The sequence below is a fragment of the Janthinobacterium sp. GW821-FHT03C08 genome (assembly GCF_059420905.1).
In genome coordinates, this window is sequence record NZ_JBWKUP010000007.1 from 55,894 (window position 1) to 169,630 (window position 113,737).

Annotated in this window: 99 protein-coding genes and 2 tRNA genes (2 of these 101 running past the window's edge); 33 read left to right on the plus strand and 68 right to left on the minus strand. The window is 65.0% G+C overall.

What is annotated here, in order from left to right; genetic code table 11:
- The 6 genes from iolE to AC07VL_RS11220 form a co-directional block, all read right to left on the minus strand.
- Nucleotides 1–54 carry the 5' end (the start) of a myo-inosose-2 dehydratase gene (iolE, locus tag AC07VL_RS11195; protein ID WP_494805904.1) on the minus strand. Its footprint begins 861 nt before the window's first position, so 54 of the gene's 915 nt are visible here — the first part of the coding sequence; its start codon is at nucleotides 52–54; its stop codon lies off the left edge, out of view.
- On the minus strand, nucleotides 51–1,883 hold the full coding sequence (gene iolD / locus AC07VL_RS11200) for a 3D-(3,5/4)-trihydroxycyclohexane-1,2-dione acylhydrolase (decyclizing) (protein ID WP_494805905.1): 1,833 nt from the start codon (nucleotides 1,881–1,883) through the stop codon (nucleotides 51–53). The genes iolE and iolD overlap by 4 nt, the downstream gene beginning before the upstream one ends.
- A complete protein-coding gene (locus tag AC07VL_RS11205) occupies nucleotides 1,880–3,826 on the minus strand; it encodes a bifunctional 5-dehydro-2-deoxygluconokinase/5-dehydro-2-deoxyphosphogluconate aldolase (protein WP_494805906.1) in 1,947 nt (648 codons plus the stop codon). Before AC07VL_RS11205 ends, iolD begins: the two co-directional genes overlap by 4 nt.
- 8 nt (nucleotides 3,827–3,834) lie before the next feature.
- Nucleotides 3,835–4,620: an ATP-binding cassette domain-containing protein gene (locus AC07VL_RS11210; RefSeq protein ID WP_290603274.1), complete on the minus strand. Its 786-nt coding sequence runs from the start codon at nucleotides 4,618–4,620 to the stop codon at nucleotides 3,835–3,837.
- Nucleotides 4,621–4,623: 3 nt separating this feature from the next.
- Complete coding sequence (locus AC07VL_RS11215) at nucleotides 4,624–5,757, minus strand: ABC transporter permease (protein ID WP_494806121.1); 1,134 nt, start codon at nucleotides 5,755–5,757, stop codon at nucleotides 4,624–4,626.
- Nucleotides 5,758–5,943: 186 nt separating this feature from the next.
- Nucleotides 5,944–6,993, minus strand: a complete 1,050-nt coding sequence (locus AC07VL_RS11220; protein WP_494805907.1) for a sugar ABC transporter substrate-binding protein — start codon at nucleotides 6,991–6,993, stop codon at nucleotides 5,944–5,946.
- A gap of 249 nt (nucleotides 6,994–7,242) precedes the next feature.
- Here AC07VL_RS11220 and AC07VL_RS11225 point away from each other — a divergent pair, with 249 nt between their 5' ends.
- Genes AC07VL_RS11225 through AC07VL_RS11235 form a run of 3 tightly spaced genes read left to right on the plus strand, consistent with a single transcriptional unit; the run spans nucleotide 7,243 to nucleotide 10,144 of the window.
- Nucleotides 7,243–8,109, plus strand: a complete 867-nt coding sequence (locus tag AC07VL_RS11225) for a MurR/RpiR family transcriptional regulator (RefSeq protein ID WP_034757651.1) — start codon at nucleotides 7,243–7,245, stop codon at nucleotides 8,107–8,109.
- Nucleotides 8,102–9,088 carry an inositol 2-dehydrogenase gene (gene iolG, locus AC07VL_RS11230; protein WP_494806122.1) on the plus strand — a complete coding sequence of 329 codons (987 nt, stop codon included), beginning with the start codon at nucleotides 8,102–8,104 and terminating at the stop codon, nucleotides 9,086–9,088. The genes AC07VL_RS11225 and iolG overlap by 8 nt, the downstream gene beginning before the upstream one ends.
- Nucleotides 9,089–9,121: 33 nt before the next feature.
- Nucleotides 9,122–10,144, plus strand: a complete 1,023-nt coding sequence (locus AC07VL_RS11235) for a Gfo/Idh/MocA family oxidoreductase (RefSeq protein ID WP_494805908.1) — start codon at nucleotides 9,122–9,124, stop codon at nucleotides 10,142–10,144.
- Nucleotides 10,145–10,166: 22 nt separating this feature from the next.
- On the opposite strand, the gene AC07VL_RS11240 is transcribed toward AC07VL_RS11235, so the two are convergent.
- Together AC07VL_RS11240 and AC07VL_RS11245 are read right to left on the minus strand one after the other, a co-directional pair.
- Nucleotides 10,167–10,505, minus strand: a complete 339-nt coding sequence (locus AC07VL_RS11240) for a helix-turn-helix domain-containing transcriptional regulator (RefSeq protein WP_494805909.1) — start codon at nucleotides 10,503–10,505, stop codon at nucleotides 10,167–10,169.
- Nucleotides 10,462–10,866, minus strand: a complete 405-nt coding sequence (locus AC07VL_RS11245; protein WP_494805910.1) for a type II toxin-antitoxin system RelE/ParE family toxin — start codon at nucleotides 10,864–10,866, stop codon at nucleotides 10,462–10,464. Before AC07VL_RS11245 ends, AC07VL_RS11240 begins: the two co-directional genes overlap by 44 nt.
- 198 nt (nucleotides 10,867–11,064) lie before the next feature.
- Between AC07VL_RS11245 and AC07VL_RS11250 the strand changes: the two genes are divergently transcribed.
- The 3 genes from AC07VL_RS11250 to AC07VL_RS11260 all read left to right on the plus strand — a co-directional run bounded on the left by AC07VL_RS11250 (nucleotide 11,065) and on the right by AC07VL_RS11260 (nucleotide 15,179).
- Entirely contained in the window at nucleotides 11,065–12,282 is a 1,218-nt protein-coding gene (locus tag AC07VL_RS11250; RefSeq protein ID WP_494805911.1) for a hypothetical protein, read from the plus strand.
- Between the two features lie 132 nt (nucleotides 12,283–12,414).
- The gene (locus tag AC07VL_RS11255; protein WP_494805912.1) at nucleotides 12,415–13,455 is read left to right on the plus strand and encodes a ParB/Srx family N-terminal domain-containing protein; all 1,041 of its coding nucleotides are present in this window, start codon (nucleotides 12,415–12,417) and stop codon (nucleotides 13,453–13,455) included.
- A gap of 77 nt (nucleotides 13,456–13,532) precedes the next feature.
- Entirely contained in the window at nucleotides 13,533–15,179 is a 1,647-nt protein-coding gene (locus AC07VL_RS11260; protein WP_494805913.1) for a ParB/Srx family N-terminal domain-containing protein, read from the plus strand.
- 67 nt (nucleotides 15,180–15,246) lie between these two features.
- Here the strand turns inward: AC07VL_RS11260 and AC07VL_RS11265 are convergent, their stop codons facing one another.
- The 5 genes from AC07VL_RS11265 to AC07VL_RS11285 form a co-directional block, all read right to left on the minus strand.
- On the minus strand, nucleotides 15,247–16,356 hold the full coding sequence (locus AC07VL_RS11265; protein ID WP_494805914.1) for an ABC transporter ATP-binding protein: 1,110 nt from the start codon (nucleotides 16,354–16,356) through the stop codon (nucleotides 15,247–15,249).
- 9 nt (nucleotides 16,357–16,365) lie between these two features.
- Nucleotides 16,366–17,235 (minus strand): carbohydrate ABC transporter permease, encoded by an 870-nt coding sequence (locus AC07VL_RS11270; RefSeq protein WP_290603283.1) that lies wholly within the window; start codon nucleotides 17,233–17,235, stop codon nucleotides 16,366–16,368.
- Entirely contained in the window at nucleotides 17,232–18,116 is an 885-nt protein-coding gene (locus AC07VL_RS11275; protein ID WP_290603284.1) for a carbohydrate ABC transporter permease, read from the minus strand. Before AC07VL_RS11275 ends, AC07VL_RS11270 begins: the two co-directional genes overlap by 4 nt.
- A gap of 128 nt (nucleotides 18,117–18,244) precedes the next feature.
- The gene (locus tag AC07VL_RS11280; RefSeq protein ID WP_290603285.1) at nucleotides 18,245–19,498 is read right to left on the minus strand and encodes an ABC transporter substrate-binding protein; all 1,254 of its coding nucleotides are present in this window, start codon (nucleotides 19,496–19,498) and stop codon (nucleotides 18,245–18,247) included.
- 244 nt (nucleotides 19,499–19,742) lie between these two features.
- Nucleotides 19,743–21,041 (minus strand): maltoporin, encoded by a 1,299-nt coding sequence (locus tag AC07VL_RS11285; RefSeq protein WP_494805915.1) that lies wholly within the window; start codon nucleotides 21,039–21,041, stop codon nucleotides 19,743–19,745.
- 347 nt (nucleotides 21,042–21,388) lie between these two features.
- Between AC07VL_RS11285 and AC07VL_RS11290 the strand changes: the two genes are divergently transcribed.
- Together AC07VL_RS11290 and AC07VL_RS11295 are read left to right on the plus strand one after the other, a co-directional pair.
- A complete protein-coding gene (locus AC07VL_RS11290) occupies nucleotides 21,389–23,302 on the plus strand; it encodes a glucokinase (protein WP_494805916.1) in 1,914 nt (637 codons plus the stop codon).
- Nucleotides 23,286–24,350: a LacI family DNA-binding transcriptional regulator gene (locus AC07VL_RS11295; RefSeq protein WP_494805917.1), complete on the plus strand. Its 1,065-nt coding sequence runs from the start codon at nucleotides 23,286–23,288 to the stop codon at nucleotides 24,348–24,350. The genes AC07VL_RS11290 and AC07VL_RS11295 overlap by 17 nt, the downstream gene beginning before the upstream one ends.
- Nucleotides 24,351–24,357: 7 nt before the next feature.
- On the opposite strand, the gene AC07VL_RS11300 is transcribed toward AC07VL_RS11295, so the two are convergent.
- From AC07VL_RS11300 to AC07VL_RS11315, 4 genes are all read right to left on the minus strand, one after another.
- Nucleotides 24,358–25,278: a carbohydrate kinase family protein gene (locus AC07VL_RS11300; protein WP_494805918.1), complete on the minus strand. Its 921-nt coding sequence runs from the start codon at nucleotides 25,276–25,278 to the stop codon at nucleotides 24,358–24,360.
- Entirely contained in the window at nucleotides 25,275–26,489 is a 1,215-nt protein-coding gene (locus AC07VL_RS11305; protein WP_494805919.1) for an AGE family epimerase/isomerase, read from the minus strand. Before AC07VL_RS11305 ends, AC07VL_RS11300 begins: the two co-directional genes overlap by 4 nt.
- A gap of 68 nt (nucleotides 26,490–26,557) precedes the next feature.
- On the minus strand, nucleotides 26,558–27,559 hold the full coding sequence (locus AC07VL_RS11310) for a tetratricopeptide repeat protein (RefSeq protein WP_494805920.1): 1,002 nt from the start codon (nucleotides 27,557–27,559) through the stop codon (nucleotides 26,558–26,560).
- Entirely contained in the window at nucleotides 27,556–28,380 is an 825-nt protein-coding gene (locus AC07VL_RS11315; protein ID WP_494805921.1) for a tetratricopeptide repeat protein, read from the minus strand. Before AC07VL_RS11315 ends, AC07VL_RS11310 begins: the two co-directional genes overlap by 4 nt.
- Before the next feature lie 163 nt (nucleotides 28,381–28,543).
- Between AC07VL_RS11315 and AC07VL_RS11320 the strand changes: the two genes are divergently transcribed.
- Nucleotides 28,544–28,933 carry a DUF1090 domain-containing protein gene (locus AC07VL_RS11320; protein WP_494805922.1) on the plus strand — a complete coding sequence of 130 codons (390 nt, stop codon included), beginning with the start codon at nucleotides 28,544–28,546 and terminating at the stop codon, nucleotides 28,931–28,933.
- Nucleotides 28,934–28,935: 2 nt separating this feature from the next.
- Here AC07VL_RS11320 and mmsB read toward each other — a convergent pair whose 3' ends face one another.
- From mmsB to AC07VL_RS11335, 3 genes are read right to left on the minus strand one after another with little or no spacing between them, the layout of a single operon-like run.
- Entirely contained in the window at nucleotides 28,936–29,820 is an 885-nt protein-coding gene (gene mmsB / locus AC07VL_RS11325; RefSeq protein ID WP_494805923.1) for a 3-hydroxyisobutyrate dehydrogenase, read from the minus strand.
- A gap of 9 nt (nucleotides 29,821–29,829) precedes the next feature.
- Nucleotides 29,830–31,344, minus strand: coding sequence for a CoA-acylating methylmalonate-semialdehyde dehydrogenase (locus tag AC07VL_RS11330; RefSeq protein WP_494805924.1), 1,515 nt, complete (start codon nucleotides 31,342–31,344; stop codon nucleotides 29,830–29,832).
- 16 nt (nucleotides 31,345–31,360) lie between these two features.
- The gene (locus tag AC07VL_RS11335; RefSeq protein WP_494806123.1) at nucleotides 31,361–32,557 is read right to left on the minus strand and encodes an ABC transporter substrate-binding protein; all 1,197 of its coding nucleotides are present in this window, start codon (nucleotides 32,555–32,557) and stop codon (nucleotides 31,361–31,363) included.
- 141 nt (nucleotides 32,558–32,698) lie between these two features.
- Here AC07VL_RS11335 and AC07VL_RS11340 point away from each other — a divergent pair, with 141 nt between their 5' ends.
- The 4 genes from AC07VL_RS11340 to AC07VL_RS11355 all read left to right on the plus strand — a co-directional run bounded on the left by AC07VL_RS11340 (nucleotide 32,699) and on the right by AC07VL_RS11355 (nucleotide 36,946).
- A complete protein-coding gene (locus AC07VL_RS11340; RefSeq protein ID WP_494806124.1) occupies nucleotides 32,699–33,616 on the plus strand; it encodes a LysR family transcriptional regulator in 918 nt (305 codons plus the stop codon).
- Nucleotides 33,617–33,660: 44 nt separating this feature from the next.
- Nucleotides 33,661–34,191, plus strand: a complete 531-nt coding sequence (locus tag AC07VL_RS11345) for an isochorismatase family protein (RefSeq protein WP_494805925.1) — start codon at nucleotides 33,661–33,663, stop codon at nucleotides 34,189–34,191.
- 108 nt (nucleotides 34,192–34,299) lie between these two features.
- The gene (locus tag AC07VL_RS11350; RefSeq protein ID WP_494805926.1) at nucleotides 34,300–36,171 is read left to right on the plus strand and encodes a transthyretin-like family protein; all 1,872 of its coding nucleotides are present in this window, start codon (nucleotides 34,300–34,302) and stop codon (nucleotides 36,169–36,171) included.
- Between the two features lie 415 nt (nucleotides 36,172–36,586).
- Nucleotides 36,587–36,946 (plus strand): tetratricopeptide repeat protein, encoded by a 360-nt coding sequence (locus tag AC07VL_RS11355; RefSeq protein WP_494805927.1) that lies wholly within the window; start codon nucleotides 36,587–36,589, stop codon nucleotides 36,944–36,946.
- Between the two features lie 17 nt (nucleotides 36,947–36,963).
- Here the strand turns inward: AC07VL_RS11355 and bla are convergent, their stop codons facing one another.
- From bla to AC07VL_RS11415, 12 genes are all read right to left on the minus strand, one after another.
- Nucleotides 36,964–37,911, minus strand: coding sequence for a subclass B3 metallo-beta-lactamase (bla, locus tag AC07VL_RS11360; RefSeq protein WP_494805928.1), 948 nt, complete (start codon nucleotides 37,909–37,911; stop codon nucleotides 36,964–36,966).
- Between the two features lie 56 nt (nucleotides 37,912–37,967).
- A complete protein-coding gene (locus AC07VL_RS11365) occupies nucleotides 37,968–39,713 on the minus strand; it encodes a M56 family metallopeptidase (protein ID WP_494805929.1) in 1,746 nt (581 codons plus the stop codon).
- Nucleotides 39,710–40,120, minus strand: a complete 411-nt coding sequence (locus AC07VL_RS11370; RefSeq protein ID WP_494805930.1) for a BlaI/MecI/CopY family transcriptional regulator — start codon at nucleotides 40,118–40,120, stop codon at nucleotides 39,710–39,712. The genes AC07VL_RS11365 and AC07VL_RS11370 overlap by 4 nt, the downstream gene beginning before the upstream one ends.
- 63 nt (nucleotides 40,121–40,183) lie before the next feature.
- Nucleotides 40,184–41,680, minus strand: a complete 1,497-nt coding sequence (locus AC07VL_RS11375; RefSeq protein WP_494805931.1) for a hypothetical protein — start codon at nucleotides 41,678–41,680, stop codon at nucleotides 40,184–40,186.
- A gap of 96 nt (nucleotides 41,681–41,776) precedes the next feature.
- A complete protein-coding gene (locus AC07VL_RS11380; protein ID WP_494805932.1) occupies nucleotides 41,777–43,117 on the minus strand; it encodes a DUF3422 family protein in 1,341 nt (446 codons plus the stop codon).
- A 122-nt stretch (nucleotides 43,118–43,239) separates the two neighbouring features.
- Nucleotides 43,240–44,448 carry a multidrug effflux MFS transporter gene (locus tag AC07VL_RS11385; RefSeq protein WP_494805933.1) on the minus strand — a complete coding sequence of 403 codons (1,209 nt, stop codon included), beginning with the start codon at nucleotides 44,446–44,448 and terminating at the stop codon, nucleotides 43,240–43,242.
- The gene (locus AC07VL_RS11390; protein ID WP_494805934.1) at nucleotides 44,445–45,107 is read right to left on the minus strand and encodes a CerR family C-terminal domain-containing protein; all 663 of its coding nucleotides are present in this window, start codon (nucleotides 45,105–45,107) and stop codon (nucleotides 44,445–44,447) included. Before AC07VL_RS11390 ends, AC07VL_RS11385 begins: the two co-directional genes overlap by 4 nt.
- A gap of 123 nt (nucleotides 45,108–45,230) precedes the next feature.
- On the minus strand, nucleotides 45,231–45,695 hold the full coding sequence (locus AC07VL_RS11395; protein ID WP_494805935.1) for a copper chaperone PCu(A)C: 465 nt from the start codon (nucleotides 45,693–45,695) through the stop codon (nucleotides 45,231–45,233).
- Between the two features lie 18 nt (nucleotides 45,696–45,713).
- Nucleotides 45,714–46,310 carry an SCO family protein gene (locus AC07VL_RS11400; RefSeq protein ID WP_494805936.1) on the minus strand — a complete coding sequence of 199 codons (597 nt, stop codon included), beginning with the start codon at nucleotides 46,308–46,310 and terminating at the stop codon, nucleotides 45,714–45,716.
- Between the two features lie 83 nt (nucleotides 46,311–46,393).
- Nucleotides 46,394–46,792, minus strand: a complete 399-nt coding sequence (locus tag AC07VL_RS11405; protein WP_494805937.1) for a DUF2946 domain-containing protein — start codon at nucleotides 46,790–46,792, stop codon at nucleotides 46,394–46,396.
- Between the two features lie 24 nt (nucleotides 46,793–46,816).
- Nucleotides 46,817–47,425 (minus strand): helix-turn-helix domain-containing protein, encoded by a 609-nt coding sequence (locus AC07VL_RS11410; RefSeq protein WP_494805938.1) that lies wholly within the window; start codon nucleotides 47,423–47,425, stop codon nucleotides 46,817–46,819.
- 62 nt (nucleotides 47,426–47,487) lie between these two features.
- Nucleotides 47,488–48,189 carry a Crp/Fnr family transcriptional regulator gene (locus AC07VL_RS11415; protein ID WP_494805939.1) on the minus strand — a complete coding sequence of 234 codons (702 nt, stop codon included), beginning with the start codon at nucleotides 48,187–48,189 and terminating at the stop codon, nucleotides 47,488–47,490.
- Between the two features lie 114 nt (nucleotides 48,190–48,303).
- Here AC07VL_RS11415 and AC07VL_RS11420 point away from each other — a divergent pair, with 114 nt between their 5' ends.
- Nucleotides 48,304–49,938, plus strand: a complete 1,635-nt coding sequence (locus AC07VL_RS11420; protein WP_494805940.1) for an acyl-CoA synthetase — start codon at nucleotides 48,304–48,306, stop codon at nucleotides 49,936–49,938.
- A 10-nt stretch (nucleotides 49,939–49,948) separates the two neighbouring features.
- On the opposite strand, the gene AC07VL_RS11425 is transcribed toward AC07VL_RS11420, so the two are convergent.
- From AC07VL_RS11425 to AC07VL_RS11460, 8 genes are all read right to left on the minus strand, one after another.
- Nucleotides 49,949–51,358, minus strand: a complete 1,410-nt coding sequence (locus tag AC07VL_RS11425) for an MFS transporter (protein ID WP_494805941.1) — start codon at nucleotides 51,356–51,358, stop codon at nucleotides 49,949–49,951.
- A 167-nt stretch (nucleotides 51,359–51,525) separates the two neighbouring features.
- Entirely contained in the window at nucleotides 51,526–52,242 is a 717-nt protein-coding gene (locus AC07VL_RS11430) for a ribonuclease T2 family protein (protein WP_494805942.1), read from the minus strand.
- A 70-nt stretch (nucleotides 52,243–52,312) separates the two neighbouring features.
- Entirely contained in the window at nucleotides 52,313–53,413 is a 1,101-nt protein-coding gene (locus tag AC07VL_RS11435; RefSeq protein ID WP_494805943.1) for a branched-chain amino acid aminotransferase, read from the minus strand.
- Nucleotides 53,414–53,537: 124 nt separating this feature from the next.
- Entirely contained in the window at nucleotides 53,538–54,035 is a 498-nt protein-coding gene (locus AC07VL_RS11440) for a Fur family transcriptional regulator (protein ID WP_494805944.1), read from the minus strand.
- A 133-nt stretch (nucleotides 54,036–54,168) separates the two neighbouring features.
- A complete protein-coding gene (locus AC07VL_RS11445) occupies nucleotides 54,169–56,505 on the minus strand; it encodes a TonB-dependent receptor (protein WP_494805945.1) in 2,337 nt (778 codons plus the stop codon).
- Nucleotides 56,506–56,610: 105 nt separating this feature from the next.
- Nucleotides 56,611–59,016 carry a TonB-dependent siderophore receptor gene (locus tag AC07VL_RS11450; protein WP_494805946.1) on the minus strand — a complete coding sequence of 802 codons (2,406 nt, stop codon included), beginning with the start codon at nucleotides 59,014–59,016 and terminating at the stop codon, nucleotides 56,611–56,613.
- 87 nt (nucleotides 59,017–59,103) lie between these two features.
- Nucleotides 59,104–60,102 (minus strand): FecR domain-containing protein, encoded by a 999-nt coding sequence (locus AC07VL_RS11455; protein WP_494805947.1) that lies wholly within the window; start codon nucleotides 60,100–60,102, stop codon nucleotides 59,104–59,106.
- Nucleotides 60,089–60,601: a sigma-70 family RNA polymerase sigma factor gene (locus AC07VL_RS11460; protein WP_494805948.1), complete on the minus strand. Its 513-nt coding sequence runs from the start codon at nucleotides 60,599–60,601 to the stop codon at nucleotides 60,089–60,091. The genes AC07VL_RS11455 and AC07VL_RS11460 overlap by 14 nt, the downstream gene beginning before the upstream one ends.
- 304 nt (nucleotides 60,602–60,905) lie before the next feature.
- Here AC07VL_RS11460 and AC07VL_RS11465 point away from each other — a divergent pair, with 304 nt between their 5' ends.
- The 4 genes from AC07VL_RS11465 (at nucleotide 60,906) to AC07VL_RS11480 (ending at nucleotide 64,784) form a co-directional block, all read left to right on the plus strand.
- Nucleotides 60,906–63,440, plus strand: coding sequence for a PepSY domain-containing protein (locus AC07VL_RS11465; protein WP_494805949.1), 2,535 nt, complete (start codon nucleotides 60,906–60,908; stop codon nucleotides 63,438–63,440).
- A 127-nt stretch (nucleotides 63,441–63,567) separates the two neighbouring features.
- Nucleotides 63,568–63,753, plus strand: coding sequence for a hypothetical protein (locus tag AC07VL_RS11470; protein ID WP_494805950.1), 186 nt, complete (start codon nucleotides 63,568–63,570; stop codon nucleotides 63,751–63,753).
- A gap of 165 nt (nucleotides 63,754–63,918) precedes the next feature.
- Entirely contained in the window at nucleotides 63,919–64,074 is a 156-nt protein-coding gene (locus AC07VL_RS11475) for a hypothetical protein (RefSeq protein WP_494805951.1), read from the plus strand.
- 311 nt (nucleotides 64,075–64,385) lie between these two features.
- The gene (locus AC07VL_RS11480; protein WP_494805952.1) at nucleotides 64,386–64,784 is read left to right on the plus strand and encodes a bacteriohemerythrin; all 399 of its coding nucleotides are present in this window, start codon (nucleotides 64,386–64,388) and stop codon (nucleotides 64,782–64,784) included.
- A gap of 18 nt (nucleotides 64,785–64,802) precedes the next feature.
- Here AC07VL_RS11480 and AC07VL_RS11485 read toward each other — a convergent pair whose 3' ends face one another.
- On the minus strand, nucleotides 64,803–65,648 hold the full coding sequence (locus AC07VL_RS11485) for a hypothetical protein (RefSeq protein WP_494805953.1): 846 nt from the start codon (nucleotides 65,646–65,648) through the stop codon (nucleotides 64,803–64,805).
- A gap of 310 nt (nucleotides 65,649–65,958) precedes the next feature.
- On the opposite strand from AC07VL_RS11485, the gene AC07VL_RS11490 reads away from it, so the two are divergent.
- A complete protein-coding gene (locus AC07VL_RS11490; RefSeq protein ID WP_494805954.1) occupies nucleotides 65,959–68,193 on the plus strand; it encodes a TonB-dependent siderophore receptor in 2,235 nt (744 codons plus the stop codon).
- On the opposite strand, the gene AC07VL_RS11495 is transcribed toward AC07VL_RS11490, so the two are convergent.
- Nucleotides 68,194–68,955 carry a nucleotidyltransferase domain-containing protein gene (locus AC07VL_RS11495; protein WP_494805955.1) on the minus strand — a complete coding sequence of 254 codons (762 nt, stop codon included), beginning with the start codon at nucleotides 68,953–68,955 and terminating at the stop codon, nucleotides 68,194–68,196.
- 136 nt (nucleotides 68,956–69,091) lie between these two features.
- Between AC07VL_RS11495 and AC07VL_RS11500 the strand changes: the two genes are divergently transcribed.
- On the plus strand, nucleotides 69,092–69,658 hold the full coding sequence (locus tag AC07VL_RS11500) for a methylated-DNA--[protein]-cysteine S-methyltransferase (protein WP_494805956.1): 567 nt from the start codon (nucleotides 69,092–69,094) through the stop codon (nucleotides 69,656–69,658).
- A 59-nt stretch (nucleotides 69,659–69,717) separates the two neighbouring features.
- Nucleotides 69,718–70,092 carry a DUF1294 domain-containing protein gene (locus tag AC07VL_RS11505; RefSeq protein WP_494805957.1) on the plus strand — a complete coding sequence of 125 codons (375 nt, stop codon included), beginning with the start codon at nucleotides 69,718–69,720 and terminating at the stop codon, nucleotides 70,090–70,092.
- A gap of 22 nt (nucleotides 70,093–70,114) precedes the next feature.
- Here the strand turns inward: AC07VL_RS11505 and AC07VL_RS11510 are convergent, their stop codons facing one another.
- A complete protein-coding gene (locus AC07VL_RS11510) occupies nucleotides 70,115–70,837 on the minus strand; it encodes a hypothetical protein (protein ID WP_494805958.1) in 723 nt (240 codons plus the stop codon).
- Between the two features lie 165 nt (nucleotides 70,838–71,002).
- Here AC07VL_RS11510 and AC07VL_RS11515 point away from each other — a divergent pair, with 165 nt between their 5' ends.
- A complete protein-coding gene (locus AC07VL_RS11515) occupies nucleotides 71,003–71,182 on the plus strand; it encodes a hypothetical protein (protein WP_494805959.1) in 180 nt (59 codons plus the stop codon).
- A 40-nt stretch (nucleotides 71,183–71,222) separates the two neighbouring features.
- Here AC07VL_RS11515 and AC07VL_RS11520 read toward each other — a convergent pair whose 3' ends face one another.
- From AC07VL_RS11520 to cydD, 6 genes are all read right to left on the minus strand, one after another.
- Entirely contained in the window at nucleotides 71,223–72,782 is a 1,560-nt protein-coding gene (locus AC07VL_RS11520; RefSeq protein WP_494805960.1) for a methyl-accepting chemotaxis protein, read from the minus strand.
- Nucleotides 72,783–73,312: 530 nt separating this feature from the next.
- Nucleotides 73,313–73,438 (minus strand): cytochrome bd-I oxidase subunit CydX, encoded by a 126-nt coding sequence (cydX, locus tag AC07VL_RS11525; RefSeq protein ID WP_494805961.1) that lies wholly within the window; start codon nucleotides 73,436–73,438, stop codon nucleotides 73,313–73,315.
- Between the two features lie 22 nt (nucleotides 73,439–73,460).
- Nucleotides 73,461–74,615 carry a cytochrome d ubiquinol oxidase subunit II gene (gene cydB / locus AC07VL_RS11530; RefSeq protein WP_494805962.1) on the minus strand — a complete coding sequence of 385 codons (1,155 nt, stop codon included), beginning with the start codon at nucleotides 74,613–74,615 and terminating at the stop codon, nucleotides 73,461–73,463.
- Nucleotides 74,616–74,627: 12 nt separating this feature from the next.
- A complete protein-coding gene (locus tag AC07VL_RS11535; protein ID WP_494805963.1) occupies nucleotides 74,628–76,205 on the minus strand; it encodes a cytochrome ubiquinol oxidase subunit I in 1,578 nt (525 codons plus the stop codon).
- 117 nt (nucleotides 76,206–76,322) lie between these two features.
- On the minus strand, nucleotides 76,323–78,005 hold the full coding sequence (locus tag AC07VL_RS11540) for an amino acid ABC transporter ATP-binding/permease protein (RefSeq protein ID WP_494805964.1): 1,683 nt from the start codon (nucleotides 78,003–78,005) through the stop codon (nucleotides 76,323–76,325).
- Entirely contained in the window at nucleotides 78,002–79,690 is a 1,689-nt protein-coding gene (gene cydD / locus AC07VL_RS11545; protein ID WP_494805965.1) for a thiol reductant ABC exporter subunit CydD, read from the minus strand. Before cydD ends, AC07VL_RS11540 begins: the two co-directional genes overlap by 4 nt.
- A gap of 139 nt (nucleotides 79,691–79,829) precedes the next feature.
- On the opposite strand from cydD, the gene AC07VL_RS11550 reads away from it, so the two are divergent.
- The 3 genes from AC07VL_RS11550 (at nucleotide 79,830) to AC07VL_RS11560 (ending at nucleotide 81,509) form a co-directional block, all read left to right on the plus strand.
- On the plus strand, nucleotides 79,830–80,381 hold the full coding sequence (locus AC07VL_RS11550) for a GbsR/MarR family transcriptional regulator (protein ID WP_494805966.1): 552 nt from the start codon (nucleotides 79,830–79,832) through the stop codon (nucleotides 80,379–80,381).
- Between the two features lie 273 nt (nucleotides 80,382–80,654).
- The gene (locus AC07VL_RS11555; protein WP_494805967.1) at nucleotides 80,655–81,218 is read left to right on the plus strand and encodes a PEP-CTERM sorting domain-containing protein; all 564 of its coding nucleotides are present in this window, start codon (nucleotides 80,655–80,657) and stop codon (nucleotides 81,216–81,218) included.
- A gap of 129 nt (nucleotides 81,219–81,347) precedes the next feature.
- Nucleotides 81,348–81,509 (plus strand): hypothetical protein, encoded by a 162-nt coding sequence (locus tag AC07VL_RS11560; RefSeq protein WP_494805968.1) that lies wholly within the window; start codon nucleotides 81,348–81,350, stop codon nucleotides 81,507–81,509.
- Between the two features lie 32 nt (nucleotides 81,510–81,541).
- Here the strand turns inward: AC07VL_RS11560 and AC07VL_RS11565 are convergent.
- The 6 genes from AC07VL_RS11565 to AC07VL_RS11590 form a co-directional block, all read right to left on the minus strand.
- Nucleotides 81,542–81,616 (minus strand) — tRNA-Arg (locus AC07VL_RS11565).
- 94 nt (nucleotides 81,617–81,710) lie between these two features.
- Nucleotides 81,711–81,787, minus strand: a tRNA-Pro gene (locus AC07VL_RS11570).
- Between the two features lie 136 nt (nucleotides 81,788–81,923).
- Entirely contained in the window at nucleotides 81,924–83,261 is a 1,338-nt protein-coding gene (gene glmM / locus AC07VL_RS11575) for a phosphoglucosamine mutase (protein WP_494805969.1), read from the minus strand.
- A 40-nt stretch (nucleotides 83,262–83,301) separates the two neighbouring features.
- Complete coding sequence (folP, locus tag AC07VL_RS11580; RefSeq protein ID WP_494805970.1) at nucleotides 83,302–84,135, minus strand: dihydropteroate synthase; 834 nt, start codon at nucleotides 84,133–84,135, stop codon at nucleotides 83,302–83,304.
- A gap of 104 nt (nucleotides 84,136–84,239) precedes the next feature.
- Nucleotides 84,240–86,120, minus strand: a complete 1,881-nt coding sequence (gene ftsH, locus AC07VL_RS11585) for an ATP-dependent zinc metalloprotease FtsH (protein WP_290604777.1) — start codon at nucleotides 86,118–86,120, stop codon at nucleotides 84,240–84,242.
- Nucleotides 86,121–86,321: 201 nt separating this feature from the next.
- Nucleotides 86,322–87,005, minus strand: a complete 684-nt coding sequence (locus tag AC07VL_RS11590; RefSeq protein ID WP_034757436.1) for an RlmE family RNA methyltransferase — start codon at nucleotides 87,003–87,005, stop codon at nucleotides 86,322–86,324.
- A 42-nt stretch (nucleotides 87,006–87,047) separates the two neighbouring features.
- On the opposite strand from AC07VL_RS11590, the gene AC07VL_RS11595 reads away from it, so the two are divergent.
- A complete protein-coding gene (locus AC07VL_RS11595; protein WP_010397237.1) occupies nucleotides 87,048–87,518 on the plus strand; it encodes a YhbY family RNA-binding protein in 471 nt (156 codons plus the stop codon).
- Nucleotides 87,519–87,622: 104 nt separating this feature from the next.
- Here AC07VL_RS11595 and AC07VL_RS11600 read toward each other — a convergent pair whose 3' ends face one another.
- From AC07VL_RS11600 to AC07VL_RS11625, 6 genes are all read right to left on the minus strand, one after another.
- Entirely contained in the window at nucleotides 87,623–88,066 is a 444-nt protein-coding gene (locus tag AC07VL_RS11600; protein WP_494805971.1) for a DUF4149 domain-containing protein, read from the minus strand.
- Nucleotides 88,066–88,542 carry a transcription elongation factor GreA gene (gene greA, locus AC07VL_RS11605; protein WP_034757428.1) on the minus strand — a complete coding sequence of 159 codons (477 nt, stop codon included), beginning with the start codon at nucleotides 88,540–88,542 and terminating at the stop codon, nucleotides 88,066–88,068. Before greA ends, AC07VL_RS11600 begins: the two co-directional genes overlap by 1 nt.
- A gap of 160 nt (nucleotides 88,543–88,702) precedes the next feature.
- Nucleotides 88,703–91,933 (minus strand): carbamoyl-phosphate synthase large subunit, encoded by a 3,231-nt coding sequence (gene carB / locus AC07VL_RS11610; protein ID WP_290604780.1) that lies wholly within the window; start codon nucleotides 91,931–91,933, stop codon nucleotides 88,703–88,705.
- Nucleotides 91,926–93,104, minus strand: coding sequence for a glutamine-hydrolyzing carbamoyl-phosphate synthase small subunit (carA, locus tag AC07VL_RS11615; protein ID WP_494805972.1), 1,179 nt, complete (start codon nucleotides 93,102–93,104; stop codon nucleotides 91,926–91,928). Before carA ends, carB begins: the two co-directional genes overlap by 8 nt.
- A 295-nt stretch (nucleotides 93,105–93,399) precedes the next feature.
- Entirely contained in the window at nucleotides 93,400–93,807 is a 408-nt protein-coding gene (locus AC07VL_RS11620) for a GlcG/HbpS family heme-binding protein (RefSeq protein WP_494805973.1), read from the minus strand.
- Between the two features lie 59 nt (nucleotides 93,808–93,866).
- Nucleotides 93,867–94,778: a patatin-like phospholipase family protein gene (locus tag AC07VL_RS11625; protein ID WP_494805974.1), complete on the minus strand. Its 912-nt coding sequence runs from the start codon at nucleotides 94,776–94,778 to the stop codon at nucleotides 93,867–93,869.
- A gap of 160 nt (nucleotides 94,779–94,938) precedes the next feature.
- Here AC07VL_RS11625 and AC07VL_RS11630 point away from each other — a divergent pair, with 160 nt between their 5' ends.
- The 4 genes from AC07VL_RS11630 to AC07VL_RS11645 all read left to right on the plus strand — a co-directional run bounded on the left by AC07VL_RS11630 (nucleotide 94,939) and on the right by AC07VL_RS11645 (nucleotide 99,731).
- Entirely contained in the window at nucleotides 94,939–95,598 is a 660-nt protein-coding gene (locus AC07VL_RS11630; protein ID WP_494805975.1) for a hypothetical protein, read from the plus strand.
- A complete protein-coding gene (locus AC07VL_RS11635; RefSeq protein WP_494805976.1) occupies nucleotides 95,595–95,882 on the plus strand; it encodes a barstar family protein in 288 nt (95 codons plus the stop codon). Before AC07VL_RS11630 ends, AC07VL_RS11635 begins: the two co-directional genes overlap by 4 nt.
- Nucleotides 95,883–96,252: 370 nt before the next feature.
- Nucleotides 96,253–97,959: a 2-isopropylmalate synthase gene (gene leuA, locus AC07VL_RS11640; protein ID WP_494805977.1), complete on the plus strand. Its 1,707-nt coding sequence runs from the start codon at nucleotides 96,253–96,255 to the stop codon at nucleotides 97,957–97,959.
- A 167-nt stretch (nucleotides 97,960–98,126) separates the two neighbouring features.
- Nucleotides 98,127–99,731, plus strand: coding sequence for a methyl-accepting chemotaxis protein (locus AC07VL_RS11645; RefSeq protein ID WP_494805978.1), 1,605 nt, complete (start codon nucleotides 98,127–98,129; stop codon nucleotides 99,729–99,731).
- A gap of 12 nt (nucleotides 99,732–99,743) precedes the next feature.
- On the opposite strand, the gene egtB is transcribed toward AC07VL_RS11645, so the two are convergent.
- Entirely contained in the window at nucleotides 99,744–100,976 is a 1,233-nt protein-coding gene (egtB, locus tag AC07VL_RS11650; protein ID WP_494805979.1) for an ergothioneine biosynthesis protein EgtB, read from the minus strand.
- A gap of 10 nt (nucleotides 100,977–100,986) precedes the next feature.
- On the minus strand, nucleotides 100,987–101,979 hold the full coding sequence (gene egtD, locus AC07VL_RS11655) for an L-histidine N(alpha)-methyltransferase (RefSeq protein ID WP_494805980.1): 993 nt from the start codon (nucleotides 101,977–101,979) through the stop codon (nucleotides 100,987–100,989).
- Nucleotides 101,980–102,289: 310 nt separating this feature from the next.
- On the opposite strand from egtD, the gene AC07VL_RS11660 reads away from it, so the two are divergent.
- From AC07VL_RS11660 to AC07VL_RS11670, 3 genes are all read left to right on the plus strand, one after another.
- Complete coding sequence (locus AC07VL_RS11660; protein ID WP_494805981.1) at nucleotides 102,290–102,982, plus strand: ABC transporter ATP-binding protein; 693 nt, start codon at nucleotides 102,290–102,292, stop codon at nucleotides 102,980–102,982.
- 178 nt (nucleotides 102,983–103,160) lie between these two features.
- Nucleotides 103,161–103,448: a hypothetical protein gene (locus AC07VL_RS11665; protein WP_034786045.1), complete on the plus strand. Its 288-nt coding sequence runs from the start codon at nucleotides 103,161–103,163 to the stop codon at nucleotides 103,446–103,448.
- Nucleotides 103,449–103,737: 289 nt separating this feature from the next.
- Nucleotides 103,738–109,143 (plus strand): CHAT domain-containing protein, encoded by a 5,406-nt coding sequence (locus AC07VL_RS11670; RefSeq protein ID WP_494805982.1) that lies wholly within the window; start codon nucleotides 103,738–103,740, stop codon nucleotides 109,141–109,143.
- 11 nt (nucleotides 109,144–109,154) lie between these two features.
- On the opposite strand, the gene AC07VL_RS11675 is transcribed toward AC07VL_RS11670, so the two are convergent.
- From AC07VL_RS11675 to AC07VL_RS11695, 5 genes are all read right to left on the minus strand, one after another.
- Nucleotides 109,155–109,919 (minus strand): GNAT family N-acetyltransferase, encoded by a 765-nt coding sequence (locus AC07VL_RS11675; RefSeq protein WP_494805983.1) that lies wholly within the window; start codon nucleotides 109,917–109,919, stop codon nucleotides 109,155–109,157.
- A 154-nt stretch (nucleotides 109,920–110,073) separates the two neighbouring features.
- Complete coding sequence (gene fdhD / locus AC07VL_RS11680; protein WP_494805984.1) at nucleotides 110,074–110,892, minus strand: formate dehydrogenase accessory sulfurtransferase FdhD; 819 nt, start codon at nucleotides 110,890–110,892, stop codon at nucleotides 110,074–110,076.
- 90 nt (nucleotides 110,893–110,982) lie between these two features.
- Nucleotides 110,983–111,672 (minus strand): hypothetical protein, encoded by a 690-nt coding sequence (locus AC07VL_RS11685; RefSeq protein WP_494805985.1) that lies wholly within the window; start codon nucleotides 111,670–111,672, stop codon nucleotides 110,983–110,985.
- A gap of 93 nt (nucleotides 111,673–111,765) precedes the next feature.
- A complete protein-coding gene (locus tag AC07VL_RS11690; protein WP_494806125.1) occupies nucleotides 111,766–113,223 on the minus strand; it encodes a Ppx/GppA phosphatase family protein in 1,458 nt (485 codons plus the stop codon).
- Nucleotides 113,224–113,390: 167 nt separating this feature from the next.
- Nucleotides 113,391–113,737 carry the 3' end of a calcium:cation antiporter gene (locus AC07VL_RS11695; RefSeq protein ID WP_494805986.1) on the minus strand. Its footprint extends 739 nt past the window's final position, so the window shows 347 of its 1,086 coding nt (coding positions 740–1,086); its start codon lies beyond the right edge, outside the window; the stop codon is at nucleotides 113,391–113,393.

Sequence of the window (113,737 nt, forward strand, 5' to 3'; positions counted from 1 at the left end):
GTCGTTCATCCACGAGATCGGGTTGATGCCGATCTTCACATTCCATGTGTTCATTGTTGTTGTCCTTGGCGGTCAAGTTCATAACGGGCGCGCGCAGCTTGCACGCCGGGCTGGGTCGAGACTTCGGGCACGGCCACTTCCCACCAGCAGCCGCCCTCTTGCGTCGTGCGCGTGGCATCCGTATTGATGCAAATCAGATACGTGCGACTAGCTTCGCGGGCGCGCAGCATGGCCTGTTCCAGTTCGGCGATGTCGGCCACATGTTCGGACAGCGCGCCCAGCGACCGCGCATGCAGGGCGAAGTCGATGCGGGGCGCGCTGTCGGGCAGCATATTGTTGAACGAGGCATTGCCGCAGGCCTGCTGCAGGCGGTTGATGCAGCCGTAGCCCCGGTTGTCGAGCACGACGATGATGAGTTTTTGATCCAGCATGACGGAGGTGGCGATTTCCGAATTCATCATCAGGTAGCTGCCGTCGCCCACCATGACGATCACCTCCGCATCGGGCTTGGCCATCTTGACGCCGAGGCCGCCGGCGATCTCATAGCCCATGCACGAGTAGCCGTATTCCATGTGGTAGCCGCCCGGCGTGCTTGTCCGCCACAGCTTGTGCAGCTCGGCTGGCAAGGTGCCCGCCGCGCAGACGACGATGTCGCGGGTGGTCGAGTCGCTCGATGAGCGCTGCACGGCGCCGATGACTTCGCCGTCGTACGGCAAGCCGGCCACTTCCCGTTTGCCGGTAATGGATGCCACGGTGGCGCGCCAGGCATGGCCCGCCTGCTGCGCCCGGTCCAGCCACTGGCCCGCGCTGTTCCAGTGCGCCAACCTTTGGGACAAGCCCTGCAAGCCAAGCGTGGCGTCCGCCTGCAAGCCCATGCCGCGGCGCTTGAGCGCGTCGAAAGCGTTGACGTTCAGGCTGACCAGTTGCGCCTGCGCAAACAGGGAATTCGAGCCCGTCGTGAAATCCTGCAGGCGCGTGCCCACGGCCAGCACCACGTCCGCGTCCGCCGCCAGCGCATTGGCGGCGGGCGAACCGGTGACGCCGATGGCGCCCAGCTGCAGCGGATGGTCCCACGGCAGGCTGCTCTTGCCCGCCTGGGTTTCCGCCACGGGGATACCGTGGCGTTCGGCAAACGCCTGCAGGGCGGCACTGGCCTGGCCATACAGCACGCCGCCGCCGGCGACGATCAGCGGCTGTTTCGCGTTTTTCAGCAACGCTGCCGCTTCTTCCAGTTCCTGCTCGACGGGCGGCACGGCGCGGAAACGCACGACTCTCGGTTCGAAAAAGTCGGCCGGATAGTCATACGCCATCGTCTGCACGTCTTGCGGCAGGGACAAGGTGACGGGGCCGCAGGCGGCCGGGTCCGTCAAGGCGGCGATGGCCCGTGGCAAGGCGGTGAGCAATTGCTCCGGATACACGATGCGGTCGAAGTAGCGCGACAGCGGTTTGAAGGCGTCATTCACCGAAACGCTGCCGTCGCCAGCATCTTCCAGCTGCTGCAGCACCGGGTCCGGCGCGCGCGAGACGAAGACGTCGCCGGGCAAGAGCAGTACGGGCAGGCGGTTGACGTGGGCCAGCGCGGCGGCGGTGAGCAAGTTGGTGGCGCCCGGACCGATGGAACTGGTGACGGCCAGCATGCGCCGGCGCATGTGGGCTTTCGCATAGGCAATGGCCGAGTGCGCCATCGCCTGCTCGTTATGGGCGCGGTAGGTGGGAAATTGCTCGCGGTACTGGTACAGCGCTTCGCCCAAGCCCGCCACGTTGCCGTGGCCAAAGATGGCGAAGGCGCCGCCGAACAAGGGTAGGCCCTCTTCCGTGCGCAAGGCGGCCAGGTAGCGGACCAGGGCTTGCGCCATGGTCAGGCGGATCGTGGTGGTCTTCATGCTGCACGCTCCAGGCGGTTGCGCGTGCGCTGCCACAAGCTGATCAGCTGCTCGAAGTTGGCGCGCACGGCGGCGATCAGGCCCGCATCGTCGAGGTCGCCCGCCAGCCAGCGGCGGCTCGGTTCCTGGAAGATGGTGCGCCCCACCATGAAGCCGCGGCAGGTAGTGCTGGCGCTGGCTTGCTCGAAGCTGGCGGCCAGCGCATCGATGGGAGCGTTCAAGCCGAGTAATACGACGCCACGGCAATACGGATCGCGTTCGTGCACGAGCGCATCGATGGCTTGCCATTGCTGGGCCGACATACTTTCCAGCTTCCACCATTCGGGATAGATGCCCAGGTTGTACAGGCGCTTGACGGCGCGCAAGACGGTATCGTCGTCCTGTGGCAGGGAGTCGGACGGAATCACCTCCAGCAGCAGTTCGTGGCCGCTCACTTGCGCCGCGTCATACAGGGCCTTGATCTGCGCCTCCTGTTCCAGCCGGTTTTCCACGGCATCGTCCGGATGCAGCTGCACCAGGCACTTGATCACGTGCTCCTTCGGCCAGCTGAGCAGGTGCGAACCGATGGAGCGGCCCCAGTCGAACTGCAGCGGGTTCGAGCCCGGCAATTCCACGGGACGGCCGATCCACCAGTCCCGCCCCGTCGCATCGTTGAGCGCGTCGACGCCATAGCGGCCATCGATCAGCACGCCCGTCTTGCCTGCCAGCTGCAAGGCCGTTTCCGTCTGCGCCACGGCTTGCACCATCAGCTGCTTCAAGGCGGCGATGCGCGCTTCGGGCGCTCCTGTCTGTTGCGCCAGCTCAAAGAATTGCGTGCGGTGATCGAAGGCAAACACGCACAGCTCATCCCATTCCTTGCGCGCCACCGTCGTGCGGTGCAGGCGGGACAGGGTGGCATCCTGATCCGGCTGCGTGAGCCTGGCCGCATTCGCCAGGAAGTAGTCGAGTTCGACGGGCGACGGCATGGCCGGCGCGCAGCCGTGGCGCGACACGACCAGGGCGCCGCAGGCATTCGCGTAGCGGCAGCAAGCCTCATAGCCTTCGCCGCGCAGCCAGCCTTTCAGGAATCCGGAAATGAAGGCGTCGCCCGCGCCCAGCACGTTCAGCACCTCCACCCGCACGCCACGGTAGTTATACGCGTCGTCCAGGCTTTGCGGCACCACGCTGTCGATGACGGCGCTGCCCAGCGGGCCCCGCTTGACGACGAGGGTGGCCAGGGTGGCGGCCCGCACGGCGCGCAAGCTGGCCATGATATCGGCGCCGCCGCCGGCGATCATGAATTCCTCTTCCGTGCCGACGACCAGGTCGAATTGCGGCAGGATCGCCTGCAAGTGGCGGGTCACGCCGTCGTTCGAGACGAAGCGCGTTTCGCCATCGGCCTTGCCCGACAAGCCCCACAGCACGGGCCGGTAATCGATGTCGAGCACAGTGCGCACGTTGTTGGCGCGCGCCAGTTTCAGGGCTTGCGTGCTGACGGCGTGCATGGCGCTGGTGGAAAAGTGCGTGCCGGTGATCAACAGCGCTTTGCTGGAAGCGATAAAGGCGGCGTCGACGCTGGACGCTTCGATGGCCATGTCGGCGCAATTTTCACGGTAAAAAATCAGGGGAAAGGTGTGCTTATCCTTGAGGCCCAGCATGACCAGGGCCGTCAGGCGTTCCTGGTCGATGCCGACGTGGCTGACGTCGCAGCCCTCCTGCGCCAAGGTGTCGGTGAGGAAACGGCCCATGTGGTCGTCGCCCACCTTCGACAGCATGGCGGACTTCAAGCCCAAACGGGCCGTGCCGAAGGCGATGTTCGCCGACGAGCCGCCCAGGTACTTGGCAAAGCTCGTCGCGTCTTCCAGCGGGCTGCCGATCTGCTGCGCGTACAGGTCCACGGCCAGGCGGCCCAGGCAGATCACGTCCAGCGCGCGGCCCTGGGCAAATTGTGTCGGGTTATTCATGGTTATCCTTAAATCGTGACACCGTCGAGTTCAGCCATCAGCGTTTGCATTTCCGCACCGCCCGCCATCATGTCCAGCAAGGCGTCCTTGCTCACCGTATCCTTGGTGAAGGTCCCCAGCGACTTGCCCCGGTTCAACAAAGTGAACGAGTCGCCCACCGGATACGCATGGTGCACATTATGCGTAATAAAGATCACGGAAATGCCCCGCTCGCGCGCCTTGTAGATCAGTTTCAGCACATTGAACGACTGTTTCACCCCCAAGGCCGCCGTCGGCTCGTCGAGGATCAGCACGCGGGCGCCAAAGTGGATGGCGCGGGCAATGGCCAGGCACTGCTTTTCGCCGCCGGACATGGTGCCGATGGCCTGGTGCGGGTCGCGCACCATGATGCCCATCTCAGCCAGCTTGGCGCGCGCCGTTTCGGCCGCGTAGTCGATGTCCATCACGGGCACGAGGCCCAGCAGTTTTTTCATCGGTTCGCGGCCCATGAAGAAATTGCGCGCCACGGACAAGAGCGGTACCAGCGCCAGATCCTGGTAGACAGTGGCCACGCCCATGTCCAGCGCTTCGCTGGGCGAATTGAAGACGACGGGCCGGCCATCGACCAAATATTGACCGTCGGTCGGCTTGTGCACGCCGGCCAGGGTCTTGATCAGGGTGGACTTGCCGGCGCCGTTATCGCCCAGCAGGCAGTGCACTTCCCCTTCCTTGAGCCGCATGGTGATGTTCTGCAGCGCCAGCACGGAGCCGAAACGCTTGCTGACATTCTCCAGGGCAAGAATATGCTCGCTCATGATTTACCTCGCTTCCGTGACGCGTGAACGTACAAAGTTGTTGAACAGCACCGCAATCAGCAGCATGACGCCGAGGAAGACGCGGAACCAGTCCGAATTGATATTCGTATAAGTGATGCCGATCTGCACCACGCCAAAGATCAGCGCGCCGAAGCAGGCACCGACGACGGAACCGTAGCCGCCCGTCAGCAAGGCGCCGCCGATGACGGCCGCGATGATGGCTTCGAATTCCTTCTGCATGCCGCGGTCGGCAGCGGCCGACCCCACGTCGCATACTTGCAGGGTGGCAAACAGGCAGGCGCAGAAGGCCGTGAAGACAAACAGCGAGATCTTGACCTTGCGCACCGGCACGCCCACATTCTTGGCCGCGTTGGCGTCGCCGCCCACGGCGAACATCCAGTTGCCGAAGCGGGTACGCGACAGGACAAAGGCGGCGCCGGCGGCCAGCACCAGCCACCAGACGATGACTTTGGGAATGCCCTTCACCAGCGGCGAGCCATCGTCGAGCACGGCGATCCAGCCATGCGCGCCCATCCAGTGGAACAGGCCCGTGGCAACGTTGCCGTGGAACAGCAAGCTGGCCAGCCAATCCTGCGCCGCCAGGTCGCCCACGCCGCTGACGATGGTGCGGTTGGCAAACATGATCGACAGGGCCAGGGTGAGGCCCCGCAGGATGAAGAGGAAGGCCAGGGTGACGATGAACGAAGGCAAACGCGTCTTGATGACGATGTAGCCGTTGAGCCAGCCCAGCGCCATGGAACCGGCGAAGGCGAAAATGATGGCCGCCCACAGTGGCCAATGGAAATAGATGGTCGGGATGGCGATCATCATGCCCGCAAAGCCGATCATGGAGCCGATCGACAGGTCGAATTCACCGGCGATCATCAGCAGGCAGGCGCCAATGGCGATGATGCCCAGGTAGGAAGCTACCTGCATCCAGTTGACGACGCCATCGAGGTTGAACATGCCGGAATCGCCGGCCGTGATGACGAAAAAGGCAAACACGAGCACGGCGCCGGAAATGGAGGCGAACTCGGGGCGGCCGAAAAACCGTTTGACCCAGCTGGTCGCACCCACGCGCTCGTCGGCGGTGGCGGCTGTCTTGCCGGGGGCGCCCGAAGGCGGAGGAGGATTCATGCCGGGGCTAGCCAGGCTGGATTTGAGCGCGGTCATACGAAGTCCTTTCAATACTACCTATCACTATACTGAGTACCAATTCCAATTACTTTCCTACCAGCATCGCTGACGCCAGGCGTAGCGGGTCCCTGCGCCGCCCGCCGGAAGGCGGTGCGGCGTCGGTTCATGCTCTGGCAACGGGGTGTATCAGCGGTATTGGCCGGCGTACTTTTCGACCTTGGCGATATTGTCCTTGGTCACGAAACCAGGACCGGAACTGATGTGGCGCGTGCCATAGATGGGCGTCAAGCCGTATTCCGCCAGGCGCGCCTGGTATTTCGGGTTGGCGATCAGGATGGCTTTCACCTTGGCAAGATCCGTCGTCTTCTGCTGCTTCATGATGGCCATCACGGCGACGGGGATGTAGCCTTGCAGGTAGGGCTGCTGGTCGATGGCGAACTGGATGCTGCCATCCTTGATGCCCTTGGTGATTTCTTCCGACAGGTCGAAGGTGGCAAAGTACATCTTGCCCTTCAAGCCCATTTTCTCGACGGCGCGCATGGCGGGCGGCGCCGAGTCCGGCCCCAGGGCCAGCACGGCCTGGGTCTTCGGATTGCTGCGCAGATAGGCGCTGACCTTGCTCTCGATCACGCCAGGGTCGACGCCATTCGTATCGAGCGTGGATGACTTGAAGTCAACGCCGAGCGCATCGGCAAAGCCGCGGCAGCGTTCGAACGACGAGGCATTCATCGCATAGTGATTCACGCACACGAAGGACTTGATGCCCGCTTCCTTGGCCCGCTTGCCGGCGCCCAGGCCCGCGTCATATTCGGGCTGGCCCACGTGCATGATGGCTTTCAGTTGTTCGCTTTGCGCCAGGGTGCCCGAATTGATGGTGACGAGCATGATTTTCTTGGCCACTACCGTGCCCAGCGGTTTTTGCAGCACGCTGAAGTCGGCGATGTCGGCGATCAAGCCATCATAGTTGCGCGCGGCCGATTGCTCGATCAGGCGCGCCATGTCGGCCAGGTCGCCGTTCGGCGGATTGCGGTAGTCGACGGACACGTTGAAATCCTCGCCAGCCTGCTTGATGGCGTTCTTGATGGTGTTCCACCAGGAATCGGAATCTGGGGCATGGCTGACGAGGACGAATTTCTCGCCGGCGGCATGGCTGGCACCGGCGCCCAGACCAAGGCTCAGACCCAGGCTGGCGATGGCCAGACACTTCAACAAACCCTTGCTTTTATTGCTGTGCATGAATGTCTCCTAGACGGATTAATTTTTATAGTTGCGCGCTTTTATGAAGGGTGTCACCGGCCGGGCCTTGCGGCACACGAACCGATGCACTGCGCACAGCTTAGGCCACAAAAAAGACAAATGCAATAAAATTTTCAAATTAAATTTAAATAGAAAATCGTTTCTATTTTCCAGATTCCCTCCTATAATTCTCGCCAGAAGCAGCCGCAAGAATGCAACGGCCCAGCAAGCACACCGAGGAAAAACACCATGGCAGCCACCGCCCCCATCGAACAACTGATGCAGCACATTGCCGCCGAGTACGACAACCTGTCGCGCCAGTTGAAGGTCATCGCCCAGTACATCGAGAAGCACCGGGCCAGCCTGATGCTCGAACGCATCAGCGACATCGCGGCCGCCTGCGACGTGCAGCCATCGGCCATCGTGCGCTTCGCGCAGCGCTTCGGCTACACGGGCTTTTCCGAAATGCAGGATGTGTTCCGCCAGGCATACACGGACCAGGCCGGCGCCACGCCCGACTACCAGCAGCGCATCCGCAAGCTCATTTCCACGCGCGACGCGGCCTTGAGCGCAGGCGACCTGACGCGCGAATTCGTCGGCGCCAGCCGCGCCGGCCTCGACGACCTGGCGGCCGGACTCGACGACGCCCAGCTGGAAGCGGCCGTCAACCTGCTGCTCAAGGCTGAAAATATCTATGTGATCGGCGTGCGCCGGTCCTTCCCGATCGCCTCCTACATCGCCTACGCGCTGGAACACACGGACAAGCGCGTGCACCTGATCAGCGGACTGGGCGGCATGCACCGCGAACAGATGCGCAGCGTGCGCGAGCGCGATGTGGCGATCGCCATCAGTTTCTCGCCTTACGGCAAGGAAACCCAGCAGTGCATCAAGGCAGCGCAGGACAAGGGCGCCAAGGTCCTGGTGATTACCGACAGCAAGCTGGCCCCGCTCGCGCGGGCCGCCGACGCGCTGCTCACCGTCACCGAGGGCAGCGCCTTCGCCTTCCGCTCGCTGACCAGCACCATCTGCCTGTGCCAGGCGCTGTTCATCGCGCTGGCCTACAAACTAGAGCTCGACATCGAAGAAATCCACACCCCAGGAGAACATGATGATTGAAGTAGCGTTGTTCGGCGCCGGACGCATCGGCAAAATCCACGCGGCCAACCTGGCTGCCCAACCCGGCGTGCAGTTCAAGTACGTCGTCGACGTCAACCAGGAAGCGGCCGCCGCGCTGGCAGCCCAGCATGGCGGCAGCAGCGCCACGGTGGAAGCGGCGCTGGCCGACCCGGACATCAAGGCCGTCGTCATCGCTTCCAGCACGGACACGCACGCGGACCTGATCCTGCGCTCGGCCGCCGCCGGCAAGGCCATCTTTTGCGAAAAACCCGTCGATTTGACGATAGACCGGGCGCGCGCCTGTGCCGCCGCCGTGAAGGAAGCCAAGGTCTTGTGCATGCTGGGCTTCCAGCGCCGTTACGACCCCACCTTCAACGCGCTCAAGACGCGTCTGGAAGCGGGCGAGATCGGCACGCCCGAGTTGCTGGTCGTCACCAGCCGCGATCCCGGTCCGCCACCCGTCAGCTATATCAAGGTTTCCGGCGGCATCTTCAAGGATATGCTGATCCACGATTTCGACATCTTCCGCTGGATACTCGACGATGAAGCCGTCAGCGTGCACGCCACGGGCAGCTGCCTCGTCGACCCTGCCATCGGCGAGGCGGGCGACCTGGACACGGCGGTCGTCACCATCCGCACGGCGCAAGGACGCTTGTGCCAGATCAATGCCTCGCGCCGCGCCGCCTACGGCTACGACCAGCGCTTCGAAGTGCTGGGCAGCAAGGGCATGCTGCAGGCGGGCAACCACAAGCCGACGGAGGTGACGGCCTATGGCAGCGTCAACGTCAGCGTGGACAAGCCGGAAGATTTTTTCCTGGAACGCTACCGCCACGCCTACGCGCAGGAAATGGCGCACTTCTTTGACGCCCTCAGCCACGGCACGCCGCTGCGCACCACCGTCCACGATGGCTTGAAGGCACTGGAACTGGCCGAGGCGGCCACCCTGTCGTGGCGCGAACAGCGCGTGGTCACCTTATAACTTAACTCAACAATAAAAATATCTGGAGACAGCATGTCATCCCCAACCTTAAAAGTCGGCATCGTCGGCCTGGGCCGGCTGGGCCAGCGCCATGCCATCAACCTGGCGCAGCGCGTGCCGAATGCGGAAGTCGTGGCCGCCTGCAGCCCCGTGCCAGCGGAACTGGACTGGGCCGCCAGCACGCTCGGCATCACCACCGGCTATGCGGACTATGACGCCCTGCTGGCCCACCCGGGCCTGGACGCCGTCTTCCTCGTCACGCCCACCTCGCTGCATGCGGACCAAATCATCGCCGCCTTGCGCGCCGGCAAGCACGTGTTTTGCGAAAAACCGCTGTCGCTGGACCTGGCCGACTGCCTGAAAGTGGAAGCGGAAGCGGCGCGCCACCCGCAACTGACCGTCATGATCGGCTTCGTGCGGCGCTTCGACGCCAGCTACCATGACGCGCAGCAAAAGATCGCCCAGGGGCTCATCGGCAAGCCGTATCTGGTGCGTTCGCAAACCTGCGACCAGAACGACCCCAGCGGCGCCTTCATGCGCTTCGCCCCCACCAGCGGCGGCATCTTCCTCGATTGCAGCGTGCACGATATCGACCTGGCGCGCTGGCTGCTGGGCAATCCCGTGCCCAAGCGCGTGTATGCGAGCGGCACCAACGCCATCCACACGGGCTTGCAAGCGTTCGGCGACGTCGACAATGGCCTGGCAACGGTGGAGTTTTCCGATGGCAGCATGGCCAGCTTCATGGCTTCGCGCACCATGGCGCACGGCCATGAAACCCTGACGGAAGTGTTCGGCACGGGCGGGCGCCTGGCCGTGGGCAGCAATCCGCGCCTGAACCGGGTGGAAATTTCAGATGCGCATGGCGTGCGCAACGAATGCACGCCCGACTTCTACGCCCGCTTCGCCGACGCCTTTCTGATCGAGGCGCAGGAATTCACCGATGCGGCGCTGGGCCGGCGCACCCTGTCGCTGACCTTGCACGACGCGACGGAAGCGACGCGCATCGGCCTGGCCATGACGCAGGCGATGCGCGAAGCGCGGCCCGTGGAGTTTTAAGCGATCGAAGAAGTCCGTGGACTCAGGCGGCCGGCGCTGAAAACGGTTGCCTGGGCTCCACAGTCAGGCGCAAGCCCATGGCGTCGAGGATGGCCGTCAAGGTGGCGAGCGAGGGATTGCCATCGGGTGACAGGGTACGGTACAGCTGGGTGGGATTGAGCTTGGCCGCTTGCGCCACGGCGGGCACGCCGCCGAAGGCGCGCGTCAGCTGGCGCAGCACGGCCAGCAGTTCGCCATGGTCGCCATCGGCGAGGATATGGTTGATCAATTCAAGGGCGAGATCGGGATCGTCGCGGTACAGTTCGGCCATCGCTTCGTCATGCGAGCGGTCGCGCGGTGGTTTGCTTAGTTCCTCTTTCATGTCCCCTCTCCTTCCAGTCGCGCCAGCAGGCACAGGCGTATTCGATATCTTTCGGCTGCGTGCGCTTGTCTCCGCCGCACAGCAATAAAATGATCTGTTCGCCGGCGATGGCGTAGTAAATACGGTAGCCCGCCCCCACGTCGATGCGCAACTCCCACACGCCATCGTGGCAAAATTTGTGGTCGCCAAAATTGCCGGGAATCATACGCAGCACGCGCCGGGCTATGGCCACCCTGGCCATATTGTCGCGTTGGCGTTTCAGCCATTCCGTATATAAATCCCTGCCCGATGACGTCAGGTAGTGCCGGATCTCGTACATCATATTCGTCCATAAACGAAGAAAGATCAAGGGAAAAATCACGTGCATGCATAAAAAAAGAAGACCACGTCATCTTGCGGCGAAACCGCGTGACGCAGGTGCCGAATGCCGGGATCACTGATGTATATCAAGATGCGTTTCCCCCAATTACTGTAAGGAAATGATGTTGCGCGTACACGCCTCACGCGCAGCCGATTGCGCTATACAATAAGCGCTGCCCAACCGCGAGACCCTGCCACCATGACGAATAACGACAGCAACTCCCCTACCCTCGCCGACGTGGCCGAGCGCTACGTCAAGCTGGTCCTGGCCATGGGCCGGCATGACGCGTCGTATGTCGACGCGTATTACGGCCCGCCCGCGTGGCAGCAAGAAGCGGCAGAACGGCAATGGAGTTTGAGCGACATCAAGGCCGCGACAGACAAGGCGCTGGCCCTGCTGGCCGACGAACCTTGCCTGCGCGCCCACAACCTGCGCAAGCAATTGCAAGCCGTGCTGGCCAAGGCGGACATGCTGCAAGGCGCACGCCTCGATTTCGATACGGAAAGCGCGCGCCTGTACGACGCCGTCTCGCCCCATCACAGCCGTGCGTACTACGAAGCACTGGTGGCGCAGATCGACGCGCTGCTGCCCGGTCCCGGCACGGTCAGCGCGCGTGTCAACGCCTTGCGCGCGCAACTCGTCATTCCCGCCGACAAGCTGCGCGCCGTCATGGACGCGGCCATCCGCATGGGCCGCGAACGCACATTGCATTACATCGCCCTGCCCGAAGGCGAAGATTTTATATTGGAATTCGTCACCGATAAGCCGTGGAGCGGCTACAACTGGTACAAGGGCAACTACCAGAGCGTGATCCAGATCAATACGGATTTGCCCGTGTATATCGACCGCGCCGTCGACCTCGGCTGCCATGAAGCGTATCCGGGCCACCACGTCTATAACGTGCTGCTGGAACGCGACCTGGTGCGCGGCAGGGGCTGGGTGGAATACTGCATCTATCCGCTGTATTCGCCCCAATCCTTGATCGCCGAAGGCACGGCCAATTACGGCATCGAACTGAGTTTTACAGATGCGGAGCGGCTGGCCTTCGAGCAGCAGGTGCTGTACCCGCTGGCCGGCCTCGAGCCAAAGCTGGCGCCCCGCTATGCGCAGCTGAACGGGCTGCTGGCCAGGCTGAGCTATGCCGACAACGACATCGCCCGCCAATACCTCGAAGGCAGCCTCACGCGTGAAGAGGCGCTGGAATGGCTGGTCAACGTGCGCCTGTACCCGGCGGAAAAATCGGCCCAGCGCCTGCAGTTCTACGATGCCATGGGCGCCTACGTCATCAACTACAACCTGGGCCAGGACATGGCGAAAGCCTATGTCGAACGCCAGGGCGCGACGCGCGCCGAGCACTGGGCCGCCTTCCGTGACCTGATGTCCTCGCCACGCGTGCCCAGCGCCCTGCTCCCTTAGGATTATGCAGGCGGTAGCCAGTACGCTGCCCACCCAGGCCACGACCGGCAAGCCGGTGTCGGGCACGGCCTGCGCGACGTCAAGCCGCGCTCCATGGCACTATCCATACTGTATCTTTTGGAGACGCTGGCCATGAACCGACTGTTTTTCCGCACCCCTGCCCTGCTACTGGCGCTGAGCTGCCAGGCTGCCTTCCTTTCGCCGGCGCAGGCCCGCGATGCCGCCACCCTGCCCGCCCTCAGCGCGCGCCAGCAGGCGCTGATGGCGACAGTCGTGGGCAGTGCCGCCCATCCGCGCATCCTGCAGGTGCGCCTGGACGAACTGCACCCGACGCAAGCGGCCATCGGCTACGACCAGGTGTACTACAAGCTGGGACGCTATGCGGCCGAGGAGCGGCACATCGCCGACATCGCCAAGCCGAAGAAATTTGCCGACCTGTGCGAAGCCAATGGCCAGGGCGACGTCCTGCCAGGCACGGCCAACGTGGCCGGCGCCACCCTCGCCGCGCCGCCGCCCGGCTACCGCTGCAAGGCGGCCGTGGCCAGCCGTCCCGACGACATGAAAACCGTCGTCATCGGTCCCCGCGGCGTCCTCTACCTGACGGACGGCCACCACACCTTTTCCACCTTCCGCGACGCCGATGGCGGACGCAACGGGCAACTGCAGGTCTGGGTCAAGGTCAGCGACAATTTCAGCGCCCTGAGCGAACCCGCGTTCTGGGCCCGCATGCAGCAGGAAAGCAAGGTCTGGCTGAAGAACGGCCGCAACCAGCCCATCACGCCGCAACAGCTGCCGCCGTCCATCGGCCTGCAATCGCTGGGCGACGACCCCTACCGTTCGCTCGTCTACTTCACGCGCGAAGTGGGCTACGAGCCGCCCCGGCACGCCACGGAATTCCTCGAGTTCTACTGGGCCGACTGGCTGCGCGCCCAGCCCGCGCCGGACCTGGCGCGCGTGAACCGGCTCGATCCGGCCGCGTATGCCGGCGCCATCCTGCAGGTGGCACAGGCGATGGTGGCGCTGCGGCCCGATGACAACGTCAGCGGCGGCAAGCGCGCGGCGGACCTGGGCGCGCGCGACAGGGTCGACCGCGAGATGCTGGATGCATTGACGCAGGACAAGGGCAAGCTGCGCTACGCCATCGACTACCGCAAGTCGCTGCAACGCCAGTAACCTTTCCTCATGTCATCATCCTGACATCTGCGCCCGCTAGCATGTCGGCACTTTTCAGCCGACATCACGGGACAGACATGTACAACAGCACCACCTTGCAGCGCCGCAGCCCCCTCGCCATCGCCGTCGCCTTCGCATTGGGCAGCACCCTGGCCGCCTGCGGCGGCAGCGATACGCCGGCAAGCGGCAACGACGCCATCGCCCCGGCGCGCATCGTCAGCGTCGTGGCCGCCACGGGCAAGGCCGTCGCCGGCAGCATCATCAGCGTGTACGATGCCAACAAGGACAAGGTCGGCGCCAGTGCGGCGGACGCCAGCGGCAAGGTCAACATTGCCATCAGCGCAGCTGCCAAGGCGCCCTTCCTCATCACCACCACCACTGCCAGCGGCGACGTCCTGTACGCCGTCTCGCTGAAGGAAAAAAGCGTCAACCTGACGCCGCTCACCTCCGTCATCGCCATGCAGCTGCTGGGCAGCGCACCGGCCAGCGCGCCGGCGGCCAGCCTGGCGGGCATCGACGCGGCCAAGCTGCAAGCGGCACAGACGCAGCTGGGCACGGCCCTGGCAGCACCGCTGCAAACCCTGGGCATGGCGGCCAATTATGACTTCGTCAACGGCGCCCTGACGCCCGGCAGCAAGGACCCGGCCGACGTCCTGCTCGACAACCTGCAGGTGAAACAGAGCGGCACGGATATCGACATCGTCAATGCCAGCGGCAGCATCGTCGCGCAAATCCTCAACGGCGGCGCACCGCTGGCCACCGGCAAGAGCGTGCTGGAAACGCCACCCGTCCTGAGCGCGCGCCAGCAAGTGCTGGCCGCCACGGCCGCCGGCACCGACGCGGCCCCCGTCTTCCTGCAGGTGTCGCTCGACGAGCTGCGCCCCACGCAGCCGGCCGTCGGCTACGACCAGATCTACTACAAGCTGGGCCGCTATGGCGCGGAAGACCAGATCATGGCCAAGACCAACAAGCCAAAGAAATTCGCCGAGCTGTGCGAAGCCAACGGCCAGGACGACGTCATCACCAAGACGGCCAACGTGGCCGGCGCCACCCTGAGCAACCCGCCTGCCACCTTCCAGTGCAAGTCCGCCGTGGGCACCAAGCCGGGCGACATGAAGACCGTCGTCATCGGCCCGAACGGCACCTTGTACCTGACGGATGGCCACCACACGTTTTCCGCCTTCTGGGACGCCGACAATGGCCAGAACCACCAGCTGAAAGTCTGGGTCAAGGTGACGGACAACTTCAGCAAGCTCAATGAATACGATTTCTGGGCGCAGATGAAAAAGGCCAACAAGGTCTGGCTCAAGGATGGCAGCAACAAGGCCATCGCCACCAGCCAGCTGCCGGCGTCCATCGGCCTGAAATCGCTGGGCAACGACCCTTACCGCGCCCTCGTCTACTTCACGCGCGACGCGGGCTACGTGGTGCCGGCGACCTCCACGGAATTCCTCGAGTTCTACTGGGCCGACTGGCTGCGCAAGCAGGCCGCCGTCGACCTGGCCAGGACGGATACGAGCGATATCACCAGCTACATGGCCAGCATCAAGACGGCTTCGCTGGCGATGGCGGGCCTGAGGGCAGGCGACATCGTCAGCGGCGGCGTCACGGCGCAGGCGCTGGGCTGGACGGGCGTCTTCAGCCAGGCCGCGCTGGACGACCTGGTCACGCCGACGGGCAAACTGAGCTATTCCATCGCGTACAAGAAATCGCTGGCGAAATAACGGCGGCGCAAACGACAACGGCCCGCCTGTCAGCTGACAGGCGGGCCGTTTTTTATGGCTTCAGCGCTCAGGCGATGCGTTCGCCATTGGCCGGATCAAACATGGCCGCCTTCGACAGGTTGAACGACAGCTGCATGGTCTGCCCCGGCAGCACGGCTTCGCGCGGGTGCGTGCGGCAAGTCACTGCCGCACCGTTCAGGCGCGTCGTCAGCAGGGTATCGGGGCCGGTCGGCTCGACCAGGTCGATCAGGCAGCCCAGTTCCTGGCCCACGTCGCCGTGCGCGCTGCTCATGTCCGTGATCTGTTCCGGGCGCACGCCCAGGATCACGTCGCGGCCCGCATGGCTGCGCAGCTTGTCGGCGGCGAACGGCAGGGCCAGGCGCAGGCTCTTGCCCGCGTTCTCGATGGCGACATACACCTCGTTGCCCTCGATGACAGGCTTGACGGTGATGAAATTCATCGACGGCGAACCGATGAAGCCGGCCACGAACAGGTTGGCCGGATTGTCGTAGATTTCCTGCGGCGTGCCCAGTTGCTGCACCACCCCATCCTTCATGACGGCGATCAGATCGCCCATGGTCATCGCCTCGATCTGGTCATGCGTGACGTAGACGATGGTGGCCTTCAGGCGCTGGTGCAGCAGCTTGATCTCGGCGCGCATTTCCACGCGCAGCTTGGCGTCCAGGTTCGACAGCGGTTCGTCGAACAGGAACAGCGAGGGCTTGCGCGAGATGGCGCGGCCCATGGCCACCCTCTGGCGCTGGCCGCCCGACAGTTGCGCCGGACGGCGGTCCAGCAAGTGCGTGATCTGCAGCGTTTCGGCCACGCGGGCGACGATTTCTTCCTGCTCGGCCTTCGGCACCTTCTTCACGTTCAGGCCGAAGGCGATGTTTTCGCGCACCGTCATCGACGGGTACAGGGCGTAGGACTGGAACACCATGGCGATGTCGCGGTCCTTCGGCGGCAGGTCGTTGACGACCTTGCCGTCGATGAGGATTTCGCCCGAGGTGACGCTTTCCAGGCCGGCCACCATGTTGAGCAAGGTGGACTTGCCGGAGCCGGAGCCGCCGACGAGGATCAGGAACTGGCCATCCTTGATCTCGATGTCGATGCCTTTCAGGACTTCGACGCCATTCGTGTACACCTTGCGGATGCTGCGTATCGATAAACTGGACATATTCTTTCCTTAACCTTTGACTGCGCCTGCGGTCAGGCCGCGCACAAAATAACGGCCTGCGACCAGATAGACCAGCAGGGTCGGCAGCGCGGCAATCACCGCGGCGGCCATGTTGACGTTGTATTCCTTCACGCCCGTGGACGTGTTGACCAGGTTGTTCAAGCCCACCGTGATCGGCTGCGAATCGCCGCTGGCGAAGACGATGCCGAACAGGAAGTCGTTCCAGATCTGCGTGAATTGCCAGATGATGCAGACGACGAAAATCGGACCCGAAATCGGCAGCACGATCTTGCGGAAGATCAGGAAGAAGCCGGCGCCGTCGATGCGCGCCGCCTTGATCAGTTCTTCCGGCACGCCGATGTAATAGTTGCGGAAGAACAAAGTCGTGAACGCCGTGCCGTACACCACATGGACGAAGACGAGGCCCGTGGTGGTATTGGCCAGGCCGAATTCGCCCAGCAGGCGCGCCATCGGCAGGATCACCACCTGGAACGGGATGAAGCAGCCCACCAGCAAGGCGGCGAACAGGGCTTCGGAACCGCGGAAGCGCCAGTGCGCGAACACATAGCCGTTGAAGGCGCCCAGGAAGGTCGAGATCAGCACGGCGGGAATCACCATCTTGATCGAGTTCCAGAAGAACGGCTGCATGCCGTCGCAGGTGACGCCCGTGCAGGCCGAGGACCAGGCCTTGGCCCAGGAATCGAACTGCCACACGTGCGGCAGTGCCAGCAGGTTGCCGCTGCGGATCTCGTCGAGCGACTTGAACGACGTCGACAGGGTCACGTACAGGGGCACGATGTAGTACACCGCGAACAGAATCAGCAGCAGGTATACCACCACCCGTCCGAGGGTGAGGCGATTATTACGGGTAGGTGTCATCTCATCGCCTTTGCGCTGCGCGTTTCCAGGTACATCAGCGGCACGAGCACGGCCACGATGGTGGCCAGCATCATCATGGCCGATGCCGAGCCCAGGCCCAGCTGGCCGCGGGTGAAGGAAAACTGGTACATGAAGATGGCTGGCACGGACGACGAGTTGCCAGGTCCGCCAGCCGTCAGTGCGATGACCAGGTCGAAGCTCTTGATGGCGATATGCGCCAGGATCAGCAGCACGCTGAAGAACACGGGCCGCATGGCGGGAATCACGATGCGCCAGTAGATCGTCGGCAGCGACGCGCCATCGACTTGCGCCGCCTTGATGATTTCGTCATCGATGCCGCGCAGGCCGGCCAGGAACAGGGCCATGACGAAGCCCGACGACTGCCATACGCCGGCGATCACCACCGTGTAGATGGCCATGTCGGAGTTCACCAGCCAGTCGAAGGTAAACGAGGTCCAGCCCCAGTCGTGCATGACCTTTTCCAGGCCCAGGCTGGGATTGAGCATCCATTTCCAGGCCGTGCCGGTGACGATGAAGGACAGCGCCATCGGATACAGGTAGATGGCGCGCAGCGCGCCTTCGGCGCGGATTTTCTGGTCCAGCAGGATGGCCAGGAACAGGCCGATGGCGATGCTGCAACCGATGAACAGGACACCGAAGATGCCCAGGTTCTTGAGCGAGGTCCACCAGCGCTCGTTGTCGAACAGCTCGATGTATTGCACCAGGCCGGCGAACTCGTAGTTCGGCATCAGCCGCGATTCGGTCAGCGACAGCCAACCGGTCAAAAAGATAAAACCATAGACGAAGATCAGGCTGGCGATGAGCGTAGGGCCCAGCACCATCTGTGGTATCCATCGGTCGAAATGCTTGCGTAAGGACATAGGACAGCCGTAGAAGTAGAACGGTGAGTGGCGCCGGCATGACCGGCGACCGCCAAGCTGCAGCAAGGCGCCGCGATGGCGCACGTGTAGGGGGAGTTACACATGCGCCAGCGGGCGCCCCGTGCCGATTACTTCACTTTTGCCGCTTTGGCCAGCTCGGCAACCGCGTCTTTCGAGCTCATGTTGGTGTTCATGAACTTGGCGACGACGTCGAAAATCGCGCCTTGCGTGGCCGATGGCAGGGCCATGCCGTGGGCGAACGACGGCACCAGGCCGCCGGTCTTGTTGGTCGCGTCCATGTCATCCATCGACTTGATCGCGCAAGCGTCGAACTTGTCGCGCGAAACGCCCGAACGCACGGGGATGGAACCCTTGTTCAGGTTGAAGATCGACTGGAACTTCGGATTCATGATGGCGTTGGCCAGGGCGATCTGGCCTTTCTTCGCATTCGCATCCTTTTGCGTGAACATGGCAAACGAATCGATGTTGAAGGTGTAGGCCTTGTCCGTGCCGGGCGCGGCTACGCACAGGTAGTCCTTGCCCGGCACCTTGCCGGCAGCCGTGAACTCGCCCTTGGCCCAGTCGCCCATGAACTGGAAGCCGGCCTTGTTGTTGATGACCATGGCGGTCGCCAGGTTCCAGTCGCGGCCTGCCGCATCCTTGTCGATGTAGGTCTTGACCTTGCCCAGGGTGTCGAACACCTTGAGCATGGTCGGGCCGGTCAATTCCTTCTGGTCCAGCTTCAGGATGGCCTTCTTGTAGAACTCCGTGCCGCCCACGCCCAGCGCGACCGATTCAAACACGGTGGCGTCCTGCCATGGCTGGCCGCCGTGGGCGATCGCGATGCCGCCCGATTTCTTGATCTTTTCAGCCGCTTCGAAGAAGGCTGGCCAGGTGGTTGGCGTGGCGGTCACGCCGGCTTTTTTCAGCACTTCCGGGTTGACCCACATCCAGTTGACGCGGTGGACGTTGACTGGCGCGGCAACGTAGTGACCCTTGTACTTCATGATGTCGGCGACGACTTTCGGCAGCACGGCATCCCATTTGCCTGGAATGGCGGCATCATCGATATTGGCCAGCACGCCTTCCGCGCCCCACTCCTGGATCGACGGGCCCTTGATCTGCGCAGCCGTTGGCGGGTTGCCGGAAATGACGCGGGTTTTCAGTGCGGTCGCGGCGTTTTCGCCTGCGCCGCCAGCCACGGCAAAGTCTTTCCAGCCATAGCCGCTTTCTTTCACGATTTGCTGCAACTGGCCCACGGACTTGGCTTCGCCGCCGGACGTCCAGTAGTGCAACACTTCCACGTCGGTCGCGAAGGCGCTGCCGGCGAAAGCCAGGGTGGTCAATGCGGCCAGTTGGGTAATCTTGAATTTCAGTTTCATCTCCACATTCCTTTTTTGATCAAGCTTTTAGGGGGCTTCGGCATACGGGGCCGAAAAAGGTGAAATGTGCGCCTGTGCCGGCGCTCTTGTGCTCAGACCCGCTTGCAAACGGGCATCATCTACAGTGAAAAGACGGCGCCGTGATCCATGACATGACTACATTGCATTTATATCACGGGACGGCGCCAAAAACGCATCCGCGAAGGATGCGCCAGGTTGATCTAGACTTACAACGCCTGCTAACTTAGAACCAGGTTTCCACCTGGAAACCATACGAGGTGCCGCTGGTATTGTTGTTGTAGATCGGGCCGCCGTTGTTGGCTGCATTGACCGAGGCGGTGGCCGCATCGTTCCACTTGCCGTACGTCACGAAAGCGCGCAGCTCGGGACGCGACCACAGGCCAGGACCGGCCGAGATCGTCGGCGCGATGGTCAGCTTGGTCAGGCGCTTGGCCGGCAGGCCGCCCGCTTGCGTCACGCGGTCCGTGCCCAGTTCGCCCACCAGCTTGAAGTTGTTGGTGAACGCGTACACGGGACGCACGCCGACCGAGGTCCAGGTCGAGGAACCGCTGGCGTTGGACTCGTCTTTTTGCCACAGGGCAACGAATTCCATGCCGAAGTTTTCCATCGGCTGGATCGCCATGTCATTGAAGACGCGGGTGCGCTTGCGGTCCGAACCGAAAGCCGTGTTGCCCGAGGCGCCGAACTGGCCGTTGCCGTCGCCGCCGATACCAGGGCCGACGCCGTACTGCACGCCGAAGGTATTGCCGCCGCCAAACACCTTGCCTTGACGGTGGAAGGCCGACAGTTGCCAGCCGTTATGTTTCGGGCCGTAGATGTCGTTGTCCTTGCCTTCGGCCGTGATGATGGTGGCGGCCAGGTCCAGCGTGCCGTTTTCATTCACGGGAATTTCGCCGTAGATGAAGTTCTGGCGCACGGCCGAACGGGTGCCGAGGATGGCGCCCGTGACGGGGTCGCGGGCATTGATGTCGTTATCCTTGAAGAAGGCGTACGAGAATTTGCCCGGGCCGGCGGGAATGCGGTCCAGGCCTGCACCCGTGCCGTTCATATTGATGTACTGCATATCCAGCATGTGGATGTCGGGACGGTAGTAGAAACGCTTGCCGACCCAGGCCGTGCCGCCGTTCAGGAAGTCGAGTCCCTGTGCTTCGACGTAGGCCTTGACGATGCCCAGCTTGTGGTCGCCGAAATCGGAATTCGGCGCGTAGGCGTTGACCCAGATAGTGGCCAGGTAGTTCACGCCGCCGGACTTGGCGATGGACTTGGTGTAGCCGAATTCCGTGTAGGCGTCGCACTCATTGCCCAGACGGTATTTCATGGTATTGCCGCCCAGACCGAAGCAGCCTTGTGAGCCGCCATCGCCCGAGGTATTGCTGCCGGCGCCAGCGCGCAGGTAGCCGTGGAAGCCTTCGGAGTCGGATGGGTACATGGGGTCGGCAGCTGCGGAACCGCTGGCGATGGCTAAGACGATGGCAGCAGGCAGTGTCTTCAACACAGCCTTCAACATGTTGCGATGCAGCATGGTAAGTCTCCTCAGTAGTTATTTTTTATCTAGTCATTCGTGGCCGAATGTACTGGCCAGAATTCTTTCCAGCAGGGACATAGTAACTATACTACGAACAAATATCAACATATTATGTTGTAATCCTACGACTACTCTGCGACACTTTATTGGCGCTCCTATTTGTCGTCTGCCTGCCCCGCTTTTGCGGCGTGGCGCGTCCGTTTTTTGACGCCACGCATGCGCATCTGCAAGGCCGGGCTGCATTTTTCGGCACGCGGGACGTATACGAATTAAAATCCTTGGTTTTTGCCCATAACGACAGTGCGCCGCCACGACAGCGCACGCATACGAGATAAAGCACCGCCATGAAAATTGATGAAAAAATGGAAGTAGCAGGCAGCGACCCGGCGGAGCGCTTCACTGACGGGCCGCGCCTGCTGGCCGACATCGGCGGCACCAATGCCCGTTTCGTGCTCGAGACGCGCCAGGGCCACCTGGAAGCCGTGGCCGTGCTGCCCTGCGACGACTACGCCTCGCTGCTCGACGCCATCACCGCCTACATGGACAGCAGCGATGCGCGTGCCGCCGGCTCGGCGCGCGTGCGCCACGCCGCCATCGCGATTGCCAACCCCATCGACGACGACACCATCCGCATGATGAACCACCACTGGTTCTTCTCGATCGAGGCCATGCGCGCCGCGCTGGGTCTCGATACGCTTCTGGTGGTCAACGACTTCACGGCGCTGGCCATGGCCCTGCCCTACCTGCGACCCGACCAGCGCCTGCAGATCGGCGGCGGCATGGCGCGCGCCGACAGCGTCATCGGCCTGCTCGGTTCGGGCACGGGCCTGGGCGTGTCCGGCATGATACCGGCGGAAGACCGCTGGATCGCGCTGGGCAGCGAAGGCGGCCATGTCAGCTTCGCCCCCTGCGACCAGCGCGAGATGGACGTGCTGTCCTTCGCCTGGCGCGAACTGTCGCACGTCTCGGCCGAGCGCCTCGCCTCCGGACGGGGGCTGGAACTGATCTACCGCGCCCTGTCCGAACGCGCCGGCCATCCCGACGCGTTGCCCTTGCTGGCAGCCGAAATCACCAGCCGCGCCCTGGCCAACGAATGCGACGTGTGCATCGAGGCCGTGGACTGCTTCTGCGCCATCCTCGGCTCCATCGCCGGCAATGTGGCCATGACCCTGGGCGCGCTGGGCGGCATCTATATCGGCGGCGGCATCGTGCCGCGCCTGGGCCCATTGTTCGAGCAGTCGCAATTCCGCGCACGCTTCGAGCAGAAGGGCCGGCTGAACGAATACCTGGCGCAGATTCCCACCTTTCTGATCACGGCCGAACTGCCGACGTTCCTCGGCATCGCCGCCATCCTGGCGCAAAAGCTCAAGCGCGCCCATTCCGGCGCGCCCGTGCTCGAATCCGTGCGCCAGGCGCGCGGGCGCATGAGCCCTTCCGAATGCAAGGTCGCCGACTGGGTGCTGAAGGAACCGAACGCCATGCTGACCCTGCCCATCGCGGAAATCGCCCAGCGCGTCGGCGTGAGCCAGCCCACGGTGATGCGCTTCTGCCGCTCGATCGGCGTGCAGGGCCTGGCCGATTTCAAGCTGAAGCTGGCGTCCGGCCTGACGGGCGGCGCCATCACGGTGGCACACTGCCACGTGGAGATCTCGGATTCCGACGCCGAACTGGCGCGCAAGGTGCTGGGCAATAACGCCTCGGCCGCGCTGGCCCTGCGCGACATGCTCGACGTGAAGGCCCTGACGGCGGCCATCGAACTGCTGCGCAGCGCGCAGCGCGTGGAATTGCTGGCCGTCGGCAGCGCCCGCGTGGTGGCGGACGACATGCAGCAGAAACTGCTCAACCTGGGCATCGTCAGCAGCTTCTTCGCCGACCCGCAGGCGCAGGAAATGAGCGCCGCCATGCTGAAACCGGGCGACGTGGCGCTGGTCATTTCCCGCTCGGGCGCCCTGCCCGACCTGCTGCGCACCGTGAAAGTGGCGCAGGGCTGCGGCGCGCGCGTGCTGGCCATCACGGCCAGCGGCTCGCCGCTGGCCAAGGTAGCCGACGTGCTGCTGACCCTGAACCACCCGGAAGGCAACCTCAATTTCGTGCCCATGATCGTGCGCCTGCTGCAGCTGATGATGCTCGATATCCTGTCCGTCGGCCTGGCGCGGCGCGATACGGCGCAGCGCACCAGCGCGGCCGAACTGGAAGAGGGTCAATTGCACGGCATGCGCATCAGCGGCAAGCTGAAATTCGGTGGCCACCTCGAATAAGGCGGCGCCGGCCGCCCTCGACACCGCCAGCGGCGCCACCGTGCACGACGTGGCGCGCCTGGCCGGCGTGTCGGCCATGACGGTGTCGCGCGTCATCAACGGGCGCGCCAGCGTCAGCGCCGCCACGCGCGACAAGGTCGAGGCGGCGATCGCCAGCCTGCACTACCAGCCCAACCTGGCCGCGCGCGCGGCCCGCACGGGCACCCTGCGCATCGGCCTGTTGTACAGCAACCCCAGCGCCGCCTTCCTCAGCGAGTTTCTGGTCGGCGCCATGGACCAGTGCCGCCAGGGCGGCGGCCAGCTGCTGCTCGAGCGCTGCGGCGACCTGGCCAGCCAGCGCGCCGCCATCGACTGCCTGGTGACGGCCGGCGTGGACGGCATCCTCGTGCCGCCGCCCCTGTGCGACTCGCCGCAGGTGCTGGCGCAGCTGAACCAGATGGGCATCCCCGCCATCGCCGTGGCCACGGCGCGGCCCTCGCCGGACGTCTCCGCCGTGCGCATCGACGACTACGAGGGCGCGCTGGCCGTGATGCGCCACCTGCTCGCGCTGGGCCACCGCGACATCGGCTTCATCGAGGGCGACCCGGCCCATACGCCCGCCCTGCTGCGCCGCCAGGCCTTCGACGACGCCATGCGGGACGCAGGCTTGCAGGTACGCCCAGGGCGCGTGGCGCAAGGCTATTTCACCTACCGTTCGGGACTCGACGCGGCGCGCCAGCTGCTGGCGCAAAAACCGCACCCCAGCGCCATCTTCGCCAGCAATGACGACATGGCGGCCGCCACCCTGGCCGTGGCGCACGGCATGGGCCTGCAGGTGCCGGCGGAACTGAGCGTGTGCGGCTTCGACGACACGCCCGTCGCCACCACCGTGTGGCCCGAGCTGAGCACCATCCACCAGCCCATCGCAGACATGGCGCGCGCCGCCGTCACCCTGGTGATCGACGAGATCCGCCAGCGCCGCGCGGGAGAACTGGCGCCCGCCACGCATCACCTGATGCCGTTTACCTTGATGGAGCGGGCGTCGACGGGGGCATGCGCCCCCCGCTGACGGGCCATTAGCGCACCACCGTGCGCGCCGCCAGCGACTCCACCAGCGCCACGGACGGCGGCGAGCCGCCGGCGGCCAGGCAGGCGCCCGCCCCGGCAGCGACGGCGAAGCGCAAGTGCTCGCCCCAGTCCGCGTCAGGCCGGTACATCAGGCTGTACAGCAAGCCGCCGATGCTGGCGTCGCCCGCCCCCACCGAGTCGACCACCTCGATGACGGGCGGCGCCGCCTGCCAGACTTGCTCGCCCCGGTACAGGGCCGCGCCCTGCGACCCACGCGTATACAAATACGTGGCCTGCGGATTCCAGCCGCGCAGCACGCCGAACGCGCCATCGATATCGTCGTGGCGGAACAGGCCCGCCAGGTCTTCATCGGACACCTTCACCACGTCGGCCAGCTGCGTCATGCGGTGCAGGGTGGCGTCGTAGCGTTCATCCATCATGACGCGGAAATTCGGGTCGTAGCTGATCTTCACGCCGGCCGCCTTGAGTTCCTGCGCCAGCGCCACCAGCTTGCCCGCCAGCGGTTCGCGCGCCAGGCTGATGCCGCCGAAATGCACCCATTGCGCCCCCGCCATCCAGCCTTCCGGCAGCAGGGCCGCATCGAAATGCAGGTCGGCGCTGTCGTCGCCGATGAAGTAATACGTGGGCGGATGCAATTCGTGCACGATGGCCAGCAGGGGCGACTTCGCATGGCGCTGCAAGAAGCGCATGTCCAGCCCCGCCACGTCGGTCGCCTGCGCCAGCGCGTCGCCGAACACGTCCAGGCTGACTGCGCCCGCAAAGGCGCTGGGCACGCCCAGGCGCGCCATCACGCGCGCCACGTTCCAGGTCGAACCGCCCACCTGGCTGCTCCATTCATCGGCGCCCGTGCGCAGCATGTCCGTCAACGCCTCGCCGGCCGACACAAAGGCAGGGAAAGCGGCGCTCATGCGGCACCTTTGAGCACGTTCAGCACTTCGTAGCAGGCGCCCATGGTGTGGTAATCGACCTTGCCGGCCGGGCTTTTCTCGTCGCTGATTTTCTGGTTCTCGGGCGTGAGGATGCGGTACCAGGCGCCGTGCTCGTGGTCGACGAAATGCTGCCAGCTGTAGTCCCATATCCTGTCATAGCTTGTCCAGTAGGCCTCTTCCCCCGTGCGGACGGCCAGCACGGCGGCGGCGGCAAAGCTTTCGGCCTGCACCCAGAAGTATTTGTCGCCATCGCAGATTTCATCGTGCGGGTCGAATCCGTAGTGGATGCCGCCATGCTGGCCGTCCCAGGCCTTGGCCAGCGCCGTGTCGTACAGTTCGCGCGCGCGCGGCAGCAGCCACTCGGACGGTCCCGCCATGAACCTGGCGTGGCGCTCCATGATCAGCAGCAGCTTGGCCCACTCCGTGAAGTGGCCGGGCTGGTAGCCCCAGGGACGGAAGATATTGCTCTTGTCGTGCAGGTTGTAGTCCCAGTCGATAGCCCAGTCGCTCTTGTAGTGTTCCCAGATCATGCCGTTCGCCAGGCCCGCCTGGCGAACGGTGATATTGTGCGCCAGCGTTTCCGCGCGGTGCAGGTAGCGCGCCTCGCCAGTCGCCTCGAACGCGGCCAGCATGGCTTCGCAGGCATGCATATTGGCGTTCTGGCCCCGGTAGCCGTCCAGGGTGGACCAGTCGGCGCTGGCCACGTCCGCATACAGGCCGTGCTCGGGCAGCCAGAAACGCTGCTCCATCAGTTCGAAGGTCTCGTCCAGGTAGGCGCGCGCTTGCGTCACGCCAGCTTGCAAGGCGTGCGCATACGCGAGCAGCACGAAGGCCAGGCCATAGCAGTGGTTGGCGCCGTCCTCCACCGTCCTGACGCCGTCCTGCCACTTCAGTTGCCAGGCATAGCCGCCCGTGGCCGGGTCGCGGTGCACGTCCCGCAAGAAGGCCACGCCATGGCGCAGGGCCGCCTGGTAAGCGTCGCCGCCGAAATGGCGGTAAGCCATGGCGTAATTGAAGATGAAGCGCGTGCTGCTGACCAGGTGGCGCGTGGCAGCGTCGTAGACGGTGCCGTCGTCGAGGAAGAAGTGATAGAAGCCACCGCTGGGGTCGATGGCGCGCGGGTGGTAGAAGCGCATGGTGTGCAAAATATGCGCTTCGAGCATGTCCTTGGAACGAAAATCGGGATTCATGGGTCTCTCATGATATTGTTATCGATAACAATGATGATAGCATGCCGTTTTCACGCCGTCTCGGTCTATCAGGGGGCAGGCGCCATCCGCAGCTTTTCCCGCCACAGCGCCGCCCGCATGGGACTGGCCTGCTGTCCCAGTTCCCCGTTCTTGAACACTTTCACCAGCCGCTGCATCGCCTCCTCGTCGCCCTGCGTGGCGGCCAGCAGATACAGCGCGAACGGCGGCGGCGCAGGCCCTTGCCGCGTCGGGCCGCCGCGCCCCTGCTCCAGCAGGCGGGCGAACCCCGTCTGGCCCGGCGGACTCTTGGCGATGGCCGCCAGCTCATACCAGCCCAGCGCCGCCTCGTCGCTCTGCGGCACGCCCTGCCCCACTTCATACGAATAGGCGACATTGTTCAAGCCGGGCGGATCGAGCGCCTTGGCCGCCTGCATGTACCAGCCAAACGCTTCCCTGCGCTGCGCGTCATCGTGCGCCGTCATCATCAGGCGGTAGCCGATCTCATTGTAGGCCGGAATGAAGCCTTCTTCGGCATAGAATTTCAGCCAGTGCAGCGCGTGCGCCTGCTCTTCCGGGCTGCTGCGGCTGTTTTCGTAGTGCATGGCCAAGGTGTAGTTGGCCAGTTCCACGCCTTGCGCGGCGCCCTTGCGCGACCAGTCTTCGCCCAGCTGGCGGTCGATGGGCATGCCCTGCCCCAGCGTGTAGGCGACGCCCAGGAAAGCCTGCGCGGGGCCATGGCCGCCCTCGGCCGACTTCCGCATCCACGCCAGGCCGGCGTCAAAGTCGCGCGGCGCGCCTTCGCCCTCATGCAGCATCTGCGCCAGCTCCAGCTGGGCGGCAGTATCGCCCCCTTCGGCCGCGCGGCGCGTCTTGTCGTAGGCGGCGACCTTGTCCGGCGACAGGTCGGCCGGGCGGCCGGTCACGGCCTGCACCTTTGCGCGCATGTCGTCGAGGCCCTTGGTATCGAATTCCACCAGCGCCGGATGCTGACCCGGTTCCCTGGTGGACGCTGGCTGCGCCAGCACGGGCTGCGCCAGGGCCACGCTCAATACAAGCAGGATGGTCTTCATTTGTTTTCCTTCTGCGCCAGCTTGGCGCGCCATTCGGCGGCGTCTTCGGCATTCGCCGCCTGCCCCAGTTCGCCCTTGACATACACATCGAGCATGCGCCGCATGGCGGGCAGATCGCCGCTCCATGCCGCCCGCTCGTACCAGGCCAGGGCCAGCTTGTCCGACTGCGCCACGCCCAGGCCCAGTTCATGGGCGCGGGCCAGGTTGCGCATGCCGGCCGGCTCCTTTTCACGCGCCGACCTGTAAAACCAGTGGAAGGCCTCGCCGCGATCCTGCTCGTCGGCGGCGGCGCGCATCAGGTGCTCGCCGAGCGCGTTGTAAGCGGGAATAAAGTGTTCTTCGAGCGCGGCCTTCTTCAGCCAGGTGATGGCCAGCGCCTGCTCTTCGGGAGGGCTGCCGCCATCGATGAATTCCAGCGCCAGGATGGTTTGCGCCAGCGCGTCGCCCTGCGCCACGCCCTTGCGCAGCCAGTATTCGCCCTGCACGCGGTCGACAGGCACCTTGCCGCCCACCGTGCAGGCCAGGCCCAGGGCCGATTGCGCCGGCGCATAGCCGCCTTCGGCCGACTTGCGTATCCAGGCCATCGATAGCGCCGTGTCCTGCGGCGCGCCGACGCCCAGCTGCAGCATGCGCGCCAGTTCCAGCTGCGCCTCCACATCGCCCGTTTCGGCCGCACGCCGGGTCTGCGCAAACTCGGCGATGCTTTCCGGGCCGCTGGCCGGCGCATCGGCCCTGGCCTTGATGGCGATCAGCTGCAGGTCCAGCAAGGTGGGGGAAGTTTGCGCCAGGACGGGCAGCGGCAGCAGAAAAGGGAGCAGCAAGACTAATTTCCGGGGCATGCGATGGTGTCGGGAGAGAGAAAACAAGCATGGTAGCCGATGCCGCGCCGGGGAGGCGCGCACTGCACGCGAAGTTTGACAGGGCTGACCGGCGGGCTTACATTGCATCAATCAACCCAATCCCGCCCCACTAACCAGGAACGCCATGAACCGCTACTCGAAAACCGCCTTGTCCCTGCTGCTCGCCGCCGCTTCCCTGGGCGCCAGCGCCGCCGACACCCAGCTGACGGGCTGCGCCGCCAAGCGCGAAAGCATCCGCAGCGAATTGCGCCAGGCCAAAGAACAGGGCCTGTCCGACAAGGTCGCGGGCCTGACGCGCGCACTCGACGAAGTCAATGCCCACTGCCGCGACAGCAGCCTGGTCGAGCGCCACAACAAGAAGATCCTGAAGGCGCAGGCGAAGGTGAACCAGACGGAGCGTTCGCTGCGCCTGGCCCAGGAAGCGAATAAAGAGCCGAAGAAGATCGCCAAGCTGGAAGGCAAGCTGGAAAAGGCCAGGGCGGAACTGGCCGCCCTGCAGGCGCAACAGCCTTAAGCCTACTCTCCCAGCAGCTGGTAAATGCTGGAGAAATCCAGCGCACCCGCCCCCGCCTTGCTGTGCAAGCCATATAAATTGCGCGACAAGGCGCCCAGAGGGATGCTGGCGCCGCTGGCCAGCGCGCTTTCCACGGCCAGGCCCAGGTCTTTCAGCATCAAATCGACGCCGAAGCCGCCCGCGTAGCCGCGCGACGCGGGCACGTTCTCGGCCACGCCGGGGCACGGGTTGTACACGTCCAGGGTCCAGTTGCGGCCCGAGCTTTTCGCCATCACGTCCGACACCACCTTGGGGTCCAGGCCATTGGCCACGCCCAGGCGTATCGCTTCGCTGGTGCCGATCATCAAAATCCCCAGCAGCATGTTGTTGCAGATCTTGACCGTCTGGCCGCTGCCCGATGCGCCCGCGTGGAAGATGGCCTTGCCCATGGTTTCCAGGCAGGGCCGCGCCGCTTCCAGCGCCGAGGCGTCGCCGCCCACCATGAAGGTCAGGGTGCCATTGGTCGCCCCCGCCGTGCCGCCCGACACGGGCGCGTCCAGCATGGGCAAGCCCTTTTCCTGCGCCGCGCGGCCCACCTGGCGTGCCGCCTCGGTGGAAATCGTCGAGCAGTCGATCAGCAGGGTGCCGGGCCGCGCCTGCGCCAGGATGCCGGAATCCCCCAAATATGCGCCCAGCACGTGGCGGCTGGCCGGCAGCATGGTGATGACGATGTCGGCAGCGCCTATCGCCGCCGCCTGGTCGTCGGAGACGAGGCCGCCGCCGTCGGCAAACTGGCGCACGCTGGCCGGGATCAAATCAAAGCCCGTGACGGCGTGGCCGGCCCGCACGAGGTTTTGCGCCATGGGCAAGCCCATGTTGCCCAGGCCGATAAAGACGATATTTGCCATCGCCGCCCCTTATTTCATTGCAATGGTGGTATTGACGCCGCTGCCGCCATCGTCCGGGGCGAACCAGCGCGCCGTGACGGTCTTGGTCTGCGTCCAGAAGTACAGCGCCTGCTTGCCGTTCGGGCCCAGGTCGCCCAGTTTCGACGCGCGCGAGCCCGTAAAGCTGAAGTAGGCGACGGGCACGGGGATGGCCACGTTGATGCCCACCTGGCCCACGTCGATCTCGTTCTGGAACTTGCGCCCTGCCCAGCCGGACGAGGTGAAGATCGAGGTGCCGTTGCCGTTCGGATTGGCGTTGATGAAGGCGATGGCCTGGTCCAGCGTGTCCGTCTCGACGACGCACATGGCGGGGCCGAAGATTTCCTGCGTGTAGACGGAGTTCGATGCTGCCACCTTCGAAAAGATCGTCGGTCCCATGAAATTGCCGCCCTCGTAGCCCGCCACCTTGTGGCCGCGGCCGTCGAGCAGCAGCTGCGCGCCTTCATCCACGCCCGCCTGGATCAGCTTTTCCGCGCGCTGCAAGGCGGCCCGGGAGACCATCGGCCCCAGATCCGCCTCGCGGTCGCTGCCCGGACCCACTTTCAGCGCTTTGGAGCGGGCGACGATTTCCGGCAGCCAGGAACGCGCCTCGCCCACCAGCACAACGACGGAATTGGCCATGCAGCGCTGGCCGGCCGCGCCGAAGGCGGCGCCGATCAGGTTATTGATCGCCTGCTCCTTGTTGGCGTCGGCCAGCACCACGCAATGGTTTTTCGCGCCCATCATCGACTGCGCGCGCTTGCCCGCTTCGCTGGCGCGGCGGTACACATGCGTGCCCACGTGGGTGGAACCGATGAAGGACACGGCCTTGATGTCGGGATGGTCGCACAGCATGTTGACGACGTCGGCGCCGCCATGCACGACGTTCAAGACGCCCGCCGGCAAGCCCGCCTGGTACATCAGTTCGACCAGGTACATGCTCGAGGACGGGTCCTGCTCCGACGGTTTCAATACAAACGTATTGCCGCAAGCGATGGCAATGGGAAACATGAAGCACGGCAGCATGACGGGGAAGTTGAACGCCGTGATGCCGGCGCCCACGCCCAGGGGCTGGTAGATATTGTAGACATCGACGCCGTTTGCCGCGTTTTCCGCGATCTCGCCCAGCTGCAGGGTAGCGATCGAGCACGCGTGCTCCACCACTTCCAGGCCCCGCATCACTTCCCCTTCCGCGTCGGGCAGGGTCTTGCCGTGTTCGCGCGTGATCAGTTCGGCCAGCGCACCGATATTGTCGCGGATCAACTGCTGGTACTTGAGCATGATGCGCATGCGCGCCGCCAGCGGCGTGTTGCGCCACGTCTTGAACGCTTCCTTGGCCGTGGCGACGGCCAGGTTCACTTCATCGGGCGTGGAAAACGGCACCCTGGCGACGATTTCCTGCGTGGCCGGGTTGACGACGTCGCGCCATTCCGTGCTGGTCGAGGCGTGGTGCTTGCCGGCGATGTGCAGGGGGACAGTTGGGACTTGGGTGAGGGCTTGGTTCATTTGTTTGGCTCCGTGATTATTTTTTAACGAGATTGCACGCCGCCGCATCCATCGGCTTGAAGGCCTGGTCGGCGGGGATGGTGGACAGCACTTTCAGGTAGTCCCATGGTCCCTTCGATTCGGCCGGGGTCTTCACCTGCACCAGGTACATGTCGTGGATCACGCGGCCGTCGGGGCGGATCGAGGCGTTGTGCATGACGGCGTCCTGGATGGGCAGCTCGCGCATTTTCTGGGCGACGATCTTCGAGTCGTCGCTCTTCGCGGCCGCCACGGATTTCAGGTAGTGGTAGACGCTGGAATACACGCCCGCCTGCACCATGGTCGGCTTGGCGCCCTTGTTGAGGGCCTCGAAACGCTTGGCGAAGGCCCGGCTGCGGTCATCGTAGTCCCAGTAAAAGCCGTCCGCGTAGACGAGTCCCTGGGCCGTATCCAGGCCCAGCGCGTGCACGTCGGAGAGGAACACGAGCAAGGCGGCCAGGCGCTGGTCCTTGCCGCTGCCGATGCGAAATTCGCGCGCCTGCTTGATGGCCGACACCGTGTCGGCGCCGCCGTTGGCCAGGCCGATCACCTGCGCCTTCGACCCTTGCGCCTGCACCAGGAAGGACGAGAAGTCGGAGGCGTTCAGCGGATGGCGCACGGCGCCCAGCACCGTGCCGCCATTGCGCTTGACGACGTCGCTGGCGTCTTTTTCCAGCGAGTGGCCGAAGGCGTAATCGACGGTGACGAAGTACCAGGATTTCTGTCCCAGCTTGGTCAATGCCGCCGCCGTGCCGGCCGCCTGCGAATACGTGTCGAACATCCAGTGGAAGCCGTTCGGCGAGCAATCCTCGTTCGTCAGGCGCCCCGTGGCGGGGCCGCTGAACATGGCGATGCCGCCCTTCTCCTTCATCAGCTTTTGCACGGACAGGGCCACCGAGGAATTGGTGAGATCGGCGATGGCGTCGACCTTGTCGCGGTCCAGCCATTCGCGCGCCTTGGAGGCGGCGATATCGGCCTTGTTCAAATGGTCGGCCGAGAGGATTTCGATCTTCATGCCCTTGCATTCGGCCTTCAGACAATCCTCGACGGCCATCTGGCTGGCGACGACGGAGCCGCGCCCGCCCATGGCCGAGTACGGGCCGGACATGTCGGTCAGGATGCCGACCTTGACGACGCCATCGGAAATCTGCGCCTGCGCGCCGGTGAAAGACAGGGAAAGCGCCAGCGCGCCCATGGCCAGAACGGTTTTTTTCATGCGTGTCTCCAGGTGAACGGGTTTTTCTTATATGTATAGATGCATTCTGCATGTGTAAAAATATGCGTTCAAGCGAAATTAATGCATAATTCCTTTGCAAAAATGCACAAGGAGAACAAAGTGCTCGATTGGGACAATGTCCGGGTCTTCCTGGAACTGACGCGCAGCGCGGGCCTCGTCGACGCGGCGAAAAAACTGGGCATCGACCATTCCACCGTGTCGCGCCGCATGCGCAAGTTCGAGGAGCAGGTGGGCACGCAGCTGTTCGACCGCAATTACGTGGGCTACCAGCTGACGCCGGAAGGCCACCGCCTGATGGAATACGCGGAAACGATGGAAAGCACGGTGTTTGCCGCCACCGAGGAGCTGGGCGAACACAATCGATTGCTGTCGGGCCAGGTGCGCCTGGGCGCCACGGAAGGCTTCGGCGCCGTCGTGCTGGCGCCCCACCTGGCGCAGTTTTGCGGCCGCTACCCGCACATCAGCGTGGACCTGATCGCCGTGCCCCGCTTCGTCAGCCTGTCCAAGCGCGAGGCGGACGTGGCCATTTCCATCGAGCGGCCACAGTCCGGCCCCTACGTGGTGACCAAGCTGTCCGACTACCGCCTGAAACTGTATGCCACGCCCGCCTACCTGGCGCGCCATGCGCCCATCACCAGCGTGGCGCAGCTGGCGCAGCACCCCATCATCGGCTACGTGGACGACCTCGTCTTCAGCGCGGAACTGCGCTACATGGACAACGTGGCGCCCGACTCCCTGCGGGCCTTTCGCAGCACCAGCGTGCTCGCCCAGTACCACGCGGCAAGGGCCGGCCAGGCGCTGGCCATCCTGCCCTGCTTCGTGGCGCAGCAGTCGGACGCGCTGGTGCCCGTGCTGGACGGCGACATCGACCTCGTGCGCTCGTTCTGGATGATTTCGCCGAGCGAGCGGCGCAACATCGCCCGGGTCAGCGCCTTGTGGAATTACCTGCGCACGGCCATCGACCTGAACCACGACTACCTGATGGGCGAGACGGCCGCGCCCAGCTGGCCAAGTTGAGTGCAAGCTACACTGTCGCCACATATATGTATAAGGAGATCGCCATGCTGATGGATGCAAGCCAGGCTGTTTTAGTCATCGTCGACCTGCAAGGCCGCTTGATGCCGGCCATCCACGATGCCGGTGCCGTGCTGGCGCAGAACCTGCGCCTGGCACGGATCGCCCGCCTGCTCGACGTGCCCGTGCTGGGCACGGAACAGAACCGCCAGGGCCTGGGGCCGAACGTGGAGGAGATCGCCGCCCTGTGCGAACGCACCTTGCACAAGACGCATTTCGGCGCCTGTTTTGATGGCTTGCAGGATATCTTGCCCCCCGGACGCAAACAGATCGTCGTCACGGGTTGCGAAGCCCATGTGTGCATGCTGCAGACGGCCATCGGCCTGCTCGAGCTGGGGTATGACGTCATCATCGCCATCGATGCCGTCGGTTCGCGCCAGGCGGCCAGCCGTGACGCGGCCCTGGCCCGCCTCGGCAAGCTGGGCGCCCAGCTGGTGACGGTGGAAATGCTGGCCTTTGAATGGTTGCGCGACTGCAAGCATCCGCGTTTCCGCGACGTGCTGACGCTGATCAAATAGCGGGGCCGCCCTTAATCCAGATCAAGCCCATCGGCCATCCATTTGCTAGCTTGGTAACAGCGCCGCCACTGCGAGCGGCGCCCCGTCCACACCAGCAAGGGAGCCATCATGGCCTACATCCTACGCGGCAAGCTATGCGGCCTGATCTGCGCCGAGTGTCCTGAACCGCTGTCGCACGTCACCGTGCGCCTGTACCGCCCGCGCGAGTCGCAGAACGTCACGGCCCTGGCCGTGGCCAGCGCCAAGGAAACCTTCGCCATCCTCACGGATGAGGAAGTGCGGGCGAAAGCCCCCTATTTGCTGGCCGAGGCGAGCACGGACGAGGACGGCAACTACAGTTTCACCCTGGAAGGCGACTACCAGGGCGAAGCCGTCGAGGTGGACGTGCTGTGCCCCACCGTGCCGCACCTGAAGCCGGGGCCGAAAGACCCCGTGCCCCTGCAGTTTTCCATCACCACCGTGCAGCCCCGCTGGCGCCAGGCCGACAATGACTTCCTCGCCGTCTGGGATTATTGCCTGCCGCAGCGCTTCTGGTGCCTCGTGCGCGCCCGCTTCGGCGCCTGGACCATCTGCGGCCGCCTGCGCACCTGCGACGCGCCGCAGACGCCCATCGCCGGCGCCACCGTGCACGCGTTTGACGCGGACTGGCTGCAGGACGATGCGCTTGGCGACGCCGTGACGGACGCCACGGGCCGCTTCCGCATCGACTACCTCACGGCCGACTTCACCTTGACGCCCTTCTCGCCCTTCATCAACGTGGAATTCACCAGCGGCCCCGACGTATATTTCACGGCGCAACTGGGCAGCGTGACCATCCTGTCGGAAACCCAGGCCGATGGCCGCAAGCCGGGCCGCGAAAACGTGGGGCACTGTTTCTGCGTGGAACTGTGCTCGAAAGACGTCCTGCCGCCCGACGTGGAAGGCGTGCCCCACTGGCAGCAGGTGGAAGTGTTCGACATCCACCCGTTTCCCGCGCCGGCCGGCTTCTCCGCGCAAGGCTATGCGGGCGGCGCCGGCGCCTCCTACGTGTTCGGCGGCGGCGTCACCCTGAAGGGCAACTGCCCCCTGCGCAACAGCGCCATTCCAGCCAATCCGCTGGAATACCGCTTCCTCATCGGCGAGTGGACGTGGCCCGGCGGCAGTGACGACCCGACGGCCATCCCCACGGTGGCGCCGGCCAGCCTGGCGCCGCTCACGCAAGTGCTGGGCACCCTCGTCGGCTATGTGTTTTATACGAACGGACTGGGCCTGGCCGACTCGGCCCAGGTGATCGTCGATGCGGGCGACCTGAAGCCGGGCGGCTGGATACGCGTCGATGGCAAGCCCGTCACGGTGGACATGCGCGACGGCACGACGGCCGTCGTCAACGTGGCGCCCAACATCTTCCTGCGCACCTTTGATTTGCTGACCGTCAATACCCCCGCCATCACCAGCCTGCATCCGGCCAAGCTGCCGGGCGGCTTGCCCATCCTGGACGCGGGGCGCAGCCTGACGACGGCCGAGAGCGAACCCATACGCCGCTACCGCCTGGGCTTTGAAGTGCGCGACGGCAATACCCTGGCGAGCGTGGCTACGGATGGGCTTGACTCCATCGTTTTCGACAATTCGCCCGTCATCGTGGCGCTGGACCTGGAAGAACTGCGCAGCAATGCCTGCAACCCCGTCTCGGGCGGCCTCGTGCATATCCTGTACACGATCGACCATCCGCATTTGCGCTTCTTCAATATCACGATTTCCAACAACAATGGCACCCAGCACCCGCCGCCACCGCTGCCGGCCGCCAGTTTCACGCCGCCTCCACCGCCCGGCAACTATCTGTTCCGCGGCGGCGCGGGCGGTCCTCATTTGTCCGGCAACAACGGCGGCTTTCCCGTCAACGTGGCCCTGGACCCGCCGTGCGCCTACCGCGTGGCCATCGCTTGGCAGACGCGGCATTACCTGGCGTCGTCGCATAGCATCGACCGCTTGTACTGCAAGTAAGGGCGTACAGAAATGGCGCACCCAGGCCTGCTGCGGCGTGCGCCGGTATCGGGCAGACGCGCGGCAGGGAAAGTACGGCACGGGCATCGGGGCCGGCGCGATCCGCCACACTTGCCAGAGGTGCTCCACGCCGTAGCGCTGGCATGGACCGCTCCCGGCACGCTCCTCAGGGCGATGCCGATGGCCACTGGCAGAGACAGGTGCAGCGGAACATGGGCGCGCCGCCAAGGGTGGCGCCCGACCGCGTGCACCAGTTGTCAAGCGGCTCCCGCCAGGCCAGGCCTGCGCGCACAGCCGTACCTGGGCAGCGCGCCGCACACCGGCGGTGCATGTGGCCGGCCGATTGCGTGCTTGTTTCCCGGAGCCTGAAACGTTAATATGCAAGAATTAACTTGTATAATAAACGAGGCTGAGAATGCGTGAAAAGCTGGAAAAACTGCTGGCGCAGGGGCGCGACAATGCCCTGCTGCGCTTCGGCCTGGGCGACGCCTGCCTGAAAGACGGTGACGCGGCACAAGCGGCCCTGCACCTGGCGCAAGCCACCGTGCAGCAGCCCGGCTATTCGGCGGCATGGAAACTGCTGGGCAAGGCGCTGCAGCAGCAGGGCCGGCTGGATGAAGCCGAGGCCGCCTGGACGACTGGCGTGACGGTGGCCACGCAGCAAGGCGACCTGCAGGCGGCCAGGGAAATGACGGTGTTTGCACGGCGCCTGCACAAAGCCCGCGACAGCCAGGCGCAGACGCCCGCCGCCACGCCCGCAGGCGCGGCAGGGTGACGTGGATCAGTAGCGGATCAGTGCGCGTGCGCGCCTTTGCCATCGGCTGGCAGCGCTTCGCCCCGCTCCTTCGCCAGCCGCTTGGACAGCAACGCCTGCGCATTGGCCGCATAGGCGCGGCAGGCGCTGGCGTCGATCAGGGGATTGTCCGTGCCGTTGCGTCTGGCAGCCTTGCCCAGTACGTCCGTCGTGCCCGGATGCACGGGGATGATGATGTCGCATGGCAAGGCGGCCACCTTGGCGATGCTTGCGCCAAACGAAGCGGACAGGTCGGGCGAACCATCTTTGCCCGTGTAGCGGAAGTTGCCGCTGGCATACGGATTCAGACTGTCCGCATACACGACGTCCAGGCAGCGTGCGCCTTCGCACGAGATCCACGTCCACGTCGTGGCGCCCGGCGTGTGGCCCGGCGTCATGTGCGCCGTCAGCGCCAGCGGGCCCAGCCTGACGGCATCGCCCTCGCCCACCACATTGACCTGCTCTACCTTGGCGACATGCACGACGGGCACGGCCTGGTACTGCGGATCGTCCTTGCCGTTAGTGCCGCTTTGCAAGCCCAGAGCACCCGAGGCGCTGGCCACCACGGTGGCGCCGCTGGCACGCTGCAGCGCGGCGATACCGCCCGCATGGTCCCAGTGCGCGTGGGAATTGAGGATGTATTTCACGTCCTCGATGCGGAAGCCCAGCGCCCGGATATTGGCGATGATCAGGGGCGCCGACTGCGGCAGCGCGCCGTCGAGCAGGATGTGCCCCTGCGGGCTCGTCACCAGCACGGCGGACAGGCCGGCCGTGCCCACGTACCAGCTATTGCCATAGATATTGAACGGCTGGACGGGCGCATTCCACTCCTTGCAACTGTCGCAATCGACAGGGGTATCCTGCAGGGGTGCGGGCGCCTTCGCCTGTACCGTGCCCGCCGACAGGGTCGCAACCGTTGCCAGCATCAACTTCGCCAATAGTGTCATTCTCATCTCCAGATGGGTAAAAAGAAGGCGGCCGCGACGCGGCGCGCCAGGGGGAATCAGTGCATGCGGGCCGTCCTGCCGGCCAGGGTGTCGCGGATGGTGCCCGCGTCGAGCGAGCGCCGCTGCGCGCCATCCGCGTCCAGCAGGACGACGGTGACGTTCCTGCCGCCGCTGCGCATGCGCATGGTCAGGCAGCTGCCCGCCGCGTGGCTGCTGCCCGTCTTGGACAGCAAGATATCCCAGCCCTCGCCGCCCACGAGCGGATTGGTGTTGCGCAAGGTGCGCCATTTGCCATCGACGGCGACGCTGGCCTGCGGGTGGCTGGTGATGCGGGCAATGTCCGGGTAGCGCGCGGCGGCCGCCACGATCTTCGCCACTTCGGTGGCGGTGGAGGTATTGCCCGCGGAACTGCCGACGGCTTCCGTCAGGGTGGTGCGGGTCAGGCCCAGGCTGCGTATCTTCGCCTGCAGGGCCTGGACAAAGGCCGCATTGCCGCCCGGATAGGTGCGCGCCAGTGCCGCAGCGGCGCGGTTTTCGGATGGCAGCAGGGCCAGCTGCAGCAGCACGCCGCGCGGCACGGCGACGCCGTCGGCCAGCAGGCCATGGCGCTGCATCGACGCATTGCCATCGGCGCGCACGATGCGCAGCTTTTCCTGCGGATCGAGTCCCGCGTCGAGCACGACCATGGCCGTCATCAGCTTGGTAATCGAGGCGATCGGCACGACGACATCGGCATCCTTGGCCATCAGCACCTTGCCGCCCTCGTCCAGCACCAGCATGTGCCGGGCGCTCACGGGGAAGTCCAGCATCGCGGCCGTGGCATCGGCCATCACCGCCGCGGACGGCGTGCCCTTGCCCTGCATCTGCAGCAGCAAGGTGGCGCAGGCCAGCAGCAAGGCGGGCACGGCCAGTTTCCAGCCCGTGGCAGCGGGCGCCGGCGCCATCAGGCGGCGGATGCGGGCCAGCAGCGCGCCGCCCCGGGCCGACATCAGCAGGCCGCTCTGCCGCGCGCTGGACGCCTGCAGGGACAAGGCGTGCAGGGCCGTGGCCAGCTGCTGCGGGTCCTGCAGCGCCTGCGCGGCCAGCGCGTCGGCCACCTGTTCCCGCTCGGCCCGCATGCGCGCCGACAGCCACCAGACGACGGGATGGAAGAACAGCAGCGCCTCGGCCACGCTTTGCAGCAGGTTGACGAGGTAATCCCAGCGCCGCACGTGGGCCAGCTCATGCGCCAGCAAGGCTTCGACCAGCGCCACGGGCATGCCGCTCAGCAAGGAGACGGGCAGCAGGACGACGGGGCGCCAGAATCCCAGGGTCACGGGACTGCCCAGTCCCGCATGCAGCTTGAGCGGCAGCGGCTGGCGCAAGCCCATGCGCAGCGCCAGGGCATCGAGGCGCGCCTGCCAGATGGCCGGGGCCGCCACGGCCTGGCGCCGCAGCTTGCCGACCCAGGCCAGGCCCAGGCACAGTCGCAAGCTCATCAGGCCGACGCCGGCGCTCCAGGCCAGCACCAGCGCGGGCAGCCAGGCCTGCATCTCGTGCCGCCACGGGGGCGGCGCCATGGCCGACAACGGGCCGGACGACGTGGCGCCATCCAGCAGCAGGGCCAGCAGATGGACGGTGGGCAAGCCCAGGCACAGCAGCAGCGCCAGCGCGCACAGCGCATAGCGCCAGCGCGCATCCGCCTCGCGCAGCAGCCACAGCCCCGCGGCGGCGGCCCCGCCGATGAGCAGGCCCTGCCAGACGAAATACAGCAGCACCCAGCCCAGCGCGGGCAGGAACAGGTCCGTGATGGGCAGGCTCATGGCTGGCCGCCGTCCTTGCCGCTGTCATGATTGCTGCCACGCAAGATATTTTCAATTTCCAGGCGTTCCGCGTCGCTCACGTGCTCGCGCAGCGCCGTCAGCACGAGGGCCTTGCCGGAACCGGAAAACACCTTGCCGATCAAGTCCTTGAGCAAACTGGTCTGCAGCTTTTCCTGCGCCTCGACGGCCGCATACCGCTGCGGGCGCTGGCTTTCATCGCGGCTCAGCAGGCCTTTGCCATGCATCAGCTGCAACTGGCGCAGCACGGTGGCATAACTGGCGTCGGCACGCTCCGCAGCCAGGGCTTCATACACGGCGCGGGCATCGGAAGGACCGCGGCGCCACAGGATGCGCAGCAGGTCCAGTTCGGCGGCCGTGGGATGGGGAGTGGAGGTATTTTTTAACATGACGCTAGAATACCGATTCTAGAACCCCGTGTCTAGAACTTTTTTTCTACATTGCGAAGGCGGCTAGAAATCGCGCAAGCGGTCGAACACGGCATACAAGGCCGCCACATCGGGCAATTGCGCCTGCGTCAGCACCTGCTCCAGCGCCACGTAGATTTCATCGCGCTCCACCGTTTCGATGATGCTGGAACGCCGTTCGATCTGGTTGAACACGGCGACATAGGCCGTGACCATTTCCTGCGCCACGGCTTGCGCCGTCCCGGCATCGTTCGCGCCGTCAAGGGTGCGCGCCGTGGCCAGCAGCTTTTTATACGCCTGCGCGGCCTTCTGGGCATACGCCGCCGAGATGTGCTCGCGGCCATCCCAGTCGCGGAACGGGTTGTCCAGGTTTTCCGCCAGCCATTCGGGCTTGCGCGGCCGCGTCACCGACAGGTTCAAGCCCAGCGCCGCCGCCTTTTTATAGCTGGCCTTGATGGCCTTGGCCGCATCGGCCGGCAGGCTGGCCAGGTACAGGCTGGACAAGGCCGGCAACTGCGCCGGCGCCGGAAAGTCGTCAGGGCCGTAGCCGAACAGATCATACGCGGTGAACTCCTGCAAGCGGGCCAAGGTGGCGATGCTGGCCACGTTCGATGCCAGCCCAGGCTTGCCCCACACGGTCAACTCAGTCAGCAAGGGGAAACGCTGCGCCACCACGTCGAAATCCACGGCCGGCATGGCACTCAGCGACAAGTGCATCAATTCATCGAGGCCGTGAAATGGCGCCAGGGCGCCGCCACACTGCAGGCGCAGGAAGCGCCCTGCCTGCGGGTCGTCGATACGCAGCGATGGCGACGGCGCGCCATTCAGTATCAGGGTGCTCAAGCCCTCGTTCAGGCGCAGCGAGCGCAGGCCTTCCGCATGCACGATGAGGCGGCCGACATTGCTGTCGCTCAAGTCGAGTTCGCTCACCGTCGAGGACTGCCACTGCACTTCGCTGATGATGGGGTTGCCGTTGATATAGGCGGCCAGCGCCGCGCTGCCGTGGCGCGTCTCGATGGCCGTCAGGCAAGGCAGCTGGTCCAGTTCGGACAGGTCGCCGAGCGCCTGCAGGATGCTGTCGCCGATGCGGCTCGTATTCTGGCGCAAGGCCTGGCCGCCTATGCGCACTTCCTGGCTCGATGCCGCCTTGAATCGCTGGCGCCTGGCCGGGTCGACCTGCTCCCAGCGGCGCTGGCGATACAGACTGTCGCCCATGTGCCAGCCGCCGCTGTAGCTCTTCACGTGCGTATCGACCAGGGGCGCGATATTGGCCACCAGGGTGTAAGCCCGCGGCACCTTGGCATTGACGAAACTGTGGTCGTGGCGGCGGTTCCAGAAATAGTAATCGCATACCAGCGGGCGCATCGCCTGCGCGGCCGCCGCATCGGGCAAGGCGTCGCCCGTCCAGTCCAACTCCAGGACGGCGGCCAGCGGCGCTCTGCCGGACGAAGCATCATCCTCGATGGCGGTGACCTGGCAAGCCACATACTGCTGCAGCCTGGACGAAAACACGCTGTAAATATCTCCAACTTTGGCGAGCACGCAGATTTCCTTGTCGAACGGTGAGGCCCGCACGATAGCAAAGATTGGCGGCGCGCGGCGTACGCGCCGCCGGAGCCGCCAAGGTGCTTACCCGGCTCAGTCCGCGTGCAGCTTGTGGTGCATGCGGCGTAAGCCCAGCCAGACGGCCGCCGCCACGAAGGGCACCAGGGCGCCGACGAGGATTTCCGGATTCACGGGCAAGCCCAGCACCTTGGCCGCCTTGCCCGTGTAGCTGAACAGGCCGATCACGTAATACGAGATCGCCGCCACGGACAAGCCTTCCACCGCTTGCTGCAAGCGCAGTTGCTGGGCCGCGCGGGCGTTCATCGATTGCAGGATTTGCCGGTTCTGCAACTCCTGCACGATGCCCACGCGCGTGCGCAGCAAGTCATTCGTGTTGGCGATGCGCTGCGCCATGGCTTCCTGGCGGCTGGCCATCGCCTCGCACGTGTTCATGGCGGGCGTCAAACGGCGGTCCATGAATTCCTCGACCGTGGGGATGCCCTCGATGCGCACTTCGCGCAACTCGTCGATGCGCGCCTTGACGAGGCCCATGTAGGCTTTCGAGGCGGAAAAACGGTAGCTGTTGTCGAGCGACAATTTTTCAATGCGGGCCGCCAGGCGCGTGATGCGGTCGAGCAAGGCTTGCTCCGCCAGGCCCTGGTCCCCGCCGCCGGGCGCGTCGTCCGTGTCCACCATGGCGGCGGCCAGGGTCGCCAGTTCAGTTTCGATGGCGTTCAGCGACGGCGCCGCCTGCATGGCGTACGGCAAGCCCAACAAAGCCATCATGCGGTAGGTTTCGATTTCCAGCACGCGCTGCACCAAACGGCCCGACTGCTGCGAGCGCATGCCCGCGTCGCGGATGACGAAGCGGCTGAAGCCGTCCGACTGGATGGTGAAATCCGTCCACAGTTCGCCGCCCTGCAGCACCTTGCTGCCGGCCAGGGTATTGCCCTCGAAGACGCGCGACAAACCCTGCATGAAAATCTCGGCAGGCTCGGTCGCCTGTTCCAGCACCACGTGGGCGGCCACCATCAGCTTGCCCTTCAAGCCCGCCAGCCATTGCTGCGGCAACTGTTCCAGGGGCATGCGCCCGAACGCCTGTTCCAGCGGCAAGGCCTGCCCCGGATGTTCGGCGAAGGTAAACGTGGCAAATTCCGTGTGACATTCCCATTTCAGGCGGAAGCGGCCAAAGTCGTAATAGAAATACTTGGCTTCGGCGCTGGGAGGCGTGACGCCGAAATGCGTGCACAGGGCAGCCAGGGTGGCGTGCTGGAGCGTCATGTTCGACGCACCGGGCGCTGCGCTGTCGTCCCTGTAGACGGCCAGATGGGTAATCAGCTCGGGAGCGTCGAGCTGCAGGAAGGGCCGCGAATGGATTTCCGCAGCCAGCGGCACGCGCAGGGCGTGGTTCAAACTGGAGTTAATCAAGTGCATGATAGCCAAGGGTAAAGTTGCAAAACTGCTTAGACCCGCGCGCGTGCTGCTGTGTCCGCAGCGGGGGTCTGATTGTCACAGTGTAACAAAGCAGGAAGCATGCCACTTTTTTCCACAGCCGCTCATGTCGTTTTGATCATTGCGGATGCGCCCTGCCCCGCCCCCTGGCGGCTGCCCAGCCACCAGAAAAATGCGGCCAGCGCGACGGCCGAGGCCTGGCCCAGCGCCAGCTTGAAGGCGCTGTCGAACAGCAAGGGTGCGATAAAGCCGGACACCAGCGCAAACACCAGCATTTGCACGAAATTCTGCAGGGACGCGGCCAGGCCCCGCATCTGCGGAAAGATATCAAGGGTGGCCATGGTCATGCCCGGCAGCGCCAGCGACATGCCGAAGGCGTACAGCATGACGGGCACGACGGCGAACGGGATGCTGGCGGCGAACCAGTGGTTGTAGGCGATGTTTAGGGCGCCCGTGGCCGCCATGGCCAGCAAGCCCCAGCGCACCAGCACGGTGCTTTTCACCGTATGCGCCAGCTTGCCCGACAGCGCCGAGCCCAGCACCAAACCGGCCACCATGGGAATGAACATCCAGCCGAACGCCGTTTCCGGCAGGTGCAGCAATTCCAAAATAAAATGCGGGGCGGAGGCGATGTACAGGGCGAAGCCGCCAAAGGCGAAGGCCACGGCCAGCGAACGCAGCAGGAACCCACGGTGGCGCAGCGCCTGCCAGTAATTGCGGGCGATGGTGCCCGGGTGGAAAGGCTGGCGTTGCGCGGCGGGCAAGCTTTCCGGCAAGCCTTTCAGGCAGGCCAGCGCCAGCAGCACGGTGACGGAAAAGGTGAAGACGAACGTCGATTGCCAGCCGTAGGCCACGTGCAGCCAGCCGCCGATGATGGGCGCGATGGCGGGCGCGATGCCGAATACCATCATGATGTTGGCCAGCATCTTTTGCGCGGCAGCGCCCGACAGGGTATCGCGCACGATGGCCTGGCCGATCACCCTGCCCGCCCCCGCCGACGCGCCCTGCATGCCGCGGAAAAACAGCAGCCAGCCAAAGCTGGGCGCGAAGGCGGCGCCGATGGAACCCACGGCAAAGATCAGCAGGGAAGCGAGGATCACGGGACGGCGGCCGAACGAGTCGGACAAGGTGCCGTAGAACAAGGTCATGAAGGCGTAGGCCGCCAGGTAAACGCTCAGGGTCTGCTGCACCAGCACGCTGCTCACGTCGAAATGCGTGCTGATGGCAGGAAAGGACGGCAGGAAGGTATCCGTGGCGAACGGACCCAGCATGGACAGGCCAGCCAGCACCAGGGTCAGGTTGCGGGCCTTCATGCGCCCGCCTGTGCAGTGTGCCGGCGGCGCAGGCCGTCCAGAGCAGCGAGGGAAAACGCGGCCACGTGCTGCGCGATGCTGGCGATGCCAGCATCGTCATAGGTGATCTCCGGCACCACCAGCTCATGCACGATGCGCGAACGGGCATAGAACACCACCTGGCCAATCACGCTGAACACGCATTTCTGCACCACATCGTCCGGCATGGCCGGCCCCACCACGCCACGGATCAAGCCCGTAAACAGGGCGTGCTGCGGACGCACATTGCGCTCGGCCAGCTTGTGGATGGCGGCCGTCGGCTCGATCAGTTCGCGCGCCACCAGGCGGCTGAACAGCGACGCCGGTCCCGGGCGCAGCATGTCGGACACGAGCGCCTCGATGGCCAGGCGCAACTGTTCCACGGCAGGCAGCTGCGCCCGCGCACTGGCGGCGGCCACGTCGGCGGCCGAGGCCCGCGCCAGCTCGCGCGCATGGTCGAAGGCGGCCAGATACAGCTCTTCCTTGCCATGAAAATAATAATTGACCATCGCCACGTTGACGTGGGCCGCTTCGCAGATCCTGCGCACGGACGCGAGCTTGTAGCCATCGTCGGCAAACAGCTGCACCGCCGCCTGCAGGATGCGCGCGCGCGCCGGTTCGTTTTCTTTCTCTTCCGCCATGCCATTCCCATTAGTTAAACAGCTGTTTAATATTGTGCGGAATTATATCAAACAGCCGTTTAACTTTCAGACGGGCGCAAAAAAAACCCGGCGGACCGGGCTGTTCAAGAGGCAGCGGCAGGCTTAGTGCTTCATGGCCGGCATGCTGGTGGCGCCCAGCGGACGGGCCACGGCATTGACTTCGATGGTTTCGCGGTGCTTGTCCTCGCCTTCCAGCACCAGGGTCAGGGGGATCTTGTCGCCCGCCTTCACCTGCCCTTTCAGGTCCAGCAGCATGACGTGGTAGCCGCCCGGCTTCAGCTCCACGGCCTTGCCGGCCGGCAAAGCGATTTCCTTGACCTGGCGCATGCGCATCATGTTGTCCGCCATGCTCATTTCATGGATTTCCGCCACGCCCGCCACGGGCGAGCGCACTTCCAGCAGGCGCATGGCCTTCGGCGCCGTGATCTGCATGAAGGCGCCCGTGGCTTTTTGCTGCGGCACGGTGGCGCGCACCCACGGGTCGGTGATCTGCACGGCAGTCTGGGCAGCGGCGGAGAAGGACAGCACGGCCAGCGTCGTGGCCAGCAGGGTTTTCAGATGGGTCATGATCATTCCTCGGTGTGGTTATAAGGTGTATTTCGATTTCATCAAGGTCTTGATGTCTTGCACGCACTCGTCGCTCGTCAGCTGGTGCTTCAAGCCCAGGCGCATGCGGCCCTCCGTGTCGAGCACATAGCTGATGGCCGTGTGGTCCATCGTGTACGAGCTGCCACTGGGCACGCGGCGGTAGAAGACCTTGTAATTGAAGGCCGTCTGCGCCGTGCTCTTCGGGTCCGTGCGCAGGCCGAGAAAGCTGGGGTCGAAGGCGCGCATGTATTCGCCCAGCAGCTCGGGCGTGTCGCGCTCGGGATCGATGCTGATGAAGATCACTTGCAGCTTATCCCCATCGGCGCCCAGCTTCTGGCGGATTTCCAGCGCCCGCGACAGGGCCGTGGGGCACACGTCCGGGCATTGCGTGAAGCCAAAGAAGACCATCACGTACTTGCCCTTGAAGTCGGCCAGGGTGTACACCCTGCCGTCGGGACCGCTCAACTTGAAGTCGGGCTTGTAATCGCCGCCCGTCAGGTCGAGGCCGTTGTAATGGGGTTTCGGCGCAGGCTCGCAGGCGGCGAGCGTGAGCAATCCCGCCGTGCCGGCGAGAAGGAAGAGACGACGTTTCATGGTAATTCCGGCCCAATGGGCGTAGTTGATACAAATCAGGAAGCAGATGCCGTGCCGCATGGCGGCAGGCAGAACAGGTGTACTCAGGCCAGGGACGGCGGCCCGCGCGGACTGGCAGCGAGCCAGGCGAACTGCGGCTGCGGCGCCTGGTAGAACAGGGGCGGATACGCATCGTGGCCCGTGACGGCGGCCAGCGGCGACAGGGCCGGCGGCGGCAAGCCCACCTTGCCCGCATGGTTCAGGCAAAAGGGGCAATGTTCGATGTGGTGCAGCACGGAATCGGTGGTGGACTTGACGGCCGGCGCCAGGTCCGCCTGCGTGTAGACGGCGCCGCTGGCCGAGCAGATGTCGACGACGGCGCCATTCGCATTCGCGTGCAGGGAAGCAAACGCGTACGACAGGGACGGCGACAGCGCATTGAGCAGTATCGCCAGGCAGGCGAACCACATGTGCCACTGTTTGCGCTTCGATAAAGGTCCCATGGCCCCGATTATAACGGAGTCTGGCTATCCGGGCGCGGGGCTGGCAAGCGCCCCCTGTCCGCGCAGGAACAGGCTGGGCAGCACGCCCGCCACGTCCACGCAGGCATCGCAGAAGGCGGGAATGGAGGCGAAACCGGAGCCGGCCGCCACCTGTGCCAGGTCGCGCGCGGCGTCGCCGTCGCCCGTCCCCTGCGCGGCCGTGTGCAGCGCGTGCGCCAGGCGCTGTTCGCGCACCAGGCTCAATAAGGCCTCGCCCTCGGCAAACAGGCGCGCCCGCGCCTTGTGCGGCGTGACTTGCCACAGGGCCGCCAGGCGGGCCGCCGTCCACTTGCCTTGCGGCGAGTGAAAGATGTGCTGCGCCAGCGCCTGGCTCCAGCGCTTGCCGCCGCCGTGGCCGCCATCGGGCTCATCGCCTTCCAGCGCCAGGGTGAACACGGCCGGCTTGCCCCGCCCCGGCATCACGTCGCAGGCGAAGCGCAGAAAGGCGGGCACGACGAAACTGTCGCCGCTGGCCAGCTTCTTGGTGGCGATTTCATTGTGCAAGGTGACAAAGCCCTGGCGCACGGTGACGCGCAGCCGCAGCGGGAAGCGCAAGCCCAGCAGGTGCAAGGGATGATCGGAAACGAGGGCCATGCGTCAGGTCAAGGTGGTGAGCGAGCCGCCAGCATGCCACACATCGCGCCGCCAGTCTGTCATCACAGCGACGCCACGCCATAGCGGCGCAGGCCATCGAGGTCGACGACGCGGATGGCCTGGTAGGCAATGCTGATCAGCTTGAGTTCGGCCAGATGGCCCAGCGCCTGGTTCACGCGCTGGCGCGAAATGCCGGTCAGCAAGCCGATCTCTTCCTGCGACAGCTCAAGCACGCTGGACGTGCGCGGATATAGCATGGGGTGGAACAGCTGCGCGATCGCCTGCGCCACTTGGGCATCGACGGCCAGCAGGCGCTGGTTCTGGATGGTGGCGATGAATTGCCCCATGCGCTCGTTGAGCTGGCGGATGACGAAGGCGTTGAACGACAGGCTTTCGGCCAGCAGCAGATGAAACAGCTCCACCGGCACGAGGATGATGTCAGCCGCGCGCACGGCCACCACGTCGTAGCGGCGCAGTTCGCGCTTGAGCACGCTGCCCTCGCCGCACCAGCCGCCGGCCGGCACGCCGGAAAACGTGGCGCCGCGCCCATCGGCGTTGTAGACGGCCAGCTTGATCAGCCCCGCATGCACGCCGATCCAGTGCGCCGACGGTTCGCCCCGCCGCGTGATGAAGGCGCCCGCCTCATAATGCCGGATGACGCTGGCGGCGCGCAGCAGCGCCTGATGCCGGGCGTCGAGGGCCGTGAACCAGTCGTGGCTGTCGAGTTCGGGTACTGCACTGATCACGCTGTCGTTGCTGTCCATGCCATCTTCCAGACCTGTCACTAAGATGACAGTGATTTTATCGCACCGGTGCTATGCTCACCGGTATCAATCCCGAAACAGGGAGCTGCAGAATTTTTTTACCAGGAGACAAGCATGACACCTGATTTCAACACCGGCCTCGGCAAAAACAGCGCCAACTACGCCGCCCTGACCCCGCTCGACTATATCGCCAGGGCAGCGGCAGTATATGGCAATCGCCTGGCAATTGCACATGGCGCCATCCGCCAGACGTGGCGCGAAACGTATGCGCGCACGCGCCGTCTCGCGTCCGGCCTCATCAAGCTGGGCGTGGGGACGGGCGACACGGTGGCCGTGATGCTGCCGAACACGCCCGCCATGGTGGAAGCGAGCTTTGGCGTGCCCATGGCGGGCGCCGTTCTCAACGCCCTGAATATCCGCCTCGACCTGGCCTCGCTGACTTTCATGCTGCGCCACGGCCAGGCGAAAGTCTTGCTGGCCGACACGGAGTTCGCCGACCTGGCGCGCCAGATGGCGGCGCAGATTCCCGGTCTGCGCGTGATCCAGGTCAATGACGTGCTGGGGCCGGACGTGGAGGCTTTTTCCAACCTCGACTACGAAGGCCTGCTGGCCAGCGGCGACCCCGAGTACGACTGGCAGCCGCCGGCCGACGAGTGGGATGCCATCGCCCTCAACTACACGTCCGGCACCACGGGCGACCCGAAAGGCGTCGTTTACCACCACCGCGGCGCGGCCCTGAACGCCCTGTCGAACATCCTGGAATGGGACATGCCCAAGCATGCCGTCTACCTGTGGACCCTGCCCATGTTCCACTGCAACGGCTGGTGCTTCCCGTGGACGGTGGCCGCGCGCGCCGGCGTCAATGTGTGCCTGCGCAAGTTCGAACCCAAGCTCGTGTTCGACCTGATGCGCGACTTGCGCATCACCCACTATTGCGCGGCGCCCATCGTGCATGCGGCCCTGGCCAACGCGCCCGCCAACTGGCGCGAGGGAATCGACTGGACCGTGCGCGGCATGGTGGCCGGCGCGCCCCCGCCGGCCGCCATGGTGGCGAAGATCGAAGCCATGGGCTTTGACCTGATCCACTCGTATGGCTTGACGGAAGTGTATGGCCCGGCCGCCATCTGCGCCGAACAGGACGAGTGGGCGGCCCTGTCGCAGGAAGAACGCGCCGTATTGAAATCGCGCCAGGGCGTGCGCTACCACCTGCAAAGCGCCGTCGCCGTGCTGGACCCGGAAACCATGCAGCCCGTGGCGGCCGACGGCGAACAGATCGGAGAGATCATGTTCCGTGGCAACATCTGCATGAAGGGTTACCTGAAAAATGAAAAGGCGACGCAGGACGCGTTCGCGGGCGGCTGGTTCCACACGGGAGACCTCGGCGTCATGTATCCGGACGGCTATATCAAGCTGAAGGACCGCAGCAAGGACATCATCATTTCCGGCGGCGAGAACATTTCCAGCGTAGAAGTCGAAGACGCGCTGTACCACCACCCGCAAGTGCTGGCCGCCGCCGTCATCGCCCAGCCGGACGAGAAGTGGGGCGAGACGCCGTGCGCCTTCGTCGAATTGCGCGAAGGTGCCACCGTGACGGCGGAAGAGCTGATGGCCTTCTGCAAGAACAACCTGGCGGGATTCAAGGTGCCGAAGGCCATCTATTTCGGTCCCCTGCCCCGCACGTCGACGGGCAAGATCCAGAAGTTCGAGCTGCGCAAGCGCATGCACTCGGACAAGGCCATCGACGTCTGAGCGCTGCCCGTCAGTCGCGCTTGCCGTGCTGCCACGCCGGCTGCGCCACCACCAGGCGCGCAAAGCTGGCGACGCTGGCCACGGCGGCGAACCCTGCCGCCAGGCACAGCGCATACGTCGTGCCCCGGCTGGCGGACACCGTGAAGCAATAGGCGACGAGCGCCGCGCCCGTCGCCTGGCCGATCAGGCGCGACGTGGCTACCACGCCGCTGGCTCCGCCTGCCCGTTCGGGCGGCGCGCTGCCCATGATGGCTTTCAGGTTCGGCGCCTGGAAGAAGCCGAAGCCGACGCCGCACACGGCCATGCGCCAGCCGATGTCGAAGGCGCTGGGATGGGCCGGTATCCACACCAGGGTCAGCAAGCCGCCCGCCAGCGCCACGAGACCAATGCCGCCCAGCACGCCCGGCGAATAGCGGTCGCTGAGGCGCCCAGCCACGGGCGCCATCACGGCCACGAGCACGGCCCACGGCGTCATCAGGAAACCCGTCTCGACGGGCGAGCGGCCCAGGGTGACTTCAAAATAGAATGGCAGCGAGACGAAGGCCAGCCCCTGCGCGGCAAACGTGCACACGGCCGTCAGCGACGACAGCAAGAACAGGGGCCGGCGGAACAGGTCGATGGGCAGCATGGGCGCCACGTGCCCCGCCTGGCGGCGCAGCAGCAGGATAAAAAAGATCACGACGGCCGCCAGTTCCGGCAGCAGGGTGGAACTGGCCGCATGATGGGCCGCATCGCCGAACAGCAAGATGAGCAAGCCGAAGGCGCCCACGTTGTACAGGGCCGTGCGCGCATCAAGGGTATGCCCGGAAAGCCTGGTGGCGGGCAGCATGCGGCTGGCCAGGAAGAAGCCGGCCACGCCCAGCGGCACGTTGATGGCGAACAGCCATGGCCACAAGGCCGTCGCCAGGATCAAGGAAGCGGCCGTGGGGCCGATGGCGAAGGCGACGGCCACCACGAGCGCATTGTTGCCGAAGGCCCGGCCCAGCAAATGCTTGGGATACAAGGCGCGCAGCAGCGCCGTATTGACGCTCATCATGGCGCTGGCGCCGACGCCCTGGAACAGGCGCGCCACCACCAGCGAGGGCAAGGACCAGGCCAGCGCGCAGGCCAGCGACGCCAAGGTAAACAGGAACATGCCGGAGATAAACACGCGGCGGTAGCCGGCGATTTCGCCCAGGGCGGAAAACGGCAGCAGGGTCGCCACCATGGCCAGTTGATAGACGTTGACGATCCAGACGGAGGCGGCCGGCGTCGTGTGCAGCTCGCTGGCGATGGCCGGCAAGGCCGTGTTGGCGATCGCCGTATCGAGCGAGGCCATGCCCACGCCGATGGCCAGCGACAGCATGGCCCATAAGCGGGCATTGGGCGGCAAGCCGTCCTCGCCCACGAGGAAGGGCTGCGCCCTGTTTTGCTTGAACATCATTGATCCGATACGAAATCCATGCCGCGCCGCCAGCCACGCCTGCGCCGGGCATTGTTAGCAGCCAAGAATATGGCCGCAGGCAAGACACTAGCATGGATAAACGGAGTCTGCCGGGCAGCCCGGCGAAGTCCGGGCCGCCCTGTTATCGGATAATCATGTGGGTTTTATTTCTTGCAATCGATGACTTTGAAATCCTTCGAATAGCAGATGCGCAGCTCGCCCGAGTGCTTTTCATAGCCGAGCCAGCGGCCTTTCAGCTGCGGATTGTGCTGCTTCATCCACTGGAACAGTTCATTTTTCGGCATGGTGCTATCCGGCAATTTCAAGGCCTGGAACAGTTCGCGTTCCTTCTCGAAATATTCCTTGGCCGTGTCGAAGTCGCAGGCGCCATGCTTTTCCCATTCGCCCTGCAGCAAGGCTTCGCCCGGCTGCATGCACATATATGGCAGGATCTCCGACGGCGCCAGTTTCGGCAAGTTGCCCTTGCAATAACGCGGATGCAGCTCCGTCTTGCGCGGCGGCGTCACGGAAATGTCTTCGCAAGTGGCCGGATGGTCCGACTGCGCCCACAAGCCATGCACGATCCAGCCGAAGTGGTTGCTCTCGGCGCACTGGAAGGCAGCCTTCTTCGACACTTCGCCACGGCGGCGCTGGCTGTCGCAAAAGCCGGGCGACCACGACAGCGCCAGGATGAAGGAATCCGTGGGCACGTTGGTGCTTTGCTTGTAGCACGTGTTCTTCTCGTCCGACGGCTTGACGTCGTAATCGTAGTAGCTGACGTTGCGGGGAATGGCGCACGTGGCGTCGGCCGCGTGGACGGCGCCGGCCGACAGGCTGAGGAACACGGCGGCCAGCGCGGGCAAGACAGAGCGGATTTTCATCGAATTTCCTTCAAGAAATAAAAACGCCGGCAACTGGGTGCCGGCGCGGTAGTGAAATTACACCATCAACTTAGCAAACGGTATGCATCCAGCCGTGCGTATCCGGTGCCGTGCCATGCTGCAGACCCAGCAGCGCTTCGCGCAGGGCCAGGGTGACGGCGCCGTTTTCGTTGTTGTTGATGGTCATTTCAAAGCCGTTGGCCTTGGCCACGCCCACGGGCGTGATGACGGCGGCCGTGCCGCAGGCGAACACTTCGGTCATGCGGCCCGAGGCGATGTCGTCGCGCCATTGCTGGACCGACAATTTACGCTCTTCCGTCGCGTAGCCCAGGTCTTTCGCCATTTCCAGCAGGCTGCGGCGGGTGATGCCTGGCAGCAAGGTGCCCGTCAGTTCCGGTGTCACGACGGTGACCTTGTCGCCATCCTTGTAGACGAAGAACAGATTCATGCCGCCCATTTCCTCGATGTACTCGCGGTGCACGGCGTCGAGCCACACGACCTGGTCGCAGCCCTTTTCCTGCGCTTGCGACTGGGCCATCAGGCTGGCCGCGTAGTTGCCCGCGCACTTGGCTTCACCCGTGCCGCCCGGCGCGGCGCGCACGAAGTCTTCGCTGATCCACACGGTGACGGGTTTCACGCCTTTCGGGAAATAGGCGCCGGCCGGCGAGGCGAACAGCACAAACAGGTATTCCTCCGATGGACGCACGCCCAGGTAAGGATCGGTGGCGATCATCAGCGGACGCATGTACAGGCTCTCGCCCGTGTTTTTCGGCACCCAGTTGCGGTCTTGCGCGATAAGCGCGTCGCCCGCTTCCAGGAACAGCTCGACAGGGATGGCCGGCATGGCCAGGCGCGCGGCGCTGCGGTTGAAGCGTTCCGCATTTTGTTCTGGACGGAACGTCTTGATGCTGCCATCGGGCTGGGCAAACGCCTTGTAACCTTCGAAGATGGCCTGGCCGTAGTGCAGCGACGAGGCGGACGGGTCCAGCATCAGCGGACCGTAAGCCTTCAGTTCGCCCTGCTGCCACTTGCCGTCGCGGTAAGGAATCACCACCATGTGGTCCGTGAAGATGCGGCCGAAGGCGGGATTGACCATGCGCGCGGCGCGCTCGGCGTCGGACAGGGGGTGGGCGGATGGGGTGACGACGAGATTCGGTGTGGAAGTGGTCATGGCAGCAGAAGACGAGTCAGGAAGAATAAAGAGATTCCCTATTGTAGCGCCTAATCCGCCCGGCGAGGGCGTGGATGGGGCGGCCGCCATTGCTGCGCCGCATCAATCAACGGGGCCAGCGCCGTCAGCCGACCCGCAGCGGCCGGCCCCGTCCCGCCTGCGCTTCCTCGGCGCACTGGCTGCAGCGCATCTGCACGGACAGCACGTTGGCGCCGACTTCCATGCCATGCCGGGCCGCCGTCAGGCGCACCTGCTCCACCAGCGGCGCATCCTGCACCAGCACGCTGCGTTCGCAGACCCGGCACACGAGGTAGCAGCTGTCCGCCGCCACCTTGTCGGGCTTGATCAGGTAGCGCGCCTTGTTGCCGCTGGCACTCGCTTCGCGCTCGCGCAACAGCAAGCCCGCCTGCTCCATTTCCTTGAGCACGCGGTAAATCGTGCCCAGGCTGATGGATATGCCGATATGCAATAACTGCTGGTAGATGCCTTCTGCGTTCATGGCTTGCCGCTGGGTAGCCGCCAGCACTTGCAGGATGCAGATGCGCGCGCTCGTCGGGCGCAGGCGCACGGCGCGCAGGCTGTCGAAAACGCGGCCATCGCCCTGGATAGGAATGTCTTGCATGGGATTCTCCGCTTGTGCGTTCAGCTCTACTGACATTGCCAATCGAGAACATCAAAAGGGAACCGGAAAATGAAAAAAGGCGCCGCCCCACTCTGCCGGGACGGCGCCTTGCGCTAGCTCAAACGGGCAAACATCAGAACTTCATGTTGGCCGTCAGGGTTGCCGAGCGGCCCGGTGCCACGCCGGCGTAGTGCGGCGAGGAAACCTTGTCGAAGTACAGCTTGTTCGTCAGGTTCTGGATATTCAGCTGCAGGGTCACGTTGCGGCTGACCACGTAGCTGGCCATGGCGTCGAAACGGGTGTAGGCCGGCGCATATTTGTTGTTGGCCACGTTGGCATAGACCTTGTCGACGTAGTTCACGCCGCCGCCTACCGTGATGGCAGGCGTGACCAGGTAGGACGTCCACAGCGAGGCGCTGTTTTTCGGCGTCGTCGGGAACTGGTTGCCGTTGTACGGCGACGGCGCGTATTGCGTCACGCCATTGATGACGCCATTCGTCACGTAGCCATTGTTTTCCACGATGGCGTTCAGGTGCGTGTAGCCGCCGAACACCGACCATTCCTTCGTGATATTGCCGCTCAAGCCCAGCTCGATGCCCTTGACTTGCTTGTCGCCCACGTTTTGCGTGCTGCCGTCCGGTGCCGTCACGCGCGCATTGCTCATGTCGCTCTGGAAATAGGCACCGCTCACGGACAGGCGGCCACCCGGCAGCACTTCCCATTTCGTGCCCAGTTCGAAGCTCTTGCTTTCTTGCGGCTTCAGGTTCTGGATGGCGACCGTCAAGCCGTCGATGCCGTCGCCGCCGTCATTGCCCGGTGGCGTGGAAGAGGTGCCGTACGACACATATACGCTGCTGTTGGTCGATGGCTTGTACACGAGGCCCGCCTGGTAGCTGGCGAACGTGGCGTGCACATTGGCGCTGGTGGCGGCGGTGGTCTTGCCGTCGAGCGTGTATTGCGGCGTGTTCAGCGAACTCTTGTAGTCATCCCAGCGGATGCCCACGTTGAGCAGCCATTGCGGCGTGAACTCGATGGTGTCGAAACCGTACACGGAACGCGTGTTGGTGACGATGTTCGTGCGGGCCGGCGACACGGTGCGCGTGTAAACCCACGGGTCATTGGCGTTCGGGTTGAGCAAGGGGGCGCAGTTGTACAGGGTGGCCGCGCCATAGGTCGGGCAGTTGGAGCCGACTTTTTCCAGCGGGTTGTTCGCCCCCGGGCTGAACAGATAAGCGCTGCGGTCCGTTTCCTCGCGGCTGATTTCCAGGCCCACGGTGTAGGTGTGCTTCACGCCGCCGGCCAGGAATTCGCCGCCCAGGCTGGTCGCGTTGGCCAGCGCATCCGTATCGGTCGTGCGCGTGTTGGCGCGGCGCCAGACGGTGCCGTACAGCATGGTATTGCCCTTGGAATCGTCGGGCTGGGTCCACACGTAGTCGTTGCTGGTCTTGCCGTAGCGGGTCACGTTACGCAAGATCAATTTATTACCGAAGTCGTGGCGCACGTCGATGGTGCCGATATCGCTTTGCGTATCGCGGAAATCGCGGTTCACGAGGCCATAGAAGGTGTCGCGCGGCATGTTGACGGGGGTGCCGTTGCCGTTTTTCGCCACATTCGCGCCCGAGGAGAATGGGTTGTTGAACGGCAAGCCCGTGTCCGGCAACTCGCTCGACTGCATGTGGTAGTAGCTCAGGGTCGCCTGCGTGGCCGACTTCAGGCCGAAGGTGACGGAGGGCGCGATACCCCAGCGGTCGCCATTGATGAAGTCGCGGCCGGCCACGTGGGCGTCGTGCGCCATCACGTTCAGGCGCACGGCCACGTCGTCGCTGATGACGCGGTTCACGTCAGCCGTGGCGCGCCGGTACTTGGCGCTGCCCAGGCCCACGGTGGCGTTGGTGAAATCTTCCGCCTTCGGCGTCTTGCTGATCAGGTTGACGCCGCCGCCTGCGGACGAGCGTCCACCGTAGGCCGAGTTCGGGCCCTTGACGACTTCGATTTGTTCCAGCGCAAAAATTTCACGCGATTGCGAGCCCGTGTCGCGGATGCCGTCGATATAGGTATCCGTTTGCGCGTTGTAGCCGCGGATGAACAGGTTGTCGCCCACGGGGTTGCCGCCTTCGCCGGCGCCGATGGTGATGCCCGGCACGGTGCGCAGCGCATCCGTCAGCGAGACGGCGCCCGTTTGCGAAATGATCTCGGCAGGAATCACCGTCACGGATTTTGGCGTATCGAGCAGGGGTGCCGTCAGCTTGTCGTTGGCCGACTTGACGGGTGCCTGGATCAGGCGCTCAGCCGTGCCCACGACCTTAACTTCCTGCAACTGCTGCGGCTTGTCCGTCGTTTGCGCGTGCAGCGCCAGCGGCATGGCCAGGGTGGCGAACGCGGCCAGGGCCGTGCCGTGCATGCGCGGCGTGGAAGGGGTCTGGTGCTTGCGGCTGCGGATGGTGGCGCCCGCTTTGTCTTTCGATGTCATCGCTATCTTTCAATATATCGGATGGAATAAATTGGCTGGCTACTGCCCCCCGGCAGTTGGCTGGCTCCTTGATTGCTTGGTACTACAAACTTGGGCACTGCAAAACTAGAACCGCCACAGCGCCGTCATGCGCAGCGCCCGGGGCGAACCGGGCGCGATGTTGTCGTTGCTGTGGGCGGAAGCGTAATATTTCTTGTTGAATAAGTTTTCCACGTTCAGTTGCAGCTGGACACGCGGCTGCGGCTTGAAATAGACGGCGCCGTCGACGCGGGTAAAGCCCGGCAGCACCACCGTATTCGACACGGAGGCGTACACGGCGCTGCGGGCGATCACGCCCAGGGCCGCGCCCCAGGCGCCTGAAAAATCGTAGCGGTTCCACAGGGACAGGCTGTGCCGGGGCACGTGCGCCACCGTGGCGCCTGCCAGGGCCGTGGCCGATTGCGTGACCGTCAGCACGGCGCGCTGCCAGGCATAGCCGCCGGCGATGCGCCAACCAGGCAAGACCTTGCCATTGACGTCCAGTTCCAGCCCTTCGCTGCGCTGGCCGTCGACCAGCATGGCCCGCGTGCTGTCGCTCGGGTCGGTGACGGCGACATTGCTGCGCGTCAAACGGTACAGGGCCGCGCTGGCCGTCAAGTCCGGCGTGACCTCCCACCTGGCGCCCGCTTCCACGCTGCGGAAACGCTCCGGCTCGAAGACGGCGTTGCTGGGCGTCAAGGACGCCAGTTGTTCGCCCGCGCGCGGCAGGAAGGACTGGCTCAGGCTGGCATACAGCGACAGGGCGGGCAGCGGCTGGTAAATCAGGCCCGCGCGCGGCGACCACGGCGCATCCGCGCGGGACAGGCGCTCGCCATTGCGCCGGTTGACGAAATCGACGGCAAAGCGCTCGTAGCGCACGCCGGCAATCGCCTGCCAGCGCGGGCTGAAGCGCACCTGGTCCTGCAGATACACGGCGGCCGTGTCGGCCACGCCATGGTTGTCGGCATCCGTGGCGCTGGGGCGGAAAGTCACGGACAAGTCCGTCACGGGGTGCGCCGTGGGCAGGCTGATGTGCGTGACGCTGTCGCCCAGGGTGGTGAAATACCCCGTGTTGCGCAGATTGTCCGTCGTCTGCCGGCCCAGTTCGGCGCCCGCCGTCAGCCGGTGCTGCACGGTCCCGGCCGCCACCGTCCACTCGACGTCCGTCTGGTTGAACAGGTTGCGCCGCCGTGTCGTGCTGTTGTATGCCAGCACCGTCACGGACTGGCCGTCCGCGCTGACGGGACCGGGAAAGGCGTTCTGGTACAGCTTGTCGTAATCGGCCAGGCGCGTGCGGTTGCGCACGCTCGCGCCGCCGCCCAATGCATGCTCGACGGTCACGCCCAGCGCATCGATGTAAGCCCAGGACGGGCTGTTGCCGGCGATGCCGAAGAACGTGGACGGGTCGGTGTCGATGGGCCGCCCCCGGTACGATGGCACGCCCCGGTCCGTCACCCGGTCGTCGTGGAAATGTTCATAGCTGGCCACCACCGTCGTGCGCGGCGACAGGCGCCAGGCCGCGACAGGATTGACGGCGCTGCGGCGCACGTTGACGCCCTGGCGGAACGAATCGCTGTTTTCCGCCATGGCGTTGAGGCGCAGGGACACCGCGCTGCCGACAAGGTGCTGCACGTCGAGGGCGGCGCGCCGGTTGCGCCAGGCGCCCAGGCTCGCCATTGCTTCGCCGGCATCCGTCCACTGCGGCTGCTTGGTGGCGCGGTTGATCACGCCACCGCCGCCGCCGTGGCCGAAGACCAGGGCGTTCGGCCCCTTGATGGCCTCGACCCGCTCGATATTGTAGAAGTCGCGATAGTACTGCACGTCGTCGCGCATGCCGTCCAGGTAGAAATCCGACGTGGAACTGTTGCCGCGCATCACGGCCGTATCGCGGTTGCCCTCGCCCGCCGCCGTGCCCACGCCCGGCAGGTAGCGCAGGACGTCGGTCATGCTGCGCATGTCCTGGTCGCGCAGCAGTTCGCCCGTGACCACGCTGACGGCTTGCGGCGTGTCGCGCAGGGGCGTGTCATGGCGGCTGGCGGCCGCTGAGCTGGCGCGGCGGTAGCCAGAGTCGCCCTCGCCCGTCACCGTGACGGGCGCCAGCACCTGCAGGCCGACCCCTGCCCCATCCAGGTCGGCGCGCACGGGCGGCGGCGCCAGGCGGACGATGTAACTGCCGTCGGCCAGGGCCACGGCCACCAGGCCTGTGCCTGCCAGCAATTGCTGCAAGCCCTGGCCGATGGCCACCGTGGCGTTCAGCCCGACGCTGCGCTTGCCCTGCGTCAAGCCACCTTCGGCCGACAGCAAGATGCCTGCCTGCCCGGCGAACTGGCGCAAGGCCTGGCCCAGGGGCGCGGCGGCGATGCGGAAGCTGCGCGGCGCATCCGAGGCCGCCGCTGCCATCGCATACATGGCGGGCACGGCCAGCAGCGCCGCGGCCAGGGACAGCGGCAGCAGACGGCGGGCAAACGGCAGGGATGAAGGGGACAGGGGCACGGCGTTCCTAGGTGGTGTTGAGCAGGCTACCTCTACCTTGCCAAACAACTTTTCAAAAAGGGAACCAGCTTTGAGAAATATTCTTATTTACAGTTTTGGGCGCGCTTCGACCGTCACCCACCAGTCGTGCAGGCGGTGGACCTTCACGGGCAAGGTCGCTTCCAGGGCCGCCAGGATGCGGTCCGTGTCGGCCAGCGGATAGCTGCCCACGAGGCGCAGATGGGCCACTTCGGGCGCGCAGCCCAGGTGGCCGCGCCGGTAGCGCGACAATTGCGCGAGGAAATCGTCGAGGCGCATCTGCTCGGGCTGCAGGCGGTACTCGATCCACGCGGCCCCGTTCGGATCGGCGGCGAAGGGCTCGCCGATACTGCCATCGCCGAAGCGGATCTGCTGGCCGGCGGGCACGATGCGCGGCGTGCCGCCATCGCGGGGCGCCACCTCGACGCGGCCCTCGTAGACGGCCAGCAAGGTCGTATCGCCCTGCGGCCGCACGCTGAAACGCGTGCCCAGCGCGCGCAGGCGGCCGTGCACGGTGTCGACGACCAGCGGGCGCGCCGGCTGCCGGCAGTCTGGCGCCGTGGCAAGGTGGATTTCGCCCCCATACAGCTTGATGAGGCGCAAACCGGCGCCATAGTCGATATCGAGGGAAGTTGCCGTGTTCAACCACAGCTGCGAGCCGTCGGCCAGCGCCATCTTGCGGATGGTGCCGACGGGGGTGTGTTCCGCCGCTTGCAGGCCGGCGAGCCAGCTGCGCGCATCGCGCCGCCAGAACATGGCGCCGCCCAGTCCGCTCGTCAGGCACAGCAGCAGCAAGCCCTTGACGGCGCTGCGGCGCGGGCCCGCCTCGTCGAGCGCCTGGCGCGCCGGCTCGCCCGGCAAGTGGCGGAATTCGGCGCTGACGGCTTCCACCCTGCGCCAGGCGGCCCGGTGAGCGGGAGACGCCGCATGCCAACGCTCCCACGCTTGCCGGTCGGCGGGCGCCACGTCATCCCCGCGCAGCACGGCGAACCATTCGGCCGCCTCCTGCAGGATGGCGTAGTCGGCCGGCGCCTGGCGCAGCGCGGAGGCGGACTCAGGCGGCATCATCCATGCACAGCATGCATTGCAGCATGGCTTGCGCCATGTATTTTTTCACCATGCGCTCCGATACTTCCAGCTGGCCGGCGATCTGCGCATACGTCAGCCCGTCGAGCTGCGCCAGCAGGAAGGCCTGGCGCGCGCGCGGCGACAGGGTATCGAGCATGGCATCGATGCGGTACAGGGTTTCGACCAGCAGCGCCCTCTCCTCGGGCGACGGCGCCGTCAGCTCGGGCCGGCTGGCCAGCGCGGCGAGGAAGGTGCGCTCCAGGGTCAGGCGGCGCCAGTGGTTGACCAGCAAGCCGTTGGCGACCGTGCTCAGGTAGGCGCGCGGTTCGCGCAGGCCGTCCGCCGACTGCGTGGCCAGCATGCGCACGAAGGTGTCCTGCGCCAGGTCCGCCGCACCGTCGCGGCAGCCCAGCTTGCGCCACAGCCAGTGATACAGCCAGCCATGGTGGCTGGTGTACAGGTCGCTGAAGCTATCGAGGGAGGGAGAAATGGTGGACACGGGCAAACGGACAAAAGGGCTGCCGGACTTGCCTGCCAAGTGGGTCAGCCGGTATCAGGAATTCATGCTCAGGAATGCTGGATCATTTCATGATCACGAATGAGAATGATTTTTATTTTCACACAATTTCACTGCGATGTAAATTATCAATGTCATCATTTTCAAATTCCGTGGCGATTTTGCGCCGCCCCGGACATCCCGCCATTATTTGCGAATGATTCTCGTTTGCGATACTATAGCAGCCTTCACCACCCCTGCCATGCCGTCCGACGCCATGCATGGCTGCGCTATCGAAAGCCGATTCATGACCACCTCCCCTACCCTGCACCGGCCCCAGCTGCGCGCCAGCGCCGACGCCGCGCCCGAAGCGCACCAGCAGCGCCAAGCTGCCGCCGCATCGCCGCGCCGGCACTGGAACTGGAAGCAGGTCTGGTTTCAACTGCACTGGTTCATCGGCATCACGGCCGGCACGGTCCTGGTGATCATTGGCCTGAGCGGCGCCACCCTGGCCTTCAAGGATGAGCTGCTGGACCTGATGAACCCCGGCGTGCGCCACGTGCCCGTGGAAACGCGCGCGCCGCTGACGCCGGGCCAGCTCGCCAGCATTGCCGCGGCCGAACACGGCCAGCGCGTGGCGTCCATCACCATGTATGCGAAAGCGGGCGCGGCGCCCCGTTTATTCTTTGCGCCGAAGCATGGCCAGCGGCGCGGCGAGTCCATTTATGTGCACCCGTACACGGGCGCCACCCAGCCGGCGCTGGCGGGCGCGGAATTTTTCGAATGGACGGAATCGCTGCACCGCTGGCTGCTGCTGCCCCGCGATCCGGGCCGGCAAGTGGCGGGTGCGCTGGCCCTGTGCCTGCTGGGCCTGGCACTCTCCGGCCTGTACCTGCGCTGGCCGCGCCGCCCGCTGGACTGGCGCACGTGGCTGACGTTCGACCCGGCCCTGAAAGGCCGCTCCTTCCTGTGGAATCTGCACGCCGTGGCCGGCACCTGGTGCCTGCTCGTCTACGTGGCGCTGACCCTGACGGGCATCTACTGGAGCTATGACGTGGTGCGCGACAATATCGACGCCTGGGCCGGCAAGCCGCCCCGCGTGGCACAGGCGCCGGGCAAGAAAGGCCCGCCGAAAGAGAACAAGGAAGCGCCCGCCGTCGACGTCGGCCCGGCCTGGAACAGCTTCCAGCAGCACGCCCCCGGCTGGACCCTGGCCAGCGTGCGCCTGCCCACGCGCCCGGACGAAGCCGTGCAATTCACGTGGCTGGCCGCCGACGCGCCGCACGAGCGGGCGCGCAGCCGCATGGACATCCTGCCGGCCGACGGCAAGGTGACGGATAACGCGCCGTACAGCCAGCAGGGACTGGGGGCGCGCCTCGTCAACATCATTTATCCGCTGCACATGGGTACCTACTTCGGCTTGCCAGGACGCATCATCGTCACCCTGGCCAGCCTGGGCCTGCCCCTGTTCGCCATCACGGGCTGGATGCTGTACCTGGGCCGCCGCAAGGCGAAGCGGGCCGTGCAGGCGCAGCGCGCCATGCTGGCCGGCACGCCCGGCAACGCGGGCACGGGCTTGCCCACCCTCGTCGCCTACGCCAGCCAGTCGGGCCAGGCCGAGCGCCTGGCCCTGGAAAGCGCGCGCGCCCTGCAGCAGGCGGGCGCGGCCGTGGACGTGCAGTCGCTGGACCAGTTCGATCCCGCCCAATTGCGCCAGTACGAACGGGCCTTGATCGTCGCCAGCACCTTTGGCGAAGGCGAGGCGCCGGACGGCACGCGCCGCTTCGCGCGCCTGCTGCAAGCCACACCGGGCACGCCGCTGGCGGGCCTGGAAGTGGGTGTATTGGCCCTGGGCGACCGCCATTACAGCGCCTTCTGCGGCTTTGGCCATGCGCTGGAGCAACAACTGCACGCGCTGGGCGCCACGCCACTGTTCCCGCTGATCGAGGTGGACAAGCACGATCCCGCCGCCCTGGCCGCCTGGTCGCAGGCACTGGCCCGCTGCAGCGGCAGCGCCATTGACGCCATCGGCGTGCAGGAAGAAGCATCGTATGACACGTGGCATCTGACGGGCCGCGTGCTGCTCAACCCGGGCAGCCTGGGCGGCGAACTGCACGAAATCACCCTGGCCGGCCCGGCCGGCGCAACGTGGGAAGCGGGCGCGCTGGCTGAAATCATTCCCTGCAATGCGGATGGCAGCGATGGCGACGGGGATACTGCCCACCATGCACCGCGCAGCTATTCCATCGCCTCGATGCCGGCCGATGGCGCGCTGCAATTGCTGGTGCGCCAGGAAACCCATGCGGGCGGGGACAATCAGGGCCATGGCCTCGCTTCCGGCTGGCTCACGCGCTTCGCCCCGCCGGGCGCGGCCATCCGCTTGCGCCTGCAAGCCAACCCCGGCTTCGCCCCTGCCCTGGCGGACGTGCCCTGCATCTATATCGGCAACGGTTCCGGCCTGGCCGGCTTGCGCGCGCACCTGCGCGCGCGCCAACGGGCGGGACTGGCCCGCAACTGGCTGCTGTTCGGCGAACGCCAGCAAGCTTTTGACAGCATCTGCGGCGCGGAGTTGCAGGGCTGGCTGGACAATGGCCACCTGGCGCGCCTGGACCGCGTCTTCTCGCGCGACGGCGCCGGGGACCAGCGCGAATATGTGCAGGACCGCCTGCGCGCCAACGCAAATGAACTGCGCGACTGGCTGGCGCAAGGCGCCATCGTCTGCGTGTGCGGCAGCCTGCACGGCATGGCGGCCGGTGTCGATGCTGTGCTGCAAGAAGTGCTGGGCCAGGATGGCGTCGACGCTCTGCTGGCCGCCGGCCGCTATCGCCGCGACGTGTATTGAGCTACATCAAAGCACCTTGCCTGCCGCCGCCCTGTGTGCGGCGGCGAACGGTGAAAAACCGCCACGGGACTAGAGTGGGCACATGGTGGCAAGCGTGCCGCCCCACCCATCAGTTGCGAGGTCCCCCATGAAAAACCCCTGGATGAGCATGTACCTGAGCGCCGCCAACCGCATCGCCAATACGGCGCGCGGCCAGGCCACGGCGGCCGTCAAGCGCGAAACGGCCAAGAATACGCGGCAGCTGACGCAAGTGTGGTTCGACTCCTTCCTGCCGGCGGCGGGCCAGCCGCGCAAGCGCCGCAAGGCCAGGTAAGCGGGCGACGGGCAGGCACACTGGTGCAGTGCATCACAGCAACTAGTTGAAGTTTCAATCAAATGAACTAAACTGCAAGCATGGTAGTAAAGATATGAGCACGCGATTGAAGTGACCGGCAGGCGCCGCACCCCCGCGCCGCCACCGGCTCATCAGGAGACGACCATGTTGACGCTCAAAGTGCTGCTCTGCCTTGCCCTCTCGGCGCTGCTGCTGATACCGCTGGTATTGCGGGATGCCATGCAGACGTCGGCCGGGCAACAGTTGCAGGTGCCGAACGTGGATGCGCAAGGCATGTGGGCCCGCTGGCCCAAGCAATAAGCCTGCGCGGGGCTGAAAAAACGCCGCCGGCTGCATTGCCGCGCCGCGCAGCACAGTCGTGTTGCCGTCGGCACGGCGCCTTGCCGGCAGTGTCTTTCGGCGGCACCCGCCAGTTGCCCGTCAAGGGTTAGCATCGTTGAAACCGCTTTGTTGCGGGTGGGACAGTGTTCCCTGGCTCCCCTGCTCCAGCTTGCTTCTTCCCCGCCTTTCTTCACCATACTTTTGATCCAGATCATGGATTTACCGCGTTCCTGCGCCCACACTGGAACAGCCCGGCTCGCATCGGGACGGGTTCAACGGGGAGGTTTGGCATGCATGATTCGCATTGGAAAGAAGAGATGGCACTGGGCGTGCCCGCCATCGACGAGGCGCATGAAGCGCTGTTTCTGGAGCTGGGGCGGCTGTCGCAACTGGGCGACCAGCATTTCAGCGCGGCGTTCCGCGACCTGATCGCGGCCGTCGAGCGCGATTTTCGGGAAGAAGAAGACTTGATGGAGGAAATCGGCTTTCCTTCGCTGGCCAACCACCGCGAACAGCATGCGCGCGTGCTCAGCGGCCTGCACCATGCCTGGGCCGCCGTCGACGAAGGCGACCTGGCACAGGGACGCCACGCGCTGTCGCTGTTGCCGCAATGGCTGATCTTTCACCAGGCCACCATGGACCTGGCCCTGGCCGCGGCGCTGGAACTGGCGCAGCGCCAGCCCCAGTAAGCGCCGTCCGCGCCCGTCCTACAGCAGCAGCACGGCAGCCTGCTCGGGCAGCACGACGCGATAGTGGCCCGGGTATTTGTCTTCGCCATCGAAGATCTTGCAGAACACGGGCTGGTTGATGTCGTTGACGGCCGGCTCGTTCATGGGCAGGGTGGCAATCAGCTGCTCGCCATCCATCAGGCGCAGCGCGCTGCCCGTCTCGGCCGCGCAAAAGGCCAGTGCCTGCACCTCGCTGGCGAACGGCCGCTTGTACCACGGCGTGATGGCCCGCACGGCGCGCCGGGCGTCGTGCAGGACCTGGCCGATGCGCGTGACATTCCATGCGTCGCGCGCGACCGAGGGCTGGATGACGATGTTCGCCGTCAACTCTCCCTTGCCCTTGTTGACGAGGAAAGTACCGTCCTGGGCCGCGATATCGTCATTCAGGGGCACGACGAACACGCCCCCTTCCGACACCTTGATGGGAATCGGCGGGCCATTGCCCTGCAGGGCCACGCGCACGTCGTCGATGGTGGCGCTGAGCTTGGCGGGAATCAGGCGCAAGGCCATGACCACGTTGCCGCTCGACACTTGCCACACCTTCCTGGCCGTCAGGTAGCTGTCGCGGTAGGCCGTGAAACGTATGCGGGGCGGCTTGGCGTCGCCATTGGCCGTGATCGTCACCGTTTGCGGCGGCAACGCTTCCGCCGCAGAGGCGGGCTCGCTGGCCGGCGCGGCGGCGGGCGGCGCGGCCTCGCCGGCGGCGGAGGCCGCAGCACTGGCGCTGGGCGGCGACGCGGGAACAGCCGGCGGCGGCGCGTGCTCCTGGGCCTGGCCCAGCGAGACGACACACCACCACCCTGCACAGGCTATCCATGTACGCATGCAATTCTTTCAAATAGGAAAATATTTTGTCAGCGTCTGCATTATCGCAGAAGCCCCGCCAACGCGCCGCCAACGGCCGGCATGCACTCTTCTGATGCGCACGCTTGCTTAATTGGCAAATAGCCCATATATTGATAATGATTCTTATTCACTAAATGTGACAGGCATCGCACGCACGTCCCTCCCGCGCCCCGCGCCGGAACCGCTATCCGAGCCAGACCCCGGGCCAGCCTCCCGCCATCCCCCAGCTACTGCGCCATGCGCCAGACGAGATAGGAACCCTCACGACTAAAAATATGCCAGGAAAATGATGCAATCGACTACCGTCTTCTCTTCTTCGCGCCAGCCCGCCTTGCGCCCTCTCCCCCGCCTGCTGCCGGCCGTCCTGCTGGCCCTTGCCGCCGGCGCGTCCCTGCCGGCCCGGGCAGCCGATGCCGCGCCAGCCGACGTGACCATCCCCGCCGTCACCGTGCTGGGCCAGTCGACGGCCAGCACGGAAGGCACAGGCTCCTACACGGCGGGCGAGGCGCGCAGCGCCACGCGCATGGACCTGTCCCTGCGCGAAACGCCGCAATCGGTCAGCGTCATCACGCGCCAGCTGCTCGACGACCTGGGCGCCGTGCGCCTGGACCAGGCGCTGGCGCAAACGACGGGCATCCAGGTAGGCCAGAACGACACGGAGCGCACGACGTTTTATGCGCGCGGCTTCGGCATCAACAATATCCAGATCGACGGCATGCCACGGGGCGGCAATGCGCCACTGCAAGATACGATCCTGTACGACCGCATCGAAGTGATCCGTGGCGCCACGGGCCTGATGGGCGGCAAGGGCGACCCGTCGGCCACCATCAACATGGTGCGCAAGCGGCCGACGAAGACATTCCAGGCCAGCGCCGGCCTCATCGTCAGCCGCTGGAACGACCAGCGCCTGGAAGCGGACGTCTCCGGCGCCCTGGACGGGGAAGGCAGCGTGCGCGCCCGCGCCGCCCTGGCCTGGCAAAAGCGCGATTCCTACCTGGACATGTACCACGAACGCAAGACGGTCGGCATGGCCATCCTCGAGGCGGACTTGCGCCCCGGCACCCTGCTGACGGCCGGCGTCGACTTCCAGGACAACCAGCCCACGGGCGCCACCTGGGGCGCCGTGCCCTACTGGAATGCGGACGGCAGCCTGGCGAACTTGCCGCGCAACACCAGTTTCACGACGCCGTGGAGCACCTGGGCCAACCAGCAGCATACCGTGTTCACCTCTCTGTACCAGCGCCTGCCCGGCAACTGGAATCTGCACCTGGGCTATGCGCGCACGGAAAGCACGAACCGCACCACCGTCGCCTACGCGGGCGCGGGCCATCCCGACCCCGCCACGGGCGAAGGCATGCGCCTGTGGACGGGCGCCTGGGGCCCGGGCAAGAGCACCGGCGACAATTTCGACCTGTACGCCAGCGGGCCGTTCATCTTGCTGGGACGCAAGCACACGGCCATCGTCGGCTGGAACGGCGGCAACCAGCGCGCCCGTTCGCTGGGCGGCGAGGCGGAAATCGCCTATCCGGACTTCATCCCCGACTACCGCAGCTGGACGGGCAATATTCCCCGCCCCGTCTTCCACGCGGATGGTTCCCACACGGAAACGGTCACGCGCCTGGCGGGCGCCTACGTGGCCACGCGGCTGAGCCTGGCCGACCCGCTGCACCTGATCATCGGCGCGCGCAGCAGCACCTACCGCACGGACACGCGCAGCTACGATACCCGGGGCGCGTACACGGGCAGCGCCGACTTTGCGGAAACGCGCAATGAAATCACGCCCTACGTGGGCGCCGTGTTCGACCTCAACCGGCATTATTCCGCGTATGCCAGCTTTACCCAGCTGTTCAATCCGCAGACGAGCAAGGACCGCAACGACAAGTTCTTGCCGCCGGAAACAGGCGACAACGCGGAGCTGGGCATCAAGGGCGAATTCTATGAGGGCAAGCTGAACGCGTCGGCCGCCCTGTTCCACACGAAGAAAAAGAACCTGGCGGAACTGGACCGCACGGTGCCGCCCGGCTTCCTGCTGCCCGACGGCAGCCAGGCCATGGTGGCCAACGGCGCCGGCGTCACGGCCAGGGGCATCGAATTCGACGTGTCCGGCCAGCTCACGCCCGCGTGGGAAGTGAGCGGCGGCTACACCTACCTGCATGCGGCCGAGGCGGACGGGCGCCGCGCCGCCACCACGCAGCCGCGCCACCTGCTACGCCTGGCCACCAGCTACCGCTTCGACGGCCAGCTGGACGGCTTGCGGGCGGGCGCCAGCATGACGGCGCAGAGCGCCACCTACAGCGAAGCGTGGTATGGCCGCCCGCCGTCCGGGGACGTCGCCAACATCCCGCAGGCGGGCTACGCGCTGGTCAACGCCATGGCCAGCTATGCGCTCAACAAGCATGCCAGCGTGCAATTGAACGTGGACAACCTGCTGGACAAGAAATACTACCGCAACGTGGGCTTCTTCGACGGCGTGTTCTGGGGCGAACCGCGCAACATCAGCCTGTCCCTGCGCGGCACCTACTGATCACGCTGCAGGGTCGCTGCGCCAGTGCGCGGGCGCCGGCAGGTGGAAGCCTTCCAGCAAGGGTCCGCCCACGGGCGCCAGCACGGCGGCGGCCAGGTGCGCGAACGCGCGCTGCCCGGCCGGCAAGTCGCTGGCGACCAGGCGCAGCGCGCCATCGAGCTGGACGGCGACGGCCCCATCGAACGCCTGCAGGCGGCGGAACAGGTGCTTGCCGCCGCCGCTCCATGCGCCGGCCGCGCGCAGGCGCAGGTCGGCCAGCGCCTCATACAGCTGGCAGGCCACGGCCAGCGCCTCGCCCGGATGCCGGCTGTCGACCAGGTCTTCCAGCAGGGTCGTGATGGCGTAGCGGCGCCGCAGCAGGGTGTCCCCGTCGAGCACGGGCGGCCCTGCCGCATCGATGGCTTGCGCCAGCGCCAGCAGCTGCGCATGGCGCGGGCCGGAGGCAACGATGTTTTCCCCTTCCAGCACCATGCGCGCCAGCGGCACCGTGCCGCCCGGTGCATCCATTTCCTGGCAAAAATACGTGAAGGTGGTCACGTCGTGCGCGAACAGTTCCACCGTGCGCCCCTCGGCCACGATGGTGGAACGCCAGGCGCAGTCGACGTGCTCGAACAGCAGCAGCAGGTCGATGTCGGAAGTGGGCGTCTGCCGGCCCGTGGCGAACGAGCCGCCGATGATGGCCGCCACGGCCGTGGGATACTGCTGCTGCACCAGGCGCGCGGCGATGGCGCGGATGGTGTCGTACGTGGGGATGGTCGTCAAAGCCGGTTCTCCGTGCCGAAAAAACACTATCCTACCCGCAATAGGCAACTGGCTGCCATACGTCCGCCATCCTGCTACACTGGCGCACTCTCATTCAGCACGGCGTTCGCCCAGGCGGCGTGACCAAGGAACAGACATGGAATACGTATGCATGGTGGTGCCCTCGCCCGTGGGCGAGCTGACCCTGGTGGCGCGCGGCGCGGCGCTGGCCGCCATCTTGTGGGAAAACGACAAGCCCAATCGCGTGCGCCTGGGCCAGATGCGCGTCGATGCAGACTGTGCCGTGCTGCAGGAAACGGCGCGCCAGCTGGCGGCGTATTTTGCCGGCACGCTGCAATGCTTCGACGTGCCGCTCGATTTCGCCGGCACGCCCTTCCAGCAGGACGTCTGGCGCGCGCTGCTGACGATACCGTATGGCCAGACGCGCAGCTATGGCGAGATCGCGCGCCAGATCGGCCGCCCTTCCGCCGTGCGCGCCGTCGGCGCCGCCAACGGCAAGAATCCCATCTCCATCATCGCGCCCTGCCACCGTGTCATCGGCGCCACGGGCGAGCTGACGGGCTTTGCGGGCGGCTTGCACGCCAAGGAAACTTTACTGGCGCTGGAAGGCATCGCCCTGTCCAGCGACCGCGAAGCCCTGAAGACGGGCCACGCCCGGCGCCGCGCCAAGCAGGTCGATACGGCGCAGGGCTGCCTGTTTTAGCAGGCGGTCCCGCTCTCCTTGTGGGATACTCGCGCCCTCCGTTCACGCCCAGCCATCCTATGCCCTACCTGTCCATCCTGTTCTTTGCCGTCCTGTATTTGCTGGCTACCTTCTTTTTCCATATTCCCGCCCTGGTCGCCCTCGTGTATGGCGTGCTGAGCATCAGCTGCTTCGTGGCCTATGCCATCGACAAATCGGCCGCCAAAGGGGGCCGCTGGCGCACGTCGGAACGCACCCTGCTGCTGCTGGGATTTCTGTGCGGCTGGCCGGGCGCCGTGCTGGCCCAGCAATGGCTGCGCCACAAGTCGAGCAAGCGCTCGTTCCGCATCCTGTTCTGGATCACCGTCGCCCTCAATATCGGCGCCTTCGCGTACTTCAGCATGCATTACGCGGCGCCGGACATCGGCACGGACGTGGCGCCCATCGAACTGTAGGGCACCAGAAGCGCCCCGCGGCTCACTCGCCCAGCAGGCGCAGCGACTCCAGCCAGTCCGCCTTCCACTCGCGCAGCAGGGGCTGCGTGGCGAAGGCCTTCTTCAGGTGCGCCATCGGCACGCGGTGCACGTCGTGCAGGCCGAACGCCAGCGTCACCGGATGCCACAGGTGGCTGTTCTTGCCGCCGCGCGAATTCTTGCGCACGCGCGCGCCATCGTCGCCAAAGATGCCCACGCCGCTGGCCAGCCCCTTGTCCAGGTCGACCTTGCCCACGCCGGCGAAGGCAAGCAGGATCTGTTCGCGGCCCAGGCCCTTCAGGGCACTGGGCAGGACGACGGGCGCCGCCTTGTCCGCCGCCGCTACATCCGGCTGCGGCTGCTGCAATTCCTTGAGCAAACGCAACAGGTCGCGTTCCTGGAAGTGCAGGCCGTCCAGCGGCACGCGCAAGCCCGGCGCCTTCAGTTCGATGGCGAGGTTGCCCGAATCGCGCGTAAAACGCAGCCAGACGTCGCCCGCGCCCGAGGCCAGGTGCTGCTTGTCGCCAATAAACACGACGGGCGCCGCATAGCGCGTCACGCCATCCTGGAACAGCCCGGCCCATTCCTCGCTGTAGTCGAGCCACACGTACGGCGCGCCGCCCTGCTCCAGCAGGCGCGCCAGGGTCCACGGGGAACCTGTCTGTTCGGCCAGCCAGGCACAAGCGTCAAGGGCGGTAGCGCGGTAAGGCAAAGGGAGGGAGGTCATGGCGGTTCCGTGGATCAAAGTGGAGCGCAGTGTAGCAGACGCCGCCATTGTCCAGCCTGGCATGCGCGGCGGGCGCGCCTTTTTTGCGCGATGTGCTAGGCTGGAAGCATCAGCCCGCGCCATGGCCATCCTGGCCGCATGGCGCACAACCGCGAGGGGATCACCATGCAATCGAGCACCAATGCCGCCACCGCACCCGCACCGCCACCCGAGCGCGATTCGCCCACGCCGACCAGCGAAAGCCACGCCGAGGAAGCCCTCGATGAAGCGCTGAAGGAAAGCTTTCCGGCCAGCGACCCGATCGCCATCGCCACGCCCAAACCTGCCCCCAGGACGCCGGCCTGAGTCCCCTGCCTGTCTTGGGGCACAAGGCCGGTCGCTGAGGTCATGCCAGCAATTTGAATACGCGCACGTCCTGCATCATGCTGTCCGCCTGCTCCTGCATGCTGGCCGCTGCCGCTGCTGCCTGCTCGACCAGGGCGGCGTTCTGCTGGGTCACCGCATCCATCTGGCTGATGGCCTGATTCACCTGTTTGATGCCATCGTTCTGCTCATTGCTGGCGACGGCGATTTCCCCCATGATGCCCGCCACCTGCTGGACCGAGGACACGATTTGCTTCATCGTGCCGCCCGCTTCATCGACCAGATTGCTGCCAAGCTCGACTTTTTCGACCGATTCGGCAATCAGCTGCTTGATCTCTTTGGCGGCATTGGCGGAACGTTGCGCCAGGGCGCGCACCTCCGATGCGACGACAGCAAAACCACGCCCCAGTTCTCCGGCGCGCGCCGCTTCCACCGCCGCATTCAGGGCCAGAATATTCGTCTGAAACGCGATGCCATCGATCACGGAAATGATCTCGACGATACGGTTCGAGCTGTCCTTGATCGATATCATGGTCGCGACGACACGCTCGACCACCTGCCCGCCCTGCACCGCAACCGCTGAAGCCGACAAAACCAGTTGATTGGCTTGCTGGGCGCTTTCGGCATTCTGCTGCACCGTGCTGGTCAATTGCTGCATCGCCGACGACGTTTGCTCCAGTGCACCGGCCTGAGCCTCCGTTCTGGCCGAGAGGTCCAGATTGCCGGCAGCAATTTCCTGCGAGGCTGTCGAAATGGTTTCAGTACCGCCACGCACACGGCCCACCGTATGACGCAGGCTCTCCGTCATGCTTTTCAGAGCACGCATCAGTTCGCCCGGCTCGTCGCGATAGTCGGTCGCGATATGGCTGCGCAGGTCACCGGACGCGACAATGCGGGCAAGGTGCACGGCGTCCTGCAGTGGCTTGGTAATACTCTTGCTGATGAGCACAGCCACCACGATTGCCGTCCCCAGCGAGAGCAGCAGTATCGCCAGCAGCAAGCTGCCCGCCACCGTGATGCGCGCGCCCGATTCCGCCTCTATCGCCGACGCGCGTTGGGTGGTCAACTCGACCAGTTGCTTGATGGCCTGCAGATGCCGGGCGTAACTCGTCGTCATTTTTTTCATGGCAACGGCGGCGCCAGCCTTGTCCTGCGCCTCGATTGCGGGAATGAACTGTTGCAGTGCAACCGTATAGAAGTCCAGCGCCGGCGCATGCGCCTTGTTCAGCAACAGCCCGGCGATATCGGCATCCAGCGTCTCCCCTTTCCAGAATGCATGGCGTTCATCGTAATCATGCTTGAGCGTCTTGAATTGGGCGATCAACTGCGCCTGTTCGGCACGATCCTCGGCCGCCAGCAGCTGAAAACTGACCAGGTACGATTCCAGTATGTACTCCGGCGGTGGCAACACGTCCGCAATCAGATCCTTGCTTTGCACAATTTTCTGATAGACAGGGCCGTTCACTTTCCATTCTTGCAGAGTCTTGAACGACCATAGGCCATAGAGGATGAAACCGACTGAAAAGATCACAATCAGCACAGCCAGGCGGTGCGTTAGTTTGAGTCCTCTTAGCATACTCATGATGTTTTCCTTAGATTAACTATGCTTGCCTCTGGTTCAGCGGCCGAGGCGGCACTACTCGCGCACGGATGGCAGGCGCTCGGCCGACGCCGCGACAACTTACCAAAACGTCATTCTATTTTTTTGACAGGCAACTTATTTTACATCCAATTTTGACAATTTAGTGCGAATTTAATTAAAATTCACAAAAATTAAAATAAAAAACACAAAAAACATAAATTTATGCAAGGGGCCGTGACATCGGCGTGAAAACAAGTTCTAGCGCTTCCCTCCCCTGCGCGCGGCTGCCGCGAACGGCCGGACCGGGCGTTGGAGATGCAGGGGCGGGCGGCGGGTGCGGCGGGGAGCAGTGAAGTTCTGGCGCTACGGCAACGCGTTCCGTGTTGGCCGCACAACGCCTTTCGCCGCGCCCCACAGCATGCTGATTGCGGTGCTTGCTTTCGGGAAATGTGGAAAACCATAGAAAATCCCCGCCGGGCAGCGATGGCAAAACCATCGCGCCGGGCGGGGCCAGTCAAGCCGGCACGCGCTTACTTGAGCGTGTCGCGGTACTGCTCGGGCGTCGTGTCGCCATCGGCGATTTCGTACCACATCGCATTGAGCACGGCGAAGGTCGCCGCCAGCGGCAGACCCAGTATCCAGGCGAAATACCACATAGTTAATTCCTTTCGTAAATTCTTAGTAGGCGTGACCGCTGTCGTCGGCAATGGCCTTGCCGTCAACCTTGCCCCACAGCACTTTGTACACCCAGGTGGTGTACGCCACGATGAGGGGGATGAAGACGGCCGTGACGACCAGCATGATGAACAGGGTCAGGTGGCTGGACGAGGAATCCCACACCGTCAGGCTGGCGCGCGGGTCGATCGACGATGGTAGGATGAACGGGAACATGGCCGCGCCCACGCTGAGGATGATGCCGGCGATGCTGGCCGCGCTGGCCAGCAAGGCAGGCACTTCGCGGCGCGCGCGCAGGAAGGCGAAGGCCAGCAAGGGTCCCAGCAAGCCCAGCGCCGGTGCGATCCACGTCCACGGATGGGCGGCGAAGTTGAGGAACCAGGCGCCCACGTGCACTTCCGCCGTTTTCAGCAGCGGATTCGACGGGCCATCGACCAGCACCGTACTGGTGAAGCGGTAGCCATCGACCCACAGCCACAGGGCCACGCCGGCCAGCGCGTACAGCACGACGGTCGCGATGGCCGCCACGCTGCCGTAGTTGCGCGAACGGTCCGCCACGGCGCCGTCCGTTTTCACTTGCAGCCAGGTGGCGCCATGCATCACCAGCATGGCCACCGAGACGAGGCCGCACAGCAGGGCGAACGGGTTGAGCAGCGCGAAGAAGCTGCCGTCATAGAAGATGTGCATGTCCGGCGAGAAACGGAACGGCACGCCTTGCAGCACGTTGCCGATGGCCACGCCGCAGATCAGCGCTGGCACGAAGCCGCCCACGAACAGGGCCGCGTCCCAGCGGGCGCGCCAGCGGGGATCTTCGCGCTTGCTGCGGAACTTGAAGGCCACGGGACGGATGATCAGCGCCACGAGGATGACGAACATGGCCAGGTAAAAGCCCGAGAACGAGACGGCGTACAGCTGCGGCCAGGCGGCAAAGATGGCGCCGCCGCCGAGGATCAGCCACACCTGGTTGCCTTCCCACACGGGACCAATGCTGTTGATGATGACCCTGCGCTCGAGGTCCGTCTTGCCGGCGAAGGGCAGCAAAATGCCCGTGCCCAGGTCGAAGCCGTCCGTGATGGCAAAACCGACCAGCAGCACGCCGATCAGCAGCCACCAGATCAGGCGCAGGGTTTCATACGAAATCATTTCATGCAAAATCATGGTCTGCCCTCCTTAGGCGTGTTGGGTACGAATGGCCGGGGACGCAGGCACGGGGGCCGGCGCCGTCTCTTGCGGCCCCTTGCGGATGGCCTTGAGCAGCAGCTTCATTTCGATAATCAACAGCACGGTATAGATGGCGGCAAAGCCGGCGATGGTGATCAAGAGGGTTGTCGCGCCCAGGTTGGACACGGCCACGGCCGTCGGCAGCACGCCTTCGATGACCCACGGCTGGCGGCCCACTTCGGCCACGATCCAGCCCGCCTCGATGGCCACCCACGGCAGCGGAATGGCGAACACGGCCAGCTTCAGCAGCCAGCGGTGCTTGTCCAGCGTGCGGCGCGTCGACAGCACGAAGAAGGTACCCATCAGCAAGATGAAGAACATGCCCAGGCCCACCATCACGCGGAAGGACCAGAACAGGGGCGCCACGGGCGGCACGGTATCGAGCGCGGCCTTGCGGATCTGCTCGGGCGTGGCCTGGCGCGGATCGTCGACATAGCGTTTCAGCAGCAGGGCATAGCCCATGGACTGGCCTTTCGACTCGAACACGTCCTTCGCCTCTTGCGGCACGGGGCTGCCCGGCGCCACGCTGCGGATGGTCTGCAGCGCGTCGTAGGCCTTGATGCCGTCCTGGATCAGCAGCTCGCCGCGGTCGACCAATTGCTCGATGCCGGGGATTTCCGTCGTCAACGAGCGCGTGCCGATCAAGCCCATCACCATGGGGATGTGCACGGCGTAATGCGTCTCGCGCGCTTTAGCGTCGGGAAAACCGAAGGCCGTGAAGGCGGCCGGGGCCGGCTCCGTGGTCCACATGGCTTCGATGGCGGCCAGCTTCATCTTCTGGTGTTCCGACGACAGGTAGCCGCTTTCATCGCCCAGCACCACCACCGACAGCGAGGCGGCCAGGCCGAACGAGGCGGCCACCGTCATCGAGCGCTTGGCCAGCTGCACGTGGCGGCCTTTCAGCAAATACCAGGCGGAAATCCCCAGCACGAACACCGCCGCCGCCGTATAGCCGGCCGATACCGTGTGCACGAATTTTGCCTGTGCCACGGGATTGGTCAGCACGGCACCGAAATCGCTCACTTCCATGCGCATGGTCTGCGGGTTGAAGGCCGCGCCGACGGGATTTTGCATCCAGCCGTTGGCGATCAGGATCCACAGGGCCGAGAAGTTCGAGCCGATGGCCACCAGCCAGGTGGTCACCAGGTGGCCCCGCTTCGACAGCTTGTCCCAGCCGAAGAAGAACAGGCCGACGAAGGTCGCCTCCAGGAAGAAGGCCATCAAGCCTTCGATGGCCAGCGGCGCGCCGAAAATGTCGCCCACATAATGGCTGTAGTAGCTCCAGTTCATGCCGAACTGGAATTCCATGACGATGCCCGTCGCCACGCCCATGGCAAAGTTGATGCCGAACAAGACACCCCAGAACTTGGTCATGTCGCGCCAGATGGGTCGGTTGGTCATCACGTAGACCGTCTCCATGATGGCGAGGATCACTGACAGGCCCAGCGTCAGCGGAACAAATATAAAGTGGTACAGAGCTGTCAGCGCAAACTGCAGTCTGGATAAAGCGACAATATCGAAGTCCATATGATTTCCTTGGTGTTTCCCTGCTGTAATTGTAAACTTGGTATCTATCTGATGCTGTTCGATTGGCGCCGGTGTTGTAAAGTTGTCAGGCAGCGCCGCCTGCGTCTCCTCTATTCTTCAATCGTTGCGCAAGCCGGCCAACGCCGCCTCGAAGGCCGCGGTGCCGCGCCGCGCGTCGCCCACGATGCGGCCGTCGCGCAGGCTCACCAGCCGGTCCGCCAGCGCCGCTTCGCGCCGCAAGTGGGTTGCGATCAGCAAGCTGCGCCCTTCGCTGCGCGCGCGCAGGCGCTGCAGGACATCGACCGCCGTCCGTGCATTGAGCGCCTCGGTGGCCTCGTCCAGCAGCCATAAATCTGATTCATGCAGGAACAGGCGCGCCAGCGCCAGGCGCCGCGCCTGCCCGCCCGACAGGCCCAGGCCGCCCTCGCCCAGCATAGTGTCGAGGCCGCCCGCGAAGGCCCGCACCTCGTCCTCCAGGCCGGCCGCGTGCAGCGCCTGCCACAGGCGCGCGTCGCTGGCGGACGGGTCGGCCAGGCGCAGGTTGTCGCGCACGCTGTCCTGGAATAATTCGGTACGCTGGGTAAACAGGCAGGCGCGCCCCGCATGGACCGTGCCCGCCAGCGGCGCCAGCTCGCGCGCGGCAATGGCCAGCAAGGTGGACTTGCCCGCGCCGCTGGGACCGATCAAGGCCACGCGCTCGCCGGCGCCGATATGCAGGGAGATATCGTGCAGGATGGCCAGCCGGCTGCCCGCATGCGCGGCGCTGACATGTTCCAGATGCAGGCCCGGCGCCGCGTCTACGGGCGGCGCGGCAAGGTCTTGCCGGTCCAGGCGCGGCGCCAGGCGGCGCATGGCCAGCAGCATGCGTCCCGCTTCCAGTGCGCCGCGGCGCAGTCCCGCAAACGGTTCCACGGCCGTCAGGGCGACCAGCAGGGCCAGCGCGGCCAGCGGCACGTCCAGCGCCTGCTGCTGCACCAGCGCGGCCACGGCCAGCAGCACGCCGGAAAGTAGCGCGCTGCCGGCCACGCCATACGCGGCGCCGGCGGACGTTTCCAGGCGCTGCAGGGCAACATCGGCGTACGCCAGCGAGCGGTCTATCTGCGCCAGCGCGGCGCACTGGGCATCGATGCGTCCGGCCATCACCAGGTCCGTCTGGCCCGCCACCAGGTCGATGGTGCCGGAGCGCAATTTTTCGATGGCGCGCGAGCGCACGATGGCGGGGCGGCGCGCGCGGCGGGCCACCAGCCAGCCGATGCCGCCGCCGGCGGCCAGCAGCCATGCGGCCACGCCGACACCCAGCTGCCACCGCATGACGCCCAGCGCCACGCCCGCCAGCAGGGCCGCGCACAGGGCCGTGAAGGCGGGCACCAGCAGGCGCAGATACAGCGATTCGAGGGCGTCGATGTCGGCCGTCAGGCGGAACAGCAGCTTGGCGGGCTGGCGCAGCAGGCGGCTGGCCGCCTCGGGACGCGACCAGCCACGGAACAGCTGCACGCGGATATGCGCCAGCGCGGCAAACGTGGCGTCGTGCGTGACGAGGCGCTCCGCGTAGCGCGAACCCGTGCGGCCGATGGCCAGCAGGCGGATGCCGGCCGATGGTCCGAATACGTCGAAGACGATGGCCGTCGAGGCGTGCAGGCCGGCAACCGAGGTGGCCGTGATGAACCAGCCGGACAGGCCCAGCAAGGCCATGCCGGCCACCGCCGTCAGGGCCGCCAGCACGGCGCCCGCGATCAGCTTGCCGGGTTGGGCCAGCAGCAACTGGCGCAGGACGGGATTGAGTAGCCGTGAATTGTTCATGCGCGCAACTCCTGTGACTGCGCCCGGGCATCGACCAGCACGGTGCGCTGCAGGCGGCCGGCCAGCACGGGGTCGTGCGTGGCGACAAGCATCGTCTTGCCTTGCGCCAGGGCCAGCAGGGCATCCGTCACGCGGGCCGCCGTTTCGCTGTCCAGGTGGGCAGTCGGCTCATCGACGAGCAGCACGTCCGCATGCGGATGCAGGGCCACGCGGGCCAGGGCCAGGCGCACGGCTTCGCCGCCCGACAAACCCTGCCCCCCGTCGCTGAGCATGACGGCCGGCTGCGCCTGCGCCACCTGTGCCAGGTCGGCCAGGTGCAGCGCCTGCGTGACTTGCGCGGTGCTGGCGTCCGCGCGGCCCAGGGTCACGTTCTGGCTGACGGAAGCGGCAAACACGTGGGGCCGCTGGCCCATCCACGCCATGCGCTGGCGCAAGGTGTTCACGCTGGCATCGTTCAGGCGCACGCCGCCGATGCGGATCTCGCCGCCGCCGGCAGGCAGCAGGCCGGCCAGCAAGGATAACAAGGTGGTCTTGCCCGCGCCGCTGGCGCCCAGCAGGGCCACGTGTTCGCCGGGACGCACATGCAGGTCGAAGCCGTCGAACACGGGCGCCTCGCCGGGATGGGCAAACGATAATTGATGAATGTCAATGCCAGGCGCCGCTGCCACAGCCATGGCGGCGGCGGAAACGGCGGCGACAGCCACCTGGGCGCCGGGCAGCGGCACGCCATCGGCCGCCAGGTCGTGCAGGCCGGCCAGGCCCGCTTCGCCGGCCGCCTTGTCGTGCCAGACGGCGGCCAGTTCGCGCAGCGGCTCGAAGAAGGCGGGCGCCAGCAGCAGGATGAACAGGCCTTGCCCCAGGCTCAGCTCCCTGCCCCAGGTGCCGAAATGAATGCTGCCCAGGAGGGAAAAACCGATGTAGGCGGCCACCATGGCGACACCAAGGGCGGAAAACAGTTCCAGCACGGCGGACGATAAAAAGGCGATGCGCAAGACCACCATCGTGCGCCGGCGCACGGATTGCGACGAGGCAGCGAGCCGTTCGGCCGTGGCGTCGACGGCGCCCAGCGCGCGCAGGGTGGCCAGGCCGCGCAGGCGGTCCAGCAGAAAGGCGTTCATGCTGCCCATTTCCACCATCTGCGCGCGGCTGGCCGCCTGCGCGCCCATGCCCACGAGGGCCATGAAGACGGGAATCAGCGGTGCGGCGATGAGCAGGATCAGGGCGGCGATCCACGACAGGGGCGCCACCACGGCGAGGATGACGAGCGGCACGAGCAGCACCTTCCAGCGCGCCGGCCGGTAGCGCACCAGGTAGGGCACGATGGCCTCGGCCTGCTCGGCCATGACGCTGGCCGCCTGGCCCGACTGGGCGCGCTGGCGGTCCAGCGGCGAACGGCGGGCCAGCGCCTGCGCCACATGCGCGCGCAGGGTCGACAGGTGGGCGCGCGCCGCGCCGTACATGCGCCGCGCGCCCCACGCCTCGGCCGCGGCCCTGAGCACGCCCAGCAGCAACACGCCGGCCGCCGGCGCCAGCGCGGCGCGCCAGCCGGCGCCATCGAACATGGCTTGCACAGCCCGTGCCAGCAAGGCCGCCTGGGGCAGCCACAGCAAGGCGGCGCTCCCCTGCACCAGGCTGGCAATACGGGGAAGGACAAAGCGGGGCAAGGACAAGGGGGCAGTCGACATATTTTATACTTCTTGAGTTTTCAGAATTTTCTGTAAATTCGATTTTTTGTATAATACTGCGAAACATGACATATATCAATTGACCCGGCCAGTATGCCGTGAAAAAATCCAAACACTTATGAAAACTCAAAATATCCAAATGACGCCGCTGATCCTGACCTTCGTCAGCCATTTTGGCGAGATGGGCAGTCGCTGGGGCTTCAACCGCACCGTGGGCCAAGTGTACGCGCTGCTGTTTGTCGCCGAGCATCCCCTGCACGCGGATGAAATTGCGGAGCACCTGAGTTTTTCGCGCTCGAACGTGAGCATCGGCCTGAAGGAATTGCAGGGCTGGGGCCTGATCCGCCAGTCGCGCATTCCCGGCGACCGGCGCGAGTATTTTTCCTCGCTGGGCGATGTCTGGCAAATCTTCCGCGTGGTGGCCGCCGAGCGGCGCCGCCGCGAAGTGGCGCCCACCCTGACGGTGCTGCGCGAATCGCTGCTGGCGCCGGCCACGGAAGCCGTGGACCAGTACGCGCAGGAGCGCATGCGTGAAATGTATGAACTGGTTGACCTGGCCAATACCTGGTTCGACGACTTGCAGCGCCTGTCGCCCGAATCGATGGCGCAGTTGATGAAAATGGGTGCCAAGGTACAGAAATTGCTCAACGCCAAGGATCGCCTGTTCGGCGTCGGCAACAACAGCGACTGACCCCCTCCCCTGCGCTACAGACAGCCGCCGGCACGGCCCGGCGCGGATAGCCACGCCCCCTACCCCGCCTCGCCGGCTCAATCGGACATAGCCGTATGCGATGTTATCAACTTTGCCAATAGCATTATTTAAATTGTATTAATTTATATCAAGACTAAGCTTGCATATGCGTACTCACTACGCGCAGCAAACTGGCAATGGGATGACCTCCCCGGCATGCAGGGATGCGTCCCGACGCAATGAAGCGACTGTCTCAAGCACAAGGGGATTTCCATGAAAAACATCAAGAGCATTACACTCAAGACATCCATGCTGGCAGCAATAGCCGTCCTGGCCGGCACGGCGCAAGCGGCCACGTGGGTGGACGTGGGACCGGCCAGCGGTTTCGTCATCGCCGGCAGCACCGTGACCTACTCGCCATCGCCGGCGCTGCAGGTAAAGTATTATGACGATAATCTGGTGCCGCAGAGTCCCTCCGACATCCAGGGCTATATCAATGGCGTGTTCGGCACCAGCCTGGGCGCCGCCGTCTCGTTTTGCGACAATCCCACCTCGGGCTGCACCGCCGGCACCACGGCCGGCCTGAGCGGGGGCGTCAACTCCTATACGAGCGCGGCCGCCTATGACTACCTGGCCATCCACTTCGGCCAGGGCGAGCTGGTATTCCACTGGGCCACGCCCGTGGCTGCCGGCAGCACCTTCACGGTGGCGGGCCTGCCCAAGGACCTGAGCAACTACAGGGCCTTCACTTCCGCCGTGCCGGAACCTGAAACCTATGCCATGCTGCTGGCCGGCCTGGGCTTGCTGGGCTGGATGGCGCGGCGCCGCCCGTCGTGACAGGCACGGCGCGCTGACGGCGCCAGCCATTTTTACGGCGCATAGACGCCGCGACGCCTTCTTTTTACGGCGCATTGATACCTCTCCCGCTATGCTCGATAACATCATCGATCATGCGGGAGAGCATGCATGCACAAGCCACCATTCCAGACGCGCACGCGACTGCCCGTGCGCGAACGGCTGCGTCTGACGCAGCTGGCGCGCAAGAGAATGCGGCCGCTATGGTCCGCGCTGTTGCGCGCGCCGCCGCTGCTGTATTTGCTGAGTGAGGTATTGTTTGCGCAGCCGTGAAGCGGCACGCAGGGAAATGGCCAGTATGAAACTGGTCCGCCCAGAGGGAATCGAACCCCCATTCACGGTTTAGAAGACCGTTGTCCTATCCGTTGAACGATGGGCGGAAAGGTGCAGTATTTTAATCCATGCGCGTCAGCAATGAAATGGCTGCGCGGAATAGAAAACGGGCTGTCATCTCTGACAGCCCGCTTATGACTTTGGTCGGAGTACAAGGATTCGAACCTTGGACCCCCTGGTCCCAAACCAGGTGCGCTACCGGGCTGCGCCACACTCCGAAGACAAGATAATAACGCCCCCACCCAATTTCGTCAATTGCCCCAGGCGAATTAGATGGAAATAACTATCGCGTCTGCTTGAAGAGGCTTGCTGAAAACGTTCAGGGCAAGGCGGGCAAGGCCGCCGTGGCCCTTTTCAGGCGGCAACCTTATCGGCGATGCGGCGCGCCATGCTCTCGGCCTTCTCCTTGTCCTTCGCTTCCACCATCACGCGGATCAACGGTTCGGTGCCCGAAGCGCGGATCAGCACGCGGCCCGTGTCGCCCAGCTCGGCCTCGACTTTTTCCTTCTCGGCCACCATGGCGGCGTTCTTCTGCCAGTCGAAACCGGGCGCCACGCGCAGGTTGATCAGGGTCTGCGGGAACAGCACCAGTTCGGCCAGGCATTGCTGCAGGCTCTGGCCACTGCGCTTGAGCGCGGACAACACCTGCAGCGCGGAGACGATGCCGTCGCCCGTCGTGTGCCTGTCCAGGCACAGCAGATGGCCGGAACCTTCGCCGCCCAGTATCCAGCCCTTTTCCTTCATCACTTCCAGCACGTAGCGGTCGCCCACCTTGGCGCGGGCGAAACCGATGCCCTGCTGCTTGAACAGCACTTCCAGCGCCATGTTCGTCATCAGGGTGCCCACGGCGCCAGCCACGGGGCCTGTCGCCAGGCGGTCCTTGACCATGACGTACAACAACTCGTCGCCGTTATACAGGCGGCCCGTGGCGTCGCACATGATCAGGCGGTCGGCGTCGCCGTCGAGCGCGATGCCCAGGTCCGCGCCGTGCTCGACGACGGCTTCGGCCATGGCCTTTGTTGCCGTGGCGCCGAAGCCCGCGTTGATGTTGAAGCCGTCCGGCTTGTTGCCGATGGCAATGACTTCCGCGCCCAGTTCATGGAACACGTGCGGGGCGATATGGTAGGCGGCGCCGTGGGCGCAATCGACGACGATCTTCAGGCCACGCAGGTCCAGCTCGTTCGGGAAGGTGCTCTTGCAAAATTCGATGTAACGGCCCTGGGCGTCATCGAGGCGCTTGGCGCGGCCCAGCTTGTCCGACGGCACGCAGGCCATGGGCGCATCGAGCGCCGCCTCGATTTCCAGCTCCACGCTGTCGGGCAGCTTGGTGCCCTGGCCGGAAAAGAACTTGATGCCGTTGTCCTGGTAGGGATTGTGCGAAGCGGAAATGACCACGCCGGCCGACAGGCGCAGCGCCCGCGTCAGGTAGGCGATGGCCGGCGTCGGCATGGGCCCCGCCAGCATCACGTCCACGCCGGCGGCCGACAGGCCCGCTTCCAGCGCCGCTTCCAGCATGTAGCCGGAAATGCGCGTGTCCTTGCCGATCAGCACAGTCGGATGCGCCTTGCCGCCTTGCGACTTGGCCAGCACCGTGCCGGCAGCGTAGCCGAGGCGCATGACGAAATCGGGAGTGATCGGGGCGGCGCCCACCAGGCCACGGATGCCATCGGTACCAAAATATTTACGCGTCATAGTCTTTCTCTTTTTGTTGTTTATATTGAATCTTACAGGCTCAGTGCGCCATGCGCCAGACCTTCAGGGCATCGACGGTTTCCGCGACATCATGCACACGGATAATTTCTGCACCTTGCGCTACCGCAGCCAGGGCGCCGGCGATGCTGCCGGCCAGGCGCTGCCCGACGGGACGGCCCGTGACGGCGCCGACCATGGACTTGCGCGACAGGCCGGCCAGCACGGGCAAGTCCAGCTCGCTGCGCAGCTGGCGCGTGGCGCGCAGCAAGGCGTAATTCTGTTCCACCGTCTTGCCAAAACCGAAGCCGGGATCGACGCACAAACGCTCGCGGGCGATGCCGGCCGCCACCATGGTGTCGACCCGTTCGCGCAGGAAGGCGATGACTTCGCGCACCACGTCTTCGTACTGCGGCTGCTGCTGCATGGTTTCCGGCACGTTTTGCATGTGCATGATGCACAGGGCGCAATCGCTGCCCTGCACGGCCTCGATGGCGCCCGGCGCGCGGAAACCGTTGATATCGTTGATCATGTCGGCGCCGGCCAGGATGGCTTCGCGCATCACTTCGGGCTTGTAGGTATCGACGGACAGGGGCTTGCCGCAGTCGCGCAAGGCGTACAGCACGGGCATGACGCGCGCAAGCTCCTCGCGCAGCGGCAGCGGCGGCGCGCCGGGGCGGCTCGATTCGCCGCCGATGTCGAGGATGTCGGCGCCGTCAAGCATCATCTGCTCCGCGCGCGACAGGGCAAATTCCAGGTGCTGGTACTGGCCTGCGTCGGAAAAGGAGTCAGGCGTGATGTTGAGGATACCCATCACCAGCGCCTGCGCGCCCGACAGGTTGAAGCCGAAACGGCCGAATTGCAAATAGTGTCGCATTTGAAACTTTATAGTCATCAAGGAAACCTGGGGCGCCAACGAAAAAGGGCAAGGATCGCTCCTTACCCTTCGATTTCACGCCACCAATCAGGCGGTGGTCGCTATCAGGCTGGCGCCGTCACGTTCGGCGAGATGCCGCCCGTGCCGCTGTCGCCCGCATTGCGGCGCGGCGGGATGACTTTCGGTGGACGCGGCTCCAGGCCGGCCATGATGTCATTGATTTGCTCTGCATCGATGGTTTCCCATTCCAGCAAGGCCTTGGTCATCATTTCCACCTTGTCGCGGTTGCTTTCCAGCAAGGTACGCGCCAGGGCGTATTGCTTGTCGAGGATGTTGCGGATTTCAGCGTCGACCTTTTGCTGGGTCGCTTCCGAGATCGTCTTCGTGGCGCCACCGAAGAAACCTTCGTTTTCGCTGTCTTCGTAGACCATCACGCCCATGCTGTCGGACATGCCGAAGCGGGTCACCATGGAGCGGGCCAGCTTGGTGGCGCGCGAGAAGTCGTTCGAAGCGCCCGTGGACATCTGGCCCACGAAAATCTCTTCGGCAATACGGCCGCCGAACAGGATGGAAATTTCTTCCAGCATCTTGTCCTTGTAGGCGGACAGGTTGTCGTGTTCCGGCAGCTGCCACGTCAGGCCCAGGGCCCAGCCGCGCGGCATGATCGTTACCTTGTGCACGGGATCGGCCTTCGGCAGCAGCTTGGCGACGACGGCGTGACCGGACTCATGGTAAGCCGTATTGCGGCGCTCTTCCTCGCGGATGATCATCGATTTACGCTCGGGACCCATGTAGATCTTGTCTTTCGCGTCTTCGAAGTCGATCATTTCCACCAGGCGCTTGCTGCGGCGCGCGGCGAACAGGGCCGCTTCGTTGACCAGGTTGGCCAGGTCCGCGCCCGAGAAGCCGGGGGTGCCGCGGGCCAGGATATCGGCTTTCACGTCGGTACCGATAGGCACCTTGCGCATGTGCACGTTCAAGATCTGTTCGCGGCCGCGGATATCGGGCAAGCCGACGGACACCTGGCGGTCGAAACGGCCCGGACGCAGCAGCGCCTTGTCGAGCACGTCGGCGCGGTTGGTGGCGGCCACGACGATGACGCCGGAGTTCGCCTCAAAACCGTCCATCTCGACCAGCAGCTGGTTCAGGGTCTGTTCGCGCTCGTCATTGCCGCCGCCCATGCCGGCACCGCGGTGGCGGCCGACAGCGTCGATCTCATCGATGAAAATGATGCACGGCGAATGCTTTTTCGCGTTTTCGAACATGTCGCGGACACGGCTGGCGCCCACGCCGACGAACATTTCCACGAAGTCGGAACCGGAAATCGAGAAGAACGGCACCTTGGCTTCGCCGGCGATGGCGCGCGCCAGCAGGGTTTTACCCGTGCCCGGAGGACCGACCATCAGCACGCCGCGGGGAATGCGGCCGCCCAGTTTCTGGAACTTGCTCGGGTCCTTGAGGAAATCGACCACTTCGTTGACTTCTTCCTTCGCTTCGTCGCAACCGGCGACGTCGGCGAAGGTGACGGTGTTGCTGGCTTCATCCATCATGCGTGCCTTCGACTTGCCGAACGAGAATGCCCCGCCCTTGCCGCCGCCTTGCATCTGACGCATGAAGAAGACCCACACGCCGATCAGCAGCAGCATGGGGAACCAGGAAACAAAAATAGTTTGCAGGAATGACGCTTCCTCGGGCGGACGCACGTCGAAATGGACGCCATTGTCACGCAGGTCGCCGATCAGGCCCTTGTCGAGGGTGGTGGCGGTGGTACGCACCTTGGTGTCGTCCATCAGCTTGGCGGTGATCGACGAACCTTCGATCACGACATCCTTGACGCGCTTGGCTTTGACTTCATCCAGCAAATCGGAATAAGCGATGGCCTTGCTGCCGCCTGTGGCGCCATGACTGTCGAATTGCTTGAACAGCATGAACAACAGCAGCAATACGACTACCCAGATGGCAGATTTGGAAAACATGTTATTCACGAAGACTCCTTGGATGCAGTGCGCATCTCTTTACCTATAGCTAGAAACACGATTTTACTCGCAATAAGCGGGCCGTGCCAAAGCCCGCCGATCCGTGCGCGCGAAAAAACCGCGTTCACGCAAAAAAGTGCAGTATAAACAATTTAGGCTTTTACGCCATTGCCGCCAGCGCACTTCTCGTTCCCATGTGCGGATTCGGCCTTAAATATCAAGGGCGGAATCGTCTTCTTCCACGGCATTTTTCAGCGGATTCTTGATTCCACGTCCCATCAGGAAGATTTCCGAGGATTTATCGCGGCTGGCCTTGGGCTTTTTCTGCACCACGACCTTGAATTCGGCGCGGAATTTCTCCACGATCTGGCTGAAACCCATGTCTTTAAAGCATTTCACCAGCAAGACGCCCGATGGTTTCAAATGCAGTTGCGAAAATTCGATGGCCAGGTCGATCAGGTGCTCCATGCGCGCGGCATCCGCCGTGGCGATGCCCGACAGGTTGGGCGCCATGTCCGACAGGACCAGGTCGACCTTGCGCCCCTGCAACACCACTTCCAGCTGGCGCAGCACGCGCGCCTCGCGGAAGTCGCCCTGGATGAAGTGGAAATCGGCGATCGGCTCCATTTCGAGCATGTCCAGGCCAATCAAGGTACCATTGACCCCGCCGCCGTCCTTGCCGGCCAGCTTGCGCCGCGTGTACTGGGCCCAGCTGCCAGGAGTGCAGCCCAGGTCGACAATCACCTGGCCAGGTTTGATCAGTTTCTCGTCTTCATCGATTTCTTTCAGCTTGTATGCTGCCCGGGCGCGGTAGCCCTCTTTTTGCGCCAACTTCACATAAGGATCATTTATGTGGTCGTGCAACCAGTTTTTGTTTAATTTCTTCTTTGCCATTCGCGTAGAATACTGCTTTTAAGGGAATTACTAAATATTATTATGCTAAAACTTACACCCGTAGAGCGCAGCGCACTGCGCGCCGAAGCACACGCGCTGAAGCCTATCGTCATCATTGGCGAAGCGGGCTTGACACCTGCTGTCCTCAAAGAGATCGACCTTGGCCTGGATTCGCACGGCCTGATTAAAGTCCGCGTGTTCGGCGACGACCGCGAAGCCCGCGTCGGAATGTACGATACGATTTGCGGCAATCTCGGCGCCGCCCCGGTACAACATATTGGCAAACTGCTGGTAATCTACCGTCCGAAAAAAGAAGTGGTTAAGGAGAAGGTCAGCGCCGGCAAAGGCATGCGCGAAGTGACCATCGTCAAGGCCAGCGCCAGCGGTACCAAGCGCCCCAGCGTGACGAAAGTCATGATCAAAGGCAATGAGCGCGTCACCGAAGGCGGTTCCATCAAGCGTGCCAAGCCACGTCAGAAGAGCGCCAAGAAAAGCGCACTGGGCAGCAAGTAAGCCTGTTCACCCGGCCACCGCAAGGCGGCCGGGCTTGAAACGAGAAGCGGAGCACGGGATATCCCCTGCTCCGCTTTTTTCATGCACACTTTACTTACATCAAGTTACTGTTGTTTCCAGATCAATACGCCCGCCAGCACGCTCTGCACGGCAAAGATCAGGGTCGATACGCCATGCAGCAGGCCGAAGCGGCTGCGCATGGCCTCGTCCATGAGGCCCGACGGCGCCTGCGCCTTGAGTTCGGCCATCAGCGGCGTGATGCCGAAATGGCTGAGCAGCGCGCACACGAGCATGGACAGCACCAGCGCGCCCAGCAGGCGGCGGCGCTTCAGTTCCAGCGCGCCGGGGCTCCATTGCAGCAAGGCCAGCAATACCAGCGCGCAGGCGATGGACAGCCACGCCTCGGCGCGGAACATGCTGCCGGCGATGTTGCCTGCCAGCACGCGGTCGCTCAGCGTACCGAACAGGGTGGGCGCCACGATGAAGCCGATGGTCCACAGGCTGCCCGCCCACAGGGTGGCAACGAGGATGCGCACGCGCGTCAGCATCAGATGTACAGTACTTCCAGGATTTCGTATTCGCGCGGGCCGGACGGCGCCTGCACTTCCACCACGTCGCCGGCGTACTTGCCGATCAGCGCGCGGGCGATCGGCGACGTCACGGACACCTTGTTCATTTTCAGGTCGGCTTCATCGAGGCCGACGATCTGGTACGTGACTTTCTGGCCCGATTCCAGGTCTTCCAGGTTCACGGTCGAGGCAAACACGACGCGGCCTTCCGCGTCCAGCGCCGTCGGGTCGATGATTTGCGCGGCGCCCAGCTTGCCTTCGAGCTCGGCGATGCGGCCTTCGACGAAGGCCTGGCGTTCCTTGGCGGCATCGTATTCGGCGTTTTCCGACAGGTCGCCGTGCGAACGCGCTTCGGCGATCGCATCGATGACGATGCGGCGTTCCTTGGTCTTCAAATGATGCAGCTCTTCCTTCAAGAGTTCTGCGCCGTATTTGGTCAATGGGACTGAGGTCATGTTATCTCTACTATCTACTAGTTATCGGCGCCGTTGCCAGTGTTTTGCCACTGTTATCGGATGCACCAAGCGAAAACCACAGAGGCCGCGCGCTATTCTGCACGGAACTCTGTGGTTGAAGCTTGCAGTGTACCGCCTAACGGCAGTCACTGCAAATAGCTTAGTGCAAGGTCTTGTGCAGGCCTTGCAAATCGTACACGCGCAACTCGTCCAGGTGGCGGATGCCCTCGACGGCCGCTTCCGCGCCGGCGATGGTCGTGTAGGTCGTCACGCGCGAGGCCAGGGCCGACGTGCGGATGGCCCGCGAATCGACGATGGCGCTGCGCTTTTCTTCCACGGTGTTGATCACCAGCACGATTTCATGGTTCTTGATCATGTCGACCACGTGCGGACGGCCTTCGATCACCTTGTTCACTGGCGTGACGGCGATGCCGGCAGCAGCGATCACGGCGGCCGTGCCCTTGGTGGCAACCACGGTGAAACCGGACTCGACCAGGTCACGCGCCACTTGCACGGCGCGCGGCTTGTCCGACGCTTTCACGCTGATGAAGACCTTGCCCGATTTTGGCAGGTTCACGCCGGCGCCCAGTTGCGATTTCACAAACGCTTCGCCGAACGTCAGGCCCACGCCCATGACTTCGCCCGTCGATTTCATTTCAGGGCCCAGGATGGTGTCCACGCCCGGGAACTTGACGAACGGGAACACGGCTTCCTTGACGCTGAAGTATGGCGGCACGACTTCCTGCGTGATGCCCTGCGAGGCCAGCGACTGGCCGACCATGCAGCGGGCGGCGATCTTCGCCAGTTGCAGGCCCGTGGCTTTCGACACGAAAGGCACGGTGCGCGAGGCGCGCGGGTTGACTTCCAGCACGAAGACGACGTCTTTCATTTCGCCATCGATCTCCTGCTTCTGGATGGCGAACTGCACGTTCATCAGGCCGACCACGTTCAGGCCCTTGGCCATCAGCGCCGTCTGGCGTTTCAGCTCTTCAATGGTTTCCGCTGCCAGCGAGTACGGCGGCAGGGAGCAAGCCGAGTCGCCCGAATGGACGCCAGCCTGTTCGATGTGTTCCATCACGCCGCCGATGAACGTCGTTTCGCCGTCGGAGATGCAATCGACGTCGCACTCGATGGCGTCGTTCAGGAAGCGGTCCAGCAACACGGGCGAATCGTGCGACACCTTGACGGCTTCGCGCATGTAGCGCTCGAGGTCGCGCTGCTCATGGACGATTTCCATGGCGCGCCCGCCCAGCACGTACGATGGACGCACGACCAGCGGGTAGCCGATTTCCTGTGCCAGCGCCAGGGCGTCGGCTTCCGTGCGCGCCGTGCGGTTAGGCGGCTGGCGCAGTTCCAGGGCGTGCAGCATCTGCTGGAAACGCTCGCGGTCTTCGGCCGCGTCGATCATGTCGGGCGAGGTGCCGATGATGGGCACGCCGTTCGCTTCCAGGTCCAGCGCCAGCTTCAATGGCGTCTGGCCGCCGTACTGCACGATCACGCCCACGGGTTTTTCGATGGCGACGATTTCCAGCACGTCTTCCAGGGTCAGGGATTCGAAGTACAGGCGGTCCGAGGTATCGTAGTCGGTAGAAACCGTTTCTGGGTTGCAATTGACCATGATGGTTTCGTAGCCGTCTTCGCGCATGGCGAGGGCCGCGTGCACGCAGCAATAGTCAAACTCGATACCCTGGCCGATACGGTTCGGGCCACCGCCCAGCACCATGATCTTTTTCTTGTCGGTCGGATTCGATTCGCACTCTTCGTCGTACGTGGAATACATGTACGCCGTGTCGGTCGAGAATTCCGCCGCGCAGGTGTCGACGCGCTTGTAGACGGGACGGATGCCCAGCGCATGGCGCTGCTGGCGCACGGCCGTGTCGGTCGTCTGCAGCAAAAAGCCCAGGCGGCGGTCCGAGAAACCCTTCTGTTTCAGCTTGTACAGGGTGTTCTTGTCCAGGTTTTCCAGCTTCTGCGTGTCCAGCCACAGTTCCAGGTCGACGATTTCCTTGATCTGGATCAGGAACCATGGGTCGATCTTGGTCAGCTGGTGCACTTCTTCCATGGTGAAGCCCTGGGCAAACGCGTCGCCCACGTACCAGATGCGCTCGGGACCGGGTTCGCCCAGTTCCTCTTCGATCTTTTCACGGTCCTTGGTCTTCTCGTTCATGCCGTCCACGCCCACTTCCAGGCCGCGCAAGGCTTTCTGGAACGATTCCTGGAAGGTACGGCCGATGGCCATCACTTCGCCGACGGATTTCATCTGCGTCGTCAGGTGGTGGTCGGCGGTCGGGAATTTCTCGAACGTGAAACGGGGGATCTTGGTGACGACGTAATCGATCGACGGTTCGAACGAGGCCGGCGTGGCGCCGCCCGTGATTTCATTGCGCAGCTCGTCCAGGGTGAAACCGACGGCCAGCTTGGCGGCGATCTTGGCGATCGGGAAGCCCGTCGCTTTCGATGCCAGCGCCGACGAACGCGATACGCGCGGGTTCATCTCGATGACGATCATGCGGCCATCGACGGGGTTGATCGAGAATTGCACGTTCGAACCGCCCGTGTCGACGCCGATCTCGCGCAGCACTGCCAGCGAGGCATTGCGCATGATCTGGTATTCCTTGTCCGTCAGCGTTTGCGCTGGCGCCACCGTGATGGAGTCGCCCGTGTGCACGCCCATCGGGTCGAGGTTTTCGATCGAGCAGATGATGATGCAGTTGTCCGCCTTGTCGCGCACCACTTCCATCTCGTACTCTTTCCAGCCCAGCAAGGATTCCTCGATCAGCAACTCTTTCGTCGGCGAGGCTTCCAAGCCGCGCTTGCAGATGGTTTCGAATTCTTCCTCGTTGTAGGCGATGCCGCCGCCGGAGCCGCCCATGGTGAACGATGGACGGATGATGGTCGGGAAGCCCAGCGTGCGCTGCACGGCCCACGATTCTTCCATCGAGTGCGCCACGCCGGAACGGGCCGAACCGAGGCCGATCTTGGTCATCGCGTCCTTGAACTTGGAACGGTCTTCCGCCTTGTCGATGGCTTCCGGCGACGCGCCGATCAGCTCGACGTTGTATTTCGCCAGCACGCCATTGTTGAACAGGTCCAGGGCGCAGTTCAGCGCCGTCTGGCCGCCCATCGTCGGCAGGATGGCGTCAGGACGCTCCTTGGCGATGATGCGCTCGACGACCGACCAGGTAATCGGTTCGATATAGGTCACGTCGGCCATTTCCGGATCCGTCATGATGGTCGCAGGATTGCTGTTGACCAGAATGACCTTGTAGCCCTCTTCGCGCAGGGCCTTGCACGCTTGCGCGCCGGAATAATCGAATTCGCAGGCCTGGCCGATGACGATCGGGCCGGCGCCAATAATCAGAATACTTTTGATATCTAAACGTTTAGGCATTTTTCTTTTTCTCCTCCGCAGCCATCAGGTTGATGAAGCGGTCAAACAGGTAAGCAACATCCATCGGGCCCGGCGACGCTTCAGGGTGGCCCTGGAAGCAGAAGGCCGGCTTGTCCGTGCGGGCAAAGCCCTGCAGGGAGCCGTCGAACAGCGATTCATGGGTCACGCGGCAGTTCGCGGGCAGGGTTGCCGCGTCCACTGCGAAACCGTGGTTTTGCGAGGTGATCAGGACCTGTTTCGTTTCCAGGTCTTGCACCGGGTGGTTGGCGCCGTGGTGGCCGAACTTCATCTTCAAAGTCTTCGCGCCGGAAGCGATCGCCATGATCTGGTGGCCGAGGCAGATGCCGAAGGTCGGGATGCCCTTTTCGATCAACTCCTTGGTCGCCGCGATGGCGTAGTCGCACGGTTCCGGGTCGCCGGGGCCGTTCGACAGGAAGATGCCGTCCGGGTTCAAAGCCAGGGCGTCGGCGGCCGTCGCTTGCGCGGGCAGCACGGTGACCTTGCAGCCGCGCGCCGTCAGCATGCGCAGGATATTGCGCTTGACGCCGTAGTCGAAGGCGACCACGTGGTATTTCGCGTCCGCGTCGGCCAGCTGGCCATAGCCTTCGCCCAGGGTCCATTCCGTTTCGCGGTATTCATACGGCGCCTTGGCCGAGACGACCTTGGCCAGGTCCATGCCGGCCAGGCCGGGGAAGGAGCGGGCAAGTTCCAGCGCTTGCGCGGCGGACGGTTCGTTGCCTTGCGTGCCGACGAGAATGGCGCCGCCCTGTGCACCTTTTTCACGCAGGATGCGCGTGAGCTTGCGTGTATCGATGCCGGCGATGGCGACGATATTTTCAGCTTTGAGGTAGTCGGACAGGGAAAGGGTGGAACGGAAACTGGATGCCAGCAATGGCAGATCGCGGATGATGAGGCCAGCGGCGTGAACCTTGGAAGATTCGACGTCTTCCGGATTGACGCCCGTATTGCCGATATGGGGATAGGTCAGGGTGACCATCTGGCGGCAATAGCTTGGGTCGGTAAGGATTTCCTGATACCCGGTCATGGAGGTGTTGAACACCACCTCGCCCGTGGTATGACCGGCGGCACCGATCGAAAAACCTTTAAAGATCGTTCCATCAGCAAGCGCTAATATGGCTGGAACGGCAGGGCCAGAAAAAAATGGCGGCAAGGGCAACTCCTGATAAAGTTACCGTAGCTGCGCCACGTCAGACCGACCGCCTAGATACCCGAGCTGCATGCACTCAGGGCGTTTCAACGGTCATTTTGAATGAGGGGATGGGTAGTCGCTACGGTATATGTGTGATTGGCTAAACCTTTGAATTATAACCAAAAGGAAGCTTTTCCACAAGGAAGAAAATGTGGAATGGGCGGCATTTTTTTGCGCAGCAGCATAAAACCTGCGCCCCATGAAAAAAGCCGCCCGGCTTGCGCGGGGCGGCTGGTTCTGCAACTGTGGCTACTACTTAGGCCGTCAGGGCCGCAATGCCCGCTTTCGCGATTTGCGCGTCCTCGGCAGACTTAACGCCCGAGACGCCGACGGCGCCCACGTAGTGGCCTTCGAACACGATGGGCACGCCGCCTTCCAGCAGGCCGTCGATTTCCGGGGCGCTCAGGAACGACACGCGGCCGCCGTTGATCATCTCTTCATAGATACGCGATTCGCGGCGGCCCAGCGCGGCCGTCTTGGCTTTCGACGGGGCAATGTGCGAGGAAATCGGCGCCACGCCGTCCATGCGCTGCAGCCACAGCAGGTGGCCGCCGTCGTCGACGATGGCGATCGTGACCGCCCAGTTATTCTTGACCGCTTCCGCTTCGGCGGCGGCAGCGATTTTCTTCACATCATCCAGGGTCAAAACCGGTTTCGATTGCATGGGGCATCCTTGTTATGTTGAAGCAAAATTGTATACGAAATGCGCAGCGGCGCGATCGCTTACTGCTCGCGCTTGGCCTTCAGCTTTTGCTTGAGCTGCGCCATGACGGCAAAGGTCGCCTGCTCGCCCGCCAGGATGGCCTGGTTGCGGCTGTTGAAATCGTTGCCCTTCATGGTGCCCAGGCTGGGCTGGATCACCACGTCCGCATCCTTCAATTCGAACTGGTTGATGCGCTGGCCCATGATGGCGAAGGTCTGCATGATGACTTCCATCGAGCTGATGGCTTTTTGCGTATCCGTTTGCGATGAGATATTCACGGCGATGATGAAGTCGGCGCCCATATCGCGCGCAAAGCGCACGGGCACGGGAGCGACCAGGCCCCCATCGACATAGGTGTGGCCGGCGATCGTCACGGGCTGGAACACGCCGGGCACGGCCGACGAGGCGCGCACGGCCATCCCGGTGTTGCCGCGCTGGAACAGGATGGGCTGGCCATTCTTCAGGTCGGTGGCCACCACGCCAAACGGGATTTTCAGCTTTTCCAGCGGCACGCCGCCGACGGCCTTGTTGACATAGCTTTGCAGGGCCTCGCCCTTGAGCACGCCGGACGACTTGCCGAACAGGGGCAAGGCCCAGTCGGAAATGGCCGCCTCGTCCATGTCGAAGGCCATTTTTTGCAGGGCGAAGCCGGAATTGCCCGCCGCATACAGGGCGCCCACGACGCTGCCGGCGCTGGTGCCCGTGACGATGTCGGCATGGATGCCCTGCGATTCGAGCGCCTTGATCACGCCGATGTGCGCGAAGCCGCGCGCCGCGCCGCCGCCCAGCGCCAGGCCGATCTTGATCTTGCGGGGCGTGACGGCGATGGGTTCGGGCGGCGTCAATACTTGGACGGGTTTCGGGGCGGTGGTATCGCAGCCGGCCAGCACGAAGGCGGCCAGGGCAAGCAGGGTCAGGCGTTTAGGGAACATAGTGGCAGGAGAGAACCGCACGCGGCAGTAAAAAGAAGAGCCGATTGTAGCGCAAGCACGGACGCGGGCGCTGAAGGCCGTCTTAAATGTTTATAGTGACAATGTTCGTGCGCACCCGCCCGGCTGCTAGACTGGCGCCTGGTTTTTTACTTGCCCCAACATGTCAGAATATCAATTTTCCGATAGCCGCGCCCTGGGCGCTCCATTTTCACAACAGTTGGCAGCCCATCCGTCCGACGGCGCCCTCGCCTGGCTGACCGCCGTGCTGGCCACGCAGGCGCCCGCGCTGCGCTCCTCGAACGTCATCCTGCTCGCCTACACGGGCAATCCGGCCGCCCTGGCGTGGATCGAGGCTAATATAGCGTCGCCCGTGGCAACACAATGGGGCGTGGCGGCAGCCCTGCTGGGTACGCCGTGGCCGCAAATCGTTGACTGGCTGCAACGCGGCGGCCCACACCGGCTGATGGCGCTCGATACCCTGCTGGCCTACCGCAAGCCGGCCGTCAACATGGCGCCGCTGGAACAGATCGCCGCGCCCGTGCTGCCCCAAGCGCCCGCGCGCGCCGAACTCGACGCGGCGCTGGCCGCCTGCCTGGCGGCATCTTCCACGCCGCGCATCCAGGCTGCCATCAACTCGATCAACAAGCATGTGGACGAGATCCTGCGCGGCGGCCCGCGCGGCGTGGCCGTGGCCGACTTGCCGCGCCTGTATCTCGACCCGACACCGTTCCAGCACGCCACTGCCATCCTGGAGCGCCACGAAACGGTGGCCGCCGGCATGCGCGAAAACCTGCAGAACTTGCTCAAGGGGATAGTGTGAGCCGGCAAGCCCTCGTGACGATCGACTTGAGCGGGATCAATTCGGCGCGCCCCTTGCATGCCGCCCTCGCCGCCGCGCTGGGCTTCCCTTCCTTCTACGGCATGAACTGGGATGCATTCCACGATGCCATCACGGGCCTGGTGGACATGCCGCAACAGCTGGAGCTGCGCGGCTGGCCCGCCTTCGCGGCACGCCTGCCCCGCGATGCAGCCATCCTGCAACGCATCCTGGCGCGCATGGCGCAGGAAATGCCGGACGTGGCGGCGCAAGTGCAGTACGTGTGACACAGGGCGGCGCCAGGAAACGCTTGACAGCCCGCCCCAACCTCCCTTACATTGGATGCATGTCCTCCTTCAACCATCCATCCCCTTCCCTGCTGTCGCTATCGCGACTACTACTAGCACGCGCATAAGCTTGCCGCATTGCTTCGCCTGGCCATCCGCCGGCGTGTTTCAAGAACCCTGGAAGGTTTGATGATGTTTGCACCATCCCCCGCTGCACCCGTAATTTCTGACGCGACCGCCCCCGCTGGCGCCGTTGCCGTGCTTTGCCTGCTAAAACTACCGATCGCTTGCCTGGCCTAGTGTTGCGTGGCCGCCCGGCAAGCTTGCGCCACAACCATTGATTTCCCCCTATCTTCAGGAGTACCCGATCATGATGTTGCAGAACCCAGCTTCCAAATACCGCGCCTTCCCTCCCGTCAAGTTGACCGACCGTCAATGGCCAAACCAGATCATCAGCAAGCCGCCCATCTGGATGAGCACCGACTTGCGCGACGGCAATCAGTCCTTGATCGAGCCGATGAGCGCGGAAAAGAAGCTGCGCTTCTTCGAGATGCTGATCGCCATCGGCCTGAAGGAAATCGAAGTGGGTTTCCCATCGGCATCGCAGACGGACTTCGACTTCGTGCGCAAGCTCGTCGATGAAGGTCGCATCCCGGACGACGTCACCATCATCGTGCTGACCCAGTCGCGCGAAGAACTGATACGCCGCACGGTGGAATCCGTCGTCGGCGCCAAGCGCGCCATCGTCCACCTGTACAACTCCGTGGCGCCCGTGTTCCGCAAGGTCGTGTTCGGCATGTCGCGCGAGGAAATCACGACTATCGCCACCACCGGCACCACCCTCGTGAAACAGCTGGTGGCGCAGCATCCGGAAACGGAATGGGGCTTCGAATACACGCCGGAATCGTTCTCCACCACAGAACTCGATTTCTCCAAGCATATCTGCGACGCCGTCAGCGCCATCTGGAAGCCGACGCCCGCCAACAAGATGATCATCAACCTGCCGTCGACCGTGGAATGCAGCACGCCCAACGTGTACGCAGACCAGATCGAATGGATGTCGCGCAAGCTGGCGCGCCGCGATTCCATCATCATCAGCGTGCACCCGCATAACGACCGCGGCACGGCCGTCGCCTCGGCCGAGCTGGCCGTGATGGCAGGCGCCGACCGCGTGGAAGGCTGCTTGTTCGGCAATGGCGAGCGCACGGGCAACGTCGACCTGGTGACGTTGGCGATGAACTTGTACACGCAAGGCGTGCACCCGGGCCTGGATTTCTCCGACATCGACACCGTGCGCAAATGCGTGGAAGAATGCAACCAGTTGCCCGTCCACCCGCGCCACCCGTATGCGGGCGACCTGGTCTTCACGGCCTTCTCCGGCTCGCACCAGGATGCCATCAAGAAAGGGTTCGCCAAGCAAGAAGCTGGCGCCATCTGGGAAGTGCCGTATTTGCCCATCGACCCGGCCGACCTGGGCCGCAGCTACGACGCCGTGATCCGCGTCAACAGCCAGTCCGGCAAGGGCGGCATGTCCTACCTGCTGGAACAGGAATACGGCCTGGTCTTGCCGCGCCGCCTGCAGATCGAATTCTCGCGCGCCGTGCAAGCCGTGGCCGACGCCACGGGCCGCGAAATCGCCGCGCAGGATATCCATGAAATCTTCCAGAAGGAATACCTGGAGCAGGTGGCGCCGTACGCCTACGCCTCGCACCGCATGGTGGAAGATACGAGCAGCGACGAATCCGTGCAGATCGACATCAGCCTGTCGCACCGCCAGGCGCCGCTGGCCCTGCAGGGCGGCGGCAACGGTCCCATCGATGCCTTCGTCAATGCGCTGGGCCTGGACATCAAGCTGATGGACTACCACGAGCATTCCATCGGCTCCGGCGCCAATGCCAAGGCCGCCTGCTACGTCGAGTTGCGCCTGGATAACGGCCCTACCCTGTTCGGTGCCGCCATCGACAGCAACATCGTCACCGCCTCGTTCAAGGCCGTGCTGTCGGCCGTGAACCGCCGCATCAAGCAGACGGAAGCCGAAAAAACAACAGCGGCCGACGTCGCTGCCAGCGCCGCCTGAGTCTTTTCGGCGCGCTCCATCGGGAGAAAAAGCGGTACGGCTTGATCGCCGTGCCGCTTTTTCATTTCTATCAGGCAATTAGTGGTGCAAATCAGGTATCGCCGGCCGTATAATCGTTTCATAACAAGACCAGCGGAGACAGAATATTAGCTACCGAGGGAATCAGTATGAAATTGACGGACATGAAGATAGGCGCGCGCCTGGGTGCGGGTTTTGGCGTGGTATTGCTGCTGATGGCGGTGCTGGTGGGCACAGGCCTGTTCCGGCTGGACAAGATCGGCGCCCTCAGCGACTCCATCATCGAACGCGACTGGGCCAAGGCCGACGCCATCGCCACCATCCGCAGCACCACCCGCTCGAACGCGGCTCTCGTGCTGGAACTGTTCATCCATGAAGATCCCGCCCGCGCCAGCGCCATCCATGCGGAAATCGATGCCAACAAGGCCACCATCACCGATGCGCTGGCCATCCTCGACCGCCTGGTCGTGCTGCCGGAAGGCAAGGAACTGCTGGCGACCCTGAAGCAGCAGCGCAAGGCCTATGTCGTGTCGTTCAGCGAGGCGGACAAGCTGCTGGGCGCGGGACAGCGCGCGCAAGCGGCCCTGCACGTGCGCGACGATACCCTGCCCGCCCTGACGCGCCTGCAGGCGACCGTGAATCGCCTGAATGACATCCAGCGTGGCGTCGTCGTCCAGGGCGGCCGGCAAATCCGCCAGAATATTTCCACGGCAAACGTGCTGATGACCAGCCTTGGCGCGGCCGCCTTGCTGCTGGGCGTGCTCTTTGCCTGGCGGGTCACGCGCTCGATCACCACGCCCGTCGCCTACGCCTTGCGCGTGGCGCAAGCCGTGGCCGCAGGCGACTTGAGCAGCAAGATCACGGCCGATGGCAAGGATGAAACGGCGCAGCTGCTGCACGCGCTGCGCGACATGAACGACAACCTGGCCACCCTGGTGGGGCAGGTGCGCAGCGGCACGGGCACGATCGCCGTGGCGTCGAGCGAGATTGCCAGCGGCAATGCCGACCTGTCCGCCCGCACGGAGGCCCAGGCCAGCGCGCTGGAAGAGACGGCATCGTCGATGATCGAGCTGACGGGCACCGTGCGCAGCAACAGCGACAACGCGCGTCAGGCCGACACCCTGGCCCGTTCGGCATCGGCCATCGCCCAGCGCGGCGGCACGGCCATGGCCCAGGTGGTCGACACCATGGATGCCATCAATGCGTCCTCGCGCAAGATCGTCGACATCATCGCCGTCATCGATGGCATCGCCTTCCAGACGAATATCCTGGCCCTGAATGCGGCCGTGGAAGCGGCGCGTGCCGGCGAACAGGGACGCGGCTTTGCCGTGGTGGCCACCGAAGTGCGCAACCTGGCGCACCGTTCCAGCCAGGCGGCGAAGGAAATCAAGGAACTCATTGCCGACTCCGTCAGCCGGGTCGGCCAGGGCGCGCAGCTGGTCAGCCAGGCGGGCGCCACGATGGATGAAGTGGTGGCCAGCGTGGGCCGGGTCAGCGCCATCGTCGGGGAAATCAGCGTCGCCAACCACGAGCAGAGCGAAGGCATCGAGCAGATCAATGCTGCCATCATGCAGATGGACCAGACGACGCAGCAGAACGCGGCCCTCGTCGAGCAGGCGGCCGCGGCGGCGGCAGCCATGCATGCACAGGCGGGTGAACTGGAAACCCTCGTCAGCCAGTTCACGCTGGAACAGAGCACTGGCGGCAAGGCAGCGCCCCGCCCTGCGGCGCCCGCCGTCCCGCGCCTGCACTAAGTTATTTCACCTTTATTCCACCTGGCGCGCCAGGCGGATGCCCGTAAATTGCCAGCGCGCCCCGGCCGGGAAGAAATTGCGGTAGCTGGCGCGCGCATGGCCGGGCGGCGTGGCGCACGAGGAGCCGCGCAGCACATACTGGTTCAGCATGAACTTGCCGTTGTATTCACCGAGCGCGCCGGGCGCCGGACGGTAGCCCGGATACGGCGCATAGCTGCTGCTGGTCCACTGCCAGCAGTGGCCGAACATTTGCCGCAGTCCCCCGCCCGGCGTGGCGGCGGACGGATGCAGCTGGCCGGTTTCCACGGCGATACCCTGCGCCGCCACTTCCCACTCCGCTTCCGTCGGCAGGCGGGCGCCCGCCCAGTGCGCATAGGCGTCCGCCTCGAACAGCGACAAATGGCTGGCCGGTGCCTGCAGGTCCAGCGGGCGCAAGCCCAATAACGTGAATTCCTGCCAGCGGCCGCCATCGTCGCGCTGCCAGTACAGCGGACACTGCAACTGCTGGCTGCGCACCCAGTCCCAGCCTTCGGCCAGCCACAGATGGGCCGTGCGGTAGCCGCCCGCCTCGATGAAGGCGAGATAGTCGCCATTCGTCACGAGCGCGCTGGCCAGCTGGAACGGGGCCACGTATTGCGGGTGGCGCGGCAATTCATTGTCGAAGCAAAAGCCGTCGCCCGCATGGCCGATCTGCGTCAGGCCGCCGTCGAAGGCAATCCAGGCAGGCGATGGCGCAGGCGTGGCAGTGCTGTCCGGCGCCCGATCCAGGTAAGCGGGAAACAAGGGACTCTGCGCCAGCAAATGCTTGACATCCGTCAACAGCAACTCCTGGTGCTGCTGTTCATGCTCGAGTCCCAGCGCCAGCAGCATGGTCAGGCGTTCGCGCTCGGGGCGCGCCAGTTCGCCTGCCAGCAGGCGGGCGACGCGCGCATCGACGTTGGCCCGGTAGGCGCGCACGACGTCCATGCCGGGCCGCGTCAGCAGGCCCCGCTGGGCGCGCGGGTGCTTCTCGCCCACGCCGTTGTAATACGAGTTGAACAGCACACGGAAGGCCGGGTGGAAGGGCGCGAAGCCCGCCTCCATGCTTTCCAGGATAAAGGTTTCAAAGAACCACGTGGTATGCGCCAGGTGCCATTTCACGGGACTGGCGTCCGGCATCGACTGGGCGCCGCAATCCTCGTCGGACAGGGGTTCGGCCAGCCGCAGCGAGTGCCGGCGCACGGTATGGTAATGATCGATCAGCATCTTTTCCTTCTTAATCCCGGATGGCTCTGGCATAAATGACGGCAAACCACTGCTGCGGGTCCGTCCAGACTTGCACCGTGGAAAACCCGGCCTGCTCCAGCAAGCCGACGAAGCCGGCCCGCGTATATTTATGGCTGTCTTCCGTATGGATGCGCTCGCCTTTCGCGAAGCGCCGCTCGCCGCCCTTCCAGTGGACGACTTGTTCGCGGCGCGCTTCCAGGTGCATCTCCACGCGGCTCTCGTCGGCGTTGAAAAAGCCGTGGTGCTGCCAGGCGCGCACGTCGAAATCGGCACCGATCAAGCCATTCACGTGGCGCAGCAGGTTCAGGTTGAAGGCGGCCGTGACGCCCAGCGCATCGTCATAGGCGGCGTCGAGGATGGCGCCCTCCTTGACCAGGTCGACGCCGATCAGCAGGCCCCCCTCGCCGTCGGAATTGGCGCGCAGGCGGCGCAGGAAGGCGATCGCTTGCTCCGGCGCAAAATTGCCGATCGACGAGCCGGGATAGAAAAACAACCGCCGCGCGTCGCGCACGCTGGCGGGCAAGTCCAGGCGGCTGGAAAAATCCAGGCCCAGGCCCGTCATCTCGATATGCGGAAAGCGCTGCTGCAGCCGGCCCAGCGATTCGCTGAGGAAATCATAGGAAATATCCACGGCCACGTATTGCGCCGGATGCAGCAGGGGAAACAGGCTGGCGGCCTTGGCGCAATTGCCCGCGCCCAGGTCGATCAGGGTGCTGCCCGCTCCCACCGCATGCGCGATCTCGGCGCCATGGCGGGCGAAGATGGCCGCCTCCGTGCGCGTCGGATAGTACTCGGGCAAGGCGCAGATGGCTTCGAACAGTTTCGAACCCAGCGCGTCGTACAGGTATTTGGGCGACGTCCAGGCCTGGCGCGCCAGCAGGCCGCTGCTGATTTCGGCTATCGTGGCAGGAGTGGCGCTGGCCGCTTCGGCGTTGCCGGCGGGATAGAAATCGGACAGATGCTGCGCGGGTGGCGTGGTCATGGGCTGGCGTCGTCTCTCTCGGTTCAAGGATGGCTTGCTTGGCTGGCATCTGGCGGACAGGCCCTGCCGCACAGCCTGGCGGGCACCTGAAGCGATGACTTTTTCCCATCATAGCGGAATCCGCGCAAGCCAGCCGTGCGGCAGGTAACTTAAGGTCAAACAGCCGGCGTGCACACAAAATTGGTATTGCCAAGCAAAAAGGACAAGCCTGTCGTATACTACACATTGCCGGCCAAACAATCCGCGCGCCATTGCAGTCCCCAGGCCCCCTCTCCCCCGCGTGCCTCCCTTTACGATCGCCGTTAACACCATGCTCGAATTGCGCCATCTGTCCAAGTCCTATGCCCATGCACGGCCCGTGCTGGCCAACCTGTCCTGCCGCTTCGAAGCGGGAGAATTCATCGCCATCATGGGCGATTCCGGCGTGGGCAAGTCGACCTTGCTGAACCTGATCGCCGGCCTCGATACGCCCGACGCGGGTGCCGAAGCGCACCCTATCCTGGTGGACGGCATCGCCATGTCCAGCCTCGATGACGCCGCCGCCACCCGGCTGCGTCGCGCCCGCATGGGCTTTATCTTCCAGGCCTTCCACGTCTTGCCGCACCTGACCCTGCTGCAAAACGTGGCCCTGCCGCTGCTGCTCAACGGCCTGCCCCAGCAGCGTGCCGCCAGCATGCTCGAGGCGGTCGGCCTGGGCGGACGCGGCGGCGACTTTCCGCAGCAGTTGTCGGGCGGCGAAATGCAGCGCGTGGCCATCGCCCGCGCGCTCGTGCACAAGCCGGCCCTGGTGCTGGCCGACGAGCCCACCGGCAACCTCGATCCGGACACGGCGCACGGCATCCTGCAATTGCTGCGCGCCGAGATCAAGGCCAACGGCAGTTGCGCCATCATGGTCACGCATTCGCTGGCCGCCGCTGAAATGGCGGACAGGACCATGATCCTGACGAAAACAGGATTACAAAATACAACAACCGTCAACCGAATTGATCAAACAATCAGTTAATTTTACTGACCATGTATCACAAGTTTTGTTATCGTAGTATTATTGAAAACACTTGCCTGGTTATCAATGTTGTAACGCGAATGTTGTCACGTCATCCGGACAGCCGTACTGCGATGACGAACTATAGCCGGGACCGCTTTACGGGTCCCGTCCCTTGCATAACCTGAAGGAGGAGTAAATGAACGTTCGGCAAAAGAAGCTGGAAATGATTGAAGCGATGAACCGGGCGCGCGCGCTCGAACCATCGAGTTTTGTGCCCAACAAGCTGCTCGATACCCTCATCGAGAAGATGAATCTGAAAAATGATGCGGAACTGTGCCGTGTACTGGAAGTCCAGCCCCCCATCATCAGCAAGATACGGCACGGCAAACTGTCGGTTGGTGCGACGATTTTATTGCGCATGCATGAAAAGTCGGACATCACCATCCGCGAACTGAAGGAATTGTCCGCCACGCCAGTCCATTGAAACATCACGCTGTTGTCTTGCCTTGCCAGGCACTCAGGTTCCCGGCGCCATGAACTTTTGCCATGAAATTCGCGTAGTTCTCTCACCGCAGAGCACCCGAGCACGATAGCGAAGAAGCCCAGCCCAAACCTTGCTGACCGTTTCTGCCGCCCTTGCCGCCACGCGCTTGCCCCTTCCTCTCCCGCCTTTCCGCCCTCCGGCCGCCATTTCACGCATCAACTTGATCTGACGCAACACGCCTTGCCCCGTCCCGTATCAAGGTCAGCTTTTAGCCCTTTTTTCCATCCGCATGCCCAGCGAGTCCCCTGCACCGGCCGCGCCGCCCGTGCTGCGCCTGACGCTCACGCGCGATCCCCTCGCCAGTTGCGGCGAGTGCCCCGCCGCGCCCGGCTGGCACGGCGAGAGCCACGTGCTGTCGGGCGCGCGCGGCATCGGCAGCTGCCGCGTGGCGCTCGACATCGGCCCGGCCGACGTGGTGCAGCTGCTGCTGAGCGATGGCGGCTCGCTGCTTGCAAGCAGCCTCGACTTGCCGCGCTACCTGGGTCCGGCCGCGCTGCCCCGCGATGGCGCGCCGCCCGCCATCGACGTGGGGCTGGCCCTGCGCCCGCAGGCGGCGCGGCCGCCGCCAGGCGCCAGCCGTGACGGCCTGGGGGCCTGGATGCTGCGCGCCGTGCGCGTCTACCGCAGCGGCGCGGGCGCCATGACGGCGCTGGCGGCGGCCGGCGCCTTCCAGGACCGCCAGCTGGAGCAGCGCCTGGGCCTGTACCGCTGCGGCATCGAAACGGGCGCCATGACGCAGGTCGCCAGCCTGCCGGCGGGGCCGGAACCCGTGCTGCTGCTGTTGCACGGCACGGCGTCGTCGACGCCGCGCAGCTTCGGCGGCCTGTGGCGCAACGGCCTGGCGCCGCAGTTGGCGGCGCAGTACGGCAACCGCATCTACTGCTACGAGCACCGCAGCCTCAGCGAAAGCCCCATCCACAACGCGCTGGCGCTCGTGCGCCAGCTGCCGCACGGCGCCGTGCTGCACCTGCTGGCCCACTCGCGCGGCGGCATGGTGGGCGAACTGCTGGCGCGCGCGCAGCGCATCGACAGCCGCGGCGCCGTTGACCTGGCCGGCGACGGCCTGGCGCGCATGAGCGAGAACACGGTGGGCGGCGAAGCGTTCAACAGCCACGATATCGAGCATTTCACGGCCCAGGCGCAGCTGTGCGGACGCGCCGGCCACGCCGAGGACGCGGCGCGCCTGCGCGAGCTGAGCATGGAGCTGAAGACGCGCGCCATCCGCGTCGCCCGCTTCGTGCGCGTGGCCTGTCCCGCGCGCGGCACCACCCTGATGTCCGGGCGCCTGGACCGCTGGGCCAGCGTGATGCTCAAGCTGCTGCAGGGCGCGGCGCCGGGCGACACGCCGGACGGCGCCCTCGCCTTCCTGCTGGCCGTGGTGCAGCAGCGCTGCGATGCGCGCATCCTGCCCGGACTCGAGGCGATGATGCCCGACTCGCCCCTGGTGGCCCTGCTCAATGCGCCCGATGTGCGCGTGGCCAGCCCCCTGCACGTGCTGGCGGGCGATTGCAGCGGCGACAGCCTGCTGGGCTGGCTGGGCGACTGCCTCGGCGACATGTTCTATGGCGGGCAGAGCGACCTGGTGGTCAATTGCGCCTCGATGGCGGGCGGCGCCATGCGCAGCACGCCCGTGCGCCAGCTGCTGCTGCGCGGGCCGCAGGTGCACCACCTGAACTACTTCGAGCGCGCGCCCTCCGGCGCGGCTGCCGTGCAGGCGCTGGCGGGCGACGATGCGGCCTGGCTGCCGCTGGCCGGCATGGAGCACGGCATGCTGGCGCGCGGCGGAGAAGTGCCGAAACGGCGCGAGCAGGCGCCCATCGTGCTGCTGCTGCCCGACATCATGGGCAGCCATCTGCAGGTGGGCAGCAACCGCATCTGGTTCGACCCCGTCAACCTCGTGGAAGGCCGCATCGAACGCCTGGCCGTGGGCCAGCCGCACATCGTCAGCGCCGGCTGGCTCGAATCGAGCTACGAACCGTTCGCCCGCTTTCTCGCGCAAAGCCAGGAAGTGCGGCCCTTTACCTACGACTGGCGTTTGTCGCTGCAGGACTCCGGCGCGGCCTTCCTGCCCGTGCTCGACGCGGCCATGCATGACGCGCAGCAGCGCGGCCAGCCGCTGCGCATCCTGGCCCACGGCATGGGCGGGCTGGTGGCGCGCCTGGCCCTGAAGGACCGCTGGCAGCGCTTCGGCGCCATCGCCGGCAGCCGCCTGCTGCAGGTGGGAACGGCCAACCAGGGCAGCCACGCCATGGTGCAGGTGCTGCTGGGACGCGATCCGCTGGTGCGCATGCTGGCCAGCTGGATCGCCTGGAAGCATACGCGGCGCCAGTTTCTCGGCTTCGTGCGCGCCTTCCCCGGCGTGCTGGAAATGCTGCCCTGGCCGCAGGCGGGCGGCGCCATCGACTACTTCGACGCGCAGGCCTGGGCCAGGCTGGCGGCCGGCGACCCGCACGCCGGCCTGCCCGGCGGCTGGCAGGCGCCCGAGGCGGAGGCGCTGGCCGCGGCGCGCGCCACGGCGGCCCTGCTGGCCGGCGCCCCGCTGGAGGCGCGGCACTGCAGCTACCTGGCCGGCTGCGCCGACACGCCGGTGGCGCTGCGCCTGCACGGCGGCGGCATCGAAGTGGCCTGGACCCCCGATGGCGACGGGCGCACGCCGTGGCAAGGCGCGATTCCCGCCGGCGTCAACGCCTGCTACCTGCCCGTGGCGCATGGCGACCTGCTGCTGCAAAAAGAGCATTACCCGGCCATCGCGCAGCTGCTCGACACGGGCCAGGGCGGGCCGCTGCCGCAGCATCCGCCGCACGCGCCTGGCGCCGCCCCGCCCCGCTTCCGGCCCCACGCGCCCGACGCGCCGCCGCTGTACCCGCAGCCGCAGGAGCTGCTCGACGCGGCCATCGGCGCCGCGCGCCCCGCCGTCGCGCCCGAGCGGCGCGCGCCGGGACTGGGCATTGCCGTCATCCACGGCAGCATGGCCTCGGCCGACGCCCCCGTCATGAGCGGCTGCTACGCCTACGAATCGCTGCGCGGCAGCATGAGCTTTCTCGACCGCCTGCTGGCGGGCAAGCTGCAGGAAATCCACGCGCTCGGGCGCTTTCCGCAGCGCCCCGATTCCGCGCTGGTGGTGCTGCAGCCCGATGCGGCGCGGCGCCCCGGCGGCGCCATCGTCATCGGCCTGGGCCCGCTGGGCGATCTGACGCCGGGCGAACTGGCGCGGGCGTTTGCCGGCGGGCTGCTCGAATACGCGTGCGTCTGCCTGCAGGTGCGCGCCGCCGGCCACCTGGCCGCGCCGCCAACGGGCGAACACGGCCTGCGCGTGGCCAGCCTGCTGTCCGGTTCCGGCTACGGCGGCTTGAGCATCGCCCTGTGCGCGCGGGCCCTGATCGACGGCGCGCGCAGCGCCAACCGGCGCCTGGAAGACGCGGGCATGGCTTGCCGCATCGGCCATATCGCCATCTACGAGCAGTCCGAGGCGCGCGCCATCGCCGCCGCCATGGCCATCGAGGAAATCCTGGCCGAAGCGCGCTACCAGGACAGCTTCACGTTCGAGCAGCGCATCCGCCACAGCCCTGGCGGCTACCGGCGCATCCTGCCCATCCTGAGCGGCGACAATGGCTGGCGCCGCGTGCAGATCGTCGCCGCCGATCTCTCCGGCGCCCTGCGCTTCACGCTGCTGACGGACCGCGCCCACAACAGCGTCGACGAGGAGCCGAACCAGCGGCAGGCCGTCGATGGCCTGATCATGGATGCCACCGACAACACCACCGACCAGCCGGGCCTGTCGCGCGCGCTGTATGAGCTGATGCTGCCCAACGGCCTGAAGGCGGCCATCCCCGAGATGCGCGGCCTGATCCTGGCCGTCGACCAGAGCGCCGCCATCTACCCGTGGGAACTGATGCGCGACGAGGCCGACGGCGAGGAAAGCCCCCTGTCGACGCGCATCGGCATGGTGCGCCAGCTGGCCAGCCTGCGCGAACAGCCGCCCGCCACCAGCCCGCCCGGCAGCAACGTGCTGGTGATCGGCGACACCGATTCCGGCCTGTCCGAACTGCCCGCCGCCCAGGCCGAGGCGCAGGACGTGGCGCGCATGTTCGGCGCGTACGGCTACCAGGTGCGCGAGCTGCTGCGGCCCCAGGCCCAGCGCGTGCTGGTGCACCTGTTCGACGAGCGCTATTTCGCCATCCACCTGGCCGGCCACGGCGAGGTGGCCGGCCCCGGCATCGCCCACACGGGGCTGGTGCTGGGGCCGAAGACGCGCCTGACGGCGGCGCAGGTAAGCAAGCTGAAACGCGTGCCGCAATTCGTCTTCATCAACTGCTGCCACCTGGGCGACATGCGCCCGGACGCCATCGCACCCTGGTCCAAGCTGGCCGCCAGCCTGGCCACGGCCTTCATCGAAATGGGCTCGCAGGCGGTGATCGCGGCCGGCTGGCGCATCGACGACCAGGCGGCCAGCATCTTCGCGCACAGCTTTTATCACGCCATGCTGAGCGGCGAATATTTCGGCGATGCCGTGCGCCTGGCGCGCGAGGCCGCGTACGTGCAGTTCCCCGCCTCGAACACCTGGGGCGCCTACCAGGCGTATGGCGACGACCATTACCGCTTCCCGAACACGCAAAGCCGCCCCTGGCAGGCGCCCGACTACCACTACCACGGCCATTTGCTGGCCGACCTGGAAACCCTGCACGCGCGCCTGGCGGGCGCCGATGCGGCGCGCCGCGCGGCCATCGGGGAAAAGCTGGGCAGCATCGAGGAAGCCGTGCGCGCGCGCTTCTTCGGCTGCGCCGACATCCGCGAAAACATGGCCGCCACGCGGGCCGGCCTGGGTGGGCTGGACAACACCCTGCGCGCCATCGAACATTACCGGGCGGCGCACAGCGCGGCCGACGGCAAGGTGGCCCTGCGCACGCTGGCCCATTGCGCGGAACTGGAGATACGCCAGGGCGCGGCCCTGTGCGGCGTGTATGGCGGCGCCGGCATCGACGTGCCGGCCGCGTGCGACCCGGCGCAGGGCCAGCAGCTGATGCAGGACGGCAAACGGCATATCGACCTGCTGGTGGCGCTGGCGCCCACGGCGCAGCGCCTGGCGCTGCTGGGGCGCTACTGGGCCCTGCAGGCGCGCCTGGCCTGCCGCGCGGGCAGCGCGCCCGGGCAAGCGCTGCGGGCCATGAGCGACGCCTGCCTGGCGGCGCTGGAAGAGGCGCGGCTGCGTAGCGGCGTGGCCGACTGCGACCTCATTTTCCAGGTGCTGGCGGGCGCCCTGCTGCTGAAAGCGCACAACGATGACAGCGCCTGGCAGGCGCTGCATCCGCAGCTGGGCGACCTGCTGCACGACGCCATGGCCTACGCGCAGCAGCGCCATGCGGACGAACACCGCGCCATCGACGCCGGCGCCCCCGTGCGCGCCGCCCTGCTGGCGGCCCTGTGGGACGCGCAGGACGGCGTGCCCTTCGATGCCGCCGCGCGCCAGGCCTTCCTGGCCCTGTACCATGACGCCGTGCGGCGCCACGGCAGCATCGGCGAACCGGAAGCGATCACCGTGCCCTTGCGCTTCCTGCTCGAACTGCTGCCGCCGGAGGGCGCGGAAAGCGGCTTGCGCAGCGCCGTGCAGGCGCTGGTCAGCGCGCTACCGCCGTGAGCGGACGCGCCTCAGTTGCCCGGCACGACCCCGTAATGGCGCGCATAGCGTTCATCCAGATTCGCCAGCGGCATCATCATGAACATGTCGGCGCTTTCGAAATCAGGATCCCAGGCCGGTTCGCCGCAAATCCACGCGCCCGAGCGCAGGTAGCCCTTGATCAGCGGCGGCACCTGCGGCTTGTGCGCCGCTTCCACCTGGTGGATGGGGAAAGGCAGGTGCGGCGTGACGCGATATTCGCTGGGGGCCATGTGCTTTTCGGCCAGCGCCTGGTACACGGCGACGGCATTGTGGCCGCCATCGGCCAGGCTGATGCTGGCGCAGCCCACCAGGTAGTCGCAGCGCTCGCGGCGCATGTACTCGGCCAGGCCGGACCACAGCAGCATGATCACGCTGCCGCCCCGGTACTTCGGATGGATGCAGGCGCGGCCCGCTTCGACCATGCGGCCGCGCAGGTTGTTCAGGCGGCTCAGGTCGAATTCATTTTCTGAGTACAGGCGGCCGATCTTGGCGGCCTTGGCCGCGCTCAGCACGCGGTAGGTGCCCACCACTTTCAGGGTGTCGGCATCGCGCACGATCAGGTGGTCGCAATGCGCGTCGAATTCATCGCTGTCGAGGCCATCGGCATTGGCCAGCGAGCTCAATCCCATGGTCTCGATAAACACCTTGTAGCGCAGACGCTGCACTTCACGCAACTCGGCGGCCGTGCTGGCCTGGCTCAGCACCAGTTGGACCGGCCGGGACTTGACTTCGTTTGACGCGCTTATGTTTTGCATGGTTTCATCCCCCTGTGATCAAGACGACTCCAGCGTACTTGCCTAATATGTCAGGAAAATGACAGCCGAATGTCATTTCCATGACGCAAGTCAATACCAGGGGGAGAGCGTGCCGAATTACCACACTCATGCGCGCCGCCAGTGAACACCGCGCTTACAGGACGATGCCGGGCGTGTAGTCGACGAAGGCATCCTGGCGGCAGAAGCCCACCAGCTTCATGCCCGCCTGGGTGGCGATACTGATGGCCAGCGAACTGGGAGCGGAAATGGTCGCCAGCAGGGGAATGCGCATGCGCGCGGCCTTGCGCGCCAGCTCGTAGCTGCCGCGGCTCGACAGAAAGGCAAAACCGCGCCGCATGTCGACGCCGTTCAAGGCCAGGTGGCCGATCAGCTTGTCCAGGCCGTTGTGGCGGCCGATATCCTCGAACACCCGCACGATGGCACCGTCGGGCGCGCACCACGCGGCCGCGTGCACGCCGCCCGTGGCCTGCATCAGCGCCTGGTGCTCGCGCAGGCCGGCGGCTGCGCGCGCCAGCGCGGCGGGCAGGTCGACGCGGATCAGCGACGGCGGCAGCGCTTCCGGCTGCAGGTCGAGCATCTCGATGCTGTCGATGCCGCACACGCCGCAGCCGCTGCGCCCCGTCAGCGCGCGGCGGCGGTCCTTCAGGCGCACGAAGTCTTCCTGGGCGATGGTCAGCGCCACTTCGGCGGAATCGGGACGCAGGAACACTTCGCAGTCGAAGATGGCGGCGGCGGACGTGACCACGCCTTCCGTCAGCGCAAAGCCGTAGGCAAACGCTTCCAGGTCGCGCGGGGTGGCCATCATGACGACGTGGGAAATACCATTGAAGACCAGCGCGACGGGGATTTCCTCGGCGACGCGGTCGATGGCGGGAAGGGCATCGCCCGCGCGGTGGCGGACGATGGCGCGCTCGACGAAGCCGGCGCGTTCGGCATGAATATCTTCTGACATGGCAACCATGGGGGAACTAGTACAGGCCCCATGGTAAACCAGAACGGCGAAGCGGGCGGCAGTCCGTGCGGGACCGCCCTGCCCGCGCCATCAATCCTTCTTCGGACGGCCCGTTTTCAGCTGCGGCAAGCCGGCCAGCACGTTTTGCAGGGTCGCCAGGTCGATCTGGCTGATCAGCGCCACGCCGATGCGCAGCAATTCGCTTTTCTTGATCTCGAAGCCGGCTTTCAGGCAGGCTTTCTTGACCTGGCCCAATACTTCATATTCTGCTTCCGGCATGGTGAAGCTGTCGCGCACCAGTTTCGGCTTGCGGGCTTTTTCCTTCACGGCGGCGACCTTGGCGGCAGGCGCCTTTTTCGCGACGGCCGGCTTGGCGGCGGCTTTGGCCACGGGCTTGGCCGCAGCTTTCGCTGCCGGCTTGGCGGCGGCGGCCTTGACGGCTGGCTTGGCGGCAGCTTTCGCGGCTGGCTTGGTGGCCGCCTTGGCGACCGGCTTGGCGACCGGCTTGGCGGCCGGTTTGACCACTGCGGCCTTGGCCGCCGGCTTGGCCACTGCAGCCTTGGCGGCGGCAGGCTTGGCGGCGGCGGGCTTGGCGGCGGCGGGCTTGGCGGCCACAGGCTTGGCGGCGGCTTTTGCCAGCGGCTTGGCGGCCGGCTTCACGGCAGGTGCAGCCTTGGCGGCCGGTGCGGTCTTGGCCGCTGCCGCGTTAATCGAAGCGCTGGTGGGGAACATCGAGACGGGCGCGCTGTCGGCTTTTTTTGCTGGGACGGGTTTGGTCATGGCTTTTCCAATCTAATAAATAATATAAACAATATATACTGTTTTTTGAAACCTTGCTTGCAGCACATCAAGTCATGCGCATGGCACGACCTGTCAGGCACTGGCGCGGATGGTGAAATCCACCCCGACCTCATCCCAGAATTCCTGTTCCTTCTCGATCCAGAACGACACGGTGGGATGGTGCGCCACCCAGCCGCGCTTGATGTCGAGTTCGATGCGGCTCTTCATGCGCAGCCGCAATTCGCTGAAATCGGCCTCGATGCGTGCATGCATGAGCAGGATCGACAGGCGCAGCGCCAGCACGGCCTTGGCAAAATCCGGGTCGGACAGCACTTCGCCGATCTTGCGCAGGTTGCCCTTCTGCGCCAGGATCAGCCGGCTCATGGTCTTCTGCTCGCGCGTGGTAAAGCCGGGCAAGTCCGCATTTTCCACGATATAGGCCGCGTGCTTGTGGTAGCCCGTCTGCGACACGGCCAGGCCCACCTCGTGCAGCAGGCTGCTCCAGCGCAGGCACTTCACCAGCGCCTCGGAAGTGGGCTTGAGCTGGGCGTACATGGCCAGCGCCTGCTCGGCGACCCGTCCGGCGCGCTGCTGGTCGATATGGAATTTGTCCATGCAGCCCTGCACCGACTGCTCGCGGCGGTCGCGCTTGGTCGAGCGCAGGTACAGGTCCCACATCACGCCCATGCGCAGGCCCGCCTCGATGGGCGTCATGACGGGAATGTCGAGTTCGCGGAACAGGCCGATCAGGATGGCCAGGCCGCCGACGATGGTGCTGGCGCGGTCGGGCCGCAGGCCGGGCATGTCGATGCGGCTGGTGTGGCCCAGTTCGATGAAGCGCCGCGCCAGCGCATCGAGGCTGGCGCTCGTCAACAGGCCGTCGCCCAGCTTGTTGCGGGCGATGATGTCGGCGATCGTGCGGATGGTGCCGGACGAGCCGTAGGCCGTCTTCCAGTACTGCGGATGGTACGGTGGCGCCGCATCCTCGAAATGGCTGCGCGCCGACAGGATGGCCGCTTCGAAGGACGGCGCGTCGATGCGCCCGCCGATGAAGAACGACAGGCTTTGCTTGACGGTGCCCAGGCTGAAGGATTCCACCCGCTCGATATCGTGGCCGCGGCCCAGTATCAGTTCGGTGGAGCCGCCGCCGATGTCCATCACCAGACGGCGTTCGCCGGGGATGGCCAGCGAGTTGGCCACGCCCATGTAGATCAGGCGCCCCTCTTCCTCGCCCGAGATGATCTCGATCGGGTAGCCGATGGCCTGTTCGGCCAGCGGCAGGAAGACGGCGCCATTGCGCGCCACGCGCATGGCCGACGTGGCCACCACGCGCACGGCATCGAGCTCGAAGCCGGCCAGGATGGCGCGAAAGCGCTGCAGGCAGGCCAGCGCCGCCTGCATGGCCGCCTCGGTCAGGTCGCCACTGGCATCGAGGCCGGCGGCCAGGCGGATCGGGTCGCGCACGCTCTTGACGACGCGTATCGTGTCGCCATCGTGGCGGCCGACGTGTAAACGAAAACTGTTGGACCCCAGGTCCACCGCTGCATACATACTGACCTCTTGTCTTGTCATTGCCGTGCCAACCGCTGAAAAATTATCAAACTGAGTTGGCAAACTATATAAATCATTTAAACGATTTAAAAATCCTACCACACTACCCCCATCGTATGACAGCAGCGTGACAGGATTGTGACAAAACGGCGACCGCCAGTTGCGGCCTACGGCACGATGGTGGTGAACAGGTAGACGGCGAAAATCACCAGGTGCACGGTGCCCTGCATGACCGTGGTGCGGCCCGTGCCCAGCGACAGGGTGGCCACCATCAGCGAGAGCAGCAGCAGGACTGTCGATTTGATATCCAGTCCCAGCGTGATGGTCAGGCCCGTGGCCAGCGACACCACCACCACGGCGGGTATCGTCAGGCCGATGCTGGCCAGGGCGGAGCCGAGCGCCAGGTTCAGGCTCGTTTGCAGACGGTTGGCGCGGGCCGCGCGCACGGCGGCCAGGCCTTCGGGCAGCAGCACGATGGCGGCGATGACGATGCCGACCAGGGTTTTCGGCGCCC

What these genes read in the sequence shown, in the direction of transcription:
- iolD (WP_494805905.1), bottom strand. Translation starts at nt 1,883, where the DNA reads ATGAAGACCACCACGATCCGCCTGACCATGGCGCAAGCCCTGGTCCGC.
- AC07VL_RS11205 (WP_494805906.1), bottom strand. Translation starts at nt 3,826, where the DNA reads ATGAATAACCCGACACAATTTGCCCAGGGCCGCGCGCTGGACGTGATC.
- AC07VL_RS11210 (WP_290603274.1), bottom strand. Translation starts at nt 4,620, where the DNA reads ATGAGCGAGCATATTCTTGCCCTGGAGAATGTCAGCAAGCGTTTCGGC.
- AC07VL_RS11215 (WP_494806121.1), bottom strand. Translation starts at nt 5,757, where the DNA reads ATGAATCCTCCTCCGCCTTCGGGCGCCCCCGGCAAGACAGCCGCCACC.
- AC07VL_RS11220 (WP_494805907.1), bottom strand. Translation starts at nt 6,993, where the DNA reads ATGCACAGCAATAAAAGCAAGGGTTTGTTGAAGTGTCTGGCCATCGCC.
- AC07VL_RS11225 (WP_034757651.1), top strand. Translation starts at nt 7,243, where the DNA reads ATGGCAGCCACCGCCCCCATCGAACAACTGATGCAGCACATTGCCGCC.
- iolG (WP_494806122.1), top strand. Translation starts at nt 8,102, where the DNA reads ATGATTGAAGTAGCGTTGTTCGGCGCCGGACGCATCGGCAAAATCCAC.
- AC07VL_RS11235 (WP_494805908.1), top strand. Translation starts at nt 9,122, where the DNA reads ATGTCATCCCCAACCTTAAAAGTCGGCATCGTCGGCCTGGGCCGGCTG.
- AC07VL_RS11240 (WP_494805909.1), bottom strand. Translation starts at nt 10,505, where the DNA reads ATGAAAGAGGAACTAAGCAAACCACCGCGCGACCGCTCGCATGACGAA.
- AC07VL_RS11250 (WP_494805911.1), top strand. Translation starts at nt 11,065, where the DNA reads ATGACGAATAACGACAGCAACTCCCCTACCCTCGCCGACGTGGCCGAG.
- AC07VL_RS11255 (WP_494805912.1), top strand. Translation starts at nt 12,415, where the DNA reads ATGAACCGACTGTTTTTCCGCACCCCTGCCCTGCTACTGGCGCTGAGC.
- AC07VL_RS11260 (WP_494805913.1), top strand. Translation starts at nt 13,533, where the DNA reads ATGTACAACAGCACCACCTTGCAGCGCCGCAGCCCCCTCGCCATCGCC.
- AC07VL_RS11265 (WP_494805914.1), bottom strand. Translation starts at nt 16,356, where the DNA reads ATGTCCAGTTTATCGATACGCAGCATCCGCAAGGTGTACACGAATGGC.
- AC07VL_RS11270 (WP_290603283.1), bottom strand. Translation starts at nt 17,235, where the DNA reads ATGACACCTACCCGTAATAATCGCCTCACCCTCGGACGGGTGGTGGTA.
- AC07VL_RS11275 (WP_290603284.1), bottom strand. Translation starts at nt 18,116, where the DNA reads ATGTCCTTACGCAAGCATTTCGACCGATGGATACCACAGATGGTGCTG.
- AC07VL_RS11280 (WP_290603285.1), bottom strand. Translation starts at nt 19,498, where the DNA reads ATGAAACTGAAATTCAAGATTACCCAACTGGCCGCATTGACCACCCTG.
- AC07VL_RS11285 (WP_494805915.1), bottom strand. Translation starts at nt 21,041, where the DNA reads ATGCTGCATCGCAACATGTTGAAGGCTGTGTTGAAGACACTGCCTGCT.
- AC07VL_RS11290 (WP_494805916.1), top strand. Translation starts at nt 21,389, where the DNA reads ATGAAAATTGATGAAAAAATGGAAGTAGCAGGCAGCGACCCGGCGGAG.
- AC07VL_RS11300 (WP_494805918.1), bottom strand. Translation starts at nt 25,278, where the DNA reads ATGAGCGCCGCTTTCCCTGCCTTTGTGTCGGCCGGCGAGGCGTTGACG.
- AC07VL_RS11305 (WP_494805919.1), bottom strand. Translation starts at nt 26,489, where the DNA reads ATGAATCCCGATTTTCGTTCCAAGGACATGCTCGAAGCGCATATTTTG.
- AC07VL_RS11310 (WP_494805920.1), bottom strand. Translation starts at nt 27,559, where the DNA reads ATGAAGACCATCCTGCTTGTATTGAGCGTGGCCCTGGCGCAGCCCGTG.
- AC07VL_RS11320 (WP_494805922.1), top strand. Translation starts at nt 28,544, where the DNA reads ATGAACCGCTACTCGAAAACCGCCTTGTCCCTGCTGCTCGCCGCCGCT.
- mmsB (WP_494805923.1), bottom strand. Translation starts at nt 29,820, where the DNA reads ATGGCAAATATCGTCTTTATCGGCCTGGGCAACATGGGCTTGCCCATG.
- AC07VL_RS11330 (WP_494805924.1), bottom strand. Translation starts at nt 31,344, where the DNA reads ATGAACCAAGCCCTCACCCAAGTCCCAACTGTCCCCCTGCACATCGCC.
- AC07VL_RS11335 (WP_494806123.1), bottom strand. Translation starts at nt 32,557, where the DNA reads ATGGGCGCGCTGGCGCTTTCCCTGTCTTTCACCGGCGCGCAGGCGCAG.
- AC07VL_RS11345 (WP_494805925.1), top strand. Translation starts at nt 33,661, where the DNA reads ATGCTGATGGATGCAAGCCAGGCTGTTTTAGTCATCGTCGACCTGCAA.
- AC07VL_RS11350 (WP_494805926.1), top strand. Translation starts at nt 34,300, where the DNA reads ATGGCCTACATCCTACGCGGCAAGCTATGCGGCCTGATCTGCGCCGAG.
- AC07VL_RS11355 (WP_494805927.1), top strand. Translation starts at nt 36,587, where the DNA reads ATGCGTGAAAAGCTGGAAAAACTGCTGGCGCAGGGGCGCGACAATGCC.
- bla (WP_494805928.1), bottom strand. Translation starts at nt 37,911, where the DNA reads ATGACACTATTGGCGAAGTTGATGCTGGCAACGGTTGCGACCCTGTCG.
- AC07VL_RS11365 (WP_494805929.1), bottom strand. Translation starts at nt 39,713, where the DNA reads ATGAGCCTGCCCATCACGGACCTGTTCCTGCCCGCGCTGGGCTGGGTG.
- AC07VL_RS11370 (WP_494805930.1), bottom strand. Translation starts at nt 40,120, where the DNA reads ATGTTAAAAAATACCTCCACTCCCCATCCCACGGCCGCCGAACTGGAC.
- AC07VL_RS11380 (WP_494805932.1), bottom strand. Translation starts at nt 43,117, where the DNA reads ATGCACTTGATTAACTCCAGTTTGAACCACGCCCTGCGCGTGCCGCTG.
- AC07VL_RS11385 (WP_494805933.1), bottom strand. Translation starts at nt 44,448, where the DNA reads ATGAAGGCCCGCAACCTGACCCTGGTGCTGGCTGGCCTGTCCATGCTG.
- AC07VL_RS11390 (WP_494805934.1), bottom strand. Translation starts at nt 45,107, where the DNA reads ATGGCGGAAGAGAAAGAAAACGAACCGGCGCGCGCGCGCATCCTGCAG.
- AC07VL_RS11395 (WP_494805935.1), bottom strand. Translation starts at nt 45,695, where the DNA reads ATGACCCATCTGAAAACCCTGCTGGCCACGACGCTGGCCGTGCTGTCC.
- AC07VL_RS11400 (WP_494805936.1), bottom strand. Translation starts at nt 46,310, where the DNA reads ATGAAACGTCGTCTCTTCCTTCTCGCCGGCACGGCGGGATTGCTCACG.
- AC07VL_RS11405 (WP_494805937.1), bottom strand. Translation starts at nt 46,792, where the DNA reads ATGGGACCTTTATCGAAGCGCAAACAGTGGCACATGTGGTTCGCCTGC.
- AC07VL_RS11410 (WP_494805938.1), bottom strand. Translation starts at nt 47,425, where the DNA reads ATGGCCCTCGTTTCCGATCATCCCTTGCACCTGCTGGGCTTGCGCTTC.
- AC07VL_RS11415 (WP_494805939.1), bottom strand. Translation starts at nt 48,189, where the DNA reads ATGGACAGCAACGACAGCGTGATCAGTGCAGTACCCGAACTCGACAGC.
- AC07VL_RS11420 (WP_494805940.1), top strand. Translation starts at nt 48,304, where the DNA reads ATGACACCTGATTTCAACACCGGCCTCGGCAAAAACAGCGCCAACTAC.
- AC07VL_RS11425 (WP_494805941.1), bottom strand. Translation starts at nt 51,358, where the DNA reads ATGTTCAAGCAAAACAGGGCGCAGCCCTTCCTCGTGGGCGAGGACGGC.
- AC07VL_RS11430 (WP_494805942.1), bottom strand. Translation starts at nt 52,242, where the DNA reads ATGAAAATCCGCTCTGTCTTGCCCGCGCTGGCCGCCGTGTTCCTCAGC.
- AC07VL_RS11435 (WP_494805943.1), bottom strand. Translation starts at nt 53,413, where the DNA reads ATGACCACTTCCACACCGAATCTCGTCGTCACCCCATCCGCCCACCCC.
- AC07VL_RS11440 (WP_494805944.1), bottom strand. Translation starts at nt 54,035, where the DNA reads ATGCAAGACATTCCTATCCAGGGCGATGGCCGCGTTTTCGACAGCCTG.
- AC07VL_RS11445 (WP_494805945.1), bottom strand. Translation starts at nt 56,505, where the DNA reads ATGACATCGAAAGACAAAGCGGGCGCCACCATCCGCAGCCGCAAGCAC.
- AC07VL_RS11455 (WP_494805947.1), bottom strand. Translation starts at nt 60,102, where the DNA reads ATGATGCCGCCTGAGTCCGCCTCCGCGCTGCGCCAGGCGCCGGCCGAC.
- AC07VL_RS11465 (WP_494805949.1), top strand. Translation starts at nt 60,906, where the DNA reads ATGACCACCTCCCCTACCCTGCACCGGCCCCAGCTGCGCGCCAGCGCC.
- AC07VL_RS11470 (WP_494805950.1), top strand. Translation starts at nt 63,568, where the DNA reads ATGAAAAACCCCTGGATGAGCATGTACCTGAGCGCCGCCAACCGCATC.
- AC07VL_RS11475 (WP_494805951.1), top strand. Translation starts at nt 63,919, where the DNA reads ATGTTGACGCTCAAAGTGCTGCTCTGCCTTGCCCTCTCGGCGCTGCTG.
- AC07VL_RS11480 (WP_494805952.1), top strand. Translation starts at nt 64,386, where the DNA reads ATGCATGATTCGCATTGGAAAGAAGAGATGGCACTGGGCGTGCCCGCC.
- AC07VL_RS11485 (WP_494805953.1), bottom strand. Translation starts at nt 65,648, where the DNA reads ATGCGTACATGGATAGCCTGTGCAGGGTGGTGGTGTGTCGTCTCGCTG.
- AC07VL_RS11490 (WP_494805954.1), top strand. Translation starts at nt 65,959, where the DNA reads ATGCAATCGACTACCGTCTTCTCTTCTTCGCGCCAGCCCGCCTTGCGC.
- AC07VL_RS11500 (WP_494805956.1), top strand. Translation starts at nt 69,092, where the DNA reads ATGGAATACGTATGCATGGTGGTGCCCTCGCCCGTGGGCGAGCTGACC.
- AC07VL_RS11505 (WP_494805957.1), top strand. Translation starts at nt 69,718, where the DNA reads ATGCCCTACCTGTCCATCCTGTTCTTTGCCGTCCTGTATTTGCTGGCT.
- AC07VL_RS11510 (WP_494805958.1), bottom strand. Translation starts at nt 70,837, where the DNA reads ATGACCTCCCTCCCTTTGCCTTACCGCGCTACCGCCCTTGACGCTTGT.
- AC07VL_RS11515 (WP_494805959.1), top strand. Translation starts at nt 71,003, where the DNA reads ATGCAATCGAGCACCAATGCCGCCACCGCACCCGCACCGCCACCCGAG.
- AC07VL_RS11520 (WP_494805960.1), bottom strand. Translation starts at nt 72,782, where the DNA reads ATGAGTATGCTAAGAGGACTCAAACTAACGCACCGCCTGGCTGTGCTG.
- cydX (WP_494805961.1), bottom strand. Translation starts at nt 73,438, where the DNA reads ATGTGGTATTTCGCCTGGATACTGGGTCTGCCGCTGGCGGCGACCTTC.
- cydB (WP_494805962.1), bottom strand. Translation starts at nt 74,615, where the DNA reads ATGATTTTGCATGAAATGATTTCGTATGAAACCCTGCGCCTGATCTGG.
- AC07VL_RS11535 (WP_494805963.1), bottom strand. Translation starts at nt 76,205, where the DNA reads ATGGACTTCGATATTGTCGCTTTATCCAGACTGCAGTTTGCGCTGACA.
- AC07VL_RS11540 (WP_494805964.1), bottom strand. Translation starts at nt 78,005, where the DNA reads ATGAACAATTCACGGCTACTCAATCCCGTCCTGCGCCAGTTGCTGCTG.
- cydD (WP_494805965.1), bottom strand. Translation starts at nt 79,690, where the DNA reads ATGTCGACTGCCCCCTTGTCCTTGCCCCGCTTTGTCCTTCCCCGTATT.
- AC07VL_RS11550 (WP_494805966.1), top strand. Translation starts at nt 79,830, where the DNA reads ATGACGCCGCTGATCCTGACCTTCGTCAGCCATTTTGGCGAGATGGGC.
- AC07VL_RS11555 (WP_494805967.1), top strand. Translation starts at nt 80,655, where the DNA reads ATGAAAAACATCAAGAGCATTACACTCAAGACATCCATGCTGGCAGCA.
- AC07VL_RS11560 (WP_494805968.1), top strand. Translation starts at nt 81,348, where the DNA reads ATGCACAAGCCACCATTCCAGACGCGCACGCGACTGCCCGTGCGCGAA.
- glmM (WP_494805969.1), bottom strand. Translation starts at nt 83,261, where the DNA reads ATGACGCGTAAATATTTTGGTACCGATGGCATCCGTGGCCTGGTGGGC.
- folP (WP_494805970.1), bottom strand. Translation starts at nt 84,135, where the DNA reads ATGCGACACTATTTGCAATTCGGCCGTTTCGGCTTCAACCTGTCGGGC.
- AC07VL_RS11590 (WP_034757436.1), bottom strand. Translation starts at nt 87,005, where the DNA reads ATGGCAAAGAAGAAATTAAACAAAAACTGGTTGCACGACCACATAAAT.
- AC07VL_RS11595 (WP_010397237.1), top strand. Translation starts at nt 87,048, where the DNA reads ATGCTAAAACTTACACCCGTAGAGCGCAGCGCACTGCGCGCCGAAGCA.
- AC07VL_RS11600 (WP_494805971.1), bottom strand. Translation starts at nt 88,066, where the DNA reads ATGCTGACGCGCGTGCGCATCCTCGTTGCCACCCTGTGGGCGGGCAGC.
- greA (WP_034757428.1), bottom strand. Translation starts at nt 88,542, where the DNA reads ATGACCTCAGTCCCATTGACCAAATACGGCGCAGAACTCTTGAAGGAA.
- carB (WP_290604780.1), bottom strand. Translation starts at nt 91,933, where the DNA reads ATGCCTAAACGTTTAGATATCAAAAGTATTCTGATTATTGGCGCCGGC.
- AC07VL_RS11620 (WP_494805973.1), bottom strand. Translation starts at nt 93,807, where the DNA reads ATGCAATCGAAACCGGTTTTGACCCTGGATGATGTGAAGAAAATCGCT.
- AC07VL_RS11625 (WP_494805974.1), bottom strand. Translation starts at nt 94,778, where the DNA reads ATGTTCCCTAAACGCCTGACCCTGCTTGCCCTGGCCGCCTTCGTGCTG.
- AC07VL_RS11630 (WP_494805975.1), top strand. Translation starts at nt 94,939, where the DNA reads ATGTCAGAATATCAATTTTCCGATAGCCGCGCCCTGGGCGCTCCATTT.
- leuA (WP_494805977.1), top strand. Translation starts at nt 96,253, where the DNA reads ATGATGTTGCAGAACCCAGCTTCCAAATACCGCGCCTTCCCTCCCGTC.
- AC07VL_RS11645 (WP_494805978.1), top strand. Translation starts at nt 98,127, where the DNA reads ATGAAATTGACGGACATGAAGATAGGCGCGCGCCTGGGTGCGGGTTTT.
- egtB (WP_494805979.1), bottom strand. Translation starts at nt 100,976, where the DNA reads ATGCTGATCGATCATTACCATACCGTGCGCCGGCACTCGCTGCGGCTG.
- egtD (WP_494805980.1), bottom strand. Translation starts at nt 101,979, where the DNA reads ATGACCACGCCACCCGCGCAGCATCTGTCCGATTTCTATCCCGCCGGC.
- AC07VL_RS11660 (WP_494805981.1), top strand. Translation starts at nt 102,290, where the DNA reads ATGCTCGAATTGCGCCATCTGTCCAAGTCCTATGCCCATGCACGGCCC.
- AC07VL_RS11665 (WP_034786045.1), top strand. Translation starts at nt 103,161, where the DNA reads ATGAACGTTCGGCAAAAGAAGCTGGAAATGATTGAAGCGATGAACCGG.
- AC07VL_RS11670 (WP_494805982.1), top strand. Translation starts at nt 103,738, where the DNA reads ATGCCCAGCGAGTCCCCTGCACCGGCCGCGCCGCCCGTGCTGCGCCTG.
- AC07VL_RS11675 (WP_494805983.1), bottom strand. Translation starts at nt 109,919, where the DNA reads ATGCAAAACATAAGCGCGTCAAACGAAGTCAAGTCCCGGCCGGTCCAA.
- fdhD (WP_494805984.1), bottom strand. Translation starts at nt 110,892, where the DNA reads ATGTCAGAAGATATTCATGCCGAACGCGCCGGCTTCGTCGAGCGCGCC.
- AC07VL_RS11685 (WP_494805985.1), bottom strand. Translation starts at nt 111,672, where the DNA reads ATGACCAAACCCGTCCCAGCAAAAAAAGCCGACAGCGCGCCCGTCTCG.
- AC07VL_RS11690 (WP_494806125.1), bottom strand. Translation starts at nt 113,223, where the DNA reads ATGTATGCAGCGGTGGACCTGGGGTCCAACAGTTTTCGTTTACACGTC.